Genomic DNA, 108,514 nt, shown 5'->3' on the forward strand with positions numbered 1-108,514 from the left:
CCAATCCGGTAGTCCGGGGCGACGTCAATATGTAAGGACAAATTATTGACAGTGGTCGCCGGAACAGCGGACGATGATCCGGGCACCTGCACATCCCGGAAGGGAAACCCGGGAGGGAAGAGAGGGACGGGAGTCATGGCCGAGCCGCACGACGGGGGCACGCCGCACGAGGTGGTCACCATGGGCCGCATCGGGGTCGACATCTACCCTCTCCAGACCGGCGTCCCGCTCCAGCACGTGGACAGCTTCGGCAAGTTCCTCGGCGGCTCCGCCACCAACGTGGCCGTCGCCGCCTCCCGGCTCGGCCGCTCGGCAGCCGTCATCACGCGCACCGGTGACGACCCGTTCGGCGTCTACTGCCACGAGGCGCTCCGCGACTTCGGCGTCGACGACCGATGGGTGACGGGCGTGGCGCGGTACCCCACGCCGGTGACGTTCTGCGAGATCTTCCCGCCCGACGACTTCCCGCTCTACTTCTACCGGCAGCCCAAGGCGCCCGACCTGGAGCTGAGCGCCGACGAGCTGGATCTGGCGGGCATCGCCGCCGCACGGATCTTCTGGATGACCGGCACCGGCCTGTGCGAGGAACCCAGCAGGGGCGCCACCCTCGCCGCACTCACCGCCCGCGCGCCGGGCCGCGAGGAGGCCGTCGCCACCGTCTTCGACCTGGACTGGCGGCCGATGTTCTGGGGCGCGGGGACGGCAGGGCAGCGCACGGAGGCCGAGGCCGCCGAGGCCGCGCGCCCCTTCTACCGGGAGGCGCTCGCCCACGCCACCGTGGCCGTCGGCAACCTCGCCGAGTGCGAGGTCGCCACCGGCACCCGCGACCCGCACGCCTGCGCCGAGGCGCTGCTGGCGGCGGGCGTCGAACTGGCCGTCGTCAAACAGGGGCCCAAGGGCGTACTCGCCGCGCACGCCGACGGCACCACGGCGCAGGTGCCGCCGCACCCGGTGGAGGTCGTCAACGGCCTCGGAGCGGGGGACGCGTTCGGCGGCGCGCTGTGCCACGGGCTGCTGGCCGGCTGGGAGCTGGAGCACGCCATGCGGTTCGCCAACGCGGCCGGCGCGCTGGTCGCCTCCCGGCTGGCCTGCTCCTCCGCCATGCCGACGGCCGCCGAGGTGGAGGACCTGCTGCGTGACTGAGCCCTTCCCCGGCCCCGTCCGGCGTCCGGCGTCCGGCGAGCCGCCGCCCCCACCACGTTCCGAAAGCGAGCCACCGTTGACCCCCAGCAGTGTCGGCATCTCCGAGCTGACGTCCGTGCGGACCCGCCACCCGGAGGCCGTCGCCGAGGCGGCGGCCCGGCGTACGCGCCGGCCGCTGGTGGAGGCCGGCGAGCGGCTGATGATCGTCGCGGCCGACCATCCGGCACGCGGCGCGCTGGGTGTCGGCAGCGACGAGTTCGCCATGGCCAACCGCGCCGAGCTGCTGGAGCGCCTCGTGCTGGCGCTGTCCAGGCCCGGAGTCGACGGGGTGCTGGCCACCGCCGACATCCTGGAGGACCTGCTGCTGCTCGGCGCCCTGGAGGGCAAGGTGGCGGTCGGCTCCATGAACCGGGGCGGGCTGGCCGGTGCCTCGTTCGAGCTGGACGACCGCTTCACCGGGCACCGCGCCGAGGACATCGAACGGATGCGCTTCGACGCGGGCAAGCTGCTCTTGCGCATCGACTACGACGACCCCGGCTCGCTGCGCACCCTGCACTCCGCCGCCCGCGCCGTCGACGAGATGGCGGCGCGCCGACTGCCCGTCTTCGTGGAGCCGTTCCTCAGCAGGAGGGTGGACGCCAGGGTGGTCAACGACCTGAGCGGGCCGGCCGTCGCCCGTTCCGTCGCCATAGCCGCCGGACTGGGCGGCACCTCCGCCTACACCTGGCTCAAACTGCCGGTCACCGAGGACCCGGACGACATGGCGTGGGTGTGCGAGACCTCGACGCTCCCTGTCGTACTGCTCGGCGGTGAGGTGCACGGTGACCAGGAGGGCACCTATGAGAAGTGGCGCAAGGCGCTCAGCCTGCCGGCCGTACGCGGGCTGGTCGTCGGGCGCTCCCTGCTCTACCCGGCCGACGGGGATGTGGGCGCGGCCGTGGACACCGCCGTCGGACTGCTCTGATCGGACTGCTCTGAAAGGGGCGAGATGAACCGCACCACCGACTTCCATCTGCACGCGGGCAGCGCCGCGTCGGGCCCGTACGCCCTCGAGGTCAGCCCCGAGAGCGCGGGCTGGGGCTACTCCTCGCTGCGGGTGCTGGAGCTCGGCCCCGGACAGACCCATACGTTCCCGACGGGCGAGAGCGAGTGGATCGTGCTGCCGCTCAGCGGCGGCTGCACCGTGGAGGCCGAGGGGCAGACCCTCCGGCTGCACGGCAGGGCGAGCGTCTTCACCGCCGTCAGCGACTTCGCGTACGTACCGCGTGACGCCGAGGTGACGATCGGCAGCGCGGCGGGCGGCCGGTTCGCGCTCACCGGCGCGCGCTGCGAGCGGCGGCTGCCGGTGCGCTACGGCGCTGCCGAGGACGTGCCGGTGGAGCTGCGCGGCAGCGGGCAGTGCTCGCGCCAGGTCAACAACTTCGGTGCCGCGCATGCGTTCGGCGCCGACCGGCTGATCGCCGTCGAGGTGCTGACCCCCGGCGGCAACTGGTCGTCGTACCCGCCGCACAAGCACGACGAGCACCGCGAGGGGGTGGAGAGCGAGCTGGAGGAGATCTACTACTACGAGATCGCCCCCCACCGCACTCCGCAGGGCGGCACCACCGAAGGGCTCGGCTACCAGCGGGTGTCGCCCAGCGGCCACGGCAAGGGCACGGACGTGCTGGCCGAAGTGCGCAGCGGCGACGCCGTACTGATCCCGGACGGCTGGCACGGCCCGTCCATGGCCGCGCCGGGTCACGACATGTACTACCTGAACGTGATGGCAGGTCCTGGGGTGGATCGCGCCTGGCTTATCTGCGACCATCCAGATCACGCGTGGATTCGTGGCACGTGGGCCGATACGCCTATGGATCAAAGGCTTCCGCTGTACGGGGGAATGGAATCCGCAGTGTCACGGGGTGGGGCCGGTTCGCAGCACGAGGAGACCGACGAGACCGAGGAGGGCGCCAGGTGACCACCGTCAGGCTGACCGTCGCGCAGGCCCTCGTGCGCTTCCTCGCCGCCCAGCACACCCAACGCGACGGCCGACGGCACCGGCTCATCGACGCCTGCTGGGGCATCTTCGGGCACGGCAACGTGGCCGGGCTCGGCCAGGCGCTCGTCGAGAGCGGGCAGGGGCCCGACGCGCCGCTCCCCTTCCACCAGGGCCGCAACGAGCAGGCGATGGTGCACGCCGCCGTCGGCTTCGCCCGCCAGCACAACCGCCTCTCGGCGCAGGCCGTCACCACCTCCATCGGCCCCGGCGCCACCAATCTGACCACCGGCGCCGCGCTGGCCACCGTCAACCGGCTGCCCGTGCTCCTGCTGCCCGGCGACATCTTCGCCAACCGCGTCCCCGACCCGGTGCTCCAGCAGCTGGAAGTGCCGTACGCGGGCGACATCTCCGTCAACGACGCGCTGCGCCCCGTCTCCCGCTACTTCGACCGGGTGCTGCGCCCCGAAGCGCTGATCCCCGCGGCCCTCCAGGCCATGCGGGTGCTCACCGACCCCGCCGAGACCGGTGCCGTCACCCTGGCGCTGCCGCAGGACGTGCAGACCGAGGCGTACGACTGGCCCGAGGAGTTCTTCGCCGAGCGGGTGTGGCGGGTGGCGCGGCCGGTGCCCGAGCCGGAGGCGCTGGCCGAGGCCGCCGCTGCGGTACGGGCCGCGCGGCGCCCGCTGCTGATCGCGGGCGGCGGAGTGCACCACAGCGAGGCCGAGGAAGCGCTGCGCGCCTTCGCCGACATGACCGGCATTCCCGTGGCGTCCACCCAGGCCGGCAAGGGCTCCCTGAGGTACGACCACCCCTGCGACGTGGGCGGCATCGGCCACACCGGCACCACGGTGGCCGACGACCTGGCCTGCGCCGCCGACCTGGTGATCGGCGTCGGCACCCGCTACACCGACTTCACCACGGCCTCCGGCACCCTCTTCGCCCCCGCCACCCGCTTCCTCAACCTCAACATCGCCGCCTTCGACGGGCACAAACTCGGTGCCCTGCCCCTGGTTGCCGACGCACGTACCGGACTGCAGGCGCTGGCCGCCGCACTTCGCGGCCACCGGGTCTCGCCGGACTACGAGGCCGAGTACGGGCGCGGCAAGCAGGCGTGGGAGCGCGTCGTGGCCGAGGCGTTCGCCCCGCACCCGCCGGACGGGAAGGCCCGCCCCTCGCAGACCCAGGTGCTCGGCGCGCTCGACTCCGTGGTCGGGGACGAGGACGTGGTCATCAACGCCGCCGGGTCCATGCCCGGCGACCTGCACAAGCTGTGGCGCGCCCGTTCCCCGCGCCAGTACCACGTGGAGTACGGCTACTCCTGCATGGGATACGAGATCCCGGCCGCCATCGGCGTACGCCTGGCGGCGCCCGACCGGCCGGTGTGGGCGCTGGTGGGCGACGGTACGTATGTGATGCTGCCGACCGAGATCGTCACCGCCGTGCAGGAGGGCATCAACATCAACGTCGTCCTCGTGCAGAACCATGGCTACGCCTCCATCGGCGGGCTGTCCGAACTCACCGGCGGCGAACGCTTCGGCACCGCCTACCGGTTCCGCGACGCCGAGGGCGGCTACACCGGCGAGGCGCTCCCCCTCGACCTGGCCGCCAACGCGGCCTCGCTCGGCATGGAGGTGTACCGGGCTGCCACTTGCGACCAGTTGCGCGAGGCGCTGGCAGCGGCGCGCGCCTCCGAGCGGCCCAGCTGCGTCTACGTGGAGACCGATCCGGACCCGGACGTTCCGGCGCCGGGGCCCGAGGCGTGGTGGGACGTGGCCGTCGCCGAGACCTCACAGCGCCCGGCAGCGCGCCGGGCCCGCGAGGAGTACGAGCGGCAACGCGCCCGGCAGCGGCGCCACTTGTGAGCCTCCCGGACGCCGCTGCGAGCCCTCCCGGGCGTCAGTCGTGAGCCCTCTCGATGTTTCCCGTACCAAGAAAGGTCCCCTCTCCATGAAGACCCTCGGCCACTGGATCGGCAACAAGCCGGTGGAGTCGACCTCCGGCAGCTTCGGCCCCGTCTACAACCCGGCCACCGGGGCGCAGCCCACCCGGGTCGCCCTCGCCTCGGTCGAGGAGGTGGACGCGGCGGTCGCCGCTGCGAAGACGGCATACGCCCAGTGGTCGCAGTCCTCGCTGGCGACACGCACCGCGTTCCTGTTCAAGTACCGCGAGCTGCTGGACGCGCGGCGCGACGAGATCGCCCGGCTGATCACCGCCGAGCACGGCAAGGTGCACTCCGACGCGCTCGGTGAGGTCGCGCGCGGCATGGAGATCCTGGAGCTGGCCTGCGGCATCCCGGAGAAGCTCAAGGGCGAGCTGTCCACCCAGGTCTCCACCCGGGTGGACGTCTCCGCCATCCGGCAGCCGGTCGGCGTGGTCGCGGGCATCACCCCGTTCAACTTCCCCGCGATGGTGCCGATGTGGATGTTCCCGCTGGCCGTCGCCTGCGGGAACACCTTTGTCCTCAAGCCGAGCGAGAAGGACCCCTCGGCCGGCTACCGGCTCGCCGAACTCGCCGCCGAGGCGGGGCTGCCCGAGGGCGTGCTCAACGTCGTCAACGGCGACAAGGTGGCCGTCGACCGGCTGCTCGCCCACCCGGACGTGGCCGCCGTCTCCTTCGTCGGCTCCACCCCGATCGCCAAGCACATCCAGGCCGAGGCCACCGCCAACGGCAAGCGGGTGCAGGCGCTCGGCGGCGCCAAGAACCACATGATGGTGCTGCCCGACGCCGACCTCGACCACGCGGCCGACAACGCCATCAACGCGGCGTACGGCTCTGCCGGTGAGCGCTGCATGGCCGTCTCCGTCGTCGTCGCCGTCGGCGGGATCGGCGACGAACTGGTCAGCAGGATCGCCGAGCGGGCCGGCAAGCTGCGGATCGGTCCTGGCGACGACCCGGCCAGCGAGATGGGCCCGCTGATCACGAGGGAGCACCGCGACAAGGTGGCCTCGTATGTGACCGGCGCTGCCGCGCAGGGAGCCGAGGTCGTTGTCGACGGCACGGGACTGACCGTCGAAGGCCACGAGGACGGCTTCTTCCTCGGCGTCTCGCTGCTCGACAAGGTCGCGCCGGGGATGGCCGCCTACGACGACGAGATCTTCGGCCCCGTGCTGTGCGTGGTGCGCGCCGAGACGTACGACGAGGGCATCGCGCTGATCAACTCCAGCAAGTGGGGCAACGGCACCGCCATCTTCACCCGGGACGGCGGGGCCGCCCGGCGCTTCCAACTGGAGGTGGAGGCCGGCATGGTCGGCGTCAACGTGCCCATCCCCGTCCCGGTCGGCTACCACTCCTTCGGCGGCTGGAAGCAGAGCCTCTTCGGCGACCTGCACATCTACGGCAACGACGGCGTGGCCTTCTACACCCGAGGCAAGGTCATCACCACCCGCTGGCCCGACCCGGCCGACGCGGGAGGGATCAACCTGGGCTTCCCGAGCAACCATTAGCGGGCGCCCCGAAGGGGCGCGGGGCTGTATCCGACATGCGGCTCCGCCGCGTGGGCGCGCCAGGCCGCGAAGCATCCGCAGTCCACAACGACCGGCAAGGTGCAGCTTCTTCCCGGAACAGCCCGTGCGGCTGGGCCGGAATCGAAACGTCCGCCTTCGATAGGCTCGCCGCATGATCGCCGCACCACTGCCCTGGCTCCGGGCGCTGAAGGAAACCGCCCGTTCAGGGCTGGCCGTGGAGCGGACCTCACTCACACCGCTGACCGCGCTGCGCGGCGCCTGCGGCGTCGGCCTCGTGGTGGGGCTGGCGCTGCTGATCGGAACGCCGCAACTGGCGGTCTCCAGCGCGTTCGGCGCCTTCGCCTCCGGTATCGCCACCTTTCAGCGCAGCTGGCGGCCGAGGCCGGTGCTGGCGCTGGCCGCCTCGAGCGGGCTGGCGATCTCCACCTTCGTCGGCTATCTGCTGGTCGGCCTGCCGTGGGCGTTCATACTGCTGCTGGCCCTGTGGGCCTTCATGGCCGGGATGGCCTGGGGCGTGGGACCCACCTCGGGTGTGGTGGCGGCGTTCAACATCGCCGTCATGCTCATCACCGTCCATTTGCCGACCAGTGTCCTGGGCGCGCTCAGCAGCGCCGCGCTGATCGCCACAGGCGGCGTCGTACAGGCCGGGCTGATCGTGCTCTTCCCCGTACGGCCGTGGGGCGAGCGCCGCGACACGCTCGCGGACGCGCTGGCCGCGGTCGCGGACTACGCGCGGCGACTGCGGCACGACCCGATGGCGTCCTTCGACCCCGAACCGCTGATCGAGGCGCGCAGCGCCGCCGCCGTCACCCCGCGTCAGGCCCGCCGCAGGCCCCGCCAGTTGCACGGCTACCGCGCCATGGCCGAGCGCTTCCGCCCGGTGCTGGCCTCCCTCGCCGACCCGGTGGTGGGCGGAGCCCCGATGGTGGGGCCCGAACGCGACCGGGTACGCGAACTGCTGGCCGCCGCCGCGACCGTACTGGACGCCACCGCGCGCGCCATCCGCCGCGGCGACCGCGTCCGGCTGCCCGACCAGGCCCTGGACGTACTCCGCGTCCCCGAGAGCGGCCCCGTCCTGAGCGGTCCCGCCCGGCGCGCGGCACTGCGCCTCATCGCCCTCACCGACGACGCCGTGGAAGCCGCACAGGAACCCGTCGAGGTCACCAGAGGCGGCGTGCTGGCCAGGGTCACCTGGCATGTGGCCGACCGCGAGGGCCGCCGCCGCGACTTCCCGGACCGGCCCCCGGTGGTGGACGCCAGCCTGGACGGGCCCTACGGCCCCGACCCGGAGGAGGTCGCGGCCGAACTGGCCACGGCCCGCGAGACGCAGCAGGCCGGACGCAAGGCGGCCGGCGGCAAACACACCCCCGCAGCCGGGCACGCGCTGGCCCGCGAACGCCATCTCCACATGCCCACTCTCGCCGGGCTGGTGCCCGTCGCGCTCCGCGCCTTCCGCCGCGAGCTGCACTGGAAGTCACCGATCCTGCGGCACGCGCTGCGCGTCAGCGCCGTCGTGGCCCTCGGCTACCTGCTCGGCAACGCGCTGCCGCCCGCGCACGGCTACTGGGTGCCGCTGACCGCCGTCATGGTGCTGCGGCCCGACTTCTCCCGCACCTACGAACGGGGCATCGGCCGCGCCGTCGGCACGCTGGTCGGCGTCGCCATCGCGGGCACCGTGATGGCGCTGGCAGGGCCCGGCCCCTACCTCAGCGCCGCGCTGGCCGTCGTCAGCGTCGGCTTCCTCTACCTGCTGCTGTCCACCGGCTACGTCATCGCCTCCGTCTGCACCGGCGCCTACGTGGTCTTCCTGCTCGGCATCCTGGGCGCCGACTGGTACCAGACCGCCTACGAACGCGCCGGGCTGACCGCGCTCGGCGGAGTGCTGGCCATGCTCAGCTACGCGCTCTTCCCCGCCTGGCACACCCCGCTGCTGCGCGACCGGCTCGCCGACTGGCTGGCGGCCACCGGGCGGTACGCCATGGCCGTGCTCGACGCCTTCGCGCACCCCGCGGAACACGCCCCGCGCCAGGTGCGCGAGGCCCTGCTGGACACCCGCGCGGCCCGGCAGGACTGGGAGCAGACCCTCAGCCGCGCCGAGGCCGAACCCGTCCGCCAGCACGGCCGGGTCTCGCGGCTCTCCCGCCGCTCCGCGGGCGAAGCGCAGTCAGCGCTGGTCACCATGGGCCGCGCGTGCATGCTGCTTGAGCCCCATCTTCCGGGGGCGCACCCCAGCTTCCGGCCCGATCCCTGGGCCGCCGACTTCTCCGCCGCCCTCGCCTCCGACCTCGCCACCGCCGTACCGGCCGTACGGCGGAGCGAACCGCTGGAGTGGCCCTCGGTCCACGAGGCCCTCGCCCGCTGGTGGGAACAGGCCGACCACCCCCCGCCCGTCGCCCTCCGCACCGCCGAACTCCTCACCGACGCGCTGGACGACCTGGCGCGGGCGGTCACCCCCAAACCCCGGCCGCGGTCATGACCATGGGGGGGACGCCCGCACGAGGACGGGGAGAGCCGTCAGCCGGGATTCCACTCGCCGTCCTCATGCCGGGCATTCCACCGTCGCCGTTCTCACGCCGGGTAGGGGGCGGCTTCGCGTGCCGACCGCAGCGCCCCCGCCCACCAGGCCAGCTGGTCCAGCAGGGTCTTGGCGTACCCGGAGACTTCCGGGTCGAGCGGCTGACCGTCCTGCCACGCGGTGAAGTAGTTGGGGAAGGCGAGACCGTCGCGGATGGTCACCGCGTGCAACTCGGTCAGCACGTTTTCCAGGTGCAGCACCGCGTGCCGGCCGCCTGCCGCGCCGCCGTAGCTGACGAAGGCGACGGGCTTGGCCGTCCACTGGGTGAAGTGCCAGTCGATGGCCGCCTTCAACGACGCGGGGTAGCTGTGGTTGTACTCGGGTGTGACGACGACGAACGCGTCGGCACCCTCCAGGGCCGATGTCAGTGCCGCCATCCCGGCCGGACGAGGGTACGCCTCGCCTGCGGCCATCGGTGATGCCTCAGGCAGTGCCAGCGGGATGTCGATCTCGGCCAGATCGACGACCTCCACGTCGAAACCACCGTGCGTACGTGCCTGTTCGGCGACCCACGAGGCCACGACCGGGCCGAACCGGCCTTCTCGAACGCTGCCGACGATGACCACGAGTTCGTGCTTGTTGTTGTCCATGCCCACCACGGTCACGTCGCCCCCTGGCCGCAACCAGACCGTGCTCAGGCTGGCCCCCGCAGGGCCACCCTCAGTACTCCACGGGCGTAAGGCAGCGCCATATGCTCAGGGGCATGGGTACGCCTTTGGGGGATTTCATCCGGGCCAAGCGCGACAGCATCCAGCCCGAGTCGCTGGGGCTACCGGATCACGGCCGGCGCCGGTCACCGGGACTGCGGCGGTCGGATCTCGCCGCGCGGGCCGGTATCAGCGTCGAGTATCTGACCCGTATCGAGCAGGGCCGCGACCGCAACCCCTCGGTGGCAGTGGTGAACGCCCTCGCAGACGCGCTGAGCCTCGACCCCTGCGAGCGCAAGCACCTGCGCTACCTCGCGAAGATCACCGGCGGCGAGTGTTCCGCTCATGCCCGGCCGGCGCCTCCCCGTCGAACGGTGCGGTCGTCCGTACTGGAGACGCTCCGCCTCCTCGAGCCGGGCATCGCCATGGTGACCAACACGCTGGGCGACGTCCTCGCCCACACCAGCGGCTTCGCGTCGGTGACGAGCGGAACCGGACTGCTCGATGCCGACGCTCCGAACCTCACCCGCTATGTCTTCACCGATCCCCGCGCCCGGACGTTCTTCGCCGACTGGGACGATGTCGCGGACGAGCAGGCATTCGATCTCTGGCTCGCACCGTCCGTCGAGAACTCCGAGTGGTTCACCGCGGAACTCGCGCCCGTCGCCGGACCCGAATTCACCCGACGGCTGAACCGTCACGTCGTTCCGCCACGTGGAGTCCTCCGGCTCAACCATCCCTCCGAAGGCGAACTCCACCTGACCCGCGAGACGCTCGACCTTCCTGCCGACGCCCAACAACTCGTCGTCTTCCTCCCCGCGGACGAAGGGACGGCCCAGGCCCTCGGCCGGCTCCGCCGCTCGCCCGGCAACCGGCTCCGGGCCATCTCGTGATCTGGGCCCTCTCGTGATCCGGGCGGTCCTCGCGGTCGTCGCCGCAGCCGCTGACGAGGCCGTACTCGCCCGCCGGGTAGGTGGCGACAAGGTGATGGCGGAGCAGCTGGATCGGGTGCACACAGTTGCGGGCGGACTCTCTCCCCAGGCTGATGTCCGCGCGAATGGTCGCCAACGCAGCGAAAGGCTACAACCATGGTGGATCTGAGCGACGCACGCTGGCGCGCAAGCAGCTACAGCAATCCGGATGGCGGCAACTGCGTGGAGGTGGCGGAGGGGTTCCCCGGCACCGTTCCGGTGCGTGACAGCAAGGACACGGCCCGCACGCCCCTGGTATTCTCAACGGCTGCCTGGCGGACATTCGTTGACGAGGCGAAGCGCTCCGAGTGCTGCCGAGCTGCTGACACGGGCGGAGGGCTTCCCCGGCGTCATCCCCGTCCGTGAAGCGCCCCCCGGCGCACCCTCTGTTTTTTCATCACCGGTTCAAGGGGTGACGAAATCAAACGGGGCCGCTGCTCAGCAGGGGCGCTCGTTTGGCCGTCGCACCGGACAGCCCGGCGCGGGCTTTCCCGTGGTGGGGAACGTAGAAGCTGACACCCATGCGGGTATGCGGGTCCAACTGGGTCCGCCACGGGTGGCCGGGGCTTGTGTGGACGAGTCTGCCGGTCACGGTGGCGGTGGGGCCCCGGTGGTGAGGCAGTCGACCTTGAAGTCACCCCAGTAGTTGCGGCCATCGATGATGCGGGAGATGCGGAAGGTGCCCTAGGAACGGGTGGGGAAGCTGCCCTCGGCGAAGGTGGCGTGAGCATTGACGGTGACCCGCACCTCTTCCTCGGCGGTGACGCCCGGGCGGCGAGGAATGCCGGCACCGAACGCAAGCGCGTCGCAGATGAACTGCCCTATGTCGAAGCGGACTTCCGCAGTCGACACCGGGATCCGCTGGTGCTCGTGTGCTAGCCTCTGCGGCGACTACTCACCGTAGGGACCAACCCTCGCCACCGCGCCTCCTCGTGTCCCGGTGACACCAGGAAGGTGAGAGTCACACCAAGTCCTGACAAGAGGTGTGACGATGGGTGCTGCCCACGTGGCAGATCCGGCTGTGGAAGCCGTCGATCTGGTCAAGAGTTATCCCGCCGGCAGGAACAAGCCGCGCATCACGGCGTTGCGTGGGCTGAGCTTCTCCGCGTCGAAGGGAACCGTGTTCGGGCTGCTCGGTCCGAACGGGGCCGGAAAGTCGACCACGGTGAAGATCCTCTCGACGCTCTCGGCCGCCGACTCGGGCTCGGCTCGGGTGGCCGGGATCGAGGCGGCGGCGCGGCCGGATCAAGTGCGCCGGGTGATCGGGCACGTGTCGCAGAAGTCCGGCACGGACCCGATGGGCACCGCGACCGAGAACCTGCTGCTCGCCGGACGACTGCACGGAATGTCCCGCCGGGATGCCATGGCGCGCGCCCGCGAACTCCTCAACAGGTTCGGCCTGGCCGACGCCGCGAACCGGCTGGTGCGGACCTACTCGGGCGGTATGGCGCGCAAGCTCGACGTCGCGCTCGGATTGATGCACCGTCCCCAGGTGCTCTTCCTCGACGAACCGACGACCGGGCTCGACCCCCACGCGCGTAGCGAGATGTGGGCCGAGATCGCGCGGATGGCCAGGGGAGAGCAGATGACGGTGCTGTTGACGACGCACTATCTGGAGGAGGCCGATCACCTCGCTGATCGGCTGGCGATCGTCGACCACGGAACGGTGGTCGCCGTCGGCACCCCGAACGAACTCAAGAGCGGCCTGCGCGGTGATGCGGTGCACATCGAGTTGCGCCAGGCCGACAGCAGGGCGTTTGCGGTCCTGCGCACAGTGCCAGGGCTGCGGGACGTCACCATGGACGGGAGCACCCTCCGAGGCCGAACCGATGACGGCGCCCGGGCGTTGCCACCCGTACTGGCCGCCCTCGAGGAAGCGGGCATGGCCGTGACCTCCGCGACGCTGGCCCGGCCCTCTCTCGATGACGTCTACCTGCGACACACCGGCCACAGCTTCGACGCCGACGCAGCCCCGAAGGCGCTGGAGGTGCCGAAGTGACCACCGCACACGACCACTTCACCAAACCGCGTCCACTGACCGTGCTCACGCACGCTGCATTTCTGACCGGCCGGCTGATGCGCGTTCTCCGGAGGATGCCGGCCTTCCTCGTCATCGGCCTGGTGCAGCCGGTGATCTGGCTGCTGCTGTTCGGACAGCTGTTCAGCTCGGTGGTGGACCTGCCGGGATTCACGCACGCAGGCGGAGGCTTCCTGGAGTTCCTCACGCCGGGCGTGGTCATGATGACCGCGCTGTTCGCGAGCGCGTGGGCGGGAACGACCTACCTACAGGACATCGACCGCGGCGTGATGGACCGAATGCTCACCTCCCCCGCCAGCCGGGGCGCCATGATGATCGCGACCATGACCTACCAGGCGATTCAGACGCTCATCCAAAGCGTGATCATCGTCATCATCGCCGTGGCCGCCGGTGCCCGCTTTCTCGGGGGCGTCGCCGGTGTCGGCATCACCCTGCTCGCCGCGGTGCTGCTGACTCTGACCTTCTCGGCGCTGTCCAACGCAGTGGCGCTGCTGACCCGCCAGCAGGCGACACTCATCGCGATCTCCCAATTCACCACGCTTCCGCTGATGTTCCTCAGCTCGGCCGTGATGGACCTCGGCCTCGCGCCGGGCTGGGTCGGGGGCGTCGCCGACTACAACCCCGTGGAATGGGCAGTCGTCGCGGCCCGGGATTCGATGGGCACCCACACCGACTGGACCACGGTCTGGGTGCACCTGGGCCGGCTCGCGATGGCCGCCCTCGTCATGGGCCTGCTGTCCACGCGTGCATTCCGCACCTATCGAAAGCAGGCGTGAAAAGCCGGTGAGTCAGGCGCTGCTCGGGTTCACCTCCGAGCAGCGCTTCACCCACCACACCCGCGCCGGCCCACTAAGTGCGGCTGACAAAGGCGTTGCGGACTTCAAGTCGAGGAGCGCACCTCGGCAGCGGCCATGAGCGTGCGGGCGTGCGGCCGGTTGTGGGCCGGCCGCACGCTCACGGCTGCCGGGAGAGGGCGACCGGGTAGCAGGTGCCTACCGGCGCCGGCGGTCCCAGGGGCCGGTGATGGCGAAGACGTGGCCGGGGGACTGGATGTTGGCGAAGAGGATGCGGCCGTCGTCGCTGAAGGTCGGACCGGTGAACTCGCTGTCGTTGAGGTCGTTGCGGGCCAGTGGATAGGCCCTGCCCTCGGCGGTGACGCCGACGAGGTGCTGGATGCCGTCGCCGTCCTCGGCGAGGATCAGGCCGCCGTGCGGGTCGACCACGATGTTGTCGGGGCCGTCGTAGTGGGTGTCGGCGTCGGGGTCGGGGTTGACGCCGAAGATCGTCTTCAGCGTCACCGTCTCCGATGCCGGGTCGTAGAACCAGACCTGGCCGTCGTGCTCGTTGGCGCTGCCGTCGTCGCTGCGGGCGAAGCTGGCGACGAAGTAGGCGCCGCCGTCGGCCCAGTAGGCGCCCTCCAGCTTGCGGCTGCCGGTCACCTGGCCGGGCTTGAACTGCTTGCGGGCCGAGGTGTCTGCGGCGTCGCGGTCGGGTACGTCGACCCACTTGACGTTGTAGCGGGTGCCCGTCCGGGTGGCCTCGGACAGATCGGCGATGTGCCGGCTGCCCTTGAAGCAGCTCATGGCCTGGAGGCGGCCCGCGGTGTCGCCGCCCTCGGAGAGGGCGAGGGCTCGCAGTGCGCCCTTGTCGGGACGGTAGTTCTTCGGCGGCGTCCACCGGTAGTAGAGGCCGTGCGGGCCATTGGCGTCCTCCGTGAGGTAGATGGGGCCACGGGGATCGACGGCGACGGCCTCGTGCGAGTAGCGGCCCAGGAACTTCAGCGGCACCGGCTCGGCGTTGGCCTCGCGGTCGAAGGCGTCGACCTCGAAGACGTAGCCGTGGTCCTTCTGGTAGCCGCCACCGGCCCGCTGCTCGGTCTCCTCGCAGGTCAGCCAGGTGTTCCACGGGGTGCGGCCACCGGCGCAGTTGTTGTGCGTACCGGCCAGGCTCACATACTCGCCCACCCGCTTGCCGTCGGCGTCGACCACGATGTTGGTGGTGCCGCCGCCGGCGCCCGGGTCGTAGGTCAGGCCCGGCAGCGGCGGCACGAGGTGGGCCTCTTTGCCACTGTTCTCATGGTTGTTGACCAGCACGAAGCCCTGGCCACCGCTGCGGGCGAAGCAGGCGGTGCCGTCGGGGTCGGACGGCGTGGGCTCGCCGCTCTCCAGCTTCGTCACACCGGTCTCGGCGACGATCCGGTAGCTGAACCCCTCCGGCAGGGACAGCAGTCCCGCCGGGTCGGGGACCAGCTTGCCGTAGCCACCGGCACGGCGGGTGACCGCCGCGGCAGCGGGGGCCGCGATGGCGTCCAGGCTGCCGGCGACCACGATGCCCAGTCCGCCGAACGCGCTGGTGCGGAGTACATCTCTTCGGGACAGTGATGAGGACAAGGTCCACTCCTCGAATCGAATCATCGGGACCTCGGTCATCGAATCCGCCCGGCGCTAGCTGCGGGCGCGCACCAGGGGGTTGGCCAGGTGAACGGACGGCGAAGTTCTAGTTGGTGATCCGGCCGCCCGCCACGTCCAAGGTGACACCCGTCAGATAGCCGGCGGCCTCGGAGGCGAGGAACACGGCCGTCGAGGCGACGTCGGCCGGGTCCGCGAGGCGGCGCAGTGGGTGCCGGAGGGCGGCCTTGTGCTGGAGCTCCTTGGACATGTTGGCGGCGACCTTCTCGGTGCGGACCGTGGTGGGTGCCAGGCAGTTGACGCGGATGCCCTGCGGACCCAGCTCGGTGGCGAGCTGGCGGGTGAGCATGGTCAGGCCCGCGTTGGCGACACCGTAGGCGAGGTTGGCCTGACCGGGCTGGCGGCCGGCGGCCGAGGACATGGTGAGAATGCTGCCGGTGAACCGTTCGACCATGCCGGGCAGGAACGCGCGGATGGTGAGGAAGGCGGAGGTCAGATCGGTGTCGAGGACCTGGCGCCAGCGTTCCTCGGTCAGCTCCTGCGTGGGGGTGGGCGCGCCCTGGCCGCCCGCGAAGGCGGCGAGGATGTCGACGGGGCCCAGCTCGGCGGCGACCCGCTCGGCCACCCGGTCGAGCGCCCCCGCGTCGGTCACATCGGCGACGACACCGATCGCGGTGCCGCCCGCCTTGCCGATACCGTCGGCGACCTCGAACAGCGCCGGCCGGTCGCGTCCCACCAGGCACACGGCGACGCCCTGGGCCGCCAGCGCCCGCCCGGTCTCGGCGCCGATTCCCCTGGAACCGCCGGTGACCACTGCCACCTTGCCCGCCAGGTCGGGGTAGACGGGGTGGGTGGGGGCCGGGGCACTCTCGGTGGGGGAGGGGGAGTCCGCCGGGTCCGCCGGTGCGGCGTCCTGCGGTGCGGCGCCCTGGGGTCCGGTCGTCATCTGCTCTCCCCTTCCGTCGTGTTCAGGCCCAGCTCCCTGCGGCGCCGGTGGCCGTAGAGCGCGGCGCCGACGGCGCACCCCACCAGCACGGTGCTCGCGATGCCCCAGCCGACGTAGAAGCTCGTCAGGTCGCTCGGCTGGGAGCGGCGCGGTCGCACCTCGCCCCGCGGGTCGGCGAACACGCGCAGGGTGTCGCCCGCCTCGTCCTCGTCGCACGAGATGGTCAGGTTGTCGTTCTCGACCACCGCGCCCCTGGTCAGCGGGCGCAGGTCGCAGGTCGGCCCGCCCTTGGCGTGGTGGTGCACCTCGGTCATCTCGACCCGCACCCACTCACCGCGCTCCACCAGCACCGAGGTGGAGTAGCCGTACCCGGAGACCGGGAAGAGCGCGATGCCCGCGAAGATGACGAGCAGCAGATAGCGGCGGCGCGGACCGTAGTACGTCAACTCCAGCAGCAGCCCGAGCAGATAGAGCGCCGTGACCACCAGCAGTGTCCAGAACAGCGGTCTGCCGCCGCCCACGTACCGGGGCACCAGCATGATGGCGCCCGCCAGCGCGCAGCCCACCAGCGTCGCGGCCGTCGCCAGCGCCACGGCTGCGGGCCGGGAGAGCCGCTGGACGCGGGCGTCCAGCCGGGTACTGAGCCGGTGCGGGGCCGCGGGCCGGGAACCGAGCCGCGCGTACAGCCTCGCGCGGGGGGAGGTGGGCGTCGGCCGTCCCGTGCGGCGCGCAGTGGTGCCCATCCCGCTCCCGAGTCCGCCGCCCGGTGTGCCGCGCGGCCGGTAGCGTCGGACCTTGGCGATGCCCGCGCAGCCACCGGCCGTCAGGATGGCGGCCCACGCCAGCGAGGAGCCGTAGATCGTGGGGTCGGGCTCCTCGTACGGGTCGGAGGAGAACGCCTCGGTGAGCGCCGTCGCCAGGAAGATGAAAGCCAGGGACAGCGCGATGACGCAGACCGTCCACCAGCCGGCCCGCCGTCCGCGCAGCGCCCGTTCGGCCTCGCTGCCGCTCCGGTACTCGGGCGCTCCGTACAGCTCTATCAGCCGGTGCCGGTCGCGGCTCCTGCCGCGCAGCGGCAGCAGCAGCGCGAGCGCCGTCGGAAGGAGCGCGGCTCCGATACCCAGCGAGAGGTTGGCGGCCAGGCCCTTGGGGCGGCCCACATGCGTGTAGTCGTAGATCCCGGAGGCCAGGAAGCCACAGCCCACGCACAGTCCGACGATCAGCGCGACACGCGCCCACAGTTCGCGGGGCGCGAGCTCTGCCCGTATGAGGGCAGCGGCGTACGCGGCGTCGTCCGGGGAGTCGACGCCGTCCCCGCCGCTGGCGCCATCCGCGCCGCTGGCGCCGTCCACGGCGTCCGCGCCGTTCGCGGCCCGCTGGTTGCCCTGGGCCGTCCTCGCCATCTTCCCGCCCCCGTTCGCGTCGAGCCCCACTCGCCTCTCCGAGCCGCGCCTCTCCGAGCCTCGTGTGCCAAGCCTCGCGCTTCTCCAGACTCGTGCCCAGTACTCTAGGGGGCGGCACCGACAACACCAGGCCCTGGGGCCGGTGTCGGGCGACGGTACACGCACTAGCCTGTGGCCGATGGCGGGCCAGGGGAGTGGGAGTCGGGGCGCGGGACTGCTCCGCGGCAGCCGGCGGCGGCTCGGCGCCGGGGCGCTGGCCGGGCTGGTGCTGGTGGGGGTGGCGCTCGCGGTGCCGAACGGCGAGCAGCGCACCAAGCGCTGTTCCGGGGCGAAGGTGACCGGCTGGCGTACCGATGAGCGGATGACGCGGGAGCTGGCCCGGTACGGCGACGACAACGCGCGGTTCGACGACTGGACGGGCGGGGACGGCACCCGCTCGGTGCGGCTCCCGGACGGCCGGACCCTGTGGCTGTCCGCCGACACCTTTCTCGACCAGGTGCTCGACCAGGCGCCCGGCGTACGGGGCCGTAAGCCCAACCCCGTCTGGGTGCGCAACGCGGCGCTGGTGATGTCCAGGGACGGTCGGTTCGAGCGGACGCTGCTCGGCGGCACCGGGATGCGCCCCGCCGCTCTCTTCCCGGGAACCGCGACCGCCGACGGGCGCGAGGTGTGGCGGTGGCCGGTGCAAGCGGTGGTGGAACCGCGCCGGCCGGGTTCATCCGAAAAGGTGGTGCGGGTGCTGCTGTGGCAGCGCGAGGCCGGTCGGCCGCCCTGGATCTTCGGGGTGCCCCGGGCCTCCCAGGTGGCGACCCTGTCACTGCCCGGCCTGCGGCTGGAGGGCATCGAGCCGATCCACCGCCCGCGCCACGGGGAGATCGAGCGGCGCGTCCTGTACGGCACCTCGGCGGTCACCCAAGGCGACTGGACCTACATCTTCGGTGCCGACGAGGGCAGCGTGGACGGCGAGGCGTCCCGGGCGCACCTGGCCCGCGCGCCCCGGGGAAGGCTGGACGACGCCGACGCATGGCAGTTCTGGGCAGGCTCCGAAGAAGAGGACTCCGGAGAGTCCGGACAATCCGGGGAGTCCGGGGAGTCCGGGGAGTCCGAGGAATCCGGAGATTCCGGGGAAGGGGTCGGGAAGGGGCACGGGGGAGGCGTGGGTGGCGGCTGGCAGGACGACCCCGAGCGCTCCGAGCCAATACTCGTCGGCAAGACCGTGCAGCGCGGCGCGACCGGCACCTACTCGGTCGTACGGCACGGGGACAGCTGGCTGCTGCTGACCATGGACGCCGGGGCTCCGGACGGCGGCGGGGTCACCGACATCGTCTCGTACTGGGCGTGCACGCCGACCGGCCCCTGGCACGGGCCAGGGCGGGTGGCGAAGCCGCCGCTGCCGCAGGGCGCGGCAGGCGTCGGCGCTGTGCCGTACAACCCGCAGGGCCATCCGGAGTTCGGGGCGGGGGCGGGAGCGGGGAAGGGCCTACTGATCAGTTACGACGTCAACGTGCTGGACGCGGGCGGTGCCATTCAGCGGAACGTGGCCTACTACCGGCCGCGCTTCCTGCGCCTGACCCTCGGCCCGGCACGCTGACCCACGCGCCGCCCGGCTCCGACCCCGGCTCCCTCGGGCCCGTGCCTCCCTCAGGCGCCCACCTGTGCCGCCAGGCCGTCCGTCAGGCGCACCAGCTCGTCGAAATCGGTGGCGAACATGGTGTACTCGTCGCCGCCTCCGGCCCAGACCACGTCGTGTTCCCCGAGCCGTACGTCGATCAGGGTGCGCAGCGGCTTCCCGTGCCCGAGCGGGGCCACCCCGCCCACCTGCTGCCCCGTCGTCTCGCTGACGAACTCGGGGCTCGCCCGCCGGACCTTCCTCTTGCCCACGCCGAGCAGCGCGGCCACGAGCCCGGTGTCCACCCGGTGCGCGCCGCTGGTGACCACCAGCAGCGGTTCGCCGTCGATGGCGAACACCAGGCTGTTGGCGATCGCGCCCACCTCGCACCCGAGCTGTTCGGCCGCCGCAGCGGCCGTGGGCACGGGTGCGGAGAACTCGCGGATCTCCCCGTTCGCTCCCCGTTCGCGCAGTTCCTTGGCCACGCGCTGTGCTTCGTTCATGCGGCTGAGCCTAATGAGGCGCTGCCGCTGGTCAATCGGTTTCCCTGCCCCGCTCCTGCTCGCGGGCGCGCCGGGCGGCTTCCGCGGGACGGCGGACCGGGTCCAGTTCCTGATCTATGTCCGGTATGGAGTCCCGGTCCTCGTCCCGGGTCTCCTCCTCCCACAGCGCGCGGTACTTCGCGTCCCGCAGCTTCAGCAGCACACACGCCACCAGCGCGGAGAGCACCGAACCGAGCAGGACGGCGGCCTTGGTGTGCTCGGTGACGGCGGCGCCCTCGAAGGCGAGCTCGGCCACCAGCAGGGAGACCGTGAAGCCGATCCCCGCGAGCATCGCGACCCCGGCCACATCGGCCCAGGCCAGGTCCGAGCTGAGCCGCGCCCGGGTGAAGCGGGCCGCCAGATAGGTGCCGCCGAAGATTCCGATGAACTTGCCGGCGAACAGGCCCAGCATGACGCCGAGCGCCTCGGGTTGCCTGAAGGTCTCGCTCAGTGCCGAGGCCGAGACGCCGACACCCGCGGCGAACAGGGCGAAGACGGGCACGGCGAAGCCCGCCGAGAGCGGTCGGACCAGGTGTTCGATGCGCTCGGCGGGGGAGACGCTCTCCGGGTCGTCCGGATCGTCGGGCTTCACTCGCAGCAGCAGACCCATCGCGACGCCCGCGATGGTGGCGTGTACGCCGCTGTTGTACATCAGTGCCCAGACGACCACGCCCAGTGGCACGTACACGTACCAGCCGCGCAGCCGCAGGTTGACGTGGAGGACTCGGAAGAGCACCAGCCCGGCCATCGCACCGGCGAAGGCCGCCCAGTTGAGGGTGGAGGTGTAGAAGACGGCGATGACGAGGATCGCGCCCAGGTCGTCGACGATGGCCAGGGTGAGCAGGAAGGCGCGGATTCCGGAGGGCAGGTTGGTGCCGATCACCGCGAGCACGCCGAGTGCGAACGCGATGTCGGTGGCCATCGGAACGGCCCAGCCGTTGAGATTGCCGTGGTCGAGCAGGTTCACCACGACGTAGCAGAGCGCCGGTACGACCATGCCGCTCGCCGCCGCCACCACGGGGAGCGCCGCCGCGGCCGGGCGGCGTAGTTCGCCGACGGTCAGCTCGCGTTTCAGTTCGATACCGGCGACGAAGAAGAAGATCGTCAGGATGCCGTCCGAGGCCCAGTGCTCGACGGACAGATCGAGGCCCAGCGCCGGGATGCCGAAGTGGAAGGACCGCACAGTCTCGTACAGATGTGCGAGCGGGGTGTTCGCCCATATCAGCGCCACCACGGCGGCGAGCAGCAGTACCGTGCCACCGACGGTCTCGGTGCGCAGCGCGTCCGCGAGCAGCTTGCGCTCCCGTGCCGAGGGGCGGGCGAACAGCGAGGCGCCGACCTCGCCCTGTTGGTTCTGTCGCTGGCCTTGTCGCTGGTCCTGCTGCTTGTCGTGGCCGTCTGCGGCGGTGCGGCCCTCGTCTGCGGCGGGCGGTGTCATGGGCGGCTCCCCGGATCGGCGCGTACAGGGATACGGGGAGGGCCCCGTACCGCCGACCAGACTTCCCGGCACACCTGTAACGAACTCGGCGCGATCTTGACGCCTTTCTGACACCGTACTCGAACAACCGGGAACCGCACCGCCTGGGGCTCCGCCGGGGTGCGGTGCGGGCATCGGCGCGGCCGGCCCGTCCGGTGTTCCTCCGCCGTTCTTCCGGCGTTCGCCTGGGGCTTCTCCCGGGCCGCCGAGGCCCCTGATTCCGGCTCCGGCGGTCCCGGACCTTCGGCTTCCGGGGGCCTTCGGATGCGCCTTGAGGGGGTCGGGGGGTGTTGATACTGTGCCCGGGATCTACATGGCGCGGTGGCCTGTCGGTACGCGGGGGTATGTCCGGCATGGCGGGTGCGGCATGGCGGCAGGGGGCAGGTTTCTCGACGTGACACGACGTGAGACGTACCAAGATCTGAAAACGGGGAATGACCACAACACGGGGGTGGTGAGGTGAAGACCCAGGAGCGGAGCTCCGCCGGGGTCGGTCGCGGGGCGGCACTCACCGCACCGGCCGGGGACCGGCTGCCGTCCCCGCCACGCGAACGCAAGCCGGCGCTGGCCGCGCTGGCCGTCCTCCTCGTCCTGCTCGGCGCGCTCGGGGCGACCGTCCTGGTGATGCGCGCGGGCGACCGCGTCGAGGCCGTCGCCCTGACCAAGCGGGTACCGCGGGGGCAGCCGATCCCGGACTCGGCCATCGAATCGGTGCTGGTCGCCGAGGACAGCGACATCAAGTACGTGCGCTGGGACCAGCGCGGACTGCTCAAGAAGTACCGCTCGGCCACCGACCTCGTCGACGGCACCGTGCTGGTGGGCAGCATGCTCACCAAGGAGAAGGGCCTGGGCCCCGGCAAGGCCGTGGTGGGGCTCTCGCTCAAGAGCGGCCAGTACCCGCCGCGCCTCAAGGAGGGCGACACGGTCTCCGCCTACCGCGTGGGCCGCGAGACGTCCTCGGGCGGCAGCGACGGCTCCGGGGACGACTCGGGCAGCGGGAGGGACCGCGGCAGCGGCTCGGCGGGGAACGCGACGATCGCCGAGGGCGCCAAGGTCCAGTCGATCAAGTCCGGTTCGGACGACTCCCTCGCCTCCAGCGGCAACCTCCCCGTCTCCGTCGTCGTCGACAAGAGCGACGCGGCGGAGCTGACAGCGGCCGCGTCCAACGGGGAAGTCTCCCTCGTCCTCGACCCCGACGCCGGAAGCTGACGCGGCACACCCGCGCCGACCCGGCGGCGGCCGCGCGGACGAGTACGCCGTGACCGTGGCCGCCGGGGACGCACCGTGGAACCGTCCACCGCGGAGCATCGTCGTCGGCTATGGCAGCGGCTGTGGCAGCACAGCGACGAGGGGCACCACGGCAGGGACGACACAACACGGACATCAAGGAAAGGCGTAGCCGGATGGCGCTGATCGCACTCGCCGCCGACAAAGGGGCACCGGGGGTCACCACGGCCGCCGTCGCCCTCTCGGCGGTGTGGCCGCGCCGCGCGCTGCTGGCCGAAATGGACACCGCGGGCGGCGACCTCGTCTACCGCAGCCCCGCCACGGACGGCCGTCCGCTGGACCCCAACACAGGGCTGCTCTCGCTCGCCGCCACGGCGCGCAGAGGACTCGCCCCCGAACAGCTGTGGGACCACGCGCAGCGGCTCTCCGGAGGGCTCGAAGTGCTCGTCGGGCTCGGCAACGCCGAACAGTCCGCGGGGCTGGCCGGGCAGTGGGACACCCTGGGCCGCGCCTTCGCGACCCTCGGCGACTCCCCGCACCCGCAGTTGGCCGCCGACGTCATCGCCGACTGCGGGCGCATCGGCCCCGAGGCCGCCTCGGTCGCGCTCTTCCCGCACGCCGCGCTGGTACTGCTGGTCGCACGGGACGAGCCGGAGCAGATCGCCCGCGTACGGGACCGCGCCCTGGCGCTCGCCAACCGGCTGCACGGCGCGGGCCGCGGGATGACGCCGCTCGCCCAGCCGCTGCTGGGCGTGCTGCTGGTCTGCCAGGCGCAGGGCGCCGCGAAGGTGGCGGGCCAGGTCAACGACATGCTGGTGGCCTCCCGGGCCGGTGCCCAGGTGATGGGCGTGCTCGCCCACGACGCGCTGGGAGCCGAACAGTTGGCGGGCCGCCGCCGCGGGCGCGTCGATCGCTCGCTCCTCGTCCGCTCGGTACGCAAGATCGCCACCGATCTGCACCAGCAGTACGGTGCGGCCTGGGCGTCCGCCACCTCGACCCCGCACCCCCCGACGGACCGCCTCGGCCCGGCCGACCGGCCCGGCCCGGCACCCGGCCCGACGCACCCGCCCGGTACGGCGCCCGGCCCGACGGCGCCCCCGCCACAGGGGCCGCCTCGACAGGGACCGCCACCCGCCGGGTCCCCGTACCCGACGCGGGGCCCACAGGCAGCGACCCGCCCGCAGGGCGCGACCGGTCCGCAGGCCGCCACCGGTCCGCAGGCCGCGACCGGCCCCCAGGCCGCGACCGGCCCCCAGGCCACAACCGGGACCGGTCCCCAAGTCACGGCCGGGCCCTCAACGCTGCCCGTGGAGGGGCCGCGTCCCAGGACGCCGGGTGCGCTGCCTCCCGTACAGGCCCCGTCGGCACAGGCGGCCACACCGGACGGCTCCGCGCAGGGCCGTCCCGGGGAGCGGGAGCCCGCACGGGGGATGGGTGGCGGGCTCAAGGGACTCCGCGGGCGGCGCAGGCCGCCGACGCCCGCACCCGCTCCCACCCCGCCGGTGCCGCTTCCCGGCAGCGGGGAGCAGCGCAGCGGGGAGCAGCCGCGGGATGAGGGGGCTGCCTCATGAGTGCGAGCATGGTCGACCACCAACTGGTGAAGCGGTTCCGGCAGGAGGCCGGGGACCGGATCGCCGAGCAGCGGCGAATAGACCAGGCGTCCGGTGTGGCACCGATGACCACCGAGGACGAGCGGCAGTTCGCCCGCGCGGTGATCGCGCAGATCCTGGAGGAGCACGCGCGCTCCGAGATCACCTCCGGGCGCACCCCGCTGGACGCCCAGTCGGAGGAGGCGTACGCGGCGGCCGTGCACGCCGCGCTGTTCGGCGTGGGGCGGCTCCAGCCGCTGTTGGACGACCCCGAGGTCGAGAACATCGACGTCAACGGCTACGACCAGGTGTTCGTCGGCTACGCCGACGGTCGCGAGGTGCGCGGCGAGCCGGTCGCCGAGTCGGACGAGGAGCTGATCGAGCTGATCCAGATCCTCGGCGCCTACTCGGGTCTGTCCTCCCGCCCGTTCGACTCCGCCAATCCGCAGCTGGACCTGCGGCTGCCCGACGGCTCCCGGCTGTCGGCCGTCATGGATGTCACCAGGCGCCCCGCGCTGTCCATCCGGCGCGCCAGGATGGGCAAGGTCTTCGTCTCCGACCTGGTGGGCAACGGGACGCTCACTCCGGAGCTGGGCAGCTTTCTGACGGCGGCGGTGCGGGCCCGCAAGAACATCATGATCGCGGGTGCGACGAACGCCGGTAAGACGACGCTGCTACGCGCCCTCGCCAACGAGATCCCGCCGCACGAGCGGCTGATCACCGTCGAGCGTGCGCTGGAGCTGGGCCTGGACCAGTTCCCCGAACTGCACCCCAATGTGGTCGCGTTCGAGGAGCGGCTGCCCAACTCCGAGGGCCAGGGCACCATCAGCATGGCCGAACTGGTCCGCCGCTCGCTGCGGATGAACCCCTCCCGGGTGATCGTCGGTGAGGTGCTCGGCGACGAGATCGTCACCATGCTCAACGCCATGTCCCAGGGCAACGACGGCTCGCTGTCCACGATCCACGCCAACAGCTCCAGCGAGGTCTTCAACCGCATCTCCACCTACGCGCTCCAGGCGAACGAACGGCTGCCCATCGAGGCCACCCAGATGCTGATCGCGGGGGCCATCAACTTCGTCGTCTTCATCGAGCGCCGCAACGCCTTCGCCAGCGGCGGGCGGCTGTCCCGCTCGGTGACGTCCGTACGGGAGATCAACGGCGTGGACGGCCGGGTGCTCTCCAGCGAGGTCTTCGCCGAGGCACCCGACGGGCGGCTACTGGCACACGCGCCGGTCTCCTGTACGCAGGAGCTGGCCGCCCACGGATACCAGCCCACCGGAAACTGGGGGTGAGACCGTGCCTTTCGACGGCGGTACGGGCGGCATCTTCTCCCTGTCCACCCTCTACGCGCTCGCCTGCGGCGTCGCCGTCGGCGGCGGTGTCGCGCTGTTGATCGTCGCGCTGCGCGGGCTGCCGGCCAAGGCGCCGGACGAGCGGCGGGACGCGGGCAGACGCGCTTCGGAGCTGGCCCGCTTCATGAGCCGGCGCGGCTCCATCGCGGTGTGTGCCGGGCTGTTGGTACTGCTGCTCACGCGCTGGCCGGTCGCGGCCGTCGCCACCGGCATCCTCGTCTTCCTGTGGGACCGGCTCTTCGGCGGCGCGGCGGAGGAGCGGGCCGCGATGAAGCGGGTGGAGGCGCTGGCGGCGTGGACCGAGTCGCTGCGCGACACCATCGCGGGCGCCGTCGGTCTCGAACAGGCCATCCCCGCCTCGGCACGCGCCGCTGCCCCCTCGCTCCGCCCGCACCTGGACGCGCTCATCGACCGGCTGCGGGCCCGCACCCCGCTGCCCACCGCGCTGCAGAACCTGGCGGACGAGCTGGACGACCCCTCGGCCGACATCGTCGTCGCGGCCCTGATCCTCAACTCGCGGCTGCGCGGCCCAGGGCTCCGCGAGGTGCTCGGCGCGCTGGCCAAGTCGGCGCGTGAGGAGGTGGACATGCGACAGCGGGTGATGGCGCAGCGCGCCTCGACGCGGCGCAGCGTGCAGATCGTGGTCGGGGTCAGCGTGGCCTTCGTGCTGGGGCTCGCCGTCTTCAACCGGGACTTCGTCAAGCCGTACGGCAGCCCGCTCGGCCAGGTCGTACTGGCCTGTGTGTGCGCGATGTTCGCCTGCGGCTTCTGGTGGCTGCGCAAGCTCTCCCGGATCGAGACCCCGCAGCGCTTCCTGGTCCGCGCCGACCAGCCGGTCCCGGTGGACCGCGCGGGCCACCCCGCCGAACGCACCGACCAGCCGGCCGTCGGCACCCACGGAGTCCACGGCACCCGCGGCGCACCCGGGCCGCCGGGCGGGCCAGGGGAGACGCCCGGCGGCGGAAGGGAGGTGCTGGGCCGTTGAACACCCTCACCCTCACCGCGCTCACCGGCGCCCTCATCGGCCTGGGCCTCTTCCTGCTCGTCCGGGCGCTGGCTCCCGGCAAGCGGGGCTCCGTCGCCTCCGTCGCCGAGATCGACGCGCTGCGCGCCCGTACCGCGGCGCACCAGTCGGGCGGCACCGGGAACCCGGAGGAGAGCGGACGCTTCGCCGCCTTCCGGGCGCAGGTCGGTGCCCGTGTCGCCGAGCTGTATCTGCGCCAGGGGTGGGAGCAGCGCAGCCTCCGCTCCGACCTGGAGGTGCTGGAGCGCCGCTGGGAGAGCTTCCTGGCGACCAAGGTGCTGCTCGGTGCGGCGGGGCTGTTCTTCGGGCCGTTCCTCTTCTCGATCGGCTGGCTGATCGGCTTCGGCCGCAGCCCGCTGATCCCGCTGTGGCTCGCCCTGTTCTTCGCCGGGCTGTTCTTCATGCTGCCGGATCTGGAGGTGCGCCGCGACGCCGCGGCCAAGCGGCGCGACCTGCGGCGGGTGGTCGGCGCCTACCTCGACCTGGTGGCCATGAACCTGGCGGGCGGGCGCGGCCTGCCCGAGGCGCTGAAGGCGGCCAGCGAGGTCAGCGACGGCTGGGCGCTGCGCCGTATCCGCGACACGCTCTCCGACGCGCGGATCACCGGACAGAGCCAGTGGGCGGCGCTCGGGGACCTCGGAGTCCGCCTGGGGGTCGACGAACTGAAGGACCTGTCGGCATCCTTGGCGCTGGTCGCCGACGACGGCGCCAAGGTCCGCGCCTCGCTGTCGTCGCGCGCCGAGACGATGCGGCACCGGGAGCTGTCCGAGATCGAGGGCAGCGCGGGTGAGAAGTCCCAGTCCATGCTCGTGGCCCAGCTGATGCTCTGCGCGGGCTTCCTCGTCTTTCTCATCTATCCGGCGGCCATGCGCGTCTTCCAGATCTGACCCGTCCGACCCGCCCGCCGCACACCGACTCGCTGACCCAAGACCCGAGAAAGGACTGAGAACGATGCCGAATCCGCTTCGCTCGGTCAGTCATCCCGCAGTCGCGTTCCTCGTGACATATCTGCGCGGCCGTATCCAGCGTGCCCGCTCCGGCGAGCTGGACCGGGGCGCCTCCGCCGTCGAGTGGGTGATCATCTCGGCGGTCGTGGTGGCGATCGTCGGCGTGGTCGCCGCCATCATCAACCTGGCGCTGCGCAACGGCGCCGACAAGGTGAGCGACTGCATCGACGGCGCGGACGAGGACGGCACCTGCAAGTAGGAGCAGCACAGGTGAGAGCGGAGCGACGGTACGTCGCATGGGCACGCCGCAGATGGGAGGCCGCCTCCCAGCGCGGCGAAAGCGGCATGACCGCGATCGAGTTCGTGCTCCTCACCCCGGTGCTGTTCTTCCTGATCTTCGCGACGGTGCAGTTCGCGCTGTACTTCTTCGCCGACCATGTGGCGCAGGCGGCCGCACAGGCGGGCGCCCGCAAGGCCCGGCAGGAGGCCGACGCCGACCCGGGCGGCTGGCGTGCCAAGGCCCGGCAGACCTCCGGGGAGTACATCGAACAGCTGGGCCCCGAACTGATCCTGAACCCCGATGTGAAGCTGCTCGGACCGCACGACAACACCGTCGGTGTGGAGATCCGCGCCCGGGTCCCCTCCGTCTTCCCCGGCCTGGACATGGACGTGTACGCGATCTCCCAGGGGCCGGTGGAACGGTTCGTGCCGGACGGAGGCGGCTGATGACGGAGCTGGTGACGTCCCTGAGACGCAGCCGCCGCTGCGGCGGTGACGCCGGGCTCTCGACGATCGAGGTCGTCATCCTCGCGCCGGTGATGATCCTGTTCATCCTCGTCCTGGTCGCCTTCGGCCAGTTGGTGGACGGGCGCGGGGCCGTGGACAGCGCGGCACGGGACGCCGCGCGCGCCGGATCGCTCCAGCACGGCAGCCACGCGGCGGCGATGACGGCCGCACAGCAGGCGGCCACCGCCACCCTCAAGGGCACCTGCGCGGGGAATGTGACCGTACGGGACGCGGGCAGCGACTACCGCTCCGGCGGGTTGTTCACCGTCGAGGTCAGCTGCCGGGTACGCGGCCTGGGCATCCTGGGGCTGGACATCGCCAAGGACATCACGGGCCGCTCCAGTTCGCCGATCGATCCCTACCGGAGGACCGGATGAGCCGGGGGAGACGCTCCCTGCCGGAGAGGGCCGGAAGCCGGCTGCGGGACAGGCTCGCGGCCTGCGACGACAGCGGGTCCGGTGCGGCGGCGGTCATCATGTTCGCGCTGTTGTTCATGGTGCTGGCCGCGTTCGTGGTGGACGGCGGGCTGTCCATCTCGCAGCGCGAGCGCGCCGCCGACATCGCCGAACAGGCGGCACGCTACGCGGCCCAGGACATCGACGAGGAGGCCCTGCGCGAGAGCCAGGGCCGCAACGCGCCCATCAACTACGAGAACTGTCCCTCCCGCGTCCACGAGTTCGCCACCCGGTCCGGACTCTCGGCAGCCGATGTGGCGGCCTCGGGCTGTGTGTCCGCCAGCGCCCAGCAGGTCGAGGTACGGATTCGTCTCACCTACCGCCCGGTGCTCACCGGCCTGTTCTACAGCGCACCCCTGACCGTCCACGGCACGGCGACGGCGGAGTCCGTGACCGGGTGACCGTCCCGGCACACGCCGCCCCTCCTCCACGTCCGCACTTCTCACCTTGGGAGCACACGACATGGCGCGCCGCAGTTCGACACCGGCACCTGCCCCCGGCGGGCCCAGGTCCCGCTCGCGCTCGCGCACGCCCGTAACGGTGCGCACCCGCCGCACGTTCGGGGACGTGCTCAAGGCGTTCTGCGCGTTCGTCGCGCTGGCCGTGCTGATGGCCGGGGTGCCGCTGGCGCTCGCGTACTTCATCGGCTGGCCGCTGCCGCACCGGATGCCGTCCCTGGACATGCTGCGGGACGAGGTGAGCGTCGGCGTCTTCATCAACGTGCTGACGGTCGTGGTCTGGCTGGCCTGGGCGCAGTTCACGGCGTGTGTGCTGGTCGAGGCGAAGGCCGCGCTCTCCGGAGTCGGGCTGCCCGCGCGGGTGCCGGGCGCGGGCCCCAGCCAGTTGCTGGCCCGCCAGCTGATCACCGCGATTCTGCTGCTGGGCTCCAGCACGGCGAGCTTCGCGCCGGGGCTGACCCACCTCGGCCACACCGTGCAGCCGCACCATCCCGCGCAGACCGTGGCCAGTGCCCAACTCCTGCCTGGCCAGCAGCGTCCGGCCGGTGCCGAAGACCGGCCGGAGGCGGGCGGTACGCATGTGATGGGCGGGGGCGGCTCGGACACGGTCGTACTGGCCGGGGGCGGCAGCGGCGGCGAGCGCGCGGGCACGGCGCGGCAGGCGTCGGCGCACGGTGACACCTCCCGGGCCGGGCAGACGAAGTTCTACCGCATCCAGCCCCCGGTGGGCCGCCACCACGACTCGCTGTGGGAGATCGCCGAGCGGCACCTGGACGACGGCCGCCGCTACAAGGAGATCTACCGCCTCAACAAGGACCGGGTGCAGCCGGACGGCTCCCGGCTGTCGGAGGCCAGTCTCATCCGGCCGGGCTGGATCATGGAGATGCCCGCCGACGCACACGGCGGCGAACTGGTCGAGATGCCGGACGACGCCCAGGAGCTGGGTCCCGAGGAGCGTGCCCAGTACGAGCGTTACCAGGAGCACGGCTCAGGCCGCGACGCGGGTGGCCGTGACGCGGGCGACCGTGGTGACGACGGCCGTGGTGACGACGGCGGGCAGCGGCAGGACCGGCCGTCGCACAAGGAGCGGGACCGGCCGGCCCAGGACGAGCCCACCACCCCTGACGGCGACGCGTCGCAGGACGGTGCCGACGACAATCCCGCGATGGAACCGAGCGTTCCGGAAGGGAGCGACAGCAGCGACAAGGACGGCAGCGACAGCGGCCACGACGGTGACAAGGGCGCCGACAGCCAGGCTCCGACCCAGCCGGACCAGGAGATTCCGGAGACCCCCGACGACACCGGTCCGGGCAGCAAGGACACCCCGGAAGGCCGGCACGACCAGGGGCACGGGGAGCAGGACCAGGACGCCGGGGACGGCTCCGATGTCGAGGTCAGGCCGGACTCGGAGGAGAAGCTGGAGGTTCCGCCAGGGGCGCACTCGCCCGACCGGCAGGAGCAGTCCGTTCCCGAGACCCCCGCCGAGCAGCAGCCCACCCGCACCGACGACCTCGGCGACTCGGAGGACGACGACGGGCTGCCGGGACCCGGCATCTCCCAGCCCTCCGACATCCGGCCCGGCGCCCAGGACACCCGGCCGGGCGATGCCGCCGACGGCGACGACAGGACTCCGGGCGAAGGCGGCGCCCGCAGCGACAGCGACAGCGGCGCCCGCAGCGACAGCGGCGGTGACGACGACAGCGATGGTGGCGGTAAGGGCGGCCGTGGCGGCAAGGGCGCCGGCACCTCGACCGACCTCGACAACGCCGAACTCCCGGACGGCGACGGCACCAGTCGGCTCGACCGCTCCTCCGAAGCGGCGGACGACAACGGCGCGCTCGGCCCTGTCGGGCTGCCCGAAGCGCTGCTCGGGGCGCCGCTGCTGGCGGCCGGGGTGCTGGCCGCGCTGGGCCGCCGGCGGCGGTCGGCGCTGTGGCGCGCTGTCACCGGCGGCGGACGGCGCTCTCCCGGCGACGACTTCGCGCCCCCGTCCGACCCCGCGGCGCAGGCCCGTGACGCCCTTCTGGCCGGGGCCGACCCCGCCGCCGTACGCTTCCTCGACCGTGCGCTGCGCGGACTGGCCGAGGACCTGGCCGACGAGGGGCGGCAGCTCCCCGTCGTCTATGCGGCCTGGCTGACCGGGCAGGACCTGCACCTGCAGCTCGCCGAGGAGTCCGAACAGCCGCCGGCGCCCTGGCGGCACGGCCAGAACACCAGCTTCTGGACCATCCAGCGCGCCCACACCCGCTTCGACGTCGACACCAGCGGCCCCTCGCCCTACCCGGCGCTCGTCAGCCTCGGCCTGCGCGGCCAGGCGCGGCTGCTGCTCAACCTGGAGTCGGTGCCGGGGCTGGTCTCGGTGGCGGGCGACGAGGAGCGGCGTACCGCCGTACTGGCCTCCGTCGCCGCCGAACTCGCCACCGGCAGCTGGTCCCAGGGCATGGAGGTCACCCTCGTCGGATTCGGACAGGAACTGACCGCGCTGGCCCCCGAGCGGGTGCGGTACCTGCCGGAGGTGGGGGAGCTGCTGCGGGAGCGGGAAGGCGTCGACGCGCCGTCGCGCCACCGGAACGCCGCGCCGCAGGTGGTGCTGATCGGTGTGGAGCCCGGCGCGGCCGAGGCCCGCCGACTGGCGGCCCTCGCCACCGAGAGCGGGGGACCCCGAGTGGGCTTCGTCGTCGGAGTGGCCGGCGGACGGCTGCCCAGCGTGGTGTGGGAGTTCACCGTCGACGCCGAAGGCACGCTGGCCGCACCCCGGATGGGACTCGAGGTGCGGGCCCAGCTGCTGCCCGAACAGCTGCGCGCCGCGGTGGTGGAGCTGTTCGCCGACGCCGACGACGAGCGCACCGGAGGCGGCCAGGGCCCCGGCTTCCGCGTGGACCTGAGCGAAGGCGGCCGCCCCGCGGTGTACGCGCGCATCATGGGCAGCTACGACGTCACCGGTATCGAGCCGCCCGAGGAGTCGCGCACCGCTCTGCTGCACGAGGCGCTGGCACTGCTGCTGCTCAACCGGGACGGCGTGCACCCCCGCGTGCTGTCCTCCGCGCTGTGGCCCAAGGGTGTCACCGACGATGTGCGGGACGCGCTGGTCGAACGGCTGCGCGGCTGGCTGGGTATCGAGACCGACGGCACGCCCCGGCTGTCCACCGACAAGGACGGGCGGCTGGTGCTGCGCCGCTCCGTCGTCTCCGACTGGGACGTGCTGCGCACCCTGCACCACGGCTGCACCGGCGAGCGCGGGGCGAAGCTGGCGCCGCAGGTGCGGCGCCAGAAACTGGCCGAGGCGCTGGAGCTCGCGCGCGGACCGCTGCTGGCCGACCGCCCCGAGGGGCGGTACGGGTGGCTGGCGTACGACGTCGTCGAGGCGCAGCACCCGCTGCTCGTCGCCGAGATCGGGCTGGCGCTGTGCGCCGAGCACCTCAGGTTCGGGGAACCGGATGCCGCGGTGCACGCCGTGCGGGCCGCCATGCGGAGCGCTTCGGCGGACGAACGGCTGTGGGACGCGTTGCTGCGGGCCGCGCACGCCACGGGCGAGCGGGGCGTCCTGGACGAGGCGGTCAGCTGGGTCACGGACCGCGCCGCCGAACTCCACGGCCCCGAGCGGGGCCTCCCACCCCGAACCCGAGCCCTCCTGGAAGAGCTCGCCCCGGGGGCGTACCTGCGCTGACGGCTTGCGGGTGGCGGAACCGCCCCGGCGGAACCGCCGCCCACAACGGGAACGCGGAACCGGGAACGCGGAACCGGGAACGGGGCGAGGGGCTCGGATTCGTCATCAAATCGCGACCAATCCCCCGGGTCCCAGCGGGGTCGGGGACCGTCACATCGGGGCACGGAGCCGAAAGACGGTGTGAGGGGATGCGATGAAACGGGGATGGGCGGCGGCAACCGTCGTAGCGGTGGCCACAGCAATGCTGGCCGGATGCACCGGCGGCGGCTCACACAACACGGAGACGGCCGACTCGGCGGCCAAGGGCGGCCCCGGGGCACCCGGCCACGCGGAGGGTGGCGCATCAGTGGCGCCGGGGGAGGTGGCCCCGACAGAGCCCTCCGCGCCCGAGGACTTCCGCTCGACGTTCGCGCTGGATGTGGACACCGCGTCCTACAGCTACGCCCAGCGGACTCTCCGCGACGGCGCGCGGCCCGCGCCGCGCACCGTGCGCACCGAGGAGTTCGTCAACAGCTTTCCGCAGGGGTACCGGCGGCCGAAGGGCGACGGTTTCTTCGTCTCGGCGGACGGCGCCCGCACCAGCGCGAAGGGCTGGTCGCTCATGCGGATCGGGCTGGCGACCAAGAAGAGCGATCCGAAGGCGCCGCGCCGCCCTGCCGCGCTCACCTTCGTCCTGGACGTCTCGGGGTCGATGGCCGAGCCGGGGCGGCTGGACCTGGTCAAGAGCGCGCTGCGGACGGCGGCGGGACAGCTGCGCGGCAGCGACTCCGTCTCCCTGGTGACCTTCAGCGGTGAAGCCGAGACGGTGCTGCCGATGACGCGGCTGGACGACGGGGGCCGGGCCAGGCTCAAGGCTGCCGTCGGCGAGCTGGAGCCGCAGTCGAGCACCGACCTCGGCGCGGGGATGAAGGAGGGCTACCGGCAGGCGGCCGAGCATCGGCGCCCGGGCGCCACCAACCGGGTCGTCCTGATGTCCGACGCGCTCGCCAACACGGGCGAGACCGGAGCCGACTCGATCCTGGCCGACGTCGCCAGGCACCGTAAGGAGCAGAACATCTCCCTGTTCGGGGTGGGTGTGGGCAGCGACTACGGCGACGCTCTGATGGAGCGCCTCACCAACAAGGGCGACGGCAGCACCGTCTACGTCTCCACCAGGAGAGAGGCGCGCGAGGTCTTCGTCGGGCAGCTTCCCCGCAACATCCAGCTGCGCGCCCGCGACGCCAAGGCGCAGGTGGTCTTCGACCGGAAGGCGGTGGACGACTTCCGTCTGCTCGGCTACGAGAACCGCGCGGTGGCCGACGAGGACTTCCGGGACGACTCGGTGGACGGCGGCGAGATCGGCCCCGGCCATACGGTCACGGCGCTGTACGCGGTCCGGCTGAAGCACGGCGCCAGGGGACGGGCGGCCACCGCGACGGTCCGCTGGCTGGACCCCGACAACCGCAAGCCCCACGAGGAGTCGCGCGAGGTCTCAGCGGCCGCGCTGAGCGGTGCCGCCCTGTGGACGGGCGAGGAGGTCTCGCCGTATCTGCGGCTGGCGGCGGTCGCCGCCTACTTCGCTGACGCCCTGCGCAGCGGGGAGGGCGGCGCCGAGTCCGGGGGCGAGCCGCGGCCCGCGCGCGCTGAGGCCGAGCCGGTGCCGGGCGCGCCGACGCTGGAGAAGCTCCGCGCCCAGGCGGACCGGCTCGCCGAGGAGCCGGGGCTGCGTTCGGCTGCCGGGCTTGCGAAGAACATCAGCCGGGCCCGCAGCGCGCGCTGAACGAGGGGGTACAAGGGCCACATGGCCCGCGCGCTCGGGGGAAGAGGCGCGGGCCGCCTGCGGCCGCCCAGCTGGAGTTGTTGAACTGGAGGCCGCCGTAGTAGCCGTTTCCGGTGTTGGCGTGCCAGTTGCCCGAGGACTCGCACTGGGCGACCTTCTCCCAGGTGTCCACCGAGGCGGCCTGTGCGCCCGTGGCGGAGACCAGCGGGATGGCGACTGCGGCGCCCGCGACACCGGTCACGGTTGCGATACGGACGGCCTTGCCGGGGATCGGCCGCGGGTGGGGCCACCAGGGGCGGCCCCACCCGCGGGTACGGCTCAGGACCAGATGGCGTCGACCCACTCCGGGTGGTCGACGAACGGGTTGCGGTTGTGCTGGAACTGGTCGTATATGACGTCGTTCCGGCGCTTCTCGAAGGCGTCGGGCGGGTCCTGCTCGTTCCACTTCTTCAGCACCGACAGCCGGCCCATGGCGGGTGCCGAGCCGTTGTCCACCTTGTCGTTGGGCTCCAGGTCGGGGAAGGAGTCCTCGCCCTCGTAGCGGACGGCCATGTAGAGGACCATGCGGGCCACATCGCCCTTGACCGCGTCACGTGGCTCGAAGGAGTCGCCGTCGGTGTGGTTGCCGGGCGCCTCCTCGACCTCACCGCCGCCCTCGTCGAAGTCCTTGTTGCCCCGGGTGCTGTTGACCGAGGCGTCGGTGGGGCGCAGATGGTGGATGTCGGTTCCGGGACCGGTGGCGGTGCCGAAGTCACCGTGTGACTTGGCCCATACGTGCTCGCGGTTCCACTGGTCGGCACCGCCGCCGTTGTCGTCCGCGCTCTGCGAGCGGCCGGTATAGAGGAGGACGACGTTCGAGGAGTTGTCCGGGTCCTTGTCGGTGGCCTTGAGCGCGTCCCACACCTGGTCGTAGGAGAGCGCGTCGGATTTCTCGATGATGCCGTGCAGTGCCGACTTCAGCTCCGGGCCCGTCTTGCCCTCGGCGTCCTTGTAGTAGTCGGCGGGCGCGTCGTTCGCGGAGGTGGGGGAGACAGGGGTGGCCGGTGAGTCGGGGGTGAGGGGCATGGCCGTGGCCGGTGTCTGTGGAGACAGTGCCAGCAGTGCGGCGGTGCCGACGGCGGCGGCCAGAGGAGCGCGAGTAGCACGCATGGGGGGTCCTCTCGATGGCACGGGCCGCCCCCGGAGTCAACTCCCCCGAGTGCGCCCCGTGTTGGCATGGGACGGGGGGAGCCTGCCAGATTTTCGAACACGCGCAAGGGGGTCGAACGCCCAGGCTCTCTCCCTCGGTGCCGTGTGGGCCCGCCGCCTGCGGGTGCGAGGCGCCTGGGGCGGGCGTTAATCTGGGGGTGCGGCGACCCTCGGTCCCCGCACGGCGGTGGGGCCCGCCGTCAGCCAACCGCAGCAACGGTGCCGCCAACGGTCCCTGCTTGCGATGACGCGCGCCCGTGTGGTGCCCGGCGAGTAGGAGACAGGTGTGGAGAAGGTGTCGGGGCGCCCCGCGTGGCCACTGCGAGAACCGGTGCGGCGCCCACGTACGCCCGTGGTGCTGCGCGGCCAGGGCCCGGTTGTCGCCGTCGTGGCCCTCGGCGGCGCTCTGGGAGCCTGCGCCCGCTACGGCGCCGCCCTGCTGTGGCCCACCCCGTCCGGCGCCTTCCCCTGGACGACCCTGGTGGTGAACGTCGCCGGGTGCGCCGTCATCGGGGTCTTCATGGTACTGATCACCGACGTATGGGCAGCCCGCCCCCATGCTTCGCACGGGAGGTACCTCCACCTCCTACGGCCCTTCTTCGGGACCGGCGTGCTGGGCGGCTTCACGACCTTCTCGACCTATGCGGTGGAGACCCAGCGGCTGCTGGACGCGCAGGAGCCCGGCACCGCGCTGGGCTACCTCGGGCTGACGCTGGTGGGCGCCGTCTCGGCGGTCTGGCTCACGGCGACGGTCACCCGCCGGCTGCTCACAGGGAGGCTGCGATGACGGACTCGGCACCCGGACCGGCGCAGGCGCACGGAGCGCTGCGGCTGACGGTGCTGGTCGGTGAGAACGACCAGCACCACCACCGGCCCGTGTACGCGGAGATCGTGCACCGGGCGCACGCGGCCGGACTGGCGGGCGCCAGCGTCTTCCGCGGCGTCGAGGGCTTCGGCGCCTCGTCCCTGGTGCACACCACCCGGCTGCTGTCGCTGAGCGAGGACCTGCCGGTGGCCGTCGTGATCGTGGACGAGGCCGCCCGCATCCGGGCCTTCCTCCCGGAGCTGGCGGAGCTGACCCGCGAGGCGCTGGTGCTGCTCGACGAGGTGGAGGTCGTCCGCTTCCCGGCCCGCGACGCCGGAGCGGGGGACAGCGGGGCAGAGGACGCCAGGGCGAAAGACGGCGGGGCCGGGGGCAGGGCGGGCGCGTGAACTGGCTGTTCGTGATCGTCGGAGCGGCCGCTGGGGCGCCGCTGCGCTATCTGACCGACCGGGCCGTACAGGCCCGGCACGACGCGCTCTTCCCCTGGGGCACGTTCCTGGTGAACATCGCCGCCTGTCTGCTGCTGGGCCTGGTCACCGGCGCGGCGCTCGCGGGGGCCGCCTCCTCCGCGGTCCAGCTGTTCCTGGGCACCGGGCTGTGCGGAGCGCTGAGCACCTACTCGACCTTCTCGTACGAGACGCTGCGGCTCGCCCAACAGGGCGCGGGCCGGTACGCGCTGCTCAATGTGGCGGCGAGCTTGTCGGCCGGACTGGGCGCCGCCTTCGCGGGTGTGACGGCGGCCCAGGCGCTCTGGGGCTGAACGCGGCGCCGGCCGGGCGCTGTCACCAGCCCGGCGGCCTGGCGTTGCCCAGTACGCGGGTGACGGCGATCTCGATGACGACCCGGTCCGGGTTGGGCCGCGGCGGCTTGTAGCGCCGGGTGTACCGCTCCTCGGCGTCCGCGACCGACTCGGGGTCGTCCCGGATCACCGCGGTGCCCTCCAAAGTGCACCAGTCCCGCCCCTCGGCCTGGCTCACCGCCACCCGTGCGCCCCCCGGCCCCGCGGCCAGCACATTGCGCACCTTCTTGCTGGAGCGGCTGCTGATGACCCTCGCGATCCGCGTCGCGGGGTCGTAGGTCACCCCGACCGGGACCAGGTGCGGGGTGCCGTCGGGGCGCGGCGTGGTGAGGAAGCCGATACGGCGCTGCTCCCAGAAGCCGGGCGCCTCGGGGGAGGTCTGAGTGCTCATGGGCGGAACGCTACCCGCGGTCAGGCCGTGCCCAGCGGGGTGGCGGGCCAGCCGAGCAGCCGGGCGCCGATCACGGCGGTCTGCAGCATGTAGCGGTGCGCGGGGTCGGTGGGGCTGGCCCCGGTGAGCTGGTGTATGCGCTCCAGCCGGTAGGTGAAGGCCCGCACGCTGAGCGACAGCCGGCGTGCCGCCTCCGCCGCCACACAGCCGGAGCCGAAATAGGCGGTGAGCGTCTCCAGCAGCGGTTCGGGCCCGCCGCGCGCCGCGGTGAGCGGGCCCAGCGTCGCCTGGACGAGATCGGCCATGGCCTGGCGGTCGCGGGTCAGCACCGGGTAGACCAGCAGATCGGCGGCGTAGAGCACCGGTTCGCGCAGCTCCAGCCGGGCCCCGAGATCGAGCACGCTGAGGGCCTCCTCGTACGACTGCACCACGCCACCCGGACCCGGCTGGACGCGTCCGATCGCCACCTGGCCGCCATCCATCGCCGCGTAGCACTGCTTGGCGAAGTAGGTGAGGACCTCCGGCTGATCGCCGGGGCCGACACAGAGCAGCCGCCCGTCCTTGGTGGTCAGCAGGATGCCGCGGTCGTGGAAGCGGGCGATCAGCGCGCGTTCGACCTGCCGCGCCACCGGATGCCCCTCGTCGTAGGCGGCCGGGCCGTGCGCGACGGCCACCGCATGGGTGTGCGAGAGCCGCAGCCCGAAGCGCTCGGCGCGCTCCGCGAGCCGCCCCAGGTCGCTGCGCCCGTGCAGCAGGTCGTCGATGAACTCCCGCCGGGTGGCCTCCTCCTGGCGGACCGCCTGGCGCTGCGCGCGCTCGTATCCCTCGGCCACCGCGTCCACCACCTGGTGCATCCCGGCCAGCAGGCTGTCCGGGTCGCCCGGCAGGGACGGCCAGGCGGTGCGCGCCGCCTGCAGATGGGCACTGACCAGGTCGCGCAGCCCGTGTCCCGCGTCGGCCGCGCGCTCCCCCAACTCCCGCCGGGTCTCCAGCTCGTCCCGTTTCAGGCGGCGGCCGGTCGCGCAGACGTCGGCCAGGAGAGCGACGTATCCATCCAAGTAGGTCTCCGGTATGCGCGCAGCGCCACTCACCCGTATCTCCGCTCTCCTGATGCTCTGTTGACGGTCCCCTGACGCCGTCCGGCACGGAGACACTAGAGAACTCTGCCGGGTTCCGGCAATGCGGGGGCGGTGCTCCCGAGGCCAGAATTCTTCCCGAGGGGGACACCACGGGGGAATCCGGGGGGAATCCGGGGGGAAACCGGGGGACGCCTCAGTGCCGCGAACCGGCAGGGGGATGCCGTGCACCGGCAGGTCGCGGCACTGAGGCAACGGGGGACGACGGAGGGGTTGGCCATGGGAATGTTCGTTCGAACGGCCCTGGCCTTCCCCACCGTCGTATTCTCCGCCGCTCTGCTCGTGGTCCTCCTCTGCTGGATTCTCGTCGCCGTCGGCGCCGCATACCCGGAGGGCTTCGAGGGCCCGTTCGGGTCCCGGGTCTGGGGGCTGGGCGGCCTGCCCGTCGCCGTGGGGTTCTCCCTGCTGACGGCCGGGGCATGGCTGCTGAGCCTGACCGGAGGGGCACTGCTCGACGACGCCCGGCTGTCGCCGGCACAGCACTCGGCGGCCGGCGCCGGACTGCTGGTCGCCGCACCACTGGCCACCTGGCCGCTCGCCCGGGCGGCCGCGCGCGGGGCGGCCAGACTCCTGCCCGCGGACACCGGCCCCTCACGGCAGGATTTCGTCGGCCTGACGTGCACCGTGCGCACCCGCTGGGTGGACGAGCGGTTCGGCCAGGCCGAGGTCACCGCCGAGGACGGCTCCAGCGCGCTGGTGCAGGTGCGGCAGAACGGTACCGGCCGGCTGACGCTGGGCAGTACGGGCCTGCTGTACGCGTACGACGACGAGGGCGAGTTCTTCTGGATCGCGCCCTATGAAGCGGCGCTCGATCCGCGCCGCGCCCTCGGCTGACCGGCACCGGCACCGCCCGGCGCCGCCGGTCCGCACTGCTCCGCACATCTCATCTTCTTCGCAAAGGTCGTCACATGGATACCTTCTCGCTGGGCCTCGGCGTGCTCGTCGCCGCCGTCCTGCTGATCACGCTCGCCGCGCTGCTGGTCGTCTCCCGGCTCTTCCGCAAGGTGGAACAGGGCCGTGCGCTGATCGTCTCCAAGATGCGGAAGGTCGATGTGACCTTCACCGGACAGGTCGTCCTGCCCGTGCTGCACAAGGCCGAGGTCATGGACATCTCGGTGAAGACGATCGACATCTCCCGCACCGGCCGGGACGGGCTGATCTGCAAGGACAACATCCGCGCCGACATCCGGATCTCGTTCTTCGTTCGCGTCAACAAGACCGTCGAGGACGTCATCAAGGTCGCGCAGGCCATCGGCACCGAGCGGGCCAGCGACAAGGGCACCCTCCAGGAGCTGTTCAACGCGAAGTTCTCCGAGGCGCTCAAGACCGTCGGCAAGCAGCTTGACTTCGCCGACCTCTACACCAAGCGCGACGAACTGCGCGACCGCATCATCCAGGTCATCGGCACCGACCTGAACGGCTACAGCCTCGAAGACGCGGCCATCGACTACCTGGAGCAGACGCCGCTCGCCCAACTGGACGCCGCCAATGTTCTCGACGCCCAGGGCATCCGCAAGATCACCGAGCTGACGGCCGCCGAGCACGTACGCACCAACGAGTTCCAGCGCGGCGAGGAGAAGGAGATCACCCGGCAGAACGTCGACGCCCGGGAGGCCATCCTGGAGCTGGAACGGCGGCAGGCGGACGCCGAGATCAAGCAGAAGCGCGAGATCGAGACCGTACGGGCCCGCGAGGAGGCCGAGACGGCACGCGTCGTGGAGGAGGAGCGGCTGCGCGCCCAGGCCGCTTTCCTGCGCACCGAGGAACAGCTCGGAGTGCAGCGCGAGAACCAGAACCGCGAGATCGCCGTCGCCCAGAAGAACCGTGAGCGGGTCATCGCCATCGAGAACGAGCGCATCGAGAAGGACCGGCTGCTGGAGGTCATCGCGCGCGACCGCGAGACGGAGCTGACCCGGATCTCCGCCGAGAAGGAGGTCGAGGCGCAGAAGCGGGACATCGCCGAGGTCATCCGCGAACGCGTCGCCGTCGACCGCACCGTCGCCGAGCAGGAGGAGTCCATCAAGAAGCTGCGCGCCGTCGAGGAGGCCGAGCGCGAGCGCCAGGCCGTCATCATCGCCGCCGAGGCCGAGGCGCAGGAGAAGCTGGTCAAGGACATCAAGGCCGCCGAGGCCGCCGAACAGGCCGCCACGCACAAGGCCGCCGAGGAAGTCACCCTCTCCGAGGCCCGGCTGAAGGCGGCCGACCTGGACGCCAAGGCCAAAGCACGGCTCGCCGAGGGCATCCAGGCCGAGAACGCCGCCGCCGGGCTCGCCGAGGTCCAGGTGCGCGACAAGGAGGCCGAGGTCCTGGAGAAGGCCGGGCGCGCCGAGGCCGAGGCCGTCGCCGCACGCCTGCGCGCCGAGGCGGAGGGCGCACGCACCAAGGCGCTGGCGGAGGCCGAGGGGCTCAAGGAGAAGGCCGAGGCCATGGCGGCGCTGGACGAGGCGTCCAGGGAGCACGAGGAGTACCGGCTGCGGCTGGAGGCCGACAAGGACGTACGGCTGGCCGGGCTGGACGTCCAGCGGCAGCTCGCCGAGGCCCAGGCCGCCGTGGTCTCCAAGGGGCTGGAGAGCGCCGACATCAACATCGTCGGCGGCGAGTCCGTCTTCTTCGACCGGCTCGTCTCCGCCGTCTCGCTCGGCAAGAGCGTGGACGCGTTCGCTGAGAACTCGCAGACGGTGCAGGCCCTCGCCGGGCCGTGGCTGGACGGCAGCGGGGATTTCACGGGTGACCTGAAGGAGGTGCTGGGGTCTTTCACCACGGGTGACGTCCAGAACCTGAGCGCCTCGGCGCTGATGGCGAAGCTGATGAAGAACGGTTCGCCGCAGGGGTGACTTCTGAGGAGGTGGTGCCCCCAGGGCGCAGGGTGGGCGAGCGCAGCCCTTTGGTGCCGAACGAAAGCGAGAAGGAGTCAGCAATGGAGACCGGTACGTACGAGGTGCTGCGGGACCGGCTTGCAGCGCAGGCCGAAACGCTCGCCCGGCGGGCGGAAGAGCTCAACACCCTGCGTACCGAACAGTTCGGCGCCCGGCGGCTGGAGCTGGAGGACACGGCGCGGCTGCACACGGCGCGGCCCAGCCTGCCCCGCGACATCGTGGCCGTGGGGGAGCGGCTGCTGTTCGGCTACCACGCGGACGACCAAGCAGGGATCGCCGATGTGCTGTCCCTGCACGACCGGGAGCTCAACCCGCTCCCGGCCGACGCGGTGCCCGGGCTGCTGGACGACCCGGACTTCCAGCGCGAGTTCGCCGCGCTGCACCGCTACTACCGGCACGCCAGACTCCTGCGGCTGCGCCCGGTCGAGGGCAAGCTGCTGGCCGTCTTCCAGACCGGCGAGAGCCCCACCGATATCCGCGTACTGCGCTGGGCCCTCGCCCAGGACGGCGGCAGCGCCCGGTTCCTGGACGCGCGCGGCGAGCGTGACCACGCCTTTCCGCCGGCGCAGGACCTGGAGTGGACCGAGGCCACCCGCGAGGAACACGTTCCCGGACGCCATCCGCATGTCGACGTCGGGGACGGCTGCTACGTCTCGACCGTCGGCGGCTTCCTCACGGTCAAGGACGAGAACGACACCGAGAGCGGTGACGGGCTGCACCGTGAGCCTGTCACCGACCCCCTCCAGTCGCTGGCCGACGCCGAGATCGCGCACGCCCGGGTCGGGCCGCTCACGCTGCTGCGGGTCAGGCCCTACAAGGAGGAGCAGTGGCGCTATCTGGTCGTCAACACCCTGACGAGGCAGGTCGTCAGGGTGGACGGGATCGGTGCGGCCTGCCGTCGGCTGCCCGGTGACAGCGGGCTGGTCTTCCCCGGCGGCTACTACCTGACCTCTGGGCAGTGGAAGACCTTCGACGCCGTCGACACCACAGGTTTCCGCTTCGAGTCCGCCGTCCACGCCCCGAACGGGGAGGACGTGCTCTACGCCTTCCACGCGCCCCAGGAGGGCGGCCGCGATCTGCTGCTGTCGTACAACACGCTGCGCCAGCAGGTCACCGCGCCGCTGGTGTGCAAAGGGCACGCACGCTTCGGCGACGGGACGCTGGCCGTGCTGCGCGCGGACGGCGACCTGCGTGCCGAGCCCGCACGGGTGCACACGTTGCAGACCTGGATCTCCCCCTACCTGTCCGACACGGCCGAGGCGGACCGGCAGGCCGCGGCCGGGCCGCTGGCCCGGATCGGGAACCGGGAGCTGGTCAGCGGAATCTCCGCCTGCCTGGCCGTCGCCCGCGGTGCGGCCCCCGCCGACACCGAGCCGACCGCCGAGAGCTACCGCGCTCTGGTCACCGCCTGCGAACGCACCGCTGACAGCCACCCCTGGCTCGGCGACCAGGAGACCGGCGACCTGCGCACCCCGTTGGCACAGGTCCGTGGCACCGCACGGCAGGTGCTCGCCGAGTACGAGACCGTACGGGAGCTGGCCCGGCAGGCGGCCGAAGCGCTGGAGGCCGCGGCGGCACGGCTGGCCTCCGCGCTGCGGCGGCTGCGCGGCGAGACGCCGCGCTCGGCCGCCGAGTGGATCGAGGGGCTGACCGAACTGCGCACAGCCCAGGGCAAGCTGCTGGGCTGCGCGGAGCTGCGGTACGCCGACACCGCACGCGCGGCCGAACTGGCGGCCGAAGCCGAGCGGGAACTGGACAGCTTCGCGCTGCGCGCCGTCGAACAGCTCCGCGGTGAGGACGCCTTCGCCGGCTACCACCGCGACATCGAGGAGTTGATCGGGCAGGCACAAGACCTTCAGACGGCTGCCGAGGCCGAGCCGGTGGCCGACCGGCTCGGTGAGCTGGACGACGGATTGCGTACCGTCTCCGAGGTGATCGGCGGGCTGGAGGCCGGGGACGCCACCGTCCGCACCGCCGTACTGGAACGGGTCTCCGAGGTGGCCGGCGGCCTCAACCGGGCCCGCGCCACGCTTCAGGCGCGCCGCCGTACGCTGCTGGCCGGCGAGTCCAAGGCGGAGTTCGCCGCCGAGTTCGCCCTGCTCGGTCAGACCCTCACCGCGGCGCTGACCGCCGCCGACACCCCGGAGCAGTGCGACACCCAGCACGCGCGACTGCTGGCGAAGGTGGAGGACCTCGAGCGGCGGTTCGCAGAGTCGCCGGACTTCCTCACCGATCTCGACACCGAACGCACCGAGATCAACGACGCGTTCGCCGCGCGCAAGCAGGCCCTGGCCGAAGCCCGGGCACGCCGTACGCAGCAGCTCGTCACCTCCGCCGAGCGCACCCTTGCCACCCTCGCCCGGCGCGCAGGTGAACTGGCCGACAGCGACGCGCTGGCCGCCTTCTTCACCTCCGACCCGATGACCGGCACCGTTCGGCGCACCGCCGCCACGCTGCGGGAGCTGGGCGAGCCCGCGCGGGCCCAGGAGCTGGAGGACCGGCTGGTGACCGCCCGCCAGGAGGCGGCGCGCGCCCTGCGGGACCGCAGTGAGCTCTATCTGGACGGCGGCAGCGTGCTGCGTCTGGGGCGCCACCGCTTCGCGGTCAACACCCAGCCGCTCGACCTCACCCTCGTCCCCGACGGCGAGGGCGGCGAGGGGTTGGCGCTCGCCCTCACCGGCACCGACTACCGGGTGCCCGTCACCGACCCCGGGCTGCTGGCAGAGCATGCCCTGGGGGAGCGGCCGCTGGTGTCCGAGTCGCCGGAGGTCTACCGCGCCGAACACCTGGCGGCCCGGCTGCTGGACGAGCACGGCCCGCAGGCCCTCGAGGAGACCGCGGACCTGGCCGTACTCGTACGGCAGGCCGCGCGCGACGCCTACGACGAGGGCTACGAGCGCGGCGTCCACGACCACGACGCCACCCTCATCCTGAGGACGCTGCTGCGGCTCGGCGAGGGCGCGGGAACGCTGCGCCACGAGCCCGCGTCGCGTGCCGTCGCGCAGCTGTTCTGGGCGCACGGGACCGAGCCCGCGCAGCGCGCCGCCTGGAGCCGGCGCGCCGTCTCGCTGGCCCGCGCGGGCGAGACCTTCGGCCCGGTGCGGGGCGCCGCACGGCTGGCGGACGAACTGGGCGCCGCCATCGAGGCGTTCATCCGGGCGGTGCCGCTGGGTGAGAGTCCCGGTACGCGGCCCGCGCAGGCGGCCGCCTACCTGCTGGAGGAGCTGACCTGCGAGCCCGGCGGCTTCGTCCTCGGCGCTGAGGCCCGCACGGTGCTGGAGAAGTTCCGGCACACGGTCGGCACCGACGCCTACGAGGCGTACACCGCCGATCTGGCGGCGCTCGACACCCCTGCCGAGCGGCACCAGCTCGCCACCGCGTGGCTGGGCTCCTACGCCCGCTCCAGCGGCACCGAGCCCGCACCCGGAGAGCTGGCCGAGGCCGTCGCCGCGCAGCTGTGCCCACGGCTGGAGCGCTACGACGCCGACGCGCCGCCGTCCGCCACCGTGACCGGGCTGCTCGGTACCCACCCCCGTATCCAGGACGGCGAACTCACCGTGCGGCTGGATGAGTTCCTCGCCCGCACCATCGAGTTCCGCACGCACGCCGTACCCGCCTTCCGGGAACACCAGCGCCGCCGCCTGCAGTTGGTCACCGAGGAGCGGGAGCGGCTGCGGCCGGCCGACTACCGGCCGCGTGCCCTGCCCGGGTTCGTCCGCAGTCGGCTGATCGACGAGGTCTGGTCCCCGCTGATCGGCGAGAACCTGGCCAAGCAACTGGGTACCGAAGCGGGCACGGGCGCCCTCGGCGGCCTGCTGCTCCTGCTCTCTCCGCCGGGCTACGGGAAGACGACGCTGCTGGAGTATGTGGCCGAACGGCTCGGTCTGCTGCTGGTCAAGGTGAACGGCCCGGCGCTCGGCCACGCCGTCACCTCACTCGACCCCGCGCAGGCGCCCGACGCCGCAGCGCGGCAGGAAGTGGAGAAGGTCAACTTCGCGCTGAAGGCCGGCAACAACACGCTGCTGTACGTGGACGACATCCAGCACACCTCGGCCCAGTTCCTGGAGAAGTTCATCCCGCTGTGCGACGGCACCCGCCGCATCGAGGGCGTGTGGGACGGCGAACCGCACACCTACGACCTGCGGGGCAAGCGGTTCGCCGTCTGCATGGCGGGCAATCCCTACACCGAGTCCGGCAGCCGCTTCCGCGTCCCCGACATGCTCGCCAACCGCGCCGACGTATGGAACCTGGGCGAGGTGCTGACGGGCAAGCAGGAGGCGTTCGCACTCAGCTTCGTCGAGAACGCGCTGACCTCCCACCCCGAGCTGGCCCCGCTGGCGGGCCGGCCCCGTACGGATCTGGAGCTGCTGATCGCCCTCGCGCGGGGCGACAGCGCGGCGCGGCCCGACCAACTGTCCCAGCCCTGCGCGCCCGCCGAACTGGAGCGGGTGCTCGCCGTCCTGCGCCATGTGCTGACGGTGCGTGAGACGGTGCTCGCCGTCAATCGCGCGTACATCGCCTCCGCGGGGCAGACCGATGCGAGCCGCACGGAGCCGCCGTTCCGGCTGCAGGGGTCCTACCGGACCATGAACAAGATCGTGCAGCGGGTGCGGGGTGTCATGGATGACGCCGAGGTCGCGGCCCTCGTGGTGGACCACTACACCGCGGAGGCGCGGACCCTTTCGGGGGGCGCCGAGGCCAACCTACTCAAGCTCGCCGAACTGCGCGGGGCGCTCACGCCCGAGGGAGCCGCCCGCTGGGCGGACATCAAGCGCGCCTACGTCCGCACCCAGGCACTCGGCGACACGGAAACGGACCCCATGGCCCGCGCCGTCGCCGCCCTCGGCCTCCTCGCTGAGCGGGTCGCCGCCGTGGAGACGGCCATCACCCGCGCCACGGGTGCCCCCGAGGGCCGCTGAGCGCGGTTGTGCCAACAACGTAGCGGATGGCGGACGCGGGCGGGCCGGCTCCCCGCCCGTACCCCTGAAACGTCACCTGCTCAGGGGGTGACGATTTCAGGGTATGGGTCGGGTCAGGGCTGCTCGACCTCCACCGCGTGGGCAGTGAAGGCCGCCCAGGCGCTGGGGGAGATGGTGAGGGGGCGGAGGTTGGCGTCCTTGGAGTCGCGGACGTGGATCGCGTGGGCCTGTGTGGCGACTTCCACGCAGTTGTCGCCGTCTCCACTGCTGTAGCTGCTCTTGAACCAGCTCAGGTCCGTAGTCGTCATAGCGCTCCTCGCAGTTGTTCCAGCAAGCTCACCGTAGCTCGGCAGTCCAGGGCCTGAGAACGGAGCTTGCCATAGCGCTGGAGGAGCACGCTGACATCACCGGCGGTCGCGATCAGGTTGCTCGACTGGTGCCCTTCCGTATAGCCGAACCACCGATGCTCCTCGGTTTCCGCCAGGTACAGCTGACCGTTGGACCCCGCGTGGTCCTCCTGCCGGAGCGGCATCACCTGGATCTCCACATTGGTGAGCCGACCGACCTCCAGCAGGTGGTCGATGAGGTGCTTGGTCACCGAGTCCCCGCCGATCCCGCGCTCCAGAAGAGACTGCTCGACGATGAAGCTGAAGGCCGTATGGGGACGGTCCCGGAAGAGCTGCTGCCGGGCGAGCCGAGCCGCGACCAGGCGGTCGATCTCCTCCTCCGTATAAGGAGGCAACTGCCGCTCCAGTACGGCCCGGATGTACGGTTCGGGCTGCAGCAGGCCCGGGATCGCCCTGCACTCGTAGGCGCAAAGGGTGATGGCCTCCTCTTCGATGCCTGCCCATTGCTGGAACCAGGAAGCGAGTCCGGGCTTGCGCCGGAGACTCTTCGCGGCGGCGCGGAGAACTTTTCCGGCGAGCGGTCCCAGCACCACCTCCGCGCGCTGGGGGAGCTTTTCCGGGGGGAATCGCTTGCCCTGTTCGATCTTGGCGATGTAGTGACTGGAGTACCGGACGTGCGGGCCGAACTCCTCCTGGGTCAAGTCCGCTTCGAGACGCAGAGCTTTGAGAACCGCGCCGTAGATCTTGAGACCTTCGGAGATTTCGGGTCCGGGCTCGGGTTCGCCGGGGGCCGTTCCGGCGTTTGGTTCCTGTCCCTCGGGCGACGTCATTGTCGAATGCCTTCCGTGCTGGATGCCCTTCCCCGCTCTCAACCCGCCTAGGATCAGGGAAAGTTACGCGCCCAGTACAGGCCACGCACCAGTACATTTGGTTCTGTACCATCGCAGTTCCTGCTCCTGAGGCGGCGCCCCCGCGACGCTGGCCTTATGCGAACGACGACTCGGAATGCACTCCCCGGCAGCACTGCGCAATTCGTACAGCGGTTCTCCGCGACCCGGCGCGGTGCGCGCCTCGCACGGCGGCTGGCCGCGTGTCAACTCGATGCCTGGGGCGTGCCCTATGACGACCCGCTCTCCGAAAGGGTGACCCTGATCGTGGCGGAACTCAGTGCGAATGCCGCATTGCACGGGCGGGTCCCGGGGCGGGATTTCGCATTGCTGCTGGCGTGTGACGTGAGAAGCGGCCAACTGCGGATCGAGGTCTCGGACACGCACCCGGTGCGGCCGGTGCGGCGTACACCGGGTGGCATGGACGACGGCGGGCGCGGTCTCGTACTGGTGGACGCGCTCGCTTCCCGTTGGGGCATCGCTGAGCGGCTGGGCCCGGGTAAAACGGTCTGGGCGGAGATCGACGTTCCGGCGGCCTGACAACGGGCCAGGCGTGGCGCGACGACCGGGGGCCGCGAGCCGCACTCGGTGAGAACAGAAACCCACGTGAAAGTTGCCTTCCGTGTCTTCACGTATGGGTCCGCGGTCATCTACGCTCCGTGCACCGAAGTTGGCCAGAGGGGGACGACTTGGGCACTGGGGGGAAGCGGCAACACGTACCGGCGTCGGCTGTGAGCAAGGCCGAAGGGGCGGTGGCACAGTCGCAGCAGGCATCACGTGCACGTCAACTGAGGGCTGAGAAGCGACGCCTGGAGCAGGAACTCATTCCTCAGGCACGCCGCAGAACGAGTGCTGCCGTGGAGCGATGCGCGAGGCTCCCGCAGGTTACGGGCAGCCGTTACGAGCAGGCGCGAAAGGCGGCTGTACGTGCTTCGACAGAGCTCAAGGCTCTGAGAGATCGCCTCATGCGGATAGAGAGAGAATTGGTGGCGCTGCCGAATCAACGCCTTTTTGCCGGATTGAGCGTCGCGTCCGAAGAGAAAGCGCTGGTGAGGCGTAACCGGAGCGCTTCGCAGAGGGAGAAGCCGGACCGGGAGCCGAGAGCCCGCCAGGCGCAGGCGCGTCGACGGCTCGCAGAGGACATAAGCGGATACGGCGATCCGGTGCCGGATCCGGCCCTGACGATGGACCCGGCGACCCAGCCGTACCGGGGTGATCGAGCTCGAAGACGCTGGGAGAAGTGACGTGAGCGGGCTCCGATCTCCGAATCGTACGAGAGGTCGGCCCACGCCGCCGGAGCTGATCAGCCCCGGTGTGAGCAAGCACTCGGGTGTGCCGCGCGATCGGCCGAGCGCATCCGACAGCTGAGCGTCATCCACGGAACCGGGCGCGAGATCACGTGGGCCTCGCCTGACCACTTTGGCGCGGTGTGGGGCCAAAGACCCGCCAACAGCTTCGGTGGAATGGCTGGCGTCGTCGCCTGCGCGAGGCGAGACGGAGCACCGTCTCCCTCCTGCGGCCGCAAGCGGCAACGCGGTCGCACGTCGAACGCCCCCACCCGGCGGGTGTCGGTGCCGGGTGGGGGTTGGCGCTCGAGGCTGTGGCGCCGGTTGAGCCCAGACCAGGTATCGGCCGGCATATTGCCGGAGCCCGGCATCGAGCAGGCGGGGACCGGCCCGGGGCGGTGCCGCTGCGATCGGATAACGAGACGGCCGGGGCGCCCGAGGCCGGTTGAGGCCGTTGCTTAGGGTGAGGTTCCAGGCGGAGGACCGCGGGAGCGGTTCCGCACGTGGGACGTCGCAAGGGAGCGCCATGGCGGAGGGACGCAGGCAGCGGACCTACATCGTGCTGGCCCTGCTGCCTGTTCTGGTGATGGCACTGGTGGCCGGTGTCGACGTGCTGGCGGGGCCCGAGGTGGGGTTCCTGCCGCTGGTCTCGCTCGGCCCCGCCTTCGCCGGACTGGTCGGCACCTGGCGGCGCACCGTCGTGGTCGGGGCGCTGGCGATGCTGCTGTGCACCGGGCTGGGGCTCTACGACGGCCTGCTCGACGGGCGGCGCGGCTACACGGCGCTGGCGTCCGTTGCCGGGGTCACCGTCGCCGGTGTGGTGGCGGCGATCATGCGGGGGCGGCGCGAGGAGGAGTTGGCCAGTGTCCGGTCCATCGCGGAGGTCGCCCAGCGGGTGCTGCTGCGGCCGGTTCCGCGCAGCGCGGGCCCGCTGCGGGTGGCCGTCTCCTACACCTCGGCCGTCGCCGAGGCGCGCATCGGCGGCGACCTGTACGAGGTGGCGGCCGCGCCGGACCGCATACGGCTGATCGTCGGCGATGTGCAGGGCAAGGGGCTGGCCGCCGTGGAGACCGCGTCCGTGGTCCTCGGCACGTTCCGGGAGGCCGCCTACGAGGAGCCGGACCTGGTGGCCCTGGGCTCCCGGCTGGAGCGCAGCGTGGCCCGCGAACTGGAGGACGAGAAGTTCGTGACGGCCATCCTCGCCGAGGTGCGGCCCAAGGAGCGGACCGTCCACTTCCTCAACCACGGGCATCCCCCTCCGATGCTGGTACGCCGGGACGGCATTGTCGACTTCCCCACCCCGGACGCCTACGCGCTGCCGCTCGGGCTGGCCGCACACGGCGGCGAGCCGCCCGGCCTCTTCAGCGCCGCGTTCGCGCCGGGCGACCAACTCCTCCTCTACACCGACGGCGTGACGGAGGCCAGGAACGGGGAAGGGGACTTCTACCCGCTCAAGGACAAGAGCGCGCTGCTGCGCACCGGCGACGCGCAGACCGCGCTGGACACGCTGCGCGAAGACGTGGACCGCTACACGAGCGGGGTCCAGGACGACGACGCGGCGATGCTCCTGGTGCGCTACCGCCACGGGCGCGGCCCGGGGCGTGACTGAGAGGACCGGGCTGTGCGGCCACGGGGCGGCGCGCAGGGAAGACGAAGGAAGCGGTAAAAAGGGGACATGGCCGAGCACAAGGACCCGGTGGCGGGTCAGGACGATGTGGACGCGGTCACGCGGGCCGTGCTGACCGCGTCCCGGGTACTGGTGGCGGTCTCGGCCAGCTCGCTGGCCGAGGTGGAGGACCGGGTCACGCTGCCGCAGTTCCGGATGCTGGTGGCGCTCTCCTCGCGCGGTACGACCAAGCTGGTCGCGCTTGCCGAGCTGCTGCGGGTGGCGCCCTCGACCGCGATGCGGATGGCGGACCGGCTGATCGCGGCCGGCCTGGTGGACCGTCAGACCAACCCGCACAACCGCCGCGAGACCCTGCTGACCCTCACCGACGAGGGCCGCCGCATCGTCGCGAGCGTCACCTCGCGCCGCCGCCGGGAGCTGGCGGCCGTGGTGGAACGGCTCTCCCCCGACCGGCGGGCGGCCCTGATCGAGGCGCTGACGGCGTTCAACGAGGCGGGCGGGGAGCCGCCGGTGCCGCCCACGGACATCGACGTGCCCTACCCGCTGGGTTGGGCCGACCTGGCTGCGCCGCCGCTGCCGTCAGACCAGCGCTGACCGGGAGGCGAGGGGCTGCTGAGGGGCGTGGAGGGCCCGCAGCGCGCTGCGGTGGCTGAGCCAGCCGACCGGCACCCCCTCGTCCGCGTCCAGCACCGGCATTCCGCCCTCCACCGAGTCGGAGAGCAGATGCAGCGCCGTGGCCAGCGGTTCGTCGGGCTTGAGGGCAGGGGTCCGCCGGGCCAGGTCGCTCACCGTCGCGGGGGCGCCGTCCGGCGCTTCGGCCAGCGCCTCGGCCACGTCCCGGCTGGTGACCACGCCCGCGTACCGCCCGGTGGGGTCCAGCACCGGGAGCGCCCCTTGGCCGGAGAGGCCCAGCACATCGGCAGCCTCGGACAGCGTGGTCCGGGTGGAGAGCGGTTCGGGCAGCGGCTCCATCACCTCGCCGACCGGCTGGCCGCCCAGCCGCGCGCCCCGCGCCGGGCCCTCCAGATCGATGCCGCGCCGCCGCAGCTTGAGCGTGTAGACGGTGTCCCGGGACAGCAGCCGTCCGGTCGCCGTGGCCAGCGCGATCGCCAGCATCATGGGCAGGATGATCGAGTACTGGCCGGTCAGTTCGAAGAGGATGACGACGGCCGTGATCGGGGCGCGTGAGGCCCCGGCGAAGACCGCGCCCATGCCGACCAGCGCGTAGGCACCGGCAGCTCCGGCGGTGCCGGGCACCAGGTGGTGCAGCACCGAGCCGTAGGCGGCGCCCAGCATGGCGCCCATGAACAGGCTGGGCGCGAAGACGCCGCCGGACCCGCCGATGCCTATGGTCACGCTGGTCGCCAGAATCTTGCCGACCAGCAGCACCAGCAGGAAACCGATCGCGTACTCGCCCTCGGTGGCGTTCTCCAGCACCGGGTAGCCCACCCCGTACATCTCGGGCAGGGCGAGCAGCAGCAGGCCGAGTATCAGCCCGCCCGCCGCCGGCCGCAGCCACTCGGGGCCGCGCCACGCCCAGTCGCAGGCGTCCTCGATCAGGTACAGGACGCGCGAGAAGCCCACGCCCACGGCCCCGGCCAGGACGCCGAGCAGGGCGAAGAAGCCGTACTGGTCCAGGTGGTCGACGTGGAAGGGCGGCAGGTCCAGGAAGGCGACGTCCCCGAACGCGGCCCGCCCGATCACGCTGGCGGTGACACTGGAGAGCACCGCGGCGCCGAACGCCTCGGCGCTGAACGTCATCAGGATCAGCTCCATGGCGAAGAACACGCCCGCCAGCGGGGCGTTGAACGTCGCCGCGATACCGCCCGCTGCGCCGCACGCCACCAGCAGCCGCATCCGCCCCTCGCCCGCCCGCCCCAGGCGGCCCAGCGTCGCGCCCAGGGCCGAGCCGACCTGCACGATCGGCCCCTCGCGGCCCACCGAGCCGCCCGAGCCGATGGTCAGCGCCGAGGCGAGTGTCTTGACGACGGCGACCTTCGGGCTGATCCGCCCGCCGCGCTGTGCCACGGCGAGCATCACCTCGGGCACCCCGTGCCCGCGCGCCTCCCTGGCGAAGCGCTGCACCAGGGGCCCGTACAGCAGCCCGCCCACCACAGGTGCCAGCACCACGAAGAAGGGACCCAGCCAGGACAGGTGCGGGTGGGCGGAGCCGGGGTCGGCAGCGTAGTCCTGGTGCCCGGAGAAGAGGCGGGTGAACTGCTGGATGCACCAGCGGAAGACGATCGATCCGACGCCCGCTCCGGCGCCGGTGACCAGGGCGAGCAGCATCAGTCCCCATGGCGCGGAACGCATCCGTGCACGCGTAACCCTGCTGCTGCCTGCCCCTGTGCCCGTCATCACTGCTCCCTTCTTACTTTTGCATTATGCAAAACTTGTCAAGTGCACGGACAGCGGGCGTGAACAGTGCGTAGGGGGCATGAATGCGGAAAGTGAGCAGGGGTGAGGGCGGGCGCCTGCGGCGCCCGCCCTCGATGCGGCGCGCTCGCCCCGGTGGGTGGCCGAGGCTTCAGGCGGCTTGCGCCGCCTGGGGGGCGCGGGCGGGCCGCGGCATGGTGGGCTGGGAGAGTTCGGCGCGCCCGAACAGCAGCGCGTAGCCGGCGGGCAGCTGGTCGAGGACGCGGCCGATCAGGTCCTCCCCGGCCAGCCGGGCCACCAGGGCGAGAACGGTACCGGTGTCCCAGCGGGTGGTGGCCGCCGTGCCGCCGGTCCGGGAGGCGAGATCCTTCACGAACTCCCAGCCGGTGAGCTGCTCGGTCTCGGGAATCTGCGCGGTGAAGGTGCGGGCGGCCTCCGTGGGGAGGACGGCGGCGAGTTCGACGCGTTCGTCACCGGAGAGGCGCCGTCCGAGGGCGGCGAGAACGGCGTGTATGACGGCCTCGGCTCGTTCGCGGGTGGGGTAGGCGCCGTCGTACCTGACCCGTTCGACCATCTGGTCGTACGTCATCCCTTCCGCGTCGGCGCCGGCCTGGGGCTTCATATGCGTCAGTGACACGTTTCAGTCTCCGGTTGTGGTCGGGGGACGGTCGCTCTCCCGGGACCGGCCGGTCCCGAGGGCAGGTCCCGGGGTCTGTCGCTCGCGCGGAGGGCGGTGCGCCAGAGGGCGGGTGCGCGAGGGCGGATGCGATGCCGATATGTGCAGGGCCGGGCGGCATCGGCGCGGGCCGCGCACTCTCGTCTCCCCGCCGCTCCGGTCCGCCCTCCGCAGGCGCCGGGCGCCCTCCGCACGTGCCGGGCCGGCTCAGCCGCTGAGCTGCTTGCGGTCGGCCCCGCCGCGGACGGTGATCTTGCGGGCCTTGGCGCGTTCGGTGACGGGGATGCGGACGGTCAGCACGCCCGCGTCGTAGTCGGCCCTGATGTTGTCGGTGTCCAGCGTGTCGGCCAGCATCACCTGGCGGGAGAAGACGCCCAGCGGCCGTTCGGCGAGCTCCATGTGGCCGTCGTCGTTCCCGGCGATCGGGCGGCGCTCGGCCTTGATGGTGAGCATGTTCCGTTCGACGTCGATGTCGATGGCCTCCGGGGAGACGCCCGGCAGGTCGAGGGCGAGCACGTAGTCGTCGCCGTCCCGGTAGGCGTCCATCGGCATCGCGGACGGCCGGGACCAGGTGCCGCCGCTCCCCAGGAACTGCTGGGCGATGCGGTCGAGCTCGCGGAAGGGGTCGGTGCGCATCAACATTACGAAACACCTCCGATGAGCCTGGGCAGTATCTGCGTCTGCCAATGCACTGCACCTGCCATTCCTTGTACCATGTCGTCGGAATGATGACAAGCGTGGTTGTCGCCCTTTGGACGACATTGCGAGGGGAGGATCCCCGTGCCCACATCCGAAGACCAGCCCGTGCCGAGCGCCGAGACCGGCCCGGCACCCGCCTCCTTTCTCGCCGCCGCTGCGGCGCTGAACCGGATACAGGAAGCGGTCCGCACCGCTCAGGCCCTGGCCGACGGTCCCAGGCAGCCCGACGGCCCGGCACCCGGACCCAGCTGCGACCAGGCGCTGGCCGCCCTCCTCGCACTGCGCCAGGTGCGCGACCAGCTCGCCGGATGGGAGACCACGCTGATCGAGACCGCCCGTACGGCAGGCGCCAGTTGGGCCGACCTGGCCGGACCGCTCGGCGTCGCCAGCCGGCAGGCGGCCGAGCGCCGCTATCTGCGCGGCCGGCCCGGCACCCCGGGCGAGACCGGCGAACAGCGGGTGCGGGCCACCCGGGACCGCCGCGCGGCCGACCGCACCGTGGCGGCCTGGGCCCGGCGCAACGCCTCCGACCTGCGCCAGCTCGCCGGTCAGATCACCGCGCTGCCCGATCTGCCCGCCGAGCCCCGGGCTCTTCTCGCCGGCGCGCTGGCCGACAACGACGCGGCCCGGCTCGTCGTTCCGCTGATCGGAACCCAGCGGCATCTGGACGGCAGCCACCCGGAGTTGGCCGAGCGCGTCGACACGCTCGCCTGCCGCACAGGGCAGCTCCGCCAGGACACCAGCGACACCCGCCGCGGCGGCGCCTGACCAGGCCGGGCATGCCGCCTCGCCCCGGACGCGTCGGGCGGGGCGACATTCAGGAGCGGAGACCGATCGACAGAAATTGCGATCAAGGAGGTTTGACCCCGGCCGGGGACGGTTAGCCGAGACTTCACGTGCTTGGGAGAACAGGCACATCGCGGGAGACGAGCGCTCAAGCCCCCGAGGTGTGTCTCCTGAGCCGTTCCTCTCCCGCGAGCCTGACAGCATCAGCGAGACGCGAGGAGTAGCCAGACATGTGCGCAGTCCGCTACCGCCCCCAGCGTGCCCGCCACAGCCACGACGACGCCCCCGACACCACAGCAGACTTCGAACGGCTGGCCGCGCTGCCGGAGGGTCCCGAGCGGGAGGAGCTGTGCGGCCGCCTGGTCGAGGCATGGCTGCCGATGGCCCACCGGCTGGCCGCCAAGTACCGCAACCGCGGCGAAACCCTGGAAGACCTGGAGCAGGTCGCCGCGCTCGGCCTGGTCAAGGCCGTGGGCCGCTACGACCCGGCACAGGGCACCCCGTTCGTGCCCTTCGCGATCCCCACCATCACCGGTGAGATCCGCCGCCACTTCCGGGACCGCACCTGGGATGTGCATGTGCCGCGCCGGGTGCAGGAGCTCCGCAACCGGGTGCGCAGCGCCATCAGGGAGCTGAACACCGGTCTGGACGACGGCCTTCCGTCGGTGGAGCGGATCGCCGAGCACTCCGGTATGTCCGAGGAGGACGTGGCCACCGGGCTGGAGGCGCTGGACAGTTTCCGGTCGCTGTCCCTGGACGCCGCAGTGCCCAACTCCGACGACGGCTTCTCGTTGGCCGACACCTTCGGCGAGCCGGAGCCCGAGTACGACACGGTGGTGGCCCGCGAGGCGGTCAAGCCGTGCCTGCGCGAACTGCCCGAGCGGCAGCGGCGCGTGCTCTACCTGCGGTACTTCCGCGACATGACCCAGTCGCGCATCGGCCAGGAGCTGGGCATCTCCCAGATGCATGTCTCCCGGCTGCTTTCCAAGAGCTGCGAACGTGTCCGGCAACAGGTCGAGCGCGACCGCCGCGTCGAACGTGACCGCCGCGTCGAGCGCGGAGGCGTGCGCGCCGAACGTCACCGCGCCACGGAGCGGCAGCGCACCGCCGGAGGGGGCCGTCGCCGCCCGGAGCGCGCCCACCCCGCCGCTGCCTGAACCCGCACACCGGCATCGTCTGGCACCACCGGCGCGGCACAGCGCTGCTCCGAGCGGCCCGCGCCGCCCCGCGTCCGGACTCCCGAAAGGAGCACGAGCATGCTGCTCGCACACCCCGTCGTCCTCCGCAACCTGGTCGAACAGTACGACGCACTCGCCGTGCTGCACGCCGAGTACGGGTCGCCCCAGGTGCGGCAGCGGATGAACGACCTCGAATACACGCTCTGCGTGGCCACCGGCACCCGCGACATCGACTCGGCGCTCGTCGCCGCCCGGCACCGTCTGCCGGGGGCCCGGCCCGAGGACGACTCGCTGCTCGACCGGTCAGCGCGGCAGCTGTCGGCCGCCTGACCCCGGCTTCCCTGCCTGCCCTGCTTTCCCCGGCTTTCCCGGCTTCTCCCTGTCCTTCCGGCTCGCCGTGCGGGTGGCTCTCGTGGCCGCCCGCACGGCGAGGCCACTTTGGGCCACTTGCTTCTCATTGGCTCTTTCGCGCCGGTCCAATCAGCGTCATTCTCCTGCCGTCAGCGGTTGTCGCAGCAGTTGGTGAAAGAAGTGGAAAGAAAGGGGCGCGCGGTGAACGGCAGCGGTGGCGCCACAGGATGGGGAGGATCGGAAACGGGCGGCAGTGGTGGAGACGGGGACCGGCAAGGGCGGCTGGTCGTCGGCGTGAGCGGATCGCTCGCCAGCCTCGCCGCCCTGCAGGCGGCCGCCCGCGAGGCGCGCTGCCTCGGCCGCCCGCTGCTGGCGGTACTGGCCTGGCAGCCGCCGGACGGGGAGGCGGGCCGCATGCTGCGGCCGGACCGGATCTGGGCGGAGAACTGGCGCCGGGAGGCCCGCGCCCGGCTCGACCGCGCCTTCGACGAGGCGTTCGGCGGTGACCCGCCCGGGGTCGCAGCGGTGGAGCGGCGGCTGGTCCGCGACCGGCCCTGGCGCGCCCTGTGCGCGACCGCGGACCGGCCGGACGATCGCCTGGTCATCGGAGCCCGTGCGGCCCGCCGCGGCCTGTTCGCCGCCGGCGGTACGACGCGCCGCGTCCTGACCCACGCACGGTGCCCGGTGCTGACCGTCCCTGCGCCCCGCTTTCCCGCGCTGATGCGGACCCGCCTCCGGCACGCCAGAGCGGTCGACTTCCTCTCCGGAGGTCCTGGTCAGGCGCCTGCCTGACCAGGGCTGTCTGACCAGAGCTCAGGCGGGCTGGGGGGCGCGGTTGGTGGCCCTCGCCACATGCGCGACGAGAGCGGCGCAGAAGGGCGCGAAGTCGTCGGGAAAGCCGCGGCTGGTGAGCAGGTTCCGGTCGATGACGACCTCCTCCTCGACCACCTCGGCACCCGCGTTGCGCAGATCCGTGCGGATGCTGGGCCAAGAGGTGAGGCGGCGGCCACGGACGACCTCCGCTTCCGCGAGGGTCACGGGGCCGTGGCAGATGGCCGCGACGGGTTTGTCCGCGCGCATGAACTCCCGTGCGAATCCGACCGCGTCCGGGTCCGTGCGCAGTTGGTCGGGGTTCATCGCGCCGCCGGGCAGCACCAGCGCGTCGTAGTCGTCGGCGGACGCGTCGGCGACCGTCCTGTCGACGGTCAGGGTTCCCGCGGGGTCGATGTCCATCTGGCGGGCGTTGATCTCCCCGGTGTGCAGCGAGATCAGCTCCGTCTGAGCCCCGGCACCGTGCAACGCGCCGCGTGGCTGCTCCAGTTCGACGCGCTCCACGCCGTCGGTGGCGAGCAGAGCCACCCTCGTGCCGTGCAGTACGGCGGTCATGATGCGGCTCCCTTCAGCCCCCGGTCGCCCTGTGCGCGTGGCGAGCGCGGTCCGGTACCGGTCCCGACCACAGGCCCCGACCACAGCTCCCTCCCCTCAGACTCTCACGCCTGCAAAAAGTGTCAAATGGGGCGAATGTCGCCTCTGGCGGTGTGCTCTGCGCCCTCCAGCCGGGCGCGCAGCGCCTCGACGAGCGGTTCCGGCGGCGGCGCGTCGGCGTACGCGGCCGCACGGGCGACGCCCTCCCCGCGCGCCCACCCCCACCAGTGCGACAGCGCCTCCTCGTCGAGCCGTTCCGCGGGGATCACCGCAGGCCAGCCCAGCGCCCGTGCCTGCGCGCTCACCTTCGCGCCGCCGGCCACCGGGTCGACGGCGACGACCGGCACGCCGGAGCGCAGCGCCAGCACCAGCCCGTGCAGCCGGTTGGTGACCACCAGATCGACCCTGGCCAGCACGGCGTCCAACTGCTCCGGGGTGCCGCACAGCCGCCAGTCGCCGGTGTCCAGCCGCGTCTCCACCTCCAGCCGCGCACAGTCCCGCGCGCCCAGCCAGGCGGTGACACGGCGCACCGTCTCCTCGTGCCGCCGCAGGCCCGCGTACTCGTGCTGGCCCGAGGTCAGGACGGTCGCCACCACGGGCGGCAGCCGGTCCGCTCGCGGCCGGATGCCCGCCGAGAGGTCGGGTGACGGCTCGTGAGAGGGCCCGTCCCGCGCGATCACCTCGTGGAACCCCCGTACCGCCGCCTCCTGCGGATCGACGACGGAGACGCCGACGGCGATGCGCCTGCAGTGCGCGAAGCGCTCGTGCAGCGCCGCCGTCTGCGGGCCGCTGCACGGACCGCAGACGAACAGCAGCAGGCCGTAGTCGGCCGGCCGCACCGTCTCCAGCGACAGCTCGCCGGGCCGGAACCCGGGACTCCAGGCGATGTCGTAGGCCAGTCCGGCCTCCCGCACCACCTGCTCGACCCGCCGCAGCGCCAGCACGTCGCCCGCGGTGGCCTCCCCCTCCAGAAAGCTGAACCACCCGGTCAGCAGGGCCCGCCGACCGCTCACGGAGCCCCCTGCCGGGGCGCGGCCGGCACCAGGGAGACCGCTCCCCGCACGGGCGGCGGGACCTCACCCAGCAGCGCTGCGCAGGCATCCACGACGTCCTGGGGGCTGAGACGGAGCAGCCGCGGATCGGGCCGCGTGCCGTGCGGGTCTCCTGGGCGCACCCCGTCACCGGGCAGCGGGCGCCACAGGGGACGGTGCCGCGGCTGGGCAGGCGGCCCCCACACGGCGGGGGAGACAGGGCCGAACAGGACGACGGAGGGAGCGGCCAGGGCCGAGGCCAGATGGGCCACCCCCGTGTCGCCGACGACCACCAGGCGCGCCCCGGCCACCAGCGCCGCCAGCGTGCTGAACGGCAGCCCCGAAGGTCCGCCCAGCACCTGTGAGGGCGGCAGACCGGCGGCCTCGGCGATGCGGTGGGCCCGCTTCCGTTCGCCGGGCCCGCAGGTGACCACCACTTCCTCCCCCCGCGCCCGCAACTGCCGGGCGACGGCGGCGAAGCGCTCGGGCGGCCAGCGCCGCGAGGCGGCGTCGGCGCCCGGGTGCAGTACCACGGCCCCGGGCGCGGGAGAGGCCGCAGCGGGCCGTGGCAGCAGCAGGTCCTCCGCGTCGGCGGGGATGCCGTACCAGGTCAGCAGGCGGCACCAGCGCGCCCGTTCGTGCTCGTCGGCCCGCCAGCGAGGCGCCGAACCGTCCGCGTAGGCCAGCAGCCGCCCGGGCGTGAGCCGCGCCAGCACCGCGCGGCTCTGCGGCCCGTTGCCGTGCAGGTCGACGGCGAGGCGGGGCGGGGTCCACGGCCACTCCAACCGGTCCGGGACCCCGCGGTGCGCCGCTGAGGCGGGCAGCAGCACATCGACCGCGTCGAGCTCCCGCACCGCGTCGGCCAGCCACCCCGGCGCCGCCAGCACCAGTTCATGGCCCGGCAGCGCCCGCCGCAGCGCACGCAGCGCCGGTACGGCCGTCAGCAGGTCGCCGAGGCCCAGGGCACGCAGCACCAGGGCCCGCGGCCGCTCCCGCGCGGCGTCAGGGCGCGGGCTCACGGCGACTGCTCCAGACCGGACGCGGCCGTGCCGTGGTGGCCGGCGGCGCGGCGGGCCAGCACCGTGGTGGAGCGGCCGTCCAGATAGGGCAGGAGCAGCACACGGCCGCCCCACTCCTCCAGCGTCGCGGCCTCCGGGAGCCGCTCGGTCCCGTAGTCGCCGCCCTTGACCCACACATGCGGGCGCAGCTCCCGCAGCAGGCGCTCAGGCGTGTTCTCGTCGAAGACGGCGATCGCGTCCACGCAGTCGAGCCCGGCCAGCACCGAGACGCGGTCGGCCTCCGGGGTGATGGGGCGCCCCTCGCCCTTGAGGCGGCGTACGGACGTGTCCGAGTTCAGGCACACGATGAGGCAGTCGCCGGTGCGGCGCGCGTTCTGCAGCATGCCGACGTGACCGGCGTGCAGCAGGTCGAAACAGCCGCCGGTGGCCACCACCGTGCCGCCGCGTGCCCGTACGGAGGCCGCCAGGGCGCGCGCGTCGTCCGTCCTGGTCACCTGCGGCACCGTCGGCGGGGAGCTGGGCACCCCGCCCCACAGCGCCGGGTTGCGCACCCCTCCGGCGGCCACGAAGGCGCCCGACTGGCGCACCGCCTCATGGGTGGCCTCCTCCGGCAGGGCCCCGTCGGCCAGTGCCCGCGCCGCGGTCGCCGCGAAACAGTCACCGGCGCCGCAGGGGTCGCCCTCGGCCTCCTGGGACGGCGGGAAGTACAGCGGCGCCTCGTCCCCGGGCCGGGCCAGCACCGCGCCGCGCCGGCCCAGCGTCACCGCGACGGCGGCGCTGCGCCACTCGGCGGCGAGCGCCGCACCGCGTCGGCCGTGCCCGTGCAGCCCGTCGCTGTCCCCGCCCGTTTCCGGGTGCTCCTCGGAGCACAGCGCCATGGCCTCGGCCGCGTTCGGGGTCACCAGGCGGACCCCCGGCACGGGCGGTTCGCCGCGCGGGTGCGGGTCCCACACCACCTGGGTGTGGCCCGCCAGCACGGCGAGTTCGGCGCGCAGCCGCGCCGCGACACCGCGCCCGTAGTCGGAGACGAGCACCGTGTGCGCCCCGGCGAGCGCGGCGCGCACCTCGTCGGTGACCGGCCCCACGGTGCCGCCGCCCCGGTCCACCCGCAGCAGCGGCCGCCCTCGTGCGCACAGCCGCGTCTTGACGGGCACGCTGCCGCGCAGCGGCAGCTCCAGCAGCCGTACCCGGGAGGAGAGCAGGTCGCGGACGGTCTGGTCGGACCTGCTCCGGCCCAGCGCGGTCACCAGGACGATCTCCGGGTGCTCTGTGGCGTCCCGGGGGAAGGCCCCCGCGAGCGTCGCCGCGAGCCCGGCCCCGCCGGGCCTGTTGTGCTCCTCGGACACGTCCAGCACCGGCGCGGGCGCGTCCGGAGCCAGCCGGTTGGCCTGGCCCTCGACATCGGTGTCCAACAGCGTGTCACCGACGACGACGAGCGGGCGATTGCGAGGCATCGGTGCGTCCTTTGTTCCGTCGCTTCGAAGAGGGGGTGCGTTTACGGGGCCTCCACCGCTGAGAGCAGCCCCTCCGCGGGCCCCTGCGCCGCGTCGAACGCCTCGCACAGCAAGTGCACGGTCACCAGATGCACCTCCTGCACGGTCGCCGCCGAATCGGCGACCACGCACAGCGCGGCGTCCACCGCTGCGGCCAGCGGATTGGGTGCCGGCCCGGTCAGTGCCCACACCTCCAGGCCCGCCCGGCGGCCCGCCAGCGCGGCGTTCACCAGATTCTCGCTCCGCCCCGAGGTGGACAGCAGCATCAGCACGTCCCCCCGGCGGCCGTGCGCGGTGACCTGACGCGCATACAGGTCGGCGAAGCCGTAGTCGTTGCCGATGGCTGTCACAGCGGAGGTGTCGGCGTGCAGGGCGATGGCGGAGTACGGTCTGCGCTCGCCCTGGTAGCGGCCCACCAGTTCGGCCGTCAGATGCTGGGCCTGGGCCGCACTGCCGCCGTTGCCGGCGGCCAGCAGCCGCCCCCCGGCGCGCAGCGCCTCGGCCAGCCGCTCACCCCAGGCGGTGACCTGCGCGGTGTGCTGTTCGCGGAAGGCGGCCACGGCCTGTTCGAGCGCCTGGCAGTGGGCGTGTGCGGGGTCGGCAGAGAGCATCTCGGACTCCTCAGTGGACGGCCGGTGTCACCGGCACGGCGGTCGGCTGTGCGGCGGCCCGCGCCGCCCGCGCTTCCAGTACGCGGCGGTAGACGTCCTCGGTCTGTGCCACCACGCGCGCCCAGCTGTAGCGGGAGAGCACCCGCCGCCGCCCGGCGGCGCCGTAGGCCCGGCCGCGAGCGGGCATCGCCAGCAGCGTCCGTACGGCGTCCGCCAGCGCCTCCGGGTCGCGGGGCGGCACCAGCAACCCGGTGGAGCGGTGGGAGACGGTGTCGCACTGGCCGCCGACGGCGGTGGCCACCACGGGTGTTCCGCAGCTCATCGCCTCCAGGGGGACGATGCCGAACGGCTCGTAGTCGGCGGGGCACAGCACGGCGTCCGCCGCGCGCATCAGCCGCGGCACCTCGTCGCGGCTCAGCCCGCCGGTCAGGTGCACCCGGTCGGCGACGCCGAGCTCGTGGGCGAGCCTGCGCAGCCGTGCCGCCTCCGGGTCGCATTCCAGCTCGGCGCCTGCCGGGCCGCCCGCGACGACCAGTTCGGCCTCGGGTATCCGGCTGAGCGCCTCGATGGACAGCGCGGCGCCCTTGCGGGGCACCAGCCGGCCGATGTGCGCCAGCAGCGGGCGGTGCCCGGGGCGTTGCCACCGCGGACCTGTCGGGGTGAACACCTCCGGGTCGACACCGCAGGGGACGACGGAGACGTGGTCGGCGGCCACCCGCATCGCGGCCAGCTCGGTGACCTCGTCCCGGCAGGTGGCGATGATCCGGTCGCAGGACGTGCCGATCGCCGTCTCGCAGGGGATGCGCTCGCCGGGGCTGGTGTCCGCTGCGCCCTGGTGCCGCTTCTTGACGGTGCCCAGCGCGTGGTACGTGTGCACGAACGGCAGCGCCCGGTCCTGCGCGGCCTGCAGGGTGGCCAGGCCCGACATCCAGAAGTGCGAGTGCACCAGGTCGGGCCGCTCAGCGGCCCACTGGGTCGACAGGAAGGTGCCGAACAGTCCCATGCAGGGCAGCAGTTCGTCCTTCGGTACCGGGCGCGCCGGGCCGGCCGGCACATGGTGGACGTCCACACCGTGCCGCAGCGGCAGCCGTTCGGGCAGCTCGGGGGAGTCGCGTCGGGTGTAGACGGTCACCCGGTGCCCCTGCTCGGCCAGCGTCGCGGCCAGCCGTGCCACATGTACGTTCTGGCCGCCCGCGTCGGCGCCGCCCAGCGCAGCCAGCGGACTGGCGTGCTCGGAGACGAGCGCGATGCGCAACTGCTCCTTCTTCCGGGCTGTACGGGCCGGCTGTTGGGCCGTCATCGGAGCTCTCCTTCGTGGATGCCCCCGCCTTCAGGCCGGGGTGGGGGTACCTCCCACTTGCGGGGGAAAAACGAAGCTCCTGCAGAGCAGGACAGGAAAGGTCGAATCGTCGTCAGGGCGATTCGGCGTCCACCGGCCACCGGCCGACACTCGCCACTCACAGGGGACCTGATAGCGTGTGAGGCATGACGCAGCAGGTCAAGCGGGCTTTCAAGTACCGCTTCTACCCCACGGACGAGCAGGCAGCTGAACTGTCGCGCACGTTCGGCTGCGTCCGCCTCGTGTACAACAAGGCTCTCGAAGAGCGCACCCGCGCTTGGTACGGGGAACAACGCCGCATCTCCTACGTGCAGTCGTCTGCGGCGCTGACGGAGTGGAAGAAGACCGAGGAGCTGGCTTTCCTCTCGGAAGTGTCCTCCGTCCCGCTCCAGCAGGCCCTCCGTCACCTTCAGACGGCGTTCGGGAACTTCTTTGCCAAGCGGGCCAAGTACCCCAGGTACAAGAGCCGGAAGAAGTCCCGCGCGTCGGCCGAGTACACCCGCAGCGCCTTCAAGTGGCGCGACGGGCACCTGACGCTCGCGAAGATGACCGAGCCGCTGGACATCCGCTGGTCGCGTCCTCTCCCGGAGGGCTCGGAGCCGACGACGGTGACCGTGTCCCGCGACAGCGCCGGGCGCTGGTTCGTCTCGATGCTGTGCGAGGACAGCATCACTCCCGCGCCCGCCACGGGCAAGGCGGTCGGTCTGGACGCCGGGATCACCTCCCTCGTGGCCCTGTCCACCGGAGAGAAGATCGCCAATCCCCGGCACGAGCGCCGTGACCGCACCCGCCTCGCCCGCGCGCAGCGGGAGCTGTCCCGCAAAGCCAAGGGCTCCAACAACCGGGCCAAGGCCCGGGTGAAGGCAGCCCGCGTACACGCCCGGATCGCCGACCGGCGCCGGGACTTCCTGCACAAGCTGTCGACTCGGCTCGTCCGTGAGAACCAAACGGTCGTGATCGAGGATCTCACCGTCCGCAACCTGCTGAACAACGGCCGCCTCGCACGCGCCATCTCGGACGCGGCCTGGGCGGACCTGCGCATGATGCTGGAGTACAAGTGCGCCTGGTACGGGCGCGAACTCGTTGTGATCGACCGCTGGTTCCCGTCCAGCAAGCTGTGCGGGAACTGCGGAACGGTCGCGGCGAAGATGCCGCTGAACGTCCGCGAGTGGACGTGCGTCTGCGGCGCCGTGCATGACCGCGACGTGAACGCGGCACACAACATCCTGGCCGCCGGGCTGGCGGCATCTGCCTGTGGAGATGGCGTAAGACCTCAACGGGAGTCCTCCCGGACGGGGCGGTCGTCGGTGAAGCAGGAAACCCAGCGGGCGACCGCTGGAATCCCCCACCTTTAGGCGGGGGAGGAAGTCAACAGCGGGTCACCTCCTCGAGAAGCTGCTCCCAGCGGTGCAGGAACGGCTTGAGCCCGTAGCGGCCCAGTGCGGCGCGCCGGGCGCGTTCCCCGTCCTCGGCGGCGGCCTGCGGCTCGTCGAGGTACCGGCGTGCCGCCTCGGCCAGCACCTCGGGGCGGGTGGAGAGCACTCCGGCGCCCTCCGGGACGGCCTCGACCGCCTCGGTGGTGGCAAGGGCGACCACCGGCATGCCCAGATGCATGGCCTCCAGCAGCGACAGGCCCAGCGACGTCCAGCGCACCGGGTGCAGGTAGAGGCGCCGCAGCGCCATCGCCGAGTGCAGCCCCTCCTGCGGCAGGTCCTGGTCGCGGCAGCGCTCCCGGGGCAGCCCCAGGTGCTCGGCGAGCCCCGCGGTGCGCATCCCGAAGACGTCCAGCGGCACCGCCTCGCTCAGCGTGGGCAGCAGATCCGTGCCGACGTACCGGCCGCGCCGTACCGGGTCGTTGACCACGACCGCGGCGCGCGGCAGCTCACCGGTCCACCGGTGTCCGGGGTCGACGATGCCGTGCTCGATGACGGTGGTGCGGGTGGAGCCGTTGTCCCAGAACAGCCGGTTGAAGTGGGTGACGTGCACCAGCGTGAGGTCCCGGCGGTCGGCGCAGGGATGGCGGGTGTTCGGCACGTCGCCGTCCGGCGCGTTGTGCTCCAGGTAGACGGCCGGGATGTCGCGGCCGGGCCGCCGGCCGCCCAGCCAGCGCGCCGCCAGCTCCTCCTCGTGCGGGCGCTGGAGGACGACCACGTCCACATCCGCGTCGGCCAGTTGCTGCGGGCTCAGCTCGCGCACCGAGTCCGGCCAGGCGAAAGTCCGGGCCCGGCCCAGCCCGTCGGGACCGCGGTCGGGCAGCACCGGCACCAGATAGGTGTGCGGCCCCTGCACGAACGCCGTCGTCCACGAGCCGTGCACGTGCCACAGCAGAATCCTCATGCACGGGCCTCCAGAGCCGTCCGGTCCTCGGGGGACGTGTGCGTTTCTCGCGCCGCCCCTCCGGGCCGCGCCGCCTCCGCCGCCCGCACTGTCCGCGAGGGGGCGGGCGGCAGCCGGTCGAGCGCCGAGAGGACCTCTGTGTCCTCGATCGCGTCCAGACAGGGGTGTCCCGGCACCGGGCAGCGCACGTCGCGGGTGCCGGCGCACGGCGCGCTCTGATCGCCCAGCAGCACATGCGGCACCCCGAACGGCGCCCACCGCTCCGCGGGTACGACGGGCGAGAACAGGCACACCACAGGGGTGCCGACGGCGGCTGCCAGATGGGAGGGCCCGGTGTTGCCGACGACGGCGGCGCGGGCGCCCGCAAGGACACCCGCCAGCTCGTGCAGCCCGGTGCGGCCGCCCAGATCGAGGGCGTGTTCCCCGGCGACGGCGGCCGTCAGCTCCTTCTCCGAGGCGCCGCCGGTGACCACCACCCGGTGCCCGGCCCCGGCGAGCGCCGCCACCGCGCGCGCCGCCCGCGCACGGCTCCAGGCGCGCGCCGGTGCCGAGGCCCCGGGGTGGACGACCACATACGGGTCGGTGCCGGTCAGCGGCCCGGTGTCGGGCGGCGGGTGGATCGCCAGGCCCCCCTGGTCGCCGTCGGGCAGCGCGAACCCGGCGGCGGCCGCCAGCTCCATGGCCGCCTCCGCCTCGTGCCGTCCGGCCGCCCGCCGGTGCCGCAGCTCCAGCAGCGAACCGGGGTAGTCCTCGCTGTCCGCCCCCACCCACGCCACCCCGGCCAGCTTCAGCAGCAGCGCCATCGGCAGCGGGCTCTGGTGGTAGGAGGTGAGCACCAGTGCGCGGTCGAAGCGGCGCCGCGCCAGGGCTTCGATGAGCGCGGCGGTCTCGGCGCGGTCCACGGCGGCCGGCTCCCGGCCCACCCAGGGCGCGTCGAAGGTGAGGACCTCGTCCACCCCGGGCAGCAGCCGCGCCGCGCCCTCGCCCAGCGGCCCCGCCAGTAGTGTCACGCGCCGTGAGCCGGCCACCGCCATCCGGACGGCGGGCCCGGCCAGCAGCACGTCACCGACGCTGTCGAGCCGTACGACGAGCGTGTGCGGGCCGCGCGGATCGTGCGGGCCGGTGCACGCGGGGGTGCGCGGGTGCGGGTTCGGGTCGGTCATGTCCGGCCTCCCGGCCGGGTGGGGGCACCGACCAACGCGCGGACGGCGGCCGCCAGGTGCGCGGCGGTGCGGGGTGCCGCGCGGGTCTCCGCCGCGCGGGTGGCGGGGTTGGGCACCAGGACGCCGGTGGCCCCGGCCCGGTGCGCGGCGCCCAGGTCTGCGGCGATGTCCCCGACCACGGCCGTCTCCGGCGGGCGCACCCCCAGCACCCGGCAGGCGGCCAGCACCAGGCCGGGCTGCGGCTTGCGGCACCCGCAGCCGTCCTGCGGCAGGTGCGGGCACACGGCGGTCACCGCGATCGGCCCCACCAGGGCCTCCATACGCGCGTGCAGGGCGTCGAGCTGTGCCAGTGCGAGGAGACCGCGCCCGACGTCGGGCTGGTTGCTCACCACACCCGCCGGCACCCCGGCGGCGCGCAGCGTCGCCAGCGCCTCCCGTGCGGAGGGCCGCGGCCGGATGCGCCCCGGGTCGGTGTTGTGCGGTACGTCCTCGACGAGGGTGCCGTCCCGGTCGAAGAGGACCGCACGGGGCCGCCCGCAGCCCGGCACCGCGGCACAAGGGGTCGCGCTGGTGTGCGGAATCCGCACCAGTGGCTCATGGGGCCCGTCCTGGTACCAGGTCGCGGTCGCCGACCGCAGCACCACCGCGGCCGGGCGCGCGCTGCGCGCCCCCGGCGAGGGCGCCGACTCCACGGATGCCTGGCTGTTCATGCCCGCACCTCCCGGCTGCCGGTGCTGTACGACTGCTGCGCGGTCCGCGCGCCGTGGGAGCCGGGTGCGCCGCGGGTGCGCGGGGCGCTCCGGATATCCGGCGCGCCCCTCTCGGGTACGGGCCGCAGCCGGCCGCGTGCCCAGTGGAAGGTGGCGGCGGGCGGGATCAGGGGGCTGGTCAGCAGCATGGTGAGGCTCTCGTCCAGGGTGCGCGGCCCCGGGCGCAGCCGGGCGCGGAGGAACTCGCCGGTTCCCAGCAGCCACAGCCCGCCCAGGACGGCCGCCGTACGACGGTGTCCGGCGGCCAGCCCGGCGAGTGCCGCGCCGGCGGCCGCTGTGACCGCCGCATGGCGCGGCAGCCGGCCGCGGTCGGCTGCGGCTCGCAGCCACCACCCTGGGCCGTGGAGACGGTTCATCAGCACGTCGTCGGCGTTGCCCCGTTGGGCGCGTACCGAGACCCAGCGGTCGGCCGGGCGTACCGGGTGCACCGTGTGGCGCTCGCCCTCCACCAGCCGCCACCCGGCGTCCAGGAGCCGCAGCGCCAGGTCGGCGTCCTCACGGAAGGCGCGGCGGAAGCGTTCGTCGAATCCGCCGACGGCCTCCAGCGCCGCCCGCCGGTAGGCCATGTCGGCGGTGATCCAGCGCGCTTCGGCCAGCCCCGCCGTGTTGCGCTCCCAGTCGGTGGGCGCCCGGTGCTCGGGCAGGGGCACGGTGATGCGGCCCTGGCTGCCCGCCGTGTCCTGTCCGGCGGCCGTCAGGTCGGCGACCAGCCGCTGTGTCCACCGTTCGCCCGGCAGCACGTCGTCGTCCAGGAAGGCGATCCACTCCTCCTCGACCGTCCGCCAGCCCACGTTCCGCGCGGCGGCGGGCCCGGCGGCCGCGCCCGGCACCACCTCGACGAGCGGGGCCAGTTCCTCGGGCACCTCCACCGGGAGCGGGCCGCACTCGCGGGCCGGACGGTCGTCCACCAGGACGATCCGGCTCGGCCGCGGCCGCCCCGCCTCGGCCAGCGCCCGCAGCGTCCCGGCCAGCGAGGGCCTGCCCAGGGTGGGGACGACGACGGCGAACCGCGGCGTGGAGCCGGGGTGCCGGGCGCTCATGTGGGCTCCCCTCGCACGGCGTCCAGCGCTTCGGGGCGCGGTGTCCTCCCGGGGCGTTTGATGGCGAACTCTTCCGGCTGCTGGAAGAAGCCGGCCCGCCGTACCACGTACGGGCCGATGGCGAGCAGGTCGACCGGGGAGGAGCCGAAGCACTCCAGCGCGTCGCGCGGATCGTCCACCATCGGCCGTCCCGCCGTGTTCAGGCTGGTGTTGACGACGACCGGCAGCCCGGTGCGCCGCTCGAACGCCGCAAGCATCCGGGCGACCAGCGGCTCGCGTTCGCGGTCGACGGTCTGGATGCGCGCCGTGCCGTCGGTGTGCACCACGGCGGGGATGCGCTCCAGCCAGGCGGCCCGCACGTCGTGGACGAAGAGCATGTAGGGGCTCGGCAGCGGTCCCTCGAAGATCTCCGGTGCGCGCTCCTGGAGGACCATCGGCGCCACCGGACGGAACTGCTCACGGCCCTTCACATCGTTGAGGCGCTCCAGGTTGGCGGCCCGTCCGGGGTGGGCCAGCAGCGAGCGGTGGCCCAGGGCGCGCGGCCCGTACTCCGAGCGCCCCTGGAACCAGGCGACGATCGCGTCGTCGGCGAGTGCCTGCGCCACCGTCTCGGCCACGTCGTCGGGCCGCTCGATGGGCACCCCGGCCGTGGTGAGCCACTCGCGCAACTCGGCGTCATCCCACTGCCGCCCCAGGTCGGCGCCGGGCATCGGCTCGGTCGCGTCCCCGCCCCGGGAGGCCAGCGCCAGCGCGCCGCCCAGTGCCGTACCGGCGTCCCCGGCAGCGGGCTGCACCCATACGCGGGAGAAGGGCCCCTCTGTGGCGAGACGGGAGTTGGCCACACAGTTGAGCGCCACGCCGCCCGCCATGGTGAGCAGCTCGTCGTGCGTTTGGCCGTGCAGCCACCGGACCATGTCCAGCAGCGTGTCCTCCAGGCACCGCTGGGCGCCGGCCGCCAGATCGGCGTGCTCCTGCGACCAGCCCCGGCCGGGCCGGGCCGCCGGTGCGAAGCTCTCCCAGGGCACGTCCTTGGCGACGAAGCCGCCGTCCCCGGTGGAGTGCACGTACCTGGCCAGCTCGGCGGCCATCCGCGGGCGCCCGTAGGAGGCCAGTGCCATCACCTTGTACTCGTCGCTGGAGCGCAGGAACCCCAGATGCTCGGTCAGCTCCTCGTAGACGAGGCCCAGCGAGTGCGGCAACTGCTGGCTGTGCAGCGGCTCGACGGCGGTGCCGCGGCGCCGGGCCGCCAGATGGGACGTCGACTCCCCGCGCCCGTCCACCACCAGCACCGAGGACCGCTCCGCCTGCGGCGCGGCGAACGCGCTGGAGGCCGCGTGTGCCATGTGGTGCGGGACGAACTGCACCTTCTCCCGCTCCAGCCCCGGCAACGCGTCACACAGGAAGGACGGCGCCTCGCGTGCGTAGGTCAGCCGCAGCGGGTCCCACGGGTCGTCCAGGCCCATGTCGACGGCGGGCTTGGCCAGGTCCGGGTCGAAGGAGTAGGCGACCGCGTCCAGGTCCTGGGGCCGCAGCCCGGCCTCGGCCAGGCACCACGCCGCGGACCTGTACGGGAGCTCCCAGGCGGCGAACGGCACCGGCCGCTTGCCGTGCTTACGGCGGGAGAACCGTTCCTCCTCCGCCGCTGCGACCGTGTGTCCGTCGATGACGAGCGCGGCTGCCGGGTCGTGGAAGAGGGCGTTGATACCGAGGACGCGCATGGTCTGCCTTTCGCCGGGGGGAGCCGGAGCGGGCCGGGGGGCGGGGGAGGGCCCGCGGGTCAGCCGCCGGTGCGCGGGTGGGCGCGGAACCAGCGGATCGTCCTCTCCAGTCCGTCGCGGGCCGTCACGCGGGGCTCCCACTGGAGCTTTCCGCGGGCCAGGGTGATGTCGGGGCAGCGCACGGCCGGGTCGTCGCTGGGCCGTTCGATGAAGCGCAGACCGGAGGGTGAGCCGGTCAGCTCGATGACCAGCTCCGCCAGTTCCTGCATGGTGATCTCGTCCGGGTTGCCGATGTTGACGGGCCCCAGCAGCTCGGAGCCGGCCATGGCCAGGACGCCGCGCACCGTGTCGTCGACGTAGGCCAGGGAGCGGGTCTGCCGCCCGTCGCCGGTCACGGTGAGCTCCTCACCGGCCAGCGCCTGCCGTACGAAGGTGGGGACGGCCCTCCCGTCGTAGCCGCGCATCCGGGGGCCGTAGGTGTTGAAGAGACGGACGATGCCCACGTTGCTGCCATGGGTGCGCGCCTCGGCCGCCGTCAGCGCCTCCCCGAACCGCTTGGCCTCGTCGTACACGCTGCGCGGCCCCACCGGGTTCACATGTCCCCAGTACCGCTCGCTCTGCGGGTGCTCCTGGGGGTCCCCGTACGCCTCCGAGGTCGAGGCGTGCACGAAGCGCGCCCCGTGCCTGCGGGCCAGCGCCAAGGCGTTCCGGGTGCCGGAACTCCCCGTCTCCAGCGTGTGCAGGGGCATGCGCAGATAGTCGGCGGGAGAGGCCGGGGAGGCGAAATTCAGCACGAGATCCGGCGGGACGGAAGAGGGGGAGTCCACCTCGAACGGGTGGTTGATATCGGCTTCCAGCAGCCTGAATCCCGGCTGTCCTGCCAGATGCTCCACATTTTCCCGGCGACCGGTGCAGAAGTCGTCCACACAGGTGACCTCAGATCCGCTTTCCAGCAGCGCAGTGCACAAATGTGAGCCGAGGAAGCCCGCGCCGCCGGTCACAACGGCATGCCGGAACTGCGGTATGGCAGCGGTGGGTGAATCCATGAACCCTCCTACGGTCACGGTCACCGTGCTCTTCGGGCACAGACGATCCCGGGGAAACGGGGGGCTTTCTCGGGGGGAGGGGAGCGGTTGTTCTGTCTCTTCTCCTGCGCCTTCTGCGCCCGGACTCCCGGCGCGGAATGAGCGGGCGGTTTCGACAACCGGCCTGTTCGCTCTCTCAGCGTGCGGCGCGCCGGTCGGAGCCGCAACCGAGGAGCTGCCGAGCGCTGCTGACCGTGGTCGGGCCCGACCGCCCACGGTCATTACACAAGCCGTCACCTGATGTCATTGACCGCTGTGCAGGGAGGTCAATTATTGACGCACCGTGACCGGCCGCCGGGCTCGGCTCCGTCCTGTGAGCAAGGCAACGCGGGCCTTTTCACCCCAGCTCAGCCCGGGTGGAAACGAGCTGTTCGGCGGGTGCGGACCGCACCGGCCGACGAGCCGGCGTAAGCGGTCTGTGAATATGGCTGAGGGCCACAGGCGCCGAGCCTTTCCGCCTGTTCCCCCCTTCTCGATCTCCGCTCTCCTGCCCCCGCCCCCTGCCTTCCTGCGCGGATTCCCCCATGCCTTTTCTTCACTCGACTGCCGCCCGCTGGGCCGAGCGTTTCCGACCCCGATCCGCGGCGCCCGCGGGCACGGCGGGCGCCGCGTCCTCCGGTCGCTCCGGCCGATCCGAGCGCAGCCCGTGGCGTTCCCTGCGCTACCCCAGCATGCGCTGGTGGTCGGCGGCCAACCTCGTCTCCAACGTCGGCACCTGGATGCAGCTGACGGTGCAGAACCTGCTGGTGCTCCAGCTCACCGGATCCGCCGCCACCACCGGTCTCTCGCTGGCCGTGCAGGCGGCCCCCGGCCTGCTGCTCAGCCTGGTCGGCGGCAGCCTCGTCGACTCCTGGCCGCGCAAGTTGACCGCCTCGGTCAGCCAGGCGCTGCTCGGCCTGGTCGCCTTCAGCACCGCCGCCTTCGTCGCCTTCGGCATGCTCACCGTGCCGCTGCTGATGGTGCTCGCGGCCGTCACGGGCTCCATCGCCACGGTGGACAACCCCGCCTGCTCGCTGCTCGGCAACGACCTGGTCAAGCGCAAGGACGTGCCGTCGGCCATCGCCCTGGGCTCGGTGGTGCACAGCGCCGGAAGGCTGCTGGGCACGGCCGCGGCCGGTGCCACCGTGGCCTGGTTCGGCATGGCGTCCGCCTATGTCGTCAACGGGCTGTCGTTCCTCGCGGTCGCCGGGGTGATCCCGTTCCTGAAGCTGGTGCCCAAGGAGGAGCGCGAGCCGCAGACGGCGCGGGAGCGTCCCGCTCCCGCCCGGGCCGCTGCCTCAGCTTCCGGCTCCGCCTCCGTCGGGAGCAAGCGCGCTCCCGGACGGGGCGGCAGCCGCGAGGGCCTGGCCTACTTCGTCCGCAACCCGCGTCTGGTGGCTCTTGCCTCCATCACCGGTATCTCCGCGATCTTCGGCCGTAACTACCAGCTGACCCTGGCCGTCCTGGTGACCGGCCCGCTGGCGGCCGGAGCCGGCTCGTTCTCCACCGTCTCCACCGTCCTGGCGGTCGGCGGCATGGTCGGCGCCGTGATCGCCGGCTGTCTGCGCAAGCCCTCCGTGCGGCATGTGGCGCTGCTGGCCGCCGCCGGCGCGCTGCTGCAGGCGGTGGCGGGCCTCTCCCCGTCGCTGGTCTTCCTGATCCTGCTGGTGGCGCCCATGGCCGTCGTGGAGTCGGTCTCCGACACCGCGGGCACCACCGTGCTGCAGACCGAGCCGCCGAGTCATCTGCGTGGCCGGGTGCTCGGCGTGTGGCGCAGCGCCAGCACCGGCTGGGGCCTGATCGGCCCGCCCCTGCTCGGCCTCCTGATGGAGACCGCGGGCGCCCGGGGCGGACTGATCGTGGGCGGCCTGGCCATCGTCGTGGTCACCGCCGCCGCGCAACTGGCGCAGCAGCGCCGGGTCCGACTGCCGCGGCTGCGGCCGGCGTACGGCACGGCGAACCGCGCGGCGTACGGCACGGCGACGGAGCCCGCGGGCGCTGTGGCCGCGCAGGCGGAGCCGGAGCCGGTCGGCGCCGTGGCCGCGCGGACCGAGCCTGCTGGTGGCCCTTCCCTGCAGAAGCTGCAGGTCGTGCCCGCCCCGCGTACGGTGCCGACTGCGGCGGTGGCCGCGCCCGAACCCGAACCCGCGACCGTCTGAGAGCCGGCGTCGGCTCCGCGTGCGGGCCCGGGCTCCGCCACGGCGGAGCCCGGGCCTCGCTGCGTGCCGGGGCCTGTGTTGCGGGCCACACGGGGGCCTTCCACCATGGAGTGGGCAAGTCGGGCAAAGGGGTACTCGGCCTCATACGGCACACCCGAGCCCGAGAGCTCGGGGGCCGGACCGTGAGCCGCGCGGCGGGGGCGCGGCGGGGCGGCGCATACGGGCGCGTACGGGCGCGTACGGGCGCGGACCAGCGCACAGGCCCACAGGCCCACAGGCGTGGCAGCAGACGAGCGCACAGGCGTGGAAGACGAGGCGCGATGGACCCGGCTCCGACCAGCAGCAGCGCACCGCGCAGCGCGTCCGATGCCGAGCCGGGCCTGTACGACAGGCTCGGCGTCGTCATCGCCACCCGTGACCGGCGGGACACCCTCGGCCGCACCCTCGACAAGCTGCTGGCCCTCCCGGAGCGGCCCCGCATCCTGGTGGCCGACAACGCCTCCACCGACGGGACGCCGGACATGGTGACGCGCTGCTTTCCGGCGGTGCAGTTGCTGCGGCTGCCCGTCAACCGCGGCGCGCTGGCCCGCAACGAAGGCGTCCGCGCCCTGCACACCCCCTACATCGCCTTCAGCGACGACGACTCCTGGTGGGAGCCGGGCGCGCTGCGCAAGGCGGCCGACCTCCTCGCGGCCCACCCCCGTACGGGCCTGCTGGCCGCGGGCATCACCGTCGGGCCCGAGGGCCGCCCCGACCCCCTCAACGCCGCACTGGCGACCTCCCCGCTGGGCGAGGGCGCCCCGCCGCGCAGCCGCAGGGTCCTCGGCTTCCTCGCCTGCGCCGCAGTGGCCCGCAGGCAGGCATACCTGGACGTCGGCGGCTACCACCCGCTGCTGTTCTTCGGCGCCGAGGAGACCCTGCTGGCCTACGACCTGACGGCAGCGGGCTGGGAGGTCGTCCACCACCCCGATGTCGTCGCCCGGCACGCCCCGGCGCACGCCCCCACGCAGTCGCCAGGGAACTCCCCGGCGCACACCCCGGCGTACTCCCCGGCCAGTGGCCCGGGCGGGACACCGGCCGACGCGCCCAGGCCGGGCCGCCAGGCGCTGATCCGCCGTAACGAACTGCTCATCGCCTGGCTGCGCCGGCCGCTGCCGGTGGCGCTGTCCCGGACGGCGGCCCTGTGCGTGGCCGCGCTGCGGGACGAGCAGGCCCGCAGCGCAGCGCGTGGCCTGCTGCCCCGCCTCCCTGCTGCGCTCCGCCTCCGCCGTCCGCTGCCGCGCGCGGTGGAGGAGGCCGCCCGCCGGGTGGAGGCGACAGGTATGGAGGAGGCCGTCCCCCAGGCGGAGGGAACAGCGGAGGGAACAGCGGCATGACGGAGGCGCACGAGCACCCCACCGAGGCCGCCACCCGCGACCAGGCCGACGGCAGCCGGGCCGGACATGGCCCCGACCCGCGGGTCACGGTCGTCGTCATCACCCGCGACCGCAAGGACGAACTGCTGCGCACCCTCGACCTGCTCGCGGATCTGCCCGAGCAGCCCCCGGTCATCGTCGTCGACAACGCCTCGACCGACGGCACCGCGGACGCCGTACGGGCCGCGCATCCGCAGGTGAAGCTGCTGCGCCCGGGCCGCAACACGGGCGCGGTGGGCCGCAATCTCGCCGTACGCCAGGTCACCACCCCGTATGTGGCCTTCTGCGACGACGACTCCTGGTGGGAGCCCGGCTCGCTGCGGGCCGCCGCTGACCGGCTGGACGCGCACCCGCGGCTGGCCGGCGTGGTCGCGCGGATCGTCGTCGAACCGCAAGGCACGGAGGACCCGGTGGTGGCGGAACTGCGCGACTCCCCGGTCGACGGGCCCGACTGGCTGCCCGGCCCAGCGCTTGGTTCGTTCCTGGCCGCCGCCACCTGTCTGCGGGTCTCCGCTTTCCGCGCGGCGGGCGGTTTCGAGCCGCGGCTGTGGCTCGGCGGCGAGGAGGAACTGCTCGCCACCGACCTGGCCGTCCAGGGCTGGTGGCTGGCCTTCGCCGAGGAACTGACCGTCCACCACGCGCCCTCCCGGGTACGGGACGCCACGGCCAGGCGGACCGACGGGCTGCGCAACACCCTCTGGTACACCTGGCTGCGCCGCCCGCTCCCGGCCGCGCTGCGCCGCACCTGGCACCTGGCCCGTACGGTGCCCCGCGACGCGGCCAGCGTCCGCGCCTTCACCAGAGCGGCCGCGGCCCTCCCCTGGGTCCTGGCCCACCGCCGCCCCGTCCCGCCCCCCGTCGAGGCGCGGCTGGCCACCCTGGAGAGGGCCCAACGAGGCTCGACGGCCCGTCAGTACGTGGGCTGATCGCGGCACCCGGTAGCTGTGGCGCGCGGAGGATGTGTCTGGTGAGAAGTAGACGATGCGTCTAAATTTGGTCTCTCCGTAAAGTGGCGAGCCGAGGAGAACCACCGTGGACGCTTCACCCCGCACCGAGCGGCGAGAGCTGTACGACCCGCGCTCGGCGCGCCGCTATCCGCTCGACCCGCTGCGCTGGCGCGGTGACGACGGAAGCCCGCTGCTCGTCACGCCGACGCAGCCCGCGCAGGTACCGGCCCCCGCCGACATCGAGACGGCCGACCGCTCGCTGTGGCGCTACCGCGCCGCACTTCCCCTTCCACCCGAGGCGCCCGCCATCAGCCTGGGGGAGGGGTGCACTCCCCTGCTGCGGCGGAGGTGGGCCGGGCTGGAGGTCGGTTTCAAACTGGAGTGGTTCAACCCCAGCGGAAGCTTCAAGGACCGGGGCAGCAGCGTGATGATCTCGGCGCTGGCGGCCCACGGCGTCGGCGCTGCCCTGGAGGACAGCTCGGGCAACGGCGGCTCGTCGGTGGCCGCGTACTGTGCCACCGCCGGTATCGACGCCACCATCCTGGTGCCCGAACACACCTCCCCGGCCAAGACGTTGCAGGCCACCGCTTACGGGGCCCGGGTCACGCCGGTGCCCGGCGACCGGGACGCGACAGCCGCCGAGGCGCTGCGCCGCGCGGAGCACACCGTCTACGCCAGCCACAACTGGCACCCGTACTTCCTGGAGGGCACCAAGACCCTGGCGTACGAGATCTGGGAGGACCTCGGGTTCCGGGCCCCGGACGCGGTGGTCACGGTGGCCGGAGCGGGCAGCACCGTACTCGGCTGCGACCTGGGCTTCGGCGAACTGCTGGCCGCGGGCCGGATCGGGGCACTGCCCCGCCTCCTGGTCGCCCAGCCCGCCAACTGCGCACCGCTGCACGCCGCGTTCCACGCCGGAGCCGAGGCGCCGGTGCCCGCACCGCCCGGCGGGTGGCAGCCGACGGCGGCCGAGGGCACCGCCATCAAGGAGCCGGTCCGGCTGCCCGAGGTACTGGCCGCCGTACGCCGCTCGGGCGGCACCATGGCCGCGATCCCGGAGGAGGACATCGCCTCCGCCGTCCGCCGCCTCGCGGCCACCGGCCTGTACGCGGAACCCACCAGCGCCACTGCGGCGGCGGCCGTCGAGGTCTTCGCGGCCCGCGGCGACCTGCCGCCGGGCGGAACCACGGTCGTGATCCTCACCGGCTCGGCCCTCAAGGCCCCCACCGCGACGGCCCGCATCCTGGAGGAGGCGCGGTGAGCGGCGCCGAGGACGCCGGGCGCGGTGCACCGCGCAGTGCCGCGCAGAGCGGATCCGAGGACGAGGTGCTGCTGCGGGAGGCGGAGAAGATCGTCACCGCGATCGGCCGGATGTTCCCCGGTCTGTGCGAGGCGGTACTGCACGACCTGCGCCACCCCGACCACGCGGTGCGCACCGTGGAGAACCACCTCTCGGGCCGCCGGACCGGCGATCCGGCGACCGAACTCGGCCTGGCCCGTATCGCGGACCCCGCCTACCCGGAGGTCCTCCAGAACTACCCCAACCGCTTCCCCGACGGCCGCCCCGCCAAAAGCACTTCGATCGGCATCAAGAACAGCGAGGGCACCTATGTCGCCGCCGTCTGCCTCAACCTGGACGTCTCCTTGCTGTCCACCCTCAACCACGGCCTCACCGAACTGCTGCGCACCCAGGAGCACCGACCGCCTGTCCACGAGACCCTGCACGCCCGCACGGTGGACGAACTCCGCACGGTCACCGAGTCCTTCGCCGCAGCCCGCGGCGCCACTCCCCGCGCCTTGGCCACCGCCGACCGGACCACCCTCGTCCGCACTCTGAAGGACCAGGGCTTCCTCGAACTCAAGGGCGCCGTCCGGACCCTCACCGGCCTCCTGGGCGTCTCCCGCGCCACCGTCTACAACGACCTCCGCCGCTGACCACCCACCCACGCCGCCTCACCCCGGGACAAGCCCCTCCCGGAGGAGGGGCGGTCGGCACCGTAGAGGGCAGCGGCGCCCCTGCCCCGTTCCGTTGAACACACAATCGGATGAGTTTAGGTCTCTTGGTGCCCATGGGGCCCGTCACTGCGACCAGGGTTGGATCCGACGGCAGGCGCAGGAAGGGGTGGGACATGTCACAGGGGCACGCTCAGCAGGCCAGCCGTTCGCGTCGGTCTCGCGTCCGGAGGAGATTGGGGGGCCTTGTCCGGCAGGTCATCCCTTGGCCTGAGAACCGGCCTGGTCCCTGCAAGGCGGCTACATCGATCCGAGTCACCGCCGTCGCCCTCTTCGACCACAGCGGCCACGCAGCTCATGCGCCTCGGGCACATCAGTGCTCGCCTGCCCATCGCCACCTGACCGTCAGAGCCGAAGACGCGGCAGGTCGATCCGGATCACCGACTGCCTGCCGAACCGTGTCACCGGTTCAGGGAATGCGGTCACATCCGTTGACCGGAAGGCGCCGTCACGTGCGCTGAGGGCAGTTCGTTCGATGGGAGTCGCGCACTGCCGCAACCGCGAAACGGTGCCTCCATGCACCATGCCCCCGCTCAAAAACACCCAGGGAGTTCTCATGAGCATGACCGACACCCAGCCGTCCGGCGGCACCCCGGAGTCCGGCGAGGTCAAACACCCCTTCCACATCACCAAGGAAGAGGAGCGCAAGCTGCGTCTCAAGGGCGCCGAAGCCGTACCGTCGCTGGTGATCGGGCAAGCCACCTCCTTCGACGAGTACGCCCGCCAGCTGATGATCCCGCCGGCCGTCATGGACCTGGCGCGCAAGGCCGAGGACCTGCGCCTGTCCGCGTGGGAAGTCGAAGCGATGCGCAAGCATCTCGCCCCCGCACAACCCGGTCGCAAGGTGGGGCTGCTGCGTCAGATCCTGCAGGAGAAGAAGGGGAACGACGACTCCCACCCGCCCTACATTCGCGTCGCCTGCACCGGGCGGGGCGACTACGACTACCTGGCAGCCGAGCACGGCCACCTTCACCCCGACGATCACCCCAAGGGTGACATCGGCTCCCCCGTCGTCCTGGAGATCTGGCCGGCCCAGCACTACTCGCCCATCCACTCCCACGGCCACACCACCGGCATCGTCTTCTGCCTCGCCGGCCAGCTCGACGTCATGGTCTACGACCGCCTCGAGTGGGACGCCACCAAACTCGGCCTGCTCACCCTCACCCCCGGCCAGTGCGCCTGGCTGTCCAAGGACACCTACGCCGTGCACCGGGTGTACTGCCCACTGGACGGCGGCGACGGCATCACCGGTCCTGGCTACATGAATTCCACCGCTGAATTCGGCGCCAGCTTCCACGTCTACCTCAACCCGGACGAGACGGCCGTCGAGCGCGAAGACGACGAAAGCTACTCCCGTGATCGCTTCAAGTACGTCCACGAGATCACGGGGAAGCACGGCTTCTTCGAAACCCACTCCGATCTCTCCTGGGGCATCCTCCGCCGCGTCCTGGCCAACACCCCGCTGACCTGAGCCTCGGGTCAGCCGCGGCCATGGTGCGGTGGTGAGGGAGTCGGCCGAGGAGGCCGAGGTGTTCGGGCCGCTGCCTTGGGAGCCGATCTGGCAGCGGCCCCGGACACCCAGGTCGAGAGCGCGGAAGAACCAGGAACCGGGCACGCAGCGCGTGCGGTCCCAAGCCGCCGTCCGACGCCACCCCGCCGCCCGGGAATTCCGTCGGCCCCGCCCCCAGGAACTGCTGCTGCGACACCGGGCGCGGTCCGTGGCCATGGTGTGCCCGCCGAGTCTGTCGCTGAAGTGGCAGCACGAGATGCGGGAGAAGTTCGGCCCCGACGTCGTCATCGTCAACAGCGAGCTGATGGCGAGGCATGACGGAGCCACGGACTGAACGCCACCCCGTTCAGGCTCTTCCTCCGTGTGATCGTGAGCATGGCGTGGCTGCCGCACCTGAACACGCGGATGGCGGATCTACCGCCCAAGTCCAGCGCGCGCTCTACGACGCCTTCCACCTGCAGATCCGCTACGACCACCGCGGTCGCGGCGCCGAGATCCGCGTCACCGTCGCCGCGCCGCTCCTCGGTGAGATCACCGGGATCGCCGAGCGCGCCGCAGCGCCGGCACCGGGCGTTGACCAGCCCTTCGGCGTGCGCCCCCGGCAGGACTCGAACCTGCGGCCAAGCGCTTGGAAGGCGTCAGGGGTTGAGCGGTGTGCTCACCTGCGTCTTCGCTGGTCGCTCGCGAACGAAAACCGTCAAAGCGCTTGCTGTCATTTCCGGGGCATCCATGGCCGGACACCGCCCGTCCTGCCTCGCCCGACGTGAGTACCTGTGCCGGTGGCACTCCACGGCGTGACGAGCTCGAGTGCATGGTGCCTGAGGTGCCCTGGCGGCACCCCGGCTTCTTCGTGATCGAGCTCGTTGATCGGTTTCATCCGGCTGCCCGATCGGCGCGACGCAGTACGTCCGGGGAATGTCCGTCCGGGCGCGGGGAGGCCGAGCTCGGTTCGTGCCGGAGTCGTGCGGTGGGGTGCGACGCCGAAGCGTGCGAAGCGCACTCCACTGGTTCGCCGACGCGCTTCCCGGCGAGCCTGTGGTGCTCTGCACCCCAGAAGGGTCGTCGGCCGGAGTCAGGACGATCCACAGCGGTGGTGCCGGAACAGACCTGAGGTATTTAGGTATTATGGCAGCGGAGGTGTGGATGATGACTGCGGCGAAGCCGGTGCGCCAGTCCCCGCTGAAGGTGGACCCGACGACGGACAAATTGATCAGCCAGGGCGCTCATTTCCTGGGGCTGGCGAAGAAGGACCTGGTGGCCGAGGCGGTCCGGGTGTATCTGGAGCAGCGCCGTGAGGATCTGCGGTCCGGGATGGTGGAGGCGCTCAGGGTGCTGGACGGGTCGCTGAAATCAGATGTGATGCTGCTGACCGGACTGACCGCGGAGGAGATCGACGCGGCCGGGGGAATCGAGGAATGAGCGGACCCGGCCCGCTGCGCCCGGCACGCCCGACACTGCGCTGTCTGCGCGAGGATCTGAGCCTCGCGGTGCCGCCGGTCACGGCGCCACTGGACGATATCGACCACCCGATCCTTGCCAAGGCGTCCGAGCAGTTCGCGGACGAGGACGGCAAGCACGAACGCATTCGGTCTGTGGACGATCAGGTGCTGTTCAAGGTCGGTGCAGCGGTGGCGCGGCGCAGTATGGCTGGACGCCGACCTGCCGTGGCTGCTCGCGGCGGGTCGGCGCGAGGACGGCTCGGGCGATGACTTCTATGCAGCCCTGGCGGCTGACGGCCGCGCCGCCCGGGCTCGCTACAACGCGGAACATTCCGACGGGCTGAGGACTGTGACGCATACCGCTCACCTCCTGCCCGCACGTGAGGATCACGTCCGGTACCGCGCCGAGGCCGGTGTCCGCTTCGTGCGCCGCCTGCGGGCGGCTCTGCTGGACCTGGCGCACGCCACACTGCGCGACGGCCGTGAGCACACAAGCGAGTTCGACACCTTCACCATCGGCCTCCAGGTGCGTGCGGACGACGGCCACGAGACCTACCTCGCCATCCGGATCACCGGCTCCGTACCGCCGAACCTGACTGTGCTGATCCTGCGCAACGTCCCCGGCTGCGAAGCTGAGGGCTGGTATCCGGAGTACGCCCTGCCCGAGCGGGACCTGCTCCCGGCCGAACAGGCCTGGTCCAACCTCATGGACCCACGTGCGGCTGCCCAGGTGCTGGGCGAGGAGCGGTAGCCAGGTATCTGCCAGCCCGAACTCAGCCCCGATACCGGGGAATGTATGCACGATGGTGCACAGTCAAGGCGCTTGCCCTCGGAGCGATGTGCGTCCGGACAGCGAAGGCCCGCTCACGTGTTCCCGCAGCGGAGAGGGTATGTGCGCCCCCGGCAGGACTCGAACCTGCGGCCAAGCGCTTAGAAGGCGCCTGCTCTATCCACTGAGCTACGGGGGCCGGCCTCCGTCGCGGGTGGGCGGGCTCGCCGCCCCCCGTGACCACGGCGGGGTCAAGGATAGGGGGCCGTGCGGCTCGTCCTGCGCGCTTCACGTCCGCGACGCTATGTGGAGGTTCCGTGAAGCGGTCCCGATAATCGCAGGCGGGTGCGATTCACGCAGCGGTTTTGGCGGCGTGGGAGACGGGTGTTGCGCAGTCGTTATGGGGGCGGCGGGGTGGCAGGTGGGTCATGCGGTGTGAATGGTGCGAAAGGGGTCATTCGATGGTGAAAGCGCCCATTTCCATCGTCCGCAACAGCGAATAGGCTTCAAAACTGCCGCAAAATTGGGCATTCTGCCCATGTGGCGATCTTGGACGTACGGCTCGAACTGCTCGATGCGCTCACCGCACTGCGGGAGCGCGTCGCTGCCGCGCGCTTCCCCCTCCCGTTGCCGGGCGCCGAGCGCGCCCGCCGCTCCCGGGACGAGCTGCTGGCCCAGCTCGACGACTACCTCGTCCCGCGCGTGCGCACCCCCGAGGCGCCGCTGCTCGCGGTGATCGGCGGCAGCACGGGCGCGGGCAAGTCGACGCTGGTGAACTCGCTCGTGGGGCGCAAGGTCAGCGAGGCCGGAGTGCTGCGGCCCACTACCCGCACCCCGGTGCTGGTCTGTCACCCGGACGACCGGGGCTGGTTCGTCGGGCAGCGGGTGCTTCCCCGGCTGGAACGGGTCTGGATGCCCCGGCAGGACGCGTCAACCGGCACGCCGGGCATGCTCGGGGCGCCGGGCATGCCCGGCTCGAACGGAGGGGCTCACGACACGCACGGCGTCGGTGGCTCCTACGGCGGCGGAGGAGCGCTCGGCGGCGGGGGAGGGCACGGCGCTCCCGGCCCGCACGGAAGCAGCGACGGCACGGCCGACGGCGCCGACCGGTTCGGTGGACGGTTCGGGGGCCGGTTCGGTGACGGGCGCGGCGACCGGACGGCGGCCGACCGGACCGGCGGCTGGGAGAACGACTGGAGCACCGAATGGGGCTCCGGCGAGGGCACCGTCCAGGGCGCCGGACGGGACACCGGCCGGGACACCCGCCGGGACAACACCCGCCGGGACGCCGACTGGGAGCCGGGCTGGGACGCCGGTCCCGACGCCGACTGGGAGAGCGCCGACCGGGACGAGCCCCGGCGTGTCCTGCGCCTGGAGACCGACAGCGGCCTCCCGAGGGGGCTCGCCCTGCTCGACGCGCCCGACATCGACTCCCTCGTCGCGCACAACCGCGACCTGGCAGCCGAGCTGGTCTGCGCGGCCGACATCTGGGTGCTCGTCACCACCGCGGCGCGCTACGGCGACGCCATCCCCTGGCATCTGCTGCGCACCGCCAGGGAGTACGACGTCACCCTCGCCACCGTTCTCGACCGGGTGCCGCACCAGCTGGCAGCCGAGGTCACCGCGCAGTACGGACTGCTGCTGGAACGCGAGGGCCTCGGACAGGTGCCCCGCTTCACCATCCCCGAGCTGCCCGAGTCCGCGGGCGGCTCCGGGCTGCTGCCCGTCTCCGCCGTCTGCGGACTCCGCGAGTGGCTGGAAGAGCGCGCCAGGGACGCCGACGCCCGCTATGCGGCCGCCAGCCGTACCGCCGACGGAACGCTGGCCTCGCTGCGCCCGCGGATCACCGCACTCGCGGGCTCCTGCGCCGCACAGCACGCGGCGGCACAGCGGCTCACCCGGTACATCGAGACCGCCTACGAGGCCGCCGGGAAACGGCTGCGTACCCGTATCGCCACCGGGGAGCTGCTGGCGGGCGACGCCGCCGAGCACTGGCGCAGCTTCCCCACCGACAGCTCGGGCGACGAACTGTTCGACGCCTTCGCCGACGGACTGACCGCCCTGCTGTCCGGCGCGGTCGCGGCGGCCGACGAACGGATCGCCGAACTGGGCCGCGGCGTACCCGGTGTGGAGGGCTGCGCCCAGCTCCTTCCCGGTGGCCAGAGCGAGCGCGACGAGGCAACGGGCCGGATCGGTGTGATGGTGCGCAGATGGCGCCGCTGCGTCGAGGAGCTGGCCGAGGAGGAGACCCAGGCCGCCGCCCGCGCCACCTGCTCGGAAGAGGACGTGGAACGCGCCGCCGGGCTGCTGGCCGCCTCCCTCCTCGGCGGCCTGCGGGCAGCCGGCGCCGACGACGCGCTCGAGGAACTGCTCGGCGAGGAGAGCGCCCAGGAGTTGCGCGAACAGTGCGCGGAACTACTGGAGGACTGTGTGCAGCGCGTGCTGCACGGCGAGCGCGACATCCGCCTCGGCCCCTTGCGGGCCCTCAATGCCGGGCCCGAACCACAGATGGAACTGATCGCCGCGTTCTCCGTACTGAACAAGCTCACCAGAACGCACGGGCTGCACGAGCCGCACCAGTTGCGCGATCTCCACCAGCCGCAGGAGCTGAACAGGACGGACGTGACCGCCCGTGAATTCCCGCCGACGCGCGCCCCGCTCGGCCAGGACGGCGCGCGCGGTCTGCAAAGCGCGCACATGGAGAGGTGACCGCAGTGACGTCCACCGATGCCACCAACCCGGCGGCGGGCGAGCCGCCCGAGCGGTTCGAGCGCTGGCGCGCCAACTGGCCCGACGTCTGGGTCGGTCCGCACAGCGAGCCCGTTGAAGGCCAGCTCGAACTCAGCCTGGACGGCGAGGACACCCCGCCCCGGCAGTCCCCCGAGCGGAACGAGACGGACACAGCTGCGGCCCGTCACCCCGCCACCGCCGACCTGCCGCGCCAGCAGTCCGAGACCGCACCCGCCGACCTCGATACGTACGAGAACGGACGCGTACCGGGGCAACCGGTCGGTCAACCGGTGGGTCAACCGGTCGGACAGGGTGAGCCGCAGACGACCTGCGAACAGGGCGGTGGCGTCGGCGTCGCCGCGGACGCGGAACCGAAGCCCTCCGACGACCCTGGAACCCCCCGTCGGGACGGACGACAGGATGAACGGCGGGAGGTGTGGCAGGAGGCGCCGACCGTACCTGTCGTACCCGCCGTACCCGCTTACGCGTTCGCGTCCGAACCCGCCTGGGACGACGGGGTCATCGCTCGCAGGGCACGCGTCGAGCACGCCGACCACGGCGCACCGTACGCGGAGCACGGCACGCACGCGGAGCACGCCGATCAGCCCCCCGAGCACGGCACGCAGAGGGAGCCCTCCGGCCAGGGGGCGTACACGGAACGCGTAGAGCATGGCGGCTACGCGGCGCGCACGGAGCACGACGGTTACGCGGAACCCCCCGAACAGCACAGCTACGCGGGGCCCGCCGAGCGCCACAGCTACGCGGAGCCGGCTGAGCACCACAGCTACGCGGAGCCGGCTGAGCGCCACAGCTACGCGGAGCCGGCTGAGCACCACAGCTACCCGGAGCCCGCTGAGCATGCTGCCGTCCCGGATGAGGAGTTCCGGGCGCCGAATCCGCGGGGGCCAGCCCCGGAGACGGACCCCTCGGAGCGGGGAGCGGACCACCCCAGGCCCGGTTTCGCCCCCACCTCGCCCTGGAGCGGCACCCCCTGGCCGAACCCCTCGCAGGACACCGTTCCAGAAGCCGCACATCAGGGCGTCGAAAAGGACGTCACACAGGAAGCACACCGGGCCGCTGCACAGGACGTCGGTCCGGTCGAGCGAACAGAGGCGCGAGGAGGCGAGGCACAGGCAGGCGAGGCACAGGCAGGCGACGAGCAGGCAGGCGACGCGCAGTCAGGCGACGCGCAGTCAGGCGAGGCGCAGGGAGCCGTGCGAACTGCCGAAGCCACTGCGGAAACCGCTCACCCCAGGAGCGTCGAACGGGACATCTGTCGCGACCTGCGCAGGGACATCCGCAGGGACCCCCGCTGTGACGCGGGAGAGAACGTGCTGCGGCAGCGACTCGCCGCGCTGAGCGAACTCGTCGGACTGTCCCGCACCAGGCTCGATGCCGAGGTGCTCGCGGAAGCGGGGAAGGTACTGGACGAGGCGGCCGCCCGCAGAGGGCTGCCCCGTTCCTACACGACGGTCGCTCTGGCGGGTGCGACAGGCAGCGGAAAGTCTTCCCTGTTCAACGCTCTGACAGGGGGGCGGCTCTCGGAGGTCGGGATGCGCCGCCCCACGACCGCGGCACCGGTGGCCTGCACCTGGGAGGCGGGACGGTACAGCGACGGCGGGCCGGACGGACTCCTGGACAGGCTGGGCATTCCGCAGCACGCACGTCACCGTACGCACGACGGCACACTGAGCGGCCTCATCCTGGTCGACCTGCCCGACCACGACTCCGTCGCACCTGGGCACCGCGAACAGGTCGACAGGATGCTGGAACTGGTCGATGCGGTGGTGTGGGTGGTCGACCCGGAGAAGTACGCCGACGCGCTGCTGCACGAGGGCTATCTGCGCAGACTCGCCGGACACGCCGAGGTCACGTTCTTCGTCCTCAACCAGACGGACCGGCTCACCCGGCACGCCGTCGACGCGGTCCTGGACGACCTGCGGCGGCTGCTGGACGAGGACGGAATGGCGCTGGGCGAGCACGGTGAGCCGGGCGCGGTCGTCCTGTCCGCCTCCTCCCTCACCCACGAGGGCATCGACGTACTGCGGGAGGAACTGGGCGAGTTCGTCGCGCAGCAGCGCGCTGCCGTCCTGCGGCTGACCGCCGACCTGGACCGTGCCATGGAGCGGCTGCACCCCGTCTACGTCGAGCCGGGGCCCGGTATCGAGGAGGGACCCATCGGGCTGACGGAGCACGCACGGGAGGACTTCGAGGACCGCCTCGCCGTCGCCGTGGGCGCGGCCGCCGCCGGGCAGGCAGCCGAACGGGCGTGGCTGCGCCAGGCCGAGCACTCTTCCGGCATCCCCTGGGTGCGTGCACTGCGCTGGTACGCCTCCAGGCCGACCCAGGAGAGGGAACCGGCCGAGCCGTCCCAGGAGAGGGACGAGCCGTCGCAGACGGCTGCGGGGGAGCGGGTGGAGACCGTCGGCGCCCCGTCCTCGGCCCGCCGTGGAACGCTGCAGCAGCCGCTGGCCGCCCGGCCGGTGGTGGCGCAAGCCGTACGGGAGTTGGCGGACGCGGCGGCGAGCGGGCTCCCCGGCCCCTGGGCGCGCACCGTACGGGAGTCGGCGCGGCGCGGCGCCGCCGGGCTGCCCGAGGTGTTGGACGAGGTCATGGAGGCGTGTGCCTCCGGTCCCGAGGCGGCGAGCACGGCGGCGGTCACGGCGTCCATGACGGACGTCGCCCTGGGGATGGATGCCGCCTCGCCGTCGAGGGCCGCCACGCCCGCAGCCGCAGCCGCAGCCGCAGCCACAGCTACGGCGGGTGTGCCGACCGTGCCCAGCCAGCAGCCCTCTGCCGAAGTATCGGCCGGCTGGAGCGGCGGTTACGAGCAGCGGGCGGACGGCGCCACCCTCCCCGGGCCGGGAGGTGCGCTGTCGGAGGCGGCCGCCGGGGCGGCGGGTGCCCCGGTGGCGGCATCGGCGCACGTACCGGACCAGCCGCCGTACAGCACCGGCGTCGGCGCGGGCCATGATGCGGGTACGGGCGCGGGCCCGGGCACGGGCGAGCATGCGGAGTCGAGTGCGGCGGCGGGCGCGCACTGGGGCGCGGGCGCGAGCAGACGTGTCGGCGGGGCGCTGGCCCGGGTGCCGCGCCCGACCTGGCACACCGCGGCTCTCGCCGGCCAGTGGCTGCTGTTCGCCCTCCAGGCGGTGGGAGCCGTCTGGGCGGTGGTGGTCGTGGTCCTCGCAGGCGGAGTCGACCGGACGGTGCTGCTGCCCGGAGCGTTCTTCGTGACGGCCACTCTGGCGGGTCCGGTACTCGCGTGGGCGTGCCGCAGGGCCGCGCGTGGACCTGCGCGGACATACGGGCTGGAGGAAGAGCGCAGGCTGCGCCAGCTGGCCGCGTGCTGCGGCCGGACCCGGGTGCTGGAGCCGGTGGCCGCCGAACTGCTGCGGTACCGGCAGGTGCGCGAGCAGTACGCGGTCGCGGCCGGTGCGGTGGGAACCGCCGTGCCGGAGCAGCCGGTGGACGGCGGCGGAACCGTGGGAGCGGCAGGGGCTGTGGGAGCCCCGGGAGCCGCAGGAGCGGCAGGGGCCGCGGGGGTTGCGGGAGCCGCCGAAGTCGCCGAGGCCGTGGGCGCGCTGGATGCCGCGGCCGCGGCCGTCGCGGCTGCCGCGGGCGACATGGCCGCGGGGGGCGCGGGCACCGCGAGCACGGCTGGTGCTGTGGGCACGGCGGGCACGGTCGGCACGGCGAGTGGGACCGGCACGGCAGCCGGAGTGACGGGTGGTGCGGGCGCGGGTGCGGGCACAGCGGGCGCATGCATCACAGGAGCTACGGAAGTCACAGGAGCAACTGGTGCCACAGGTCCGGCGGGTGCCGTCGCGGAGACGGGCGCGGTGCGGGTCGCCGGGGAGGCGGGCGGCGCGCCGGTGCACCCCGGGAATGAATCACCCACAGGAGTGACCGAGTTGTGCACAACCTCCGAGTAATCCACAGCTGAGAATTTCTTCCCCCACTCCCTCGCTTCCGCCCCCACTCTGGAATCCGCACGGGACACCGACGCGGTGTCCCGAGGCAGCAACCGGCTGCGGCCCGGGGGAGGTCCGGATGAACGAGACGTATGTGACGGTGACGGGAAACGTGGCGACGAAGGTCGACCACTGGACATCGCAGTCGGGGGTGCCCGTCGCCAGGTTCCGGCTGGCCAGCACCGTCCGGCGGTTCGACAGGCACAAGGATTGCTGGACCGACGCGTCCACCAGCTTCTACACCGTGTGGGCCTGGCGGGGGCTGGCCACCAATGTGGCCTCCTCCGTGGCGCGCGGCGAACCGGTGGTCGTCAGGGGGCAGTTGCGGATCGTGGAGGACGAGCGGGAGGGAAGGCGGTATCTGACGGCGGATCTGATGGCCTCGACGGTCGGGCACGACCTGGCGCGGGGAACCTCCGCCTTCGTACGCGTCTCCAGGATGAACCCGGAGCTGACCCGGGGTCCGGCGCCGGCTTGGCCGCCGGTCGAGACGGCCGGGCTGCCCCCGTTCGGGGCGGCGGGCGACGAGCCGGCCACCTCGCCGCGCGGGGCAGCGGCCGGGGCGCCGGTCGAGGTGCCCGACAGGGAGGCGGAAGAGGGAGCGGAAGGAGGCGTTCCAGCTCAGCACGGTGCGTCTTGATCGTCCCGGTCCGCCGGATTCGGCGATAACGATTGCGAGTCGGAATGTGTGGCCACCGTGAATCATGGGGATTGCGCGCCGTTCCCCTCCTTACGATCCCACCCGTATTGACCAGGGGGTTCAGAGCTTTGCGGTGGACCAGCGGCACGTGGGCGACGCGGCCGGGGGGAGGTTCTGCCAAGAGGGGAAGACCATGACTTCTGTACGCGTGCGGGCGGTCCGCCGTCTCACCGTTGTCGCGGCGGCCACCGGGCTGTGTGCGACCGGCGTGGCGGGGAGCGGCGGGCCGGCGGCCGCAGCCGATGCGGCGACGCGGTCTGCTGCCGCGCCCGCCGCCCAAGGAGCGTTCGCCGGCGGCATACCCGAGCAGCGCAGCGGTGCGATGGCCACGCTCAACGGTCTTCGGACCAGCGACCAGGCGGTCGTCACCGTGGGCGGCGAGAAGCAGAAGGTCGGCGCCGGGCTGTTCGAGATGTCCGTCGACGGGGGCGGCACGCTGCAGACCTACGGGCTCGACGCGCTCAACCCGATACAGGAGCAGTCGCGTTACGCCGAAGGGGAGTGGAAGTCCTCGTCGCTGTCGGGCAACCGCAACGCCGGGAAGATCCGCTGGATAGTGGAGCACTCCTATCCGCGGCGCAACGACCTCCAGGCGCTGGCGAAGTCAGCGGGTGCCAAGCGGCTCACCCCGCAGACGGCCGCTGCCGGGACGCAGGTCGCCATCTGGAGGTTCGCCGAGAACGGGGCACGGGGGGTTGTGGGGGATGGGGGGAGGGGGGAGGGCCCCCCGAAGCGCCCCCTCATCACCGCCGCCGACCCCTCCGCCCAGAAACTCGCCGCCTACTTGGTGAAGAAGGCCCGTTCCATGCGCGAGCCGGGGCCCTCGCTCACGTTCGACAAGGCCGAGGTCTCCGGCAAGAGCGGCGAGCGCCCAGGGCCTGTGACGGTCCGCACCAAGGCCGCCGCGGTGAGCGTGGCTCCCGGGCCGCGCGCCGCCTCCCAGGGGGTACGGATCGTCGACGGGAAGGGCAAGCGGGTCCGCACCGCCCACAACGGGACGAAGCTCTATTTCGCCCTGCCCGAGGGGGTCGAGGCCGGGAGCGCCTCGCTGACCGCGCAGACGGCCACGAAGGTGCCGGTGGGCCGGGTGCTGACCGGCGCGGGGGAGCGCGGCCGGGGGCAGGCCCAGATCGTCGCCGGGTCGAGCCAGTCCACCGTCTCCGCGACCGCCGCCGTCAACTGGGCCGCACGCGGACCGCTGCCCGCCACCACCGCTTCGGAGAACTGCGACGGGTCCGGGGTGGACATCACCGTCCTCAACAGCGGTGACACCGCCTTCCCGCTGCGCGTCGGCAAGCAGCGGGAGGACATCGCGAAGGGCAAGCGCGGGACGGTGACGGTACCGGTGGCCGAGGACCAGCCGTACCGGATTCCGGTGCGCGGGCCCAACGGGTACGCGAAGACGTTCAGCGGTGTCCTGGACTGCACGACCTCCGCCGCCGGGGGCGGGCTCACCCAGCAGAAGGCGGCCGCGACGGTGGAGCGGCCCGCGACGGTCGGCGGGGGAGCCGCAGCGGCGGGGACGGGCGACCTGGCCGAGACGGGCGGTGGCGGAACCCGGCTGTTCACGGCCCTGGCGATCGGTCTCCTCGCCGTGGGGGTGACCACCCTCCGTATCCTGCGCCGCCGCCACTGACAGCAGCGGCCCGCCCTGTCCCACCGCCCAGTGGCGGGAGTACGACCGAAGCACTGTGACGGGAGCTCGACGGAATGTGACGGACTGCTGCTCCGGGCCGCGTCCGTCACCCCTTCCGCACCGTCTCGGCGCACCTCGCACCGTCTCCGCGCACTCCCGAGCCGTCTCCGCGCAGCGCCGGGAGCGGCCAGCGGACCCTTCCCGGCGCCGAGCCCCGGTGGCTGTTCCCGGCCCCCGGCCCAGATGCGGTTTCCGGGGCGGGGCCCCGGTGCGGCAAGATGGGGTGCGTATGCCTTACGTGGTGCGGCCGCACTTCAACCCGCGGCGCGCTGCCGCATGACGACCCGCGCGGCCTGGCCGCGTACGACTACCTACAGATTGCCGGACGGTTCCTCTTGGCTGAGTACATCTACACCATGCGCAAGGCGCGCAAGGCGCACGGCGACAAGGTGATCCTCGACGACGTCACCTTGAGCTTCCTGCCCGGCGCGAAGATCGGTGTCGTGGGCCCCAACGGCGCGGGCAAGTCCACCGTGCTCAAGATCATGGCGGGTCTGGAGCAGCCCTCCAACGGTGACGCCATGCTGTCGCCGGGCTACAGCGTGGGCATCCTGCTGCAGGAGCCGCCGCTGGACGAGTCCAAGACGGTGCTGGAGAACGTCCAGGACGGTGTCGCGGAAACGAAGCAGCAGCTCGACAGGTTCAACGAGATCGCCGAGCAGATGGCGACCGAGTACACCGACGAGCTGATGGAGGAGATGGGCAAGCTCCAGGAGAAGCTCGACCACGCGAACGCCTGGGATCTGGACGCGCAGCTGGAGCAGGCCATGGACGCGCTGGGCTGCCCGCCCGGCGACTGGCCGGTCACCAACCTCTCCGGTGGTGAGAAGCGCCGCGTCGCGCTGTGCAAGCTGCTGCTGGAGCAGCCCGACCTGCTGCTGCTGGACGAGCCGACCAACCACCTGGACGCCGAGTCGGTGCAGTGGCTGGAGCAGCACCTGGCGAAGTACCCGGGCACCGTGGTGGCCATCACCCACGACCGGTACTTCCTGGACAACGTGGCCGGCTGGATCATGGAGCTGGACCGCGGCCGGGCCATCGGCTACGAGGGGAACTACTCCACCTACCTGGAGAAGAAGCAGGCCCGCCTCAAGGTCGAGGGGCAGAAGGACGCCAAGCGCCAGAAGCGCCTCAAGGAGGAGCTGGAGTGGGTCCGCTCCAACGCCAAGGGGCGGCAGGCCAAGTCCCGCGCCCGGCTGACCCGCTACGAGGAGATGGCGGCCGAGGCGGAGAAGACGCGGAAGCTGGACTTCGAGGAGATCCAGATCCCGCCGGGCCCGCGGCTGGGCAATGTCGTGGTGGAGGTCGAGAACCTGCACAAGGCGTTCGGTGACAAGGTACTCATCGACGACCTGTCCTTCTCGCTGCCGCGCAACGGCATCGTCGGTGTGATCGGTCCGAACGGCGCGGGCAAGACCACCCTGTTCAAGATGATCCAGGGGCTGGAGGAGGCCGACTCGGGCACCATCAAGGTGGGCGACACGGTCAAGATCTCCTACGTGGACCAGAGCCGCGCCAACATCGACCCGAAGAAGACGCTGTGGGCGGTCGTCTCCGACGAGCTGGACTACATCAACGTCGGCCAGGTCGAGATGCCCTCGCGCGCCTATGTGAGCGCGTTCGGGTTCAAGGGCCCGGACCAGCAGAAGCCCGCCGGTGTGCTCTCCGGCGGTGAGCGCAACCGGCTGAACCTGGCGCTCACCCTCAAGCAGGGCGGCAATCTGCTGCTGCTGGACGAGCCGACCAACGACCTGGACGTGGAGACGCTCTCCTCGCTGGAGAACGCGCTGCTCGACTTCCCGGGCTGCGCCGTGGTCGTCTCCCACGACCGCTGGTTCCTGGACCGGGTGGCCACCCACATCCTCGCCTACGAGGGCGAGAGCAAGTGGTTCTGGTTCGAGGGCAACTTCGAGTCGTACGAGAAGAACAAGATCGAGCGGCTGGGTCCGGACGCGGCGCGTCCGCACCGGGCGACGTACAAGAAGCTCACCCGGAGCTGAGCGGGTGCGGCACAGCTACCGGTGCCCGCTGCGCTGGTCGGACATGGACGCCTTCGGGCACGTCAACAACGCGGTCTACCTCCGGTATCTGGAGGAGGCCCGGATCGATTTCCTGACCCGGGCCGCGCGTCGGACGGACCCGGAGGCGTTCACCGGCGGCACCGTCGTCGCCCGGCACGAGATCGACTATCTGCGGCAGCTCGTCCACCAGGCCGACCCGGTGACGGTGCAGCTGTGGGTGGAGAAGCTGACTGCCGCTTCGGTCACGTTCGGCTATGAGATCACGGACGAGGCGGCCGAGTCGGGCCCGTATGTGCGGGCGCGGACGGTCGTGGTTCCGTACAACCTGAAGGAGGGCCATCTGCGGCGGTTGTCGGCGGCCGAGCGCTCCTTCCTGGAGGGCTATTTCGATGACAGCCACAGCGGCTGACCGGCTCGTCTTCGCCGACCCTGGGGAGGCGGCGGGGCTGGCCGCCTTCCTGGAGCGGCTGGTGCGCTGGGAGAAGAACGCCGCCGTGCGCATCCAGGCGGGCGGCGGCGTGGCTGCGGTGTTCGCCAAACCCGCCCGGTTCGAGGTGCTCGCCGTGCGGACGGGCAGGCTGCTGGAGCCGGTCGAGCTGGATGTGACGGTGGCGGCCGGTGAACTGCTGGAGCTGGTCGAGGAGGAGCGGGAGGCCGTCGGCGTGCCGAAGGCCGTCACCGGGCCGTCCTGGGCGGGCGTGCTGCCGCCGCGCGGCGGCTGGCAGGAGTTCGCCCGGGTGCCGGTGGACGCGGTGGGCTCGGTGGCTGCCGCCGCAGTCGGCGAGTTCCGCGAACGGGCCGAGAAGCTGCCGCCCGAGCGGCGCGGCAGGCAGACGCTGGACGCACTCGCCGAGGAGATCTGGTCCCGTCCGCTGGGGCGTACGCGGCTGCCGTTGCGGGCTGCGCACGCGGCGCACGCGCTCGGGTTTCTGCGCGGCACGGAGCCTGCGGTGCTGCTGGAGTCCGGCGCCTGGCTGCGGCTGCGGACGGCGTACGGCTCGGTGGCCGTACGGCGCCGTGAGCGCCCGGGTGCGGGCGGGGGCCTGAGCGTCACTCCGGTGTGAGAGCGTCCGGGGCGACGCGCAGGGGCTCCGGCGCCTGACTTACGCGGCGCAGAGGCGTTCCGACGGGCCGACCCCCGGTGGGGGCCGGCCCGTCGGAACGTTCGCCCGGTCGCCGGGCGCCCAGGTGCGTTGCTCAGTCGCTCGGGCGCTCAGTCCGCCGAGTTGATCAGCGATCCGGCCGCGTAGACGAGGTACTTCCACAGCTGGGCCTCGAGGTGCTCGGGCAGCTCCAGGCTGTCGACGGCGTCGCGCATATGCCGCAGCCAGGCGTCGTGCGCCGCCTGGTCGACCTTGAACGGCGCGTGCCGCATCCGCAGCCGGGGGTGTCCCCTAGCGTCGCTGTAGGTGCGGGGGCCGCCCCAGTACTGCATCAGGAAGAGCGTCAGCCGCTCCTCTGCGGGGCCCAGGTCCTCCTCCGGGTACATGGGCCGCAGCAGGGGGTCCTCGGCGACGCCCTGATAGAAGCGGTGCACCAGACGTCGAAAAGTCTCCTCGCCGCCGACCTGCTCGTAGAAGGTCTGCGTCTCCAGACTGCCGCGCGGAATCTCCATCACCCGTCCATGGTCGCAGACGGGGCGGGCGAGGTCTGTGGTCCTAGGACCACCAACCGGGGTGGCCCTGCGACGAGCCCACAGCCACCCCGCCCCCTCCGGGCCGCTACGCCGCGTCCCAGCGGAACAGCCGGGAGGCGATCAGCGTCAGTACGGCGGCGAACAGCAGCAGGCCGCCCATCACGGGCAGTGCCGCGCTCCAGCTCTCGCCGCGGCTGAGGACGTCCTGCATCGCCTGGGAGAGGTGTTTCAGCGGCAGGAACTCGCTGACCGTGCGCACCCATTGCGGTGCGCTGTCCAGTGGGAAGAAGGCCCCGGAGAGGAAGGCCATCGGCAGGATGACGATCTGCGCCAGCCCGTTGGCGGCCTCCTCCGTCTTGGCGAACGAGCCGACCAGCAGCCCGATGGACATGAACGCCAGGGTTCCGCAGGCGACCAGCGGCAGACACAGCCACCAGTGGCCGGTCAGCTTCAGTCCGTAGTACGGGAGTGAGGCGACCGTCAGGAAGATGGCGGTCTGCGCGAAGGCGGTCACCAGGTTGACGCCGACCCGGGCGCCCACGACTGCGCGCGCGTTGATCGGGGCGAGCCACAGGCGGCGCAGGATGCGCTTCCTGCGCCAGCTGACGAGGTTGAAGGCGGAGCCGAAGACGCCGCCCATCGCCACCGCCCAGCCCAGCAGCCCCGGGGTGAGGAACTGGATCGGTTTGGTGCTCTCGTCCTCCACGCTGCCCGAGTGCATCGCGAAGGCGGGCGGCTGCCCGGTGGCACGCTGGTTGGCCTGCTGGACGATGCTGTCGAGCAGCCCCTGCACGGTGCCCGAGCGCACCTGGTCGGCGGCGGAGTAGCGTAGTTGGACCTTGCCGTCGCGCTGGAAGACGGCGGCGTCCGCGTCGCCCTTGCGTACCTTTTCCAGCGCTTCCTTGCGGGCCGCCGCCGAGCCGTCGGTCTTCTCGACCTCGAGCACGTCCCGCAGCCCCGCGCGCTCCTTGTCCGGCATGTCATCGAGCACCTTGACGGCGCCGACCTGCACGATCTCGGACTTGCCGACCCCCTGGTCCTTGAACAGGGCACCGAAGAGCATCAGGAACATCAGCGGAAAGATCATCGTGAAGAACACTGCGGCGCGGTCGCGGGCCAGGCCGCGAGCCATCGCCAGCGACAGGCTGAGAAAGGCTTTCACTCGCGGTACTCCCGCCCCGTCAGCTGGAGGAAGACGTCCTCCAGGGTGTCGACTCCCAGTTCCTCCACGAGCGCGCGGGGCGGTCCCACCCGCAGTACCCGGCCGTTGTCCATGACAGCGACCCGGTCGCACAGGGTCTCGGCCTCGTCCATGTAGTGCGTGGTGAGCACCACCGTGCGGCCTGCGGAGTTGATGCGGCGCAGCAGGTCCCACAGGTTGCGCCGGGCCTGCGGATCAAGTCCGGTGGTCGGTTCGTCCAGGAAGACCAGTTCCGGGTCGTGCACCAGGGCGCAGGCGATGGACAGCCGTTGCGCCTGGCCGCCGGAGAGCTTGTCCTCCCGTGTGTGGGCCTTCTCGGTCAGTCCGACGGTCTCCAGCATCTCGTCGGCGCGGGACTCGTCGAGGCCGTAGAGCGCGGCGAAGGTACGTATCTGCTCGCGGGCGGTAAGCCGCTCGAAGAACGCGGACGCCTGCAACTGGACGCCTATGCGGTGCAGCAGTGCCGGGTCGCGTGGCCAGGAGGGGTGCCCCAGCAGGTGTGCTGTTCCCTCGTCGGGCTCGCGCAGCCCTTCAAGGATCTCCATGGTGGTGGTCTTGCCGGCACCGTTCGGGCCGAGGATGCCGTAGAACTCGCCGCGCCGTACTTCGAGGGAGACACCGTCGACGGCCTGCGTCTCCCCGTAGCGCTTGCGCAGCCCGTCGGCTGTGATCGCGTTGGACATGCGCGGAGAGTAGCGGCTGAACCCGATATTCCGGTCTGGCGTGACCATCTGTTCGGTCTCGCATGACCAGCCGTTGGAACCCAGGCGGGAAGCGTCACCGTACGGACACGCCGCGGCACCGCCCGGGCTGCCCTGGGACCCGCCCGGGAACCGCCGCTCCCGCCCCAGGCGTGAGGGAGAACAGGAGAACAGGACGACAGCCGGCTCGACAGCCGCACGGCAAGCCGGACATTTGGCTGCGGTCAGCACAAGATCCCGGTCAAGCCCCTGTGGGCGGCGGCCGCGACGGCCATACTGCTGGCCTGGGCACCACACCACCGGGGCGGCCTGTCGCCCGCGGACCCGGGCAGGGGAGCCGGGGGCCGCACGGAAGGGAGCGGGAAGAGCGCACCGGCCAGGTGTCTGCCAGCGACCGAGGGGGAGGGCTCCAGCCGTGACACAGCCGCCGACCGCGCCACCGACCTCACCACCCGTCCAGGCGGTGCCGCCGGACGGGCCCGGCAACGGCACCGCCCCCGTCGCCACCGGGAGCACGGCCCCCGAGCCCGGCGAGGCCGCTCTCGGCTCCTTGGGCCCTCCGCGGCGTACGGCATGGTCCGAGGGCGTACAGCGAGTGCGTACGGCCGCGAGCACCGAGCCCGGGCGGCTGCGCGCCATCGGCGCCGTACTGGCCGCGCTCCTGGTGCTGTTCGGTGCCGTCTCGGCGTGGCAGGTCTCCGAGCGGGTCACCGCTGCCGACGCCGTGGTCGACCACAGCCAGCCGCTGAGCGCGGACGCGGCGCACATCTACCGCTCGCTGGCCGACGCCGACACCTCCGCCTCCAGCGGCTTCCTCGCGGGCGGCGACGAGCCCCGCTCGGAGCGGCGCCGCTACGAGAAGGACATTCGCGAGGCTTCCGAACTGCTCGCCGAAGCGGCCGCCAACTCCGGGGGCTCGCCCACAGCGCGGCGCCAGATCGCGATCCTCAACCGCGGCCTGCCGGTCTACACCGGACTGGTGGAGTCCGCACGCGCCGACAACCGGCAGGGACTCCCGCTGGGCGGCGCCTATCTGCGCTACGCCAACGAGAAGATGCGCGGCGAACTGCTGCCGGCGGCCCGCAAGCTGTACACGGCGGAGACCAGGCGGCTGGGCGGCGATCTGGACGAGGCCAGGAGCCGGCCGCTGCTCGCCGTCGGCTGCGGTGTGGTGGCGCTCGGCGCGCTCGGCTGGGCGCAGCGCCGCAACTACCGCCGCACCAACCGGGTCTTCAACCGCGGGCTGCTCGGCGCCACGGCCGCGGCGCTGGCGCTGCTGGTGTGGCTGACGGCGGGGCACGTGTGGGCGCGCTCCGGGCTGAACGAGTCGGAAACCACCGGTGCCCGTTCCCTGCAGGCTCTCAACGAGGCGCGGATAGGCACCCTCCAGGCGCGCGGCGACGAGAACATGACGCTGGTCGCGCGCGGCGGCGGCGCGGCGTACGAGGAGAGCTACCAGAAGCAGATGGCGAAGGTCGCGGGCAACGGCGCACCCGTCGACAAGGACGGCGGCGAGGGCGGCGACCAGGACGGTGGCAAGGGCGGCGACCAGGAGGGGGGCGAACGCGGCGGCCTGCTGGCGGACGCCCGTGAGGTGGCGGACGACCGCACGGGCCGCAGCGCGGTGGAGGACGCCCAGCGCGCCGTCCGCACCTGGCAGCAGCGGCACAAGCAGGCGCGCGCCGAGGACGACGGCGGCGACTACGAGGACGCGGTGGACCGGGTGATCGGCGCCGAGGACAGTACGCGCGAGAGCTTCGACGCGGTGGACGACAGCCTCAGCAGGGCAGCGGCGCACGAGCAGCGGCAGTTCGAGAAGGCCGCGGACGCCGGACGTGACTGGTTCGACGGACTGGTGGCCGGAGCGCTGGCGCTGGCCGTGCTGGGCGCCGCCGCCGCTGTGCTGGGCATCGGGCGCAGGCTCGCGGAGTACCGGTGAGGAGGGGGAAGGCCATGTCGGAGCGGGACTTCGCGCGTGACAGCGCGGACGGGCGGAGCCCGGGCCGGGGCGGGGGCCTGGATCGGGGTCAGGGCCCGGACAGGGGCGGCCTGGGCCGGAGCCGGAGCCGGAGCCGGAGCGGGAGCGGGAGCCGGGGGCGGGGCCGGGGCCGCTGGACGCGCCGCAAGCCGTGGGCCGTCGCCGCGGTCTGCCTGGCGGTGACGGCCGCGGTGCTCGTCACGACGGTGCCGCACACCGGTCCGGCCGGTTCCCCGGGCACCGCGGCGCCGGAGGCGGCGCGGGGCGGTACGGGCGCGGCGCCGGCCAGGCCCGCTTCCGCCTCCGTGCCGGGGGCCGAGCCCAAGCCGGAGAAGTGCCAGGACGGGCACTACCCGGCCGAGAGTCTCAAGCCGTCGGGTGCCTCGGGCGACGCGGTCAAGCGCATCAAGAAGAAGGGCAAACTGGTCGTCGGCGTCGACCAGAACAGCTACCTGTGGGGCTACCGCGATCCGGCAACCGGCAAGATCGAAGGCTTCGACATCGACCTCGTGAAGGCCATCGCCCGCGATCTGCTCGGCGGGACGGGACCCGACAAGATCACCTATCGGACCATCCCCACCGACCAGCGCATCCCGGCGATCCGCAGCGGCGATGTGGACATGGTCGTACGGACGATGACGATCAACTGTGAGCGCCTCGACCAGGTCGCCTTCTCCACGGCCTACTTCCAGGCGGGACAGCAGTTGGTCGTGCCGAAGAAACGGGCCCGCGTCAAGGGCTTCGACAGCAGCATGCGCGGGAAACGTGTGTGCTACTCGTCCGGTTCCACGGCGGAGGAGATGATGAAGTCCCCCCGGTACGCGGCCCTGGGCGCCAAGCCCGTCGTGGTGCCCAACCAGCTCGACTGCCTGGTGCGTCTCCAGCTCGGAGAGGCCGACGCCACGGTCACCGACAGCGCGCTGGGCGCGGGACTGGCCGCTCAGGACCCCTCCGTCGAACTCATCGGGGAGCCGGAGACGGTGGAGCCCTACGGTGTTGCGATGAACCTGGAGGACAAGGATCTCGTCCGCAGGGTCAACAAGGTTCTGGAGGACTACCGCAAGGACAAGTGGAAGTCTTCCTACGACCGCTGGCTGGCCGACGACATGATGGGTACGGAAGGAAAGAAGCCCGCACCGCCCGAACCGCTCTACCGTGACTGAACCGGTTGCCGTGGTCGTGTTGCCGATGTACCGGTCCGTGAGTACGAGTCGAACAGCGAGGTGATCGATGGGGCCCGCGGGTGCCGCCGGAGAGGTGATGAGCCGGGAGGAGACCGACCGTGTGCTGGAGAGGCTGGACGCGGAGCACGAGGCGGTCGAATCCTCCCTGCTGGCGCTCCAGGACCACGCCGGACGCAGGCTGCTGGAGGGAGCGCAGCTCGCCGGGACGACAGCGCACCGCTGGGCACGGGCCGAGGCGGCCATCACCGCGCTGTGGAACGGCTTCGAGTTCTACTCGCGCACCTTGCACCAGGCCCGCGAACTGCGGGCCCGCCGCCGCTGGCCCAGCCGGGACGACCTGGTGGAGCTGACCCGGCTGCTGCGCGGCACCCTCACCGTGCCCGGCGGGGCGCTGCCGGGCACCCCGGGTGCGAGCCTCGACGAAACCCCAAAGCTCGCCGAGGAGATGACGCTGAGCGGGCTCGTCGAGCGGATGAACGAGTGGTACGCGCAGGCACTCGATGTGGTGGCGGCGGCCGACTCGGTGTGGTCGGCGCTTCCGGCGCGTATCGACCTGCTCGCCGCCGAACTGGGCCGCGTACGCTCCCTGGCGCACTCGGTGGGCGTGCGCCCCGGCGAGCATCCGGCCGCCGACGACCTGGAACGCACCACGGCCGAACTCAAGGCCCTGCGCGAGGAGGTGCTCAGGGACCCGCTCGCCTTCTGGACCCCGACCGGAGGCAGCGGCGCACCGGGCGGCGGCAGACCCGACACCACCCGCTACGACAGTGCGGCGCGCGCCCTGGAGGAGGTACGGCGCGAGATCGACGCCGTGCTCGCCGTGCGGCAGGACGCCGAGACCCGGCTGATGAGACTGCGCGACCTGCTCACCCGCGCCGACCGCACCCTCGCCGAGGCCCGTGCGGCGCGCGGCGAGGTGCTGGCGAAGATCGCCGCCTCGGAGGTGCCCGCCGTCAGCGGCCCGCCCACCGTGCTGCAGGAACAGCTCGCAACGGCCGCCGAGTACCGCAGGCACGCACAGTGGCACCGGCTCTCCCCGCTGCTGGAGAGCCTGGAGGAGCGTGCCGAGGACGAACTGGAGCGCGCACGCGCCCAGCTGACAGCCGTCACCGCACCACTGGCCGTCCGCGCGGAACTGCGCGGCCGGCTGGACGTGTACAAAGCCAAGGTGGCACAGAACGGCCTGGCCGAGGACCGCCTCCTGATCGAGCGCTACGACGCGGCACGCCGGATGCTGTGGAGCGCGCCCTGCGACCTGCGGGCCGCGGAGGACGCCGTACTGCGCTACCAGGCGGCGGCACAGGAGGCACTCCGGCAGCGGCAGCGGGACGCTCAGGACGCCGCAGGCGGAGCGATGAACATGGGGGCAGAGTGAGCGAGCAGTCGAACGAGCAGAACCGGCCGTGCCAACGGCCGCAGTGCGAGGGCGTCTACGAGGACATGGGAGCGGGCGAGCTGTACTGCAACACCTGCGGACTCGCCCCCGTGGTGGCACCCGGTGGCGTGCTGGGTTCGGCGCAGACCGGGATGACCGGCCCGGGGCGCGAGGGCCGCTCCTCGGGCTCCGCGCGCTCCGGCTCCTCCTCACGGGCTTCCTCCCGCTCCTCAGGGCGCTCCCGCTCCTCCCGCCGCTCGGTCTCCGGGCGGCTCTCCCGCTCGCTGTCCGGCCGCAGCACCGAACGCTCGGTCTCCGTGCGCAGCGGACGCTCCTCCGCCAAGAGCTCGTCCCGGGGCAGGCTGGGCGCCGGACTGGTGCAGATCCCCCCGGTGCCCAAGCCGGACCCGGCCGGCGTCGTACTGGAGAACCCCGAGGTCCCCGAGCGCAAGCGCTTCTGCAGCAACAGCGACTGCGGCGCGCCCGTCGGCCGCGCGCGCAGTGGCGGGCCGGGCCGCACGGAGGGGTTCTGCACCCAGTGCGGCCACCCCTACTCGTTCGTGCCCAAGCTGCGCCCCGGCGACATCGTGCACGGCCAGTACGAGGTGGCGGGCTGCCTGGCGCACGGCGGCCTGGGCTGGGTCTATCTGGCCGTCGACCGCGCCGTCTCCGACCGCTGGGTCGTCCTCAAGGGCCTGCTGGACACCGGCGACCAGGACGCGATGGCCGCCGCGATCGCCGAGCGGCGCTTCCTGGCCCAGATCGAGCACGCCAACATCGTGCGCATCTACAACTTCGTCGAACACCTCGACCAGCGCACCGGGAGCCTCGACGGCTACATCGTCATGGAGTACGTCGGCGGCAGTTCGCTCAAGCAGATCGCCAACGCCCGGCGCACCCCCGAAGGGAAGCGCGACCCGCTCCCGGTCGAGCAGGCGTGTGCCTACGGCATCGAGGCGCTGGAGGCACTCGGACACCTGCACAGCCGCAACCTGCTCTACTGCGACTTCAAGGTCGACAACGCGATACAGCAGGGCGACCAGCTCAAGCTGATCGACCTGGGCGCGGTGCGCCGGATGGACGACGACGACAGCGCCATCTACGGCACCGTGGGCTACCAGGCCCCGGAGGTCGCGGAGGAGGGCGCCTCGGTCGCCTCCGACCTGTACACCGTGGCGCGGACCCTGGCCGTCCTCACCTTCGACTTCCAGGGCTACACCAACGTGTACGTCGACAGCCTGCCCAACCCGGAGAACATCGAGGTCTTCCAGCGGTACGAGTCCTTCTACCGGCTGCTGGTGCGCGCGACCGACCCCGACCCCGGGCGCAGGTTCGCCTCCGCGCAGGAGATGTCCGACCAACTGCTGGGCGTGCTGCGCGAGGTGGTGGCCCTGCAGACCGGAAAGCCGCGCCCCGCGCTGTCCACGCTCTTCGGGCCCGAACTGCGGGTCGTGGACAGTCAACTGTTCGCGCCGCACTCCGGTCGGGCCTCGCTGCTGGGAGCGCGGGACCCCGACGTGAAGAAACGTCGCACCGCCAAGCAGCCGGCCGTGCTCCCGGCCCGGCCCTGGTCAGCCACGGCCTCCGCCACGGCGACAGCCACTGTCACGGCGAAGCCCGCGCCGCTCGCCTCGTTCCCCGCGCCGGCCAACGGCGCCCCGGACGGCACCCCGCCCGCCGCCGCGGCGGGCGGCATCGCGCTGGCGCCGCTCCGGACGCGGCCGACGGCGCTGGCGCTGCCCGTACCGCGTGTCGACCCCGCCGACCCCAACGCCGGTCTCCTGGCCGGGCTGGTGGCCTCCTCACCCGCCGACCTGCTCACCGCGCTGGAGGGGGCGCCGCACGACTCCCTGGAGCTGCGGCTGCGCAAGCTGCGCGCGCTTCTGGAGCAGGGCGAGGTGCCGAAGGGCGCGACGGCGGCGCTCGACGCGCTGGAGGCCCTGGAGGCGCGCCACGCCGACGACTGGCGCGTGGTCTGGTACCGCGGCCTGGCGTCCTTGGTGACGGGTGACCGGGAGAGCGCCGCGCTGTCCTTCGACGCGGTCTACGACGCCTTCCCCGGCGAGGCCGCGCCCAAGCTCGCCCTGGGCGTCTGCGCCGAGCTGCTCGGCCAGTTGGACAACGCGGCCGAGTACTACCGGCTGGTGTGGACAGCCGACCCGTCGTATGTGAGTGCCGCGTTCGGCCTGGCACGGGTGCGGCTCGCCACGGGCGACAGGGAAGGCGCCGTACAGGTGCTGGAGTCCGTGCCGGAGGCGTCCATCCACTACACCGCGGCCCGGGTGGCGGCGGTACGGGCACGCCTGCGGCAGCGCTCGCCGCACGAGCCGCTGCTGGAGGACCTCCAGGCGGCGGCGCGGCAGGTGGCCGAGCTGGAGCATGTCGGGCTGGACGCGGTCCGCCGCCAAGAGCTGACCTGCGAGGTGCTCGGCTGCGCACTCGACTGGCTGCTGTGCCAGGCTGTCCCCGCCCGGGGGGCCGCCCCCGGGCCCGCGCCTGCGGGAGCGCCGGGGGCACCACCCGGCGCCGGGGTACGGCTGTTGGACAGTCCGCTCACCGAGGAGGGGCTGCGCTTCGGCCTGGAGCGCTCCTACCGGCTGCTCGCCCGGCTCGCGCAGAGCGGAACCGAGAGGATCGAACTGGTGGAACGGGCCAACCGTCTCCGCCCCCGGACGTGGGTGTGACCATGCCTCAGCTGCACCAACTCTCCGCCTGCCCGAGCTGCGCGGAACCGCTCGAGGAGGGTGACCGCTTCTGCGGTGCGTGCGGCGCGGATCTCGAATCCGCTGCCGCCGCTGCCGCCGCACAGGGCCGTGCGGGGCACGGCGACGCGCCGCCCGCCCCGCGCACTCCCACCCTCCCCGACGGTCTCCCGGCGGCAGGCCAGGCCGGGCCGGGGTATCCGCCCCCGCCTCCGTCGCCACCCCCCGCTGCTCCGCCGACGGCCGCGCCCACGCCCGCACAGGCGCCCCCGGCGGCCGAGCCCGACTACGCGCTGCCGCCCGCCGGGGAGCAGCCCGGGACACCGCCGCTGCCGGGCACCCCGGCACCGCTGGACGGACCTCCGCCGCCACCCGCAGCCCCGCCGCCACCCGCAGCCCCGCCGCCATCCGCGGTCCAGGAGCCGCCCGGAGCCTCCGCGCCCTCCGGTCCCGACCCCCGCACCGGCACCGACTCGCCCACCGGCCCCGACCCGCGCACCGTCCTGGACGAGCCCGGCGAGCCGTCCGGTCCCGTCTGTGTGGCCTGCGGCACCGGGACCATCGACAGCGACGGCTACTGCGAGCACTGCGGTCACAAACAGCCCCGCGACCGCGACCACATGGAGCGCGCGCTGGACACGGTGGCAGCCGCCAGCGACCGTGGGCTGCGGCACCACCGCAACGAGGACTTCTTCGCCATCGCGGAGACCACCACGTCGCAGGGCAGCCCCGCCACGTTCGCCGTCATCTGCGACGGCGTCTCCTCGGCCACCCGCCCCGACGAGGCGTCGGCGGCGGCCGCCGAGGCCGCCAGTGCCTCGCTGTGCCAGGCACTGCCACAGGGCCGCCACCCGCAGCAGGCGATGCACGAGGCGCTGGTGGCGGCCTCCGACGCGGTCAACGCGCTGGCGGCCGAGGCGCCTGTCGAGCCGTCGAAGAACGCGCCGGCCTGCACCGTGGTGGGCGCGCTGAGCACGGACGGCATCCTGACCGTCGGCTGGATCGGGGACAGCCGGGCCTACTGGGTGCCCGACGACCGATCGGCGGCCCCCGCGCGGCTGACCGAGGACGACTCCTGGGCGGCGCAGATGGTCGCGGCGGGGCTGATGAGCGAGACGGAGGCGTACTCCGACCCCCGTGCGCACGCCATCACCGGCTGGCTGGGTGCGGACGCCTACGAGATCGACCCGCACACCGCCTCGTTCAAGCCCGACCAGCCGGGCGTCGTGGTGGTGTGCACGGACGGGCTGTGGAACTACGCCGAGTCCGCCGAGGAGATGGCCGCCGCGGTGCCGCCCGACGCGCTCACCCGGCCACTGCAGTCGGCGCAGCACTTGGTCGGCTACGCGCTGGACGGCGGCGGGCACGACAACGTAACGGTGGCGGTGGTGCCGTTCCCGCTGCCGCCGGGAGGGGCAGGATCGGCCTGAGTCGAGCACGCCGCGGGGGCCTTGGGACACCGCAGGACGGGTGCCGGGGACGACGAGAACGCTGTCCCGGGGGAAGGGCCGCGAGAACCACCGCACTTCCACCCGCCCCTTTGTCTACTTGTCGCTGTAGAGCAAACAGGAGCGGAACAGATGGCCAACTTCTCCAAGTCCCATGCGCCGCGCTTCTCGGTGGACGTCTACCAGAACGAGTACCTGCCCGAGGGCGCGCAGGAGGTCAACGCCATCGTCACCGTCACCGCCACGGGGGGCGGCACCACGGGCGGCATGCCGCTGCCGGTGACGGACCCGGCACAGGTCCGGTCGCAGGACGGCCCCAACGCCGCGGTGGTCATCATGGTCGACTGCTCCGGCTCGATGGACTATCCGCCCACCAAGATGCGCAATGCCCGGGACGCCACAGCGGCGGCCGTCGACACCCTCAGGGACGGCGTCTGCTTCGCCGTCGTGGCCGGCACCCACAAGGCCAGGGAAGTCTTCCCCGGCAACGGCGCGCTGGCCGTCGCCGATCCCACCACACGCGCCCAGGCCAAGGACGCGCTGCGCGGACTGTCCGCCGGCGGCGGCACCGCCATCGGCACCTGGCTGCGCCTGGCCGACCAGCTGCTGAGCTCGGCCGACGTCCCCATCCGGCACGGGATTCTGCTCACCGACGGGCGCAACGAGCACGAGGAGCCCCAGCAGTTGCGCGACGCACTGGACGCCTGCGCCGGCCGCTTCACCTGTGACGCACGGGGAGTGGGCACCGACTGGGAGGTCAAGGAGGTCACCTCGATCGCCTCCGCGCTGCTGGGCAGCGCCGACATCGTGGCCGATCCGGACGGACTGGCGGCGGACTTCACACAGATGATGGAGAACGCCATGGGCAAGGAGGTCGCCGATGTGGCGCTGCGGCTGTGGACCCCGCAGGGCTCCCGGATCAAGTTCGTCAAGCAGGTGGCGCCCACGGTCGAGGAGTTGACGGACCGCCGTACGGAGGCCGGGCCGCGCGCCGGTGACTACCCGACAGGGTCATGGGGCGACGAGTCCCGCGACTACCACGTCTGTGTGGAGGTGCCGGCCGCCGAGGTCGGCCGGGAGATGCTCGCTGCGCGGGTCTCGCTGATCCGCCCGGCGCCCGACGGCGGCACTCCGGACACCTTCGGACAGGGGCTCGTGCGGGCGGTGTGGACGGACGACATGGTCGCCACGACTTCCATCAACCCGCAGGTCGCGCACTACACGGGACAGGCCGAACTGGCCCAGGCCATCCAGACGGGCCTCGATCTCCGGAAAGCGGGGGATGAAGCGGGCGCTACGGCCAAACTGGGACGAGCCGTGCAGTTGGCGAACGCCTCGGGGAACGCGGATACTGCGAAACTGCTTTCGAAGGTGGTCGACGTGGTGGACGCCGCGACGGGTACTGTTCGACTGAAGGCAAAGGTCGCCGAGGCCGACGAGATGACGCTGGAGACGCGGTCCACCAAGACGGTCCGGGTGAAGCGCTAGCCGCACCGGCCGCGGTGGCCCGTAACGAACTTCACAGCCCACACAGCCCGCACAACCGGCACGATCCGTACCAGCAGGTACCGAAGAGCAGGAGCACGGAGGGGGAGGCACTCACCATGCCGACTTGCCCGAACGGCCACCAGTCTGCGGCCGACGACTGGTGCGAGGTCTGCGGTCACCGCATGACCGGCGCGCCTGCGTCGCCCGCTGGTGCCGTACCGCCGCCCCCTCAGCCGTCCGCACCCGGCGGCTACGGCTATCCGGGCCCGCCGGGGCCGCCCCAGCCCCCCGGCCCTGGACAGCACCCGCAACAGCCCGGCCCCGGGCAGCAGCCGGGTCAGGGACAGCAGCCCGGCCAGGGGACGGGCCACGGCTACGGCTACCCGGGACCCGACGCGGGCCCGCCCGAGCTGTGCCCCCAGTGCCGGACTCCCCGTGAGTCCCAGGCGCCCTTCTGCGAGGAGTGCCGCTACAACTTCCTGACCCACTCGCCGACCAACTACGTCCCGCCGGGCCAGCACCCCCAGCCGGGCGCCCCCGGCTTCCCGCCTCCGGGGTCCGGCGGCCCGGCCGGTCCCGGTGGCCCCGCTGCGGGCCCCGGCGGTCCCGGCCCGTTCGACGGCCAGGGCGCAGGCGCCCCCGGAGGGTTCCCCGGGCAGGACCGGCCCTACCCCGCCGGGCCCGAGGCCGCGCCGTACAGCGGGCCGCCCGCGCCGCCGGCGCCGCCCGCCAGTGGTGACTGGGAGCTCTCCCCGCCCGGCCCTGCCGAGCACCAGCAGATGGCGGGTCCGCCCGCGCCACCGCAGGCGCCGGAAGGGCCTCCCGGCCCGCCTCCGCCGCCCGGTATGGGCGCGCCTCCGGCACCTGGTGTCCCGTCCCAGCCCGCCCCCGCGGGGCCGGGCCACCAGCCGGGCGAGCCCCAGCCGGGGCCGTCCCAGCCGCCCCAGGACTACGGCCAGCCGCAGCCCGCTCCGCCGGACTACGGCCAGCAGCAGCCGGTGCCACCGGACTACGGCCAGCAGCAGCCCGCTCCGCCGGACTACGGCCGGCAGCAGCCGGGCGCGCCTGAGTACGGCGGGCAGCAGGGCGCGCCGGAGTACGGCGGGCAGCAGGGCCCGCCGCCCGGTCAGGGGCAGGGGCAGGACTACGCCCGGCAGGACCCCGGCGCACCGCAGAGCGGTGGGGCGTGGACGGCGATGATCGCGCCGGACCGGGAGTACTTCGCGGCGATGATGCAGCGCAGTGGTCCCGAGGCGGCGGCGCTGAACCTTCCCGCCTACTCGCCCGAGCAGCAGTTGCCGCTCACCGGGCCGCAGATCACCATCGGCCGCCGTCGTGCTTCCACCGGTGAGGCCCCGGACATCGACCTGGGCCGCCCCCCGGAGGACCCGGGCGTCTCGCACCAGCACGCAGTGCTGGTGCAGCAGCCGGACGGCAGCTGGTCGGTCGTCGACCAGGACTCGACCAACGGCACCACCATCAACGGTGCCGAGGACCCGATCCAGCCGTTCGTGCCCGTCCCCCTCAAGGAGGGCGACCGGGTCCACGTGGGCGCCTGGACGACGATCACGCTGGTGCGCCGGTAGTCACCTGCCGGGCGGCGCGTG

Annotated in this window: 92 protein-coding genes, 1 tRNA gene and 1 pseudogene; 62 read left to right on the top strand and 32 right to left on the bottom strand. The window is 72.6% G+C overall.

Annotation, left to right across the window (positions count from 1 at the left end; genetic code table 11):
- The first annotated feature begins 135 nt into the window (after positions 1–135).
- The 6 genes from iolC to JW592_RS05475 all read left to right on the top strand — a co-directional run bounded on the left by iolC (position 136) and on the right by JW592_RS05475 (position 9,062).
- A complete protein-coding gene (gene iolC, locus JW592_RS05450; protein ID WP_209263708.1) occupies positions 136–1,143 on the top strand; it encodes a 5-dehydro-2-deoxygluconokinase in 1,008 nt (335 codons plus the stop codon).
- Between the two features lie 76 nt (positions 1,144–1,219).
- Positions 1,220–2,107, top strand: a complete 888-nt coding sequence (locus JW592_RS05455; RefSeq protein WP_209263709.1) for a Cgl0159 family (beta/alpha)8-fold protein — start codon at positions 1,220–1,222, stop codon at positions 2,105–2,107.
- Positions 2,108–2,131: 24 nt separating this feature from the next.
- On the top strand, positions 2,132–3,100 hold the full coding sequence (iolB, locus tag JW592_RS05460; protein WP_209263710.1) for a 5-deoxy-glucuronate isomerase: 969 nt from the start codon (positions 2,132–2,134) through the stop codon (positions 3,098–3,100).
- Positions 3,097–4,983, top strand: coding sequence for a 3D-(3,5/4)-trihydroxycyclohexane-1,2-dione acylhydrolase (decyclizing) (gene iolD, locus JW592_RS05465; protein WP_209263711.1), 1,887 nt, complete (start codon positions 3,097–3,099; stop codon positions 4,981–4,983). Before iolB ends, iolD begins: the two co-directional genes overlap by 4 nt.
- 85 nt (positions 4,984–5,068) lie before the next feature.
- Entirely contained in the window at positions 5,069–6,565 is a 1,497-nt protein-coding gene (locus tag JW592_RS05470) for a CoA-acylating methylmalonate-semialdehyde dehydrogenase (protein WP_209263712.1), read from the top strand.
- Between the two features lie 172 nt (positions 6,566–6,737).
- Positions 6,738–9,062: an FUSC family protein gene (locus JW592_RS05475; RefSeq protein ID WP_209263713.1), complete on the top strand. Its 2,325-nt coding sequence runs from the start codon at positions 6,738–6,740 to the stop codon at positions 9,060–9,062.
- 92 nt (positions 9,063–9,154) lie between these two features.
- On the opposite strand, the gene JW592_RS05480 is transcribed toward JW592_RS05475, so the two are convergent.
- Positions 9,155–9,751, bottom strand: coding sequence for an NADPH-dependent FMN reductase (locus JW592_RS05480; protein ID WP_209263714.1), 597 nt, complete (start codon positions 9,749–9,751; stop codon positions 9,155–9,157).
- A 113-nt stretch (positions 9,752–9,864) separates the two neighbouring features.
- On the opposite strand from JW592_RS05480, the gene JW592_RS05485 reads away from it, so the two are divergent.
- The 3 genes from JW592_RS05485 to JW592_RS05490 are packed head-to-tail and all read left to right on the top strand — an operon-like array spanning position 9,865 to position 11,145.
- Positions 9,865–10,701 (top strand): helix-turn-helix domain-containing protein, encoded by an 837-nt coding sequence (locus tag JW592_RS05485; protein WP_209263715.1) that lies wholly within the window; start codon positions 9,865–9,867, stop codon positions 10,699–10,701.
- 13 nt (positions 10,702–10,714) lie between these two features.
- Positions 10,715–10,909, top strand: a complete 195-nt coding sequence (locus JW592_RS33530) for a Scr1 family TA system antitoxin-like transcriptional regulator (RefSeq protein ID WP_372446453.1) — start codon at positions 10,715–10,717, stop codon at positions 10,907–10,909.
- Positions 10,897–11,145: a DUF397 domain-containing protein gene (locus tag JW592_RS05490; RefSeq protein WP_209263716.1), complete on the top strand. Its 249-nt coding sequence runs from the start codon at positions 10,897–10,899 to the stop codon at positions 11,143–11,145. The genes JW592_RS33530 and JW592_RS05490 overlap by 13 nt, the downstream gene beginning before the upstream one ends.
- Positions 11,146–11,463: 318 nt before the next feature.
- On the opposite strand, the gene JW592_RS05495 is transcribed toward JW592_RS05490, so the two are convergent.
- Entirely contained in the window at positions 11,464–11,631 is a 168-nt protein-coding gene (locus JW592_RS05495) for a hypothetical protein (RefSeq protein ID WP_209263717.1), read from the bottom strand.
- A gap of 139 nt (positions 11,632–11,770) precedes the next feature.
- Between JW592_RS05495 and JW592_RS05500 the strand changes: the two genes are divergently transcribed.
- Positions 11,771–12,778 carry an ATP-binding cassette domain-containing protein gene (locus JW592_RS05500; protein ID WP_209263718.1) on the top strand — a complete coding sequence of 336 codons (1,008 nt, stop codon included), beginning with the start codon at positions 11,771–11,773 and terminating at the stop codon, positions 12,776–12,778.
- Positions 12,775–13,593, top strand: coding sequence for an ABC transporter permease (locus tag JW592_RS05505; RefSeq protein ID WP_307805297.1), 819 nt, complete (start codon positions 12,775–12,777; stop codon positions 13,591–13,593). Before JW592_RS05500 ends, JW592_RS05505 begins: the two co-directional genes overlap by 4 nt.
- A 216-nt stretch (positions 13,594–13,809) precedes the next feature.
- Here the strand turns inward: JW592_RS05505 and JW592_RS05510 are convergent, their stop codons facing one another.
- The 3 genes from JW592_RS05510 to JW592_RS05520 form a co-directional block, all read right to left on the bottom strand.
- Entirely contained in the window at positions 13,810–15,207 is a 1,398-nt protein-coding gene (locus JW592_RS05510) for an alkaline phosphatase PhoX (protein ID WP_229375209.1), read from the bottom strand.
- 106 nt (positions 15,208–15,313) lie between these two features.
- Positions 15,314–16,171 (bottom strand): SDR family NAD(P)-dependent oxidoreductase, encoded by an 858-nt coding sequence (locus tag JW592_RS05515; RefSeq protein WP_209263720.1) that lies wholly within the window; start codon positions 16,169–16,171, stop codon positions 15,314–15,316.
- Positions 16,168–17,604, bottom strand: coding sequence for a hypothetical protein (locus JW592_RS05520; RefSeq protein ID WP_307805298.1), 1,437 nt, complete (start codon positions 17,602–17,604; stop codon positions 16,168–16,170). Before JW592_RS05520 ends, JW592_RS05515 begins: the two co-directional genes overlap by 4 nt.
- Before the next feature lie 148 nt (positions 17,605–17,752).
- Between JW592_RS05520 and JW592_RS05525 the strand changes: the two genes are divergently transcribed.
- Positions 17,753–19,165 carry a DUF5005 domain-containing protein gene (locus JW592_RS05525; protein ID WP_209263721.1) on the top strand — a complete coding sequence of 471 codons (1,413 nt, stop codon included), beginning with the start codon at positions 17,753–17,755 and terminating at the stop codon, positions 19,163–19,165.
- A 50-nt stretch (positions 19,166–19,215) separates the two neighbouring features.
- On the opposite strand, the gene JW592_RS05530 is transcribed toward JW592_RS05525, so the two are convergent.
- Positions 19,216–19,686, bottom strand: a complete 471-nt coding sequence (locus tag JW592_RS05530) for a YbaK/EbsC family protein (protein ID WP_209263722.1) — start codon at positions 19,684–19,686, stop codon at positions 19,216–19,218.
- A 31-nt stretch (positions 19,687–19,717) separates the two neighbouring features.
- Positions 19,718–21,163: a Na+/H+ antiporter NhaA gene (nhaA, locus tag JW592_RS05535; protein WP_229375210.1), complete on the bottom strand. Its 1,446-nt coding sequence runs from the start codon at positions 21,161–21,163 to the stop codon at positions 19,718–19,720.
- 498 nt (positions 21,164–21,661) lie between these two features.
- On the opposite strand from nhaA, the gene JW592_RS05540 reads away from it, so the two are divergent.
- From JW592_RS05540 to JW592_RS05590, 11 genes are all read left to right on the top strand, one after another.
- The gene (locus tag JW592_RS05540; RefSeq protein WP_209263723.1) at positions 21,662–22,411 is read left to right on the top strand and encodes a hypothetical protein; all 750 of its coding nucleotides are present in this window, start codon (positions 21,662–21,664) and stop codon (positions 22,409–22,411) included.
- Between the two features lie 194 nt (positions 22,412–22,605).
- Positions 22,606–24,000, top strand: coding sequence for a hypothetical protein (locus JW592_RS33535; protein ID WP_209263724.1), 1,395 nt, complete (start codon positions 22,606–22,608; stop codon positions 23,998–24,000).
- Entirely contained in the window at positions 23,997–25,310 is a 1,314-nt protein-coding gene (locus JW592_RS05550; RefSeq protein WP_209263725.1) for a TadA family conjugal transfer-associated ATPase, read from the top strand. Before JW592_RS33535 ends, JW592_RS05550 begins: the two co-directional genes overlap by 4 nt.
- A 4-nt stretch (positions 25,311–25,314) precedes the next feature.
- Complete coding sequence (locus JW592_RS05555; protein WP_209263726.1) at positions 25,315–26,355, top strand: type II secretion system F family protein; 1,041 nt, start codon at positions 25,315–25,317, stop codon at positions 26,353–26,355.
- A complete protein-coding gene (locus JW592_RS05560; RefSeq protein WP_209263727.1) occupies positions 26,352–27,281 on the top strand; it encodes a type II secretion system F family protein in 930 nt (309 codons plus the stop codon). The genes JW592_RS05555 and JW592_RS05560 overlap by 4 nt, the downstream gene beginning before the upstream one ends.
- Positions 27,282–27,345: 64 nt before the next feature.
- The gene (locus JW592_RS05565; RefSeq protein ID WP_209263728.1) at positions 27,346–27,600 is read left to right on the top strand and encodes a hypothetical protein; all 255 of its coding nucleotides are present in this window, start codon (positions 27,346–27,348) and stop codon (positions 27,598–27,600) included.
- Between the two features lie 86 nt (positions 27,601–27,686).
- Positions 27,687–28,067 carry a TadE family protein gene (locus JW592_RS05570; RefSeq protein ID WP_229375262.1) on the top strand — a complete coding sequence of 127 codons (381 nt, stop codon included), beginning with the start codon at positions 27,687–27,689 and terminating at the stop codon, positions 28,065–28,067.
- Positions 28,067–28,504, top strand: coding sequence for a TadE/TadG family type IV pilus assembly protein (locus tag JW592_RS05575; RefSeq protein WP_209263730.1), 438 nt, complete (start codon positions 28,067–28,069; stop codon positions 28,502–28,504). Before JW592_RS05570 ends, JW592_RS05575 begins: the two co-directional genes overlap by 1 nt.
- A complete protein-coding gene (locus JW592_RS05580) occupies positions 28,501–28,983 on the top strand; it encodes a Tad domain-containing protein (protein ID WP_229375211.1) in 483 nt (160 codons plus the stop codon). The genes JW592_RS05575 and JW592_RS05580 overlap by 4 nt, the downstream gene beginning before the upstream one ends.
- A 61-nt stretch (positions 28,984–29,044) precedes the next feature.
- Entirely contained in the window at positions 29,045–32,707 is a 3,663-nt protein-coding gene (locus tag JW592_RS05585) for a BTAD domain-containing putative transcriptional regulator (RefSeq protein WP_209263731.1), read from the top strand.
- 193 nt (positions 32,708–32,900) lie between these two features.
- A complete protein-coding gene (locus tag JW592_RS05590; RefSeq protein ID WP_209263732.1) occupies positions 32,901–34,466 on the top strand; it encodes a vWA domain-containing protein in 1,566 nt (521 codons plus the stop codon).
- Positions 34,467–34,497: 31 nt separating this feature from the next.
- On the opposite strand, the pseudogene JW592_RS33140 reads toward JW592_RS05590, so the two are convergent.
- Together JW592_RS33140 and JW592_RS05600 are read right to left on the bottom strand one after the other, a co-directional pair.
- Positions 34,498–34,737, bottom strand: a pseudogene (locus JW592_RS33140) (transglycosylase family protein); the annotation flags it as partial.
- A 47-nt stretch (positions 34,738–34,784) separates the two neighbouring features.
- Positions 34,785–35,615 carry an endonuclease I family protein gene (locus JW592_RS05600; RefSeq protein ID WP_209263733.1) on the bottom strand — a complete coding sequence of 277 codons (831 nt, stop codon included), beginning with the start codon at positions 35,613–35,615 and terminating at the stop codon, positions 34,785–34,787.
- A 334-nt stretch (positions 35,616–35,949) separates the two neighbouring features.
- Here JW592_RS05600 and JW592_RS05605 point away from each other — a divergent pair, with 334 nt between their 5' ends.
- The 3 genes from JW592_RS05605 to crcB are packed head-to-tail and all read left to right on the top strand — an operon-like array spanning position 35,950 to position 37,237.
- Positions 35,950–36,441 carry a fluoride efflux transporter FluC gene (locus JW592_RS05605; protein ID WP_372446457.1) on the top strand — a complete coding sequence of 164 codons (492 nt, stop codon included), beginning with the start codon at positions 35,950–35,952 and terminating at the stop codon, positions 36,439–36,441.
- Entirely contained in the window at positions 36,438–36,866 is a 429-nt protein-coding gene (locus JW592_RS05610; RefSeq protein WP_209263734.1) for a DUF190 domain-containing protein, read from the top strand. The genes JW592_RS05605 and JW592_RS05610 overlap by 4 nt, the downstream gene beginning before the upstream one ends.
- A complete protein-coding gene (gene crcB, locus JW592_RS05615; RefSeq protein WP_209263735.1) occupies positions 36,863–37,237 on the top strand; it encodes a fluoride efflux transporter CrcB in 375 nt (124 codons plus the stop codon). Before JW592_RS05610 ends, crcB begins: the two co-directional genes overlap by 4 nt.
- A 22-nt stretch (positions 37,238–37,259) precedes the next feature.
- Here crcB and JW592_RS05620 read toward each other — a convergent pair whose 3' ends face one another.
- Together JW592_RS05620 and JW592_RS05625 are read right to left on the bottom strand one after the other, a co-directional pair.
- Positions 37,260–37,667 (bottom strand): pyridoxamine 5'-phosphate oxidase family protein, encoded by a 408-nt coding sequence (locus tag JW592_RS05620; protein ID WP_209263736.1) that lies wholly within the window; start codon positions 37,665–37,667, stop codon positions 37,260–37,262.
- A gap of 20 nt (positions 37,668–37,687) precedes the next feature.
- Positions 37,688–38,758, bottom strand: coding sequence for a PucR family transcriptional regulator (locus JW592_RS05625; protein WP_209263737.1), 1,071 nt, complete (start codon positions 38,756–38,758; stop codon positions 37,688–37,690).
- Positions 38,759–39,022: 264 nt separating this feature from the next.
- On the opposite strand from JW592_RS05625, the gene JW592_RS05630 reads away from it, so the two are divergent.
- The 3 genes from JW592_RS05630 to JW592_RS05640 all read left to right on the top strand — a co-directional run bounded on the left by JW592_RS05630 (position 39,023) and on the right by JW592_RS05640 (position 46,598).
- Positions 39,023–39,637 carry a hypothetical protein gene (locus JW592_RS05630; RefSeq protein ID WP_209263738.1) on the top strand — a complete coding sequence of 205 codons (615 nt, stop codon included), beginning with the start codon at positions 39,023–39,025 and terminating at the stop codon, positions 39,635–39,637.
- Positions 39,638–39,711: 74 nt separating this feature from the next.
- On the top strand, positions 39,712–41,637 hold the full coding sequence (locus tag JW592_RS05635; protein ID WP_229375212.1) for an SPFH domain-containing protein: 1,926 nt from the start codon (positions 39,712–39,714) through the stop codon (positions 41,635–41,637).
- Between the two features lie 83 nt (positions 41,638–41,720).
- Positions 41,721–46,598: a DNA repair ATPase gene (locus JW592_RS05640; protein ID WP_209263739.1), complete on the top strand. Its 4,878-nt coding sequence runs from the start codon at positions 41,721–41,723 to the stop codon at positions 46,596–46,598.
- A 113-nt stretch (positions 46,599–46,711) separates the two neighbouring features.
- Here the strand turns inward: JW592_RS05640 and JW592_RS05645 are convergent, their stop codons facing one another.
- Positions 46,712–46,906: a DUF397 domain-containing protein gene (locus JW592_RS05645; RefSeq protein WP_209263740.1), complete on the bottom strand. Its 195-nt coding sequence runs from the start codon at positions 46,904–46,906 to the stop codon at positions 46,712–46,714.
- A complete protein-coding gene (locus JW592_RS05650; RefSeq protein WP_209263741.1) occupies positions 46,903–47,775 on the bottom strand; it encodes a helix-turn-helix domain-containing protein in 873 nt (290 codons plus the stop codon). Before JW592_RS05650 ends, JW592_RS05645 begins: the two co-directional genes overlap by 4 nt.
- 156 nt (positions 47,776–47,931) lie before the next feature.
- On the opposite strand from JW592_RS05650, the gene JW592_RS05655 reads away from it, so the two are divergent.
- From JW592_RS05655 to JW592_RS05665, 3 genes are all read left to right on the top strand, one after another.
- Complete coding sequence (locus JW592_RS05655) at positions 47,932–48,372, top strand: ATP-binding protein (RefSeq protein ID WP_209263742.1); 441 nt, start codon at positions 47,932–47,934, stop codon at positions 48,370–48,372.
- Positions 48,373–49,644: 1,272 nt separating this feature from the next.
- Positions 49,645–50,727, top strand: a complete 1,083-nt coding sequence (locus JW592_RS05660) for a PP2C family protein-serine/threonine phosphatase (protein WP_209263743.1) — start codon at positions 49,645–49,647, stop codon at positions 50,725–50,727.
- Between the two features lie 66 nt (positions 50,728–50,793).
- Complete coding sequence (locus JW592_RS05665; protein ID WP_209263744.1) at positions 50,794–51,339, top strand: MarR family winged helix-turn-helix transcriptional regulator; 546 nt, start codon at positions 50,794–50,796, stop codon at positions 51,337–51,339.
- Here the strand turns inward: JW592_RS05665 and JW592_RS05670 are convergent.
- From JW592_RS05670 to JW592_RS05680, 3 genes are all read right to left on the bottom strand, one after another.
- Positions 51,325–53,034 carry a chloride channel protein gene (locus JW592_RS05670; RefSeq protein WP_209263824.1) on the bottom strand — a complete coding sequence of 570 codons (1,710 nt, stop codon included), beginning with the start codon at positions 53,032–53,034 and terminating at the stop codon, positions 51,325–51,327. The genes JW592_RS05665 and JW592_RS05670 overlap by 15 nt on opposite strands.
- A gap of 238 nt (positions 53,035–53,272) precedes the next feature.
- Positions 53,273–53,743, bottom strand: a complete 471-nt coding sequence (locus JW592_RS05675; protein ID WP_209263745.1) for a DUF2267 domain-containing protein — start codon at positions 53,741–53,743, stop codon at positions 53,273–53,275.
- Positions 53,744–54,004: 261 nt separating this feature from the next.
- Complete coding sequence (locus JW592_RS05680; protein ID WP_209263746.1) at positions 54,005–54,439, bottom strand: Hsp20/alpha crystallin family protein; 435 nt, start codon at positions 54,437–54,439, stop codon at positions 54,005–54,007.
- 138 nt (positions 54,440–54,577) lie between these two features.
- Here JW592_RS05680 and JW592_RS05685 point away from each other — a divergent pair, with 138 nt between their 5' ends.
- From JW592_RS05685 to JW592_RS05700, 4 genes are all read left to right on the top strand, one after another.
- Positions 54,578–55,264, top strand: coding sequence for a type III effector protein (locus JW592_RS05685; RefSeq protein ID WP_209263747.1), 687 nt, complete (start codon positions 54,578–54,580; stop codon positions 55,262–55,264).
- 248 nt (positions 55,265–55,512) lie between these two features.
- Positions 55,513–56,439, top strand: coding sequence for a SigB/SigF/SigG family RNA polymerase sigma factor (locus JW592_RS05690; RefSeq protein WP_209263748.1), 927 nt, complete (start codon positions 55,513–55,515; stop codon positions 56,437–56,439).
- A gap of 99 nt (positions 56,440–56,538) precedes the next feature.
- A complete protein-coding gene (locus JW592_RS05695; protein ID WP_209263749.1) occupies positions 56,539–56,790 on the top strand; it encodes a DUF5133 domain-containing protein in 252 nt (83 codons plus the stop codon).
- Positions 56,791–57,012: 222 nt separating this feature from the next.
- On the top strand, positions 57,013–57,603 hold the full coding sequence (locus tag JW592_RS05700; protein WP_209263750.1) for a universal stress protein: 591 nt from the start codon (positions 57,013–57,015) through the stop codon (positions 57,601–57,603).
- 21 nt (positions 57,604–57,624) lie between these two features.
- On the opposite strand, the gene JW592_RS05705 is transcribed toward JW592_RS05700, so the two are convergent.
- From JW592_RS05705 to JW592_RS05730, 6 genes are all read right to left on the bottom strand, one after another.
- Entirely contained in the window at positions 57,625–58,197 is a 573-nt protein-coding gene (locus JW592_RS05705) for a DJ-1/PfpI/YhbO family deglycase/protease (RefSeq protein WP_209263751.1), read from the bottom strand.
- A gap of 122 nt (positions 58,198–58,319) precedes the next feature.
- Positions 58,320–59,249: a polysaccharide pyruvyl transferase family protein gene (locus tag JW592_RS05710; RefSeq protein WP_209263752.1), complete on the bottom strand. Its 930-nt coding sequence runs from the start codon at positions 59,247–59,249 to the stop codon at positions 58,320–58,322.
- Positions 59,246–60,286 carry a glycosyltransferase family 9 protein gene (locus tag JW592_RS05715; protein WP_209263753.1) on the bottom strand — a complete coding sequence of 347 codons (1,041 nt, stop codon included), beginning with the start codon at positions 60,284–60,286 and terminating at the stop codon, positions 59,246–59,248. The genes JW592_RS05710 and JW592_RS05715 overlap by 4 nt, the downstream gene beginning before the upstream one ends.
- Entirely contained in the window at positions 60,283–61,740 is a 1,458-nt protein-coding gene (gene rfaE2, locus JW592_RS05720; protein ID WP_209263754.1) for a D-glycero-beta-D-manno-heptose 1-phosphate adenylyltransferase, read from the bottom strand. Before rfaE2 ends, JW592_RS05715 begins: the two co-directional genes overlap by 4 nt.
- A 41-nt stretch (positions 61,741–61,781) precedes the next feature.
- The gene (locus JW592_RS05725; RefSeq protein ID WP_209263755.1) at positions 61,782–62,390 is read right to left on the bottom strand and encodes a D-sedoheptulose-7-phosphate isomerase; all 609 of its coding nucleotides are present in this window, start codon (positions 62,388–62,390) and stop codon (positions 61,782–61,784) included.
- Between the two features lie 10 nt (positions 62,391–62,400).
- Positions 62,401–63,690 (bottom strand): glycosyltransferase, encoded by a 1,290-nt coding sequence (locus JW592_RS05730; protein WP_209263756.1) that lies wholly within the window; start codon positions 63,688–63,690, stop codon positions 62,401–62,403.
- Positions 63,691–63,875: 185 nt separating this feature from the next.
- On the opposite strand from JW592_RS05730, the gene JW592_RS05735 reads away from it, so the two are divergent.
- Entirely contained in the window at positions 63,876–65,084 is a 1,209-nt protein-coding gene (locus tag JW592_RS05735; RefSeq protein ID WP_209263757.1) for an RNA-guided endonuclease InsQ/TnpB family protein, read from the top strand.
- A 13-nt stretch (positions 65,085–65,097) separates the two neighbouring features.
- On the opposite strand, the gene JW592_RS05740 is transcribed toward JW592_RS05735, so the two are convergent.
- The 6 genes from JW592_RS05740 to JW592_RS05765 are packed head-to-tail and all read right to left on the bottom strand — an operon-like array spanning position 65,098 to position 71,803.
- Positions 65,098–66,066 carry a glycosyltransferase gene (locus JW592_RS05740; protein ID WP_209263758.1) on the bottom strand — a complete coding sequence of 323 codons (969 nt, stop codon included), beginning with the start codon at positions 66,064–66,066 and terminating at the stop codon, positions 65,098–65,100.
- Positions 66,063–67,229, bottom strand: coding sequence for a glycosyltransferase family 9 protein (locus tag JW592_RS05745; protein WP_209263759.1), 1,167 nt, complete (start codon positions 67,227–67,229; stop codon positions 66,063–66,065). Before JW592_RS05745 ends, JW592_RS05740 begins: the two co-directional genes overlap by 4 nt.
- On the bottom strand, positions 67,226–67,939 hold the full coding sequence (locus tag JW592_RS05750) for an HAD-IIIA family hydrolase (protein ID WP_209263760.1): 714 nt from the start codon (positions 67,937–67,939) through the stop codon (positions 67,226–67,228). The genes JW592_RS05745 and JW592_RS05750 overlap by 4 nt, the downstream gene beginning before the upstream one ends.
- A complete protein-coding gene (locus JW592_RS05755) occupies positions 67,936–69,039 on the bottom strand; it encodes a glycosyltransferase family 2 protein (protein ID WP_209263761.1) in 1,104 nt (367 codons plus the stop codon). Before JW592_RS05755 ends, JW592_RS05750 begins: the two co-directional genes overlap by 4 nt.
- Positions 69,036–70,757 carry a carbamoyltransferase family protein gene (locus JW592_RS05760; RefSeq protein ID WP_229375213.1) on the bottom strand — a complete coding sequence of 574 codons (1,722 nt, stop codon included), beginning with the start codon at positions 70,755–70,757 and terminating at the stop codon, positions 69,036–69,038. The genes JW592_RS05755 and JW592_RS05760 overlap by 4 nt, the downstream gene beginning before the upstream one ends.
- Positions 70,758–70,816: 59 nt before the next feature.
- Positions 70,817–71,803, bottom strand: coding sequence for an NAD-dependent epimerase/dehydratase family protein (locus JW592_RS05765; protein WP_209263762.1), 987 nt, complete (start codon positions 71,801–71,803; stop codon positions 70,817–70,819).
- 710 nt (positions 71,804–72,513) lie between these two features.
- Between JW592_RS05765 and JW592_RS05770 the strand changes: the two genes are divergently transcribed.
- The 11 genes from JW592_RS05770 to JW592_RS32545 all read left to right on the top strand — a co-directional run bounded on the left by JW592_RS05770 (position 72,514) and on the right by JW592_RS32545 (position 82,055).
- Complete coding sequence (locus tag JW592_RS05770) at positions 72,514–73,980, top strand: MFS transporter (RefSeq protein WP_229375214.1); 1,467 nt, start codon at positions 72,514–72,516, stop codon at positions 73,978–73,980.
- A gap of 320 nt (positions 73,981–74,300) precedes the next feature.
- Positions 74,301–75,356 (top strand): glycosyltransferase family 2 protein, encoded by a 1,056-nt coding sequence (locus JW592_RS05775; RefSeq protein WP_209263764.1) that lies wholly within the window; start codon positions 74,301–74,303, stop codon positions 75,354–75,356.
- The gene (locus JW592_RS05780) at positions 75,353–76,321 is read left to right on the top strand and encodes a glycosyltransferase family 2 protein (RefSeq protein ID WP_209263765.1); all 969 of its coding nucleotides are present in this window, start codon (positions 75,353–75,355) and stop codon (positions 76,319–76,321) included. The genes JW592_RS05775 and JW592_RS05780 overlap by 4 nt, the downstream gene beginning before the upstream one ends.
- Positions 76,322–76,427: 106 nt before the next feature.
- On the top strand, positions 76,428–77,603 hold the full coding sequence (locus tag JW592_RS05785) for a threonine synthase (protein ID WP_209263766.1): 1,176 nt from the start codon (positions 76,428–76,430) through the stop codon (positions 77,601–77,603).
- On the top strand, positions 77,600–78,277 hold the full coding sequence (locus JW592_RS05790; protein WP_209263767.1) for a helix-turn-helix transcriptional regulator: 678 nt from the start codon (positions 77,600–77,602) through the stop codon (positions 78,275–78,277). Before JW592_RS05785 ends, JW592_RS05790 begins: the two co-directional genes overlap by 4 nt.
- Before the next feature lie 634 nt (positions 78,278–78,911).
- Entirely contained in the window at positions 78,912–79,826 is a 915-nt protein-coding gene (locus JW592_RS05795) for a cupin domain-containing protein (RefSeq protein ID WP_209263768.1), read from the top strand.
- Between the two features lie 31 nt (positions 79,827–79,857).
- Entirely contained in the window at positions 79,858–80,199 is a 342-nt protein-coding gene (locus JW592_RS05800; protein ID WP_209263769.1) for a hypothetical protein, read from the top strand.
- 46 nt (positions 80,200–80,245) lie between these two features.
- Positions 80,246–80,632 (top strand): hypothetical protein, encoded by a 387-nt coding sequence (locus JW592_RS05805; RefSeq protein WP_209263770.1) that lies wholly within the window; start codon positions 80,246–80,248, stop codon positions 80,630–80,632.
- 376 nt (positions 80,633–81,008) lie between these two features.
- A complete protein-coding gene (locus JW592_RS05810; RefSeq protein ID WP_209263774.1) occupies positions 81,009–81,284 on the top strand; it encodes a hypothetical protein in 276 nt (91 codons plus the stop codon).
- The gene (locus JW592_RS32540; protein ID WP_229375215.1) at positions 81,281–81,574 is read left to right on the top strand and encodes a hypothetical protein; all 294 of its coding nucleotides are present in this window, start codon (positions 81,281–81,283) and stop codon (positions 81,572–81,574) included. Before JW592_RS05810 ends, JW592_RS32540 begins: the two co-directional genes overlap by 4 nt.
- 79 nt (positions 81,575–81,653) lie before the next feature.
- Positions 81,654–82,055 carry a hypothetical protein gene (locus JW592_RS32545; protein WP_229375216.1) on the top strand — a complete coding sequence of 134 codons (402 nt, stop codon included), beginning with the start codon at positions 81,654–81,656 and terminating at the stop codon, positions 82,053–82,055.
- A 144-nt stretch (positions 82,056–82,199) separates the two neighbouring features.
- On the opposite strand, the gene JW592_RS05820 is transcribed toward JW592_RS32545, so the two are convergent.
- A tRNA-Arg gene (locus JW592_RS05820) sits at positions 82,200–82,272 on the bottom strand.
- A gap of 341 nt (positions 82,273–82,613) precedes the next feature.
- Here JW592_RS05820 and JW592_RS05825 point away from each other — a divergent pair.
- The 7 genes from JW592_RS05825 to JW592_RS05860 all read left to right on the top strand — a co-directional run bounded on the left by JW592_RS05825 (position 82,614) and on the right by JW592_RS05860 (position 94,258).
- On the top strand, positions 82,614–84,782 hold the full coding sequence (locus JW592_RS05825) for a GTPase domain-containing protein (protein ID WP_209263775.1): 2,169 nt from the start codon (positions 82,614–82,616) through the stop codon (positions 84,780–84,782).
- Positions 84,783–86,086: 1,304 nt separating this feature from the next.
- Complete coding sequence (locus tag JW592_RS33540; protein ID WP_372446458.1) at positions 86,087–88,738, top strand: GTPase; 2,652 nt, start codon at positions 86,087–86,089, stop codon at positions 88,736–88,738.
- Between the two features lie 118 nt (positions 88,739–88,856).
- On the top strand, positions 88,857–89,417 hold the full coding sequence (locus JW592_RS05840) for a single-stranded DNA-binding protein (RefSeq protein WP_209263776.1): 561 nt from the start codon (positions 88,857–88,859) through the stop codon (positions 89,415–89,417).
- Positions 89,418–89,610: 193 nt separating this feature from the next.
- Positions 89,611–91,113: a thioester domain-containing protein gene (locus tag JW592_RS05845; RefSeq protein ID WP_209263777.1), complete on the top strand. Its 1,503-nt coding sequence runs from the start codon at positions 89,611–89,613 to the stop codon at positions 91,111–91,113.
- Positions 91,114–91,508: 395 nt separating this feature from the next.
- Positions 91,509–93,173 carry an energy-dependent translational throttle protein EttA gene (gene ettA / locus JW592_RS05850; RefSeq protein ID WP_209263779.1) on the top strand — a complete coding sequence of 555 codons (1,665 nt, stop codon included), beginning with the start codon at positions 91,509–91,511 and terminating at the stop codon, positions 93,171–93,173.
- A 4-nt stretch (positions 93,174–93,177) separates the two neighbouring features.
- Complete coding sequence (locus JW592_RS05855) at positions 93,178–93,603, top strand: acyl-CoA thioesterase (RefSeq protein ID WP_209263780.1); 426 nt, start codon at positions 93,178–93,180, stop codon at positions 93,601–93,603.
- Positions 93,584–94,258: a DUF8185 domain-containing protein gene (locus JW592_RS05860; protein WP_209263781.1), complete on the top strand. Its 675-nt coding sequence runs from the start codon at positions 93,584–93,586 to the stop codon at positions 94,256–94,258. The genes JW592_RS05855 and JW592_RS05860 overlap by 20 nt, the downstream gene beginning before the upstream one ends.
- Before the next feature lie 149 nt (positions 94,259–94,407).
- Here the strand turns inward: JW592_RS05860 and JW592_RS05865 are convergent, their stop codons facing one another.
- The 3 genes from JW592_RS05865 to JW592_RS05875 all read right to left on the bottom strand — a co-directional run bounded on the left by JW592_RS05865 (position 94,408) and on the right by JW592_RS05875 (position 96,714).
- Positions 94,408–94,809, bottom strand: coding sequence for a globin (locus tag JW592_RS05865; RefSeq protein WP_209263782.1), 402 nt, complete (start codon positions 94,807–94,809; stop codon positions 94,408–94,410).
- Positions 94,810–94,915: 106 nt separating this feature from the next.
- Positions 94,916–95,992 carry an ABC transporter permease gene (locus JW592_RS05870; protein WP_209263783.1) on the bottom strand — a complete coding sequence of 359 codons (1,077 nt, stop codon included), beginning with the start codon at positions 95,990–95,992 and terminating at the stop codon, positions 94,916–94,918.
- Positions 95,989–96,714, bottom strand: a complete 726-nt coding sequence (locus JW592_RS05875; RefSeq protein ID WP_209263784.1) for an ABC transporter ATP-binding protein — start codon at positions 96,712–96,714, stop codon at positions 95,989–95,991. Before JW592_RS05875 ends, JW592_RS05870 begins: the two co-directional genes overlap by 4 nt.
- A 433-nt stretch (positions 96,715–97,147) precedes the next feature.
- Here JW592_RS05875 and JW592_RS05880 point away from each other — a divergent pair, with 433 nt between their 5' ends.
- The 7 genes from JW592_RS05880 (at position 97,148) to JW592_RS05910 (ending at position 108,493) form a co-directional block, all read left to right on the top strand.
- Positions 97,148–98,671 (top strand): GlnX family signal transduction membrane protein, encoded by a 1,524-nt coding sequence (locus tag JW592_RS05880; protein ID WP_307805299.1) that lies wholly within the window; start codon positions 97,148–97,150, stop codon positions 98,669–98,671.
- Positions 98,672–98,685: 14 nt separating this feature from the next.
- Entirely contained in the window at positions 98,686–99,873 is a 1,188-nt protein-coding gene (locus JW592_RS05885; protein WP_229375217.1) for a glutamate ABC transporter substrate-binding protein, read from the top strand.
- Between the two features lie 67 nt (positions 99,874–99,940).
- Positions 99,941–101,269, top strand: a complete 1,329-nt coding sequence (locus JW592_RS05890; protein WP_209263785.1) for a coiled-coil domain-containing protein — start codon at positions 99,941–99,943, stop codon at positions 101,267–101,269.
- Complete coding sequence (locus JW592_RS05895; protein WP_307805300.1) at positions 101,266–103,953, top strand: serine/threonine-protein kinase; 2,688 nt, start codon at positions 101,266–101,268, stop codon at positions 103,951–103,953. Before JW592_RS05890 ends, JW592_RS05895 begins: the two co-directional genes overlap by 4 nt.
- A gap of 2 nt (positions 103,954–103,955) precedes the next feature.
- On the top strand, positions 103,956–105,401 hold the full coding sequence (locus JW592_RS05900) for a PP2C family protein-serine/threonine phosphatase (protein WP_209263786.1): 1,446 nt from the start codon (positions 103,956–103,958) through the stop codon (positions 105,399–105,401).
- A 150-nt stretch (positions 105,402–105,551) separates the two neighbouring features.
- Positions 105,552–106,907 carry a vWA domain-containing protein gene (locus JW592_RS05905; RefSeq protein ID WP_209263787.1) on the top strand — a complete coding sequence of 452 codons (1,356 nt, stop codon included), beginning with the start codon at positions 105,552–105,554 and terminating at the stop codon, positions 106,905–106,907.
- Between the two features lie 116 nt (positions 106,908–107,023).
- On the top strand, positions 107,024–108,493 hold the full coding sequence (locus tag JW592_RS05910) for an FHA domain-containing protein (RefSeq protein WP_209263788.1): 1,470 nt from the start codon (positions 107,024–107,026) through the stop codon (positions 108,491–108,493).
- The last annotated feature ends 21 nt before the right edge of the window (positions 108,494–108,514 follow it).

Source organism: Streptomyces spirodelae, assembly GCF_017676385.1.
In the GTDB taxonomy this organism is placed as follows: Bacteria; Actinomycetota; Actinomycetes; order Streptomycetales; family Streptomycetaceae; genus Streptomyces; species Streptomyces spirodelae.

Excerpts from the sequence above, each read along its gene's own strand:
- iolC (WP_209263708.1), top strand. The coding sequence starts at position 136 with ATGGCCGAGCCGCACGACGGGGGCACGCCGCACGAGGTGGTCACCATG.
- iolB (WP_209263710.1), top strand. The coding sequence starts at position 2,132 with ATGAACCGCACCACCGACTTCCATCTGCACGCGGGCAGCGCCGCGTCG.
- JW592_RS05470 (WP_209263712.1), top strand. The coding sequence starts at position 5,069 with ATGAAGACCCTCGGCCACTGGATCGGCAACAAGCCGGTGGAGTCGACC.
- JW592_RS05475 (WP_209263713.1), top strand. The coding sequence starts at position 6,738 with ATGATCGCCGCACCACTGCCCTGGCTCCGGGCGCTGAAGGAAACCGCC.
- JW592_RS05480 (WP_209263714.1), bottom strand. The coding sequence starts at position 9,751 with ATGGACAACAACAAGCACGAACTCGTGGTCATCGTCGGCAGCGTTCGA.
- JW592_RS05485 (WP_209263715.1), top strand. The coding sequence starts at position 9,865 with ATGGGTACGCCTTTGGGGGATTTCATCCGGGCCAAGCGCGACAGCATC.
- JW592_RS05490 (WP_209263716.1), top strand. The coding sequence starts at position 10,897 with ATGGTGGATCTGAGCGACGCACGCTGGCGCGCAAGCAGCTACAGCAAT.
- JW592_RS05500 (WP_209263718.1), top strand. The coding sequence starts at position 11,771 with ATGGGTGCTGCCCACGTGGCAGATCCGGCTGTGGAAGCCGTCGATCTG.
- JW592_RS05515 (WP_209263720.1), bottom strand. The coding sequence starts at position 16,171 with ATGACGACCGGACCCCAGGGCGCCGCACCGCAGGACGCCGCACCGGCG.
- JW592_RS05525 (WP_209263721.1), top strand. The coding sequence starts at position 17,753 with ATGGCGGGCCAGGGGAGTGGGAGTCGGGGCGCGGGACTGCTCCGCGGC.
- JW592_RS05530 (WP_209263722.1), bottom strand. The coding sequence starts at position 19,686 with ATGAACGAAGCACAGCGCGTGGCCAAGGAACTGCGCGAACGGGGAGCG.
- nhaA (WP_229375210.1), bottom strand. The coding sequence starts at position 21,163 with ATGACACCGCCCGCCGCAGACGAGGGCCGCACCGCCGCAGACGGCCAC.
- JW592_RS33535 (WP_209263724.1), top strand. The coding sequence starts at position 22,606 with ATGGCGCTGATCGCACTCGCCGCCGACAAAGGGGCACCGGGGGTCACC.
- JW592_RS05550 (WP_209263725.1), top strand. The coding sequence starts at position 23,997 with ATGAGTGCGAGCATGGTCGACCACCAACTGGTGAAGCGGTTCCGGCAG.
- JW592_RS05565 (WP_209263728.1), top strand. The coding sequence starts at position 27,346 with ATGCCGAATCCGCTTCGCTCGGTCAGTCATCCCGCAGTCGCGTTCCTC.
- JW592_RS05570 (WP_229375262.1), top strand. The coding sequence starts at position 27,687 with ATGACCGCGATCGAGTTCGTGCTCCTCACCCCGGTGCTGTTCTTCCTG.
- JW592_RS05575 (WP_209263730.1), top strand. The coding sequence starts at position 28,067 with ATGACGGAGCTGGTGACGTCCCTGAGACGCAGCCGCCGCTGCGGCGGT.
- JW592_RS05580 (WP_229375211.1), top strand. The coding sequence starts at position 28,501 with ATGAGCCGGGGGAGACGCTCCCTGCCGGAGAGGGCCGGAAGCCGGCTG.
- JW592_RS05585 (WP_209263731.1), top strand. The coding sequence starts at position 29,045 with ATGGCGCGCCGCAGTTCGACACCGGCACCTGCCCCCGGCGGGCCCAGG.
- JW592_RS05590 (WP_209263732.1), top strand. The coding sequence starts at position 32,901 with ATGAAACGGGGATGGGCGGCGGCAACCGTCGTAGCGGTGGCCACAGCA.
- JW592_RS05600 (WP_209263733.1), bottom strand. The coding sequence starts at position 35,615 with ATGCGTGCTACTCGCGCTCCTCTGGCCGCCGCCGTCGGCACCGCCGCA.
- JW592_RS05610 (WP_209263734.1), top strand. The coding sequence starts at position 36,438 with ATGACGGACTCGGCACCCGGACCGGCGCAGGCGCACGGAGCGCTGCGG.
- JW592_RS05620 (WP_209263736.1), bottom strand. The coding sequence starts at position 37,667 with ATGAGCACTCAGACCTCCCCCGAGGCGCCCGGCTTCTGGGAGCAGCGC.
- JW592_RS05630 (WP_209263738.1), top strand. The coding sequence starts at position 39,023 with ATGGGAATGTTCGTTCGAACGGCCCTGGCCTTCCCCACCGTCGTATTC.
- JW592_RS05635 (WP_229375212.1), top strand. The coding sequence starts at position 39,712 with ATGGATACCTTCTCGCTGGGCCTCGGCGTGCTCGTCGCCGCCGTCCTG.
- JW592_RS05640 (WP_209263739.1), top strand. The coding sequence starts at position 41,721 with ATGGAGACCGGTACGTACGAGGTGCTGCGGGACCGGCTTGCAGCGCAG.
- JW592_RS05645 (WP_209263740.1), bottom strand. The coding sequence starts at position 46,906 with ATGACGACTACGGACCTGAGCTGGTTCAAGAGCAGCTACAGCAGTGGA.
- JW592_RS05650 (WP_209263741.1), bottom strand. The coding sequence starts at position 47,775 with ATGACGTCGCCCGAGGGACAGGAACCAAACGCCGGAACGGCCCCCGGC.
- JW592_RS05655 (WP_209263742.1), top strand. The coding sequence starts at position 47,932 with ATGCGAACGACGACTCGGAATGCACTCCCCGGCAGCACTGCGCAATTC.
- JW592_RS05660 (WP_209263743.1), top strand. The coding sequence starts at position 49,645 with ATGGCGGAGGGACGCAGGCAGCGGACCTACATCGTGCTGGCCCTGCTG.
- JW592_RS05665 (WP_209263744.1), top strand. The coding sequence starts at position 50,794 with ATGGCCGAGCACAAGGACCCGGTGGCGGGTCAGGACGATGTGGACGCG.
- JW592_RS05670 (WP_209263824.1), bottom strand. The coding sequence starts at position 53,034 with ATGCTGCTCGCCCTGGTCACCGGCGCCGGAGCGGGCGTCGGATCGATC.
- JW592_RS05675 (WP_209263745.1), bottom strand. The coding sequence starts at position 53,743 with ATGAAGCCCCAGGCCGGCGCCGACGCGGAAGGGATGACGTACGACCAG.
- JW592_RS05680 (WP_209263746.1), bottom strand. The coding sequence starts at position 54,439 with ATGTTGATGCGCACCGACCCCTTCCGCGAGCTCGACCGCATCGCCCAG.
- JW592_RS05690 (WP_209263748.1), top strand. The coding sequence starts at position 55,513 with ATGTGCGCAGTCCGCTACCGCCCCCAGCGTGCCCGCCACAGCCACGAC.
- JW592_RS05695 (WP_209263749.1), top strand. The coding sequence starts at position 56,539 with ATGCTGCTCGCACACCCCGTCGTCCTCCGCAACCTGGTCGAACAGTAC.
- JW592_RS05705 (WP_209263751.1), bottom strand. The coding sequence starts at position 58,197 with ATGACCGCCGTACTGCACGGCACGAGGGTGGCTCTGCTCGCCACCGAC.
- rfaE2 (WP_209263754.1), bottom strand. The coding sequence starts at position 61,740 with ATGCCTCGCAATCGCCCGCTCGTCGTCGTCGGTGACACGCTGTTGGAC.
- JW592_RS05725 (WP_209263755.1), bottom strand. The coding sequence starts at position 62,390 with ATGCTCTCTGCCGACCCCGCACACGCCCACTGCCAGGCGCTCGAACAG.
- JW592_RS05730 (WP_209263756.1), bottom strand. The coding sequence starts at position 63,690 with ATGACGGCCCAACAGCCGGCCCGTACAGCCCGGAAGAAGGAGCAGTTG.
- JW592_RS05735 (WP_209263757.1), top strand. The coding sequence starts at position 63,876 with ATGACGCAGCAGGTCAAGCGGGCTTTCAAGTACCGCTTCTACCCCACG.
- JW592_RS05740 (WP_209263758.1), bottom strand. The coding sequence starts at position 66,066 with ATGAGGATTCTGCTGTGGCACGTGCACGGCTCGTGGACGACGGCGTTC.
- JW592_RS05745 (WP_209263759.1), bottom strand. The coding sequence starts at position 67,229 with ATGACCGACCCGAACCCGCACCCGCGCACCCCCGCGTGCACCGGCCCG.
- JW592_RS05750 (WP_209263760.1), bottom strand. The coding sequence starts at position 67,939 with ATGAACAGCCAGGCATCCGTGGAGTCGGCGCCCTCGCCGGGGGCGCGC.
- JW592_RS05755 (WP_209263761.1), bottom strand. The coding sequence starts at position 69,039 with ATGAGCGCCCGGCACCCCGGCTCCACGCCGCGGTTCGCCGTCGTCGTC.
- JW592_RS05760 (WP_229375213.1), bottom strand. The coding sequence starts at position 70,757 with ATGCGCGTCCTCGGTATCAACGCCCTCTTCCACGACCCGGCAGCCGCG.
- JW592_RS05765 (WP_209263762.1), bottom strand. The coding sequence starts at position 71,803 with ATGGATTCACCCACCGCTGCCATACCGCAGTTCCGGCATGCCGTTGTG.
- JW592_RS05770 (WP_229375214.1), top strand. The coding sequence starts at position 72,514 with ATGCGCTGGTGGTCGGCGGCCAACCTCGTCTCCAACGTCGGCACCTGG.
- JW592_RS05775 (WP_209263764.1), top strand. The coding sequence starts at position 74,301 with ATGGACCCGGCTCCGACCAGCAGCAGCGCACCGCGCAGCGCGTCCGAT.
- JW592_RS05780 (WP_209263765.1), top strand. The coding sequence starts at position 75,353 with ATGACGGAGGCGCACGAGCACCCCACCGAGGCCGCCACCCGCGACCAG.
- JW592_RS05795 (WP_209263768.1), top strand. The coding sequence starts at position 78,912 with ATGAGCATGACCGACACCCAGCCGTCCGGCGGCACCCCGGAGTCCGGC.
- JW592_RS05810 (WP_209263774.1), top strand. The coding sequence starts at position 81,009 with ATGATGACTGCGGCGAAGCCGGTGCGCCAGTCCCCGCTGAAGGTGGAC.
- JW592_RS32540 (WP_229375215.1), top strand. The coding sequence starts at position 81,281 with ATGAGCGGACCCGGCCCGCTGCGCCCGGCACGCCCGACACTGCGCTGT.
- JW592_RS05840 (WP_209263776.1), top strand. The coding sequence starts at position 88,857 with ATGAACGAGACGTATGTGACGGTGACGGGAAACGTGGCGACGAAGGTC.
- JW592_RS05845 (WP_209263777.1), top strand. The coding sequence starts at position 89,611 with ATGACTTCTGTACGCGTGCGGGCGGTCCGCCGTCTCACCGTTGTCGCG.
- JW592_RS05860 (WP_209263781.1), top strand. The coding sequence starts at position 93,584 with ATGACAGCCACAGCGGCTGACCGGCTCGTCTTCGCCGACCCTGGGGAG.
- JW592_RS05865 (WP_209263782.1), bottom strand. The coding sequence starts at position 94,809 with ATGGAGATTCCGCGCGGCAGTCTGGAGACGCAGACCTTCTACGAGCAG.
- JW592_RS05875 (WP_209263784.1), bottom strand. The coding sequence starts at position 96,714 with ATGTCCAACGCGATCACAGCCGACGGGCTGCGCAAGCGCTACGGGGAG.
- JW592_RS05885 (WP_229375217.1), top strand. The coding sequence starts at position 98,686 with ATGTCGGAGCGGGACTTCGCGCGTGACAGCGCGGACGGGCGGAGCCCG.
- JW592_RS05890 (WP_209263785.1), top strand. The coding sequence starts at position 99,941 with ATGGGGCCCGCGGGTGCCGCCGGAGAGGTGATGAGCCGGGAGGAGACC.
- JW592_RS05900 (WP_209263786.1), top strand. The coding sequence starts at position 103,956 with ATGCCTCAGCTGCACCAACTCTCCGCCTGCCCGAGCTGCGCGGAACCG.
- JW592_RS05905 (WP_209263787.1), top strand. The coding sequence starts at position 105,552 with ATGGCCAACTTCTCCAAGTCCCATGCGCCGCGCTTCTCGGTGGACGTC.
- JW592_RS05910 (WP_209263788.1), top strand. The coding sequence starts at position 107,024 with ATGCCGACTTGCCCGAACGGCCACCAGTCTGCGGCCGACGACTGGTGC.